Annotated in this window: 89 protein-coding genes, 1 rRNA gene and 3 pseudogenes; 15 read left to right on the top strand and 78 right to left on the bottom strand. The window is 29.9% G+C overall.

The window, feature by feature from the left end; all coding sequences use genetic code 11:
- From BN2087_RS00470 to BN2087_RS00395, 16 genes and pseudogenes are all read right to left on the bottom strand, one after another.
- Positions 1-77 (bottom strand): 16S ribosomal RNA (locus BN2087_RS00470); the annotation flags it as partial.
- 368 nt (positions 78-445) lie between these two features.
- Positions 446-901 carry a redoxin domain-containing protein gene (locus BN2087_RS00465; RefSeq protein ID WP_049689939.1) on the bottom strand — a complete coding sequence of 152 codons (456 nt, stop codon included), beginning with the start codon at positions 899-901 and terminating at the stop codon, positions 446-448.
- A gap of 11 nt (positions 902-912) precedes the next feature.
- Complete coding sequence (locus BN2087_RS00460; protein WP_049689938.1) at positions 913-1287, bottom strand: RidA family protein; 375 nt, start codon at positions 1285-1287, stop codon at positions 913-915.
- Positions 1288-1386: 99 nt separating this feature from the next.
- Complete coding sequence (locus BN2087_RS00455; protein ID WP_049689937.1) at positions 1387-2487, bottom strand: tetratricopeptide repeat protein; 1101 nt, start codon at positions 2485-2487, stop codon at positions 1387-1389.
- A 1-nt stretch (position 2488) separates the two neighbouring features.
- The gene (locus tag BN2087_RS00450) at positions 2489-3190 is read right to left on the bottom strand and encodes a hypothetical protein (RefSeq protein WP_049689936.1); all 702 of its coding nucleotides are present in this window, start codon (positions 3188-3190) and stop codon (positions 2489-2491) included.
- Positions 3190-4890, bottom strand: coding sequence for an arginine--tRNA ligase (gene argS / locus BN2087_RS00445; protein WP_049689935.1), 1701 nt, complete (start codon positions 4888-4890; stop codon positions 3190-3192). Before argS ends, BN2087_RS00450 begins: the two co-directional genes overlap by 1 nt.
- Positions 4891-4903: 13 nt before the next feature.
- Positions 4904-7249: an endonuclease MutS2 gene (locus tag BN2087_RS00440; RefSeq protein ID WP_049689934.1), complete on the bottom strand. Its 2346-nt coding sequence runs from the start codon at positions 7247-7249 to the stop codon at positions 4904-4906.
- Complete coding sequence (locus BN2087_RS00435) at positions 7249-9465, bottom strand: peptidase U32 family protein (RefSeq protein WP_049689933.1); 2217 nt, start codon at positions 9463-9465, stop codon at positions 7249-7251. Before BN2087_RS00435 ends, BN2087_RS00440 begins: the two co-directional genes overlap by 1 nt.
- Positions 9465-9989: a cell division protein ZapA gene (locus BN2087_RS00430; protein WP_049689932.1), complete on the bottom strand. Its 525-nt coding sequence runs from the start codon at positions 9987-9989 to the stop codon at positions 9465-9467. The genes BN2087_RS00435 and BN2087_RS00430 overlap by 1 nt, the downstream gene beginning before the upstream one ends.
- Before the next feature lie 8 nt (positions 9990-9997).
- The gene (gene pheT / locus BN2087_RS00425) at positions 9998-12376 is read right to left on the bottom strand and encodes a phenylalanine--tRNA ligase subunit beta (RefSeq protein WP_049689931.1); all 2379 of its coding nucleotides are present in this window, start codon (positions 12374-12376) and stop codon (positions 9998-10000) included.
- 8 nt (positions 12377-12384) lie between these two features.
- Positions 12385-13407: a phenylalanine--tRNA ligase subunit alpha gene (gene pheS, locus BN2087_RS00420; RefSeq protein ID WP_049689930.1), complete on the bottom strand. Its 1023-nt coding sequence runs from the start codon at positions 13405-13407 to the stop codon at positions 12385-12387.
- Positions 13408-13625: 218 nt separating this feature from the next.
- Complete coding sequence (locus BN2087_RS00415) at positions 13626-14351, bottom strand: TrmH family RNA methyltransferase (RefSeq protein WP_049689929.1); 726 nt, start codon at positions 14349-14351, stop codon at positions 13626-13628.
- Positions 14351-14704 carry a 50S ribosomal protein L20 gene (rplT, locus tag BN2087_RS00410; protein WP_049689928.1) on the bottom strand — a complete coding sequence of 118 codons (354 nt, stop codon included), beginning with the start codon at positions 14702-14704 and terminating at the stop codon, positions 14351-14353. Before rplT ends, BN2087_RS00415 begins: the two co-directional genes overlap by 1 nt.
- A gap of 12 nt (positions 14705-14716) precedes the next feature.
- Complete coding sequence (rpmI, locus tag BN2087_RS00405) at positions 14717-14917, bottom strand: 50S ribosomal protein L35 (protein ID WP_049689927.1); 201 nt, start codon at positions 14915-14917, stop codon at positions 14717-14719.
- A 9-nt stretch (positions 14918-14926) separates the two neighbouring features.
- Positions 14927-15480: pseudogene (infC, locus tag BN2087_RS00400) on the bottom strand (translation initiation factor IF-3).
- A gap of 162 nt (positions 15481-15642) precedes the next feature.
- Positions 15643-17019 (bottom strand): NAD(P)/FAD-dependent oxidoreductase, encoded by a 1377-nt coding sequence (locus BN2087_RS00395; protein ID WP_049689925.1) that lies wholly within the window; start codon positions 17017-17019, stop codon positions 15643-15645.
- Between the two features lie 134 nt (positions 17020-17153).
- On the opposite strand from BN2087_RS00395, the gene BN2087_RS00390 reads away from it, so the two are divergent.
- Together BN2087_RS00390 and BN2087_RS00385 are read left to right on the top strand one after the other, a co-directional pair.
- Positions 17154-17795 (top strand): SdpI family protein, encoded by a 642-nt coding sequence (locus tag BN2087_RS00390; RefSeq protein WP_049689924.1) that lies wholly within the window; start codon positions 17154-17156, stop codon positions 17793-17795.
- Between the two features lie 147 nt (positions 17796-17942).
- Positions 17943-19685 carry a hypothetical protein gene (locus tag BN2087_RS00385; RefSeq protein ID WP_049689923.1) on the top strand — a complete coding sequence of 581 codons (1743 nt, stop codon included), beginning with the start codon at positions 17943-17945 and terminating at the stop codon, positions 19683-19685.
- 311 nt (positions 19686-19996) lie between these two features.
- Here BN2087_RS00385 and BN2087_RS00380 read toward each other — a convergent pair whose 3' ends face one another.
- A complete protein-coding gene (locus BN2087_RS00380) occupies positions 19997-21235 on the bottom strand; it encodes a pyridoxal phosphate-dependent aminotransferase (RefSeq protein ID WP_049689922.1) in 1239 nt (412 codons plus the stop codon).
- 121 nt (positions 21236-21356) lie between these two features.
- Between BN2087_RS00380 and msrB the strand changes: the two genes are divergently transcribed.
- Positions 21357-21794: a peptide-methionine (R)-S-oxide reductase MsrB gene (gene msrB / locus BN2087_RS00375; protein WP_049689921.1), complete on the top strand. Its 438-nt coding sequence runs from the start codon at positions 21357-21359 to the stop codon at positions 21792-21794.
- Between the two features lie 170 nt (positions 21795-21964).
- On the opposite strand, the gene BN2087_RS00370 is transcribed toward msrB, so the two are convergent.
- From BN2087_RS00370 to kdpF, 18 genes are all read right to left on the bottom strand, one after another.
- Positions 21965-23140 carry an NAD(P)-dependent malic enzyme gene (locus BN2087_RS00370; protein ID WP_049689920.1) on the bottom strand — a complete coding sequence of 392 codons (1176 nt, stop codon included), beginning with the start codon at positions 23138-23140 and terminating at the stop codon, positions 21965-21967.
- A gap of 10 nt (positions 23141-23150) precedes the next feature.
- The gene (locus BN2087_RS00365) at positions 23151-24509 is read right to left on the bottom strand and encodes a class II fumarate hydratase (protein ID WP_049689919.1); all 1359 of its coding nucleotides are present in this window, start codon (positions 24507-24509) and stop codon (positions 23151-23153) included.
- Positions 24510-24522: 13 nt separating this feature from the next.
- Positions 24523-25431, bottom strand: coding sequence for a LysR family transcriptional regulator (locus BN2087_RS00360; RefSeq protein WP_049689918.1), 909 nt, complete (start codon positions 25429-25431; stop codon positions 24523-24525).
- Between the two features lie 8 nt (positions 25432-25439).
- Positions 25440-26156: an aspartate/glutamate racemase family protein gene (locus BN2087_RS00355; protein ID WP_049689917.1), complete on the bottom strand. Its 717-nt coding sequence runs from the start codon at positions 26154-26156 to the stop codon at positions 25440-25442.
- Positions 26157-26158: 2 nt separating this feature from the next.
- Positions 26159-27463: a dicarboxylate/amino acid:cation symporter gene (locus BN2087_RS00350; protein WP_049689916.1), complete on the bottom strand. Its 1305-nt coding sequence runs from the start codon at positions 27461-27463 to the stop codon at positions 26159-26161.
- 16 nt (positions 27464-27479) lie between these two features.
- Positions 27480-28898: an aspartate ammonia-lyase gene (locus tag BN2087_RS00345; protein WP_049689915.1), complete on the bottom strand. Its 1419-nt coding sequence runs from the start codon at positions 28896-28898 to the stop codon at positions 27480-27482.
- Between the two features lie 599 nt (positions 28899-29497).
- Positions 29498-30205: a hypothetical protein gene (locus BN2087_RS00340; protein WP_148485511.1), complete on the bottom strand. Its 708-nt coding sequence runs from the start codon at positions 30203-30205 to the stop codon at positions 29498-29500.
- Positions 30189-31328, bottom strand: coding sequence for a cation diffusion facilitator family transporter (locus BN2087_RS00335; RefSeq protein ID WP_049689913.1), 1140 nt, complete (start codon positions 31326-31328; stop codon positions 30189-30191). Before BN2087_RS00335 ends, BN2087_RS00340 begins: the two co-directional genes overlap by 17 nt.
- A gap of 4 nt (positions 31329-31332) precedes the next feature.
- Positions 31333-31524, bottom strand: a complete 192-nt coding sequence (locus BN2087_RS00330; RefSeq protein WP_049689912.1) for a hypothetical protein — start codon at positions 31522-31524, stop codon at positions 31333-31335.
- On the bottom strand, positions 31515-31877 hold the full coding sequence (locus BN2087_RS09225; protein ID WP_049689911.1) for a hypothetical protein: 363 nt from the start codon (positions 31875-31877) through the stop codon (positions 31515-31517). Before BN2087_RS09225 ends, BN2087_RS00330 begins: the two co-directional genes overlap by 10 nt.
- A gap of 38 nt (positions 31878-31915) precedes the next feature.
- A complete protein-coding gene (locus BN2087_RS09050; RefSeq protein WP_280641569.1) occupies positions 31916-32101 on the bottom strand; it encodes a helix-turn-helix domain-containing protein in 186 nt (61 codons plus the stop codon).
- 1071 nt (positions 32102-33172) lie between these two features.
- On the bottom strand, positions 33173-35098 hold the full coding sequence (locus BN2087_RS00320; protein WP_049689910.1) for an ATP-binding protein: 1926 nt from the start codon (positions 35096-35098) through the stop codon (positions 33173-33175).
- A complete protein-coding gene (locus tag BN2087_RS00315; RefSeq protein WP_049689909.1) occupies positions 35085-35819 on the bottom strand; it encodes a response regulator transcription factor in 735 nt (244 codons plus the stop codon). The genes BN2087_RS00320 and BN2087_RS00315 overlap by 14 nt, the downstream gene beginning before the upstream one ends.
- 85 nt (positions 35820-35904) lie before the next feature.
- Positions 35905-36510 (bottom strand): potassium-transporting ATPase subunit KdpC, encoded by a 606-nt coding sequence (kdpC, locus tag BN2087_RS00310; RefSeq protein ID WP_049689908.1) that lies wholly within the window; start codon positions 36508-36510, stop codon positions 35905-35907.
- Positions 36511-36520: 10 nt separating this feature from the next.
- A complete protein-coding gene (gene kdpB / locus BN2087_RS00305) occupies positions 36521-38575 on the bottom strand; it encodes a potassium-transporting ATPase subunit KdpB (RefSeq protein WP_049689907.1) in 2055 nt (684 codons plus the stop codon).
- An 8-nt stretch (positions 38576-38583) separates the two neighbouring features.
- A complete protein-coding gene (locus tag BN2087_RS00300; RefSeq protein WP_049689906.1) occupies positions 38584-40326 on the bottom strand; it encodes a potassium-transporting ATPase subunit KdpA in 1743 nt (580 codons plus the stop codon).
- 25 nt (positions 40327-40351) lie between these two features.
- Positions 40352-40669 carry a hypothetical protein gene (locus BN2087_RS00295; protein ID WP_049689905.1) on the bottom strand — a complete coding sequence of 106 codons (318 nt, stop codon included), beginning with the start codon at positions 40667-40669 and terminating at the stop codon, positions 40352-40354.
- Between the two features lie 21 nt (positions 40670-40690).
- Entirely contained in the window at positions 40691-40768 is a 78-nt protein-coding gene (gene kdpF / locus BN2087_RS09565) for a K(+)-transporting ATPase subunit F (RefSeq protein WP_099321785.1), read from the bottom strand.
- A gap of 286 nt (positions 40769-41054) precedes the next feature.
- On the opposite strand from kdpF, the gene BN2087_RS00290 reads away from it, so the two are divergent.
- The 3 genes from BN2087_RS00290 (at position 41055) to BN2087_RS00280 (ending at position 44310) form a co-directional block, all read left to right on the top strand.
- A complete protein-coding gene (locus BN2087_RS00290) occupies positions 41055-42980 on the top strand; it encodes a sensor histidine kinase (protein WP_049689904.1) in 1926 nt (641 codons plus the stop codon).
- A 180-nt stretch (positions 42981-43160) separates the two neighbouring features.
- Positions 43161-43505: a hypothetical protein gene (locus tag BN2087_RS00285; protein WP_049689903.1), complete on the top strand. Its 345-nt coding sequence runs from the start codon at positions 43161-43163 to the stop codon at positions 43503-43505.
- Positions 43506-43707: 202 nt separating this feature from the next.
- A complete protein-coding gene (locus tag BN2087_RS00280) occupies positions 43708-44310 on the top strand; it encodes a PH domain-containing protein (protein WP_049689902.1) in 603 nt (200 codons plus the stop codon).
- A gap of 713 nt (positions 44311-45023) precedes the next feature.
- Here BN2087_RS00280 and BN2087_RS00275 read toward each other — a convergent pair.
- The 12 genes and pseudogenes from BN2087_RS00275 to BN2087_RS00225 all read right to left on the bottom strand — a co-directional run bounded on the left by BN2087_RS00275 (position 45024) and on the right by BN2087_RS00225 (position 53290).
- Positions 45024-45734 carry a DNA adenine methylase gene (locus BN2087_RS00275; RefSeq protein ID WP_209320234.1) on the bottom strand — a complete coding sequence of 237 codons (711 nt, stop codon included), beginning with the start codon at positions 45732-45734 and terminating at the stop codon, positions 45024-45026.
- A complete protein-coding gene (locus BN2087_RS09290) occupies positions 45712-45897 on the bottom strand; it encodes a DNA adenine methylase (protein ID WP_209320233.1) in 186 nt (61 codons plus the stop codon). The genes BN2087_RS00275 and BN2087_RS09290 overlap by 23 nt, the downstream gene beginning before the upstream one ends.
- A gap of 67 nt (positions 45898-45964) precedes the next feature.
- Positions 45965-47065: pseudogene (locus tag BN2087_RS09040) on the bottom strand (site-specific DNA-methyltransferase).
- 175 nt (positions 47066-47240) lie between these two features.
- Positions 47241-47825, bottom strand: coding sequence for a DUF7010 family protein (locus BN2087_RS00260; protein WP_049689900.1), 585 nt, complete (start codon positions 47823-47825; stop codon positions 47241-47243).
- A gap of 188 nt (positions 47826-48013) precedes the next feature.
- Entirely contained in the window at positions 48014-48181 is a 168-nt protein-coding gene (locus tag BN2087_RS09245; protein WP_167335896.1) for a hypothetical protein, read from the bottom strand.
- A 185-nt stretch (positions 48182-48366) separates the two neighbouring features.
- Positions 48367-49014, bottom strand: coding sequence for a site-specific DNA-methyltransferase (locus BN2087_RS00255; RefSeq protein ID WP_049689899.1), 648 nt, complete (start codon positions 49012-49014; stop codon positions 48367-48369).
- Between the two features lie 2 nt (positions 49015-49016).
- The gene (locus BN2087_RS00250) at positions 49017-49232 is read right to left on the bottom strand and encodes a helix-turn-helix domain-containing protein (protein ID WP_049689898.1); all 216 of its coding nucleotides are present in this window, start codon (positions 49230-49232) and stop codon (positions 49017-49019) included.
- Positions 49233-49336: 104 nt separating this feature from the next.
- A complete protein-coding gene (locus BN2087_RS00245) occupies positions 49337-49678 on the bottom strand; it encodes a plasmid mobilization protein (protein ID WP_049689897.1) in 342 nt (113 codons plus the stop codon).
- A 337-nt stretch (positions 49679-50015) separates the two neighbouring features.
- Positions 50016-51497, bottom strand: coding sequence for a VapE domain-containing protein (locus BN2087_RS00240; protein WP_049689896.1), 1482 nt, complete (start codon positions 51495-51497; stop codon positions 50016-50018).
- Positions 51498-51614: 117 nt separating this feature from the next.
- Positions 51615-51977, bottom strand: coding sequence for a plasmid mobilization protein (locus BN2087_RS00235; protein WP_049689895.1), 363 nt, complete (start codon positions 51975-51977; stop codon positions 51615-51617).
- Positions 51970-53094 carry a site-specific integrase gene (locus BN2087_RS00230; RefSeq protein WP_049689894.1) on the bottom strand — a complete coding sequence of 375 codons (1125 nt, stop codon included), beginning with the start codon at positions 53092-53094 and terminating at the stop codon, positions 51970-51972. Before BN2087_RS00230 ends, BN2087_RS00235 begins: the two co-directional genes overlap by 8 nt.
- 1 nt (position 53095) lies before the next feature.
- On the bottom strand, positions 53096-53290 hold the full coding sequence (locus BN2087_RS00225) for a hypothetical protein (RefSeq protein ID WP_004835545.1): 195 nt from the start codon (positions 53288-53290) through the stop codon (positions 53096-53098).
- 262 nt (positions 53291-53552) lie between these two features.
- Between BN2087_RS00225 and BN2087_RS00220 the strand changes: the two genes are divergently transcribed.
- On the top strand, positions 53553-53987 hold the full coding sequence (locus BN2087_RS00220; RefSeq protein ID WP_049689893.1) for a helix-turn-helix domain-containing protein: 435 nt from the start codon (positions 53553-53555) through the stop codon (positions 53985-53987).
- 37 nt (positions 53988-54024) lie between these two features.
- The gene (locus BN2087_RS00215; RefSeq protein WP_049689892.1) at positions 54025-54705 is read left to right on the top strand and encodes a DUF3800 domain-containing protein; all 681 of its coding nucleotides are present in this window, start codon (positions 54025-54027) and stop codon (positions 54703-54705) included.
- Between the two features lie 273 nt (positions 54706-54978).
- On the opposite strand, the gene BN2087_RS00210 is transcribed toward BN2087_RS00215, so the two are convergent.
- The 16 genes from BN2087_RS00210 to BN2087_RS00135 form a co-directional block, all read right to left on the bottom strand.
- Entirely contained in the window at positions 54979-57252 is a 2274-nt protein-coding gene (locus tag BN2087_RS00210) for a hypothetical protein (RefSeq protein ID WP_049689891.1), read from the bottom strand.
- Between the two features lie 420 nt (positions 57253-57672).
- Positions 57673-59208 carry a glutamine-hydrolyzing GMP synthase gene (gene guaA, locus BN2087_RS00205; RefSeq protein WP_049689890.1) on the bottom strand — a complete coding sequence of 512 codons (1536 nt, stop codon included), beginning with the start codon at positions 59206-59208 and terminating at the stop codon, positions 57673-57675.
- Between the two features lie 9 nt (positions 59209-59217).
- A complete protein-coding gene (locus tag BN2087_RS00200) occupies positions 59218-59733 on the bottom strand; it encodes a GNAT family N-acetyltransferase (RefSeq protein WP_049689889.1) in 516 nt (171 codons plus the stop codon).
- Between the two features lie 317 nt (positions 59734-60050).
- Positions 60051-60863 carry a pyruvate, water dikinase regulatory protein gene (locus BN2087_RS00195; RefSeq protein WP_049689888.1) on the bottom strand — a complete coding sequence of 271 codons (813 nt, stop codon included), beginning with the start codon at positions 60861-60863 and terminating at the stop codon, positions 60051-60053.
- Between the two features lie 8 nt (positions 60864-60871).
- On the bottom strand, positions 60872-62941 hold the full coding sequence (glyS, locus tag BN2087_RS00190; protein WP_049689887.1) for a glycine--tRNA ligase subunit beta: 2070 nt from the start codon (positions 62939-62941) through the stop codon (positions 60872-60874).
- Positions 62941-63816, bottom strand: a complete 876-nt coding sequence (gene glyQ / locus BN2087_RS00185) for a glycine--tRNA ligase subunit alpha (RefSeq protein WP_049689886.1) — start codon at positions 63814-63816, stop codon at positions 62941-62943. Before glyQ ends, glyS begins: the two co-directional genes overlap by 1 nt.
- Before the next feature lie 11 nt (positions 63817-63827).
- Entirely contained in the window at positions 63828-64586 is a 759-nt protein-coding gene (recO, locus tag BN2087_RS00180; protein WP_049689885.1) for a DNA repair protein RecO, read from the bottom strand.
- Positions 64573-65454, bottom strand: coding sequence for a GTPase Era (gene era, locus BN2087_RS00175; RefSeq protein WP_049689884.1), 882 nt, complete (start codon positions 65452-65454; stop codon positions 64573-64575). Before era ends, recO begins: the two co-directional genes overlap by 14 nt.
- Positions 65451-65855, bottom strand: a complete 405-nt coding sequence (gene cdd, locus BN2087_RS00170) for a cytidine deaminase (RefSeq protein ID WP_049689883.1) — start codon at positions 65853-65855, stop codon at positions 65451-65453. The genes era and cdd overlap by 4 nt, the downstream gene beginning before the upstream one ends.
- Positions 65852-66670, bottom strand: coding sequence for a diacylglycerol kinase (locus BN2087_RS00165; protein ID WP_049689882.1), 819 nt, complete (start codon positions 66668-66670; stop codon positions 65852-65854). The genes cdd and BN2087_RS00165 overlap by 4 nt, the downstream gene beginning before the upstream one ends.
- Positions 66667-67131, bottom strand: coding sequence for an rRNA maturation RNase YbeY (gene ybeY / locus BN2087_RS00160; protein ID WP_049689881.1), 465 nt, complete (start codon positions 67129-67131; stop codon positions 66667-66669). Before ybeY ends, BN2087_RS00165 begins: the two co-directional genes overlap by 4 nt.
- A complete protein-coding gene (locus tag BN2087_RS00155; RefSeq protein ID WP_049689940.1) occupies positions 67112-68050 on the bottom strand; it encodes a PhoH family protein in 939 nt (312 codons plus the stop codon). Before BN2087_RS00155 ends, ybeY begins: the two co-directional genes overlap by 20 nt.
- A gap of 308 nt (positions 68051-68358) precedes the next feature.
- Positions 68359-68796 carry a hypothetical protein gene (locus tag BN2087_RS00150; RefSeq protein WP_049689880.1) on the bottom strand — a complete coding sequence of 146 codons (438 nt, stop codon included), beginning with the start codon at positions 68794-68796 and terminating at the stop codon, positions 68359-68361.
- Positions 68796-69737 carry a flotillin-like protein FloA gene (gene floA, locus BN2087_RS00145; RefSeq protein WP_049689879.1) on the bottom strand — a complete coding sequence of 314 codons (942 nt, stop codon included), beginning with the start codon at positions 69735-69737 and terminating at the stop codon, positions 68796-68798. The genes BN2087_RS00150 and floA overlap by 1 nt, the downstream gene beginning before the upstream one ends.
- Positions 69728-70360, bottom strand: coding sequence for an NfeD family protein (locus BN2087_RS00140; protein ID WP_049689878.1), 633 nt, complete (start codon positions 70358-70360; stop codon positions 69728-69730). Before BN2087_RS00140 ends, floA begins: the two co-directional genes overlap by 10 nt.
- Positions 70361-70658: 298 nt before the next feature.
- On the bottom strand, positions 70659-73232 hold the full coding sequence (locus BN2087_RS00135) for a S8 family peptidase (protein ID WP_049689877.1): 2574 nt from the start codon (positions 73230-73232) through the stop codon (positions 70659-70661).
- A 135-nt stretch (positions 73233-73367) separates the two neighbouring features.
- Here BN2087_RS00135 and BN2087_RS00130 point away from each other — a divergent pair, with 135 nt between their 5' ends.
- Positions 73368-73586: a helix-turn-helix domain-containing protein gene (locus BN2087_RS00130; protein WP_049689876.1), complete on the top strand. Its 219-nt coding sequence runs from the start codon at positions 73368-73370 to the stop codon at positions 73584-73586.
- A pseudogene (locus BN2087_RS09035) lies at positions 73544-73735 on the top strand (IS3 family transposase); the annotation flags it as partial. The gene BN2087_RS00130 and the pseudogene BN2087_RS09035, both read left to right, overlap by 43 nt.
- Before the next feature lie 48 nt (positions 73736-73783).
- Here the strand turns inward: BN2087_RS09035 and fni are convergent.
- On the bottom strand, positions 73784-74803 hold the full coding sequence (fni, locus tag BN2087_RS00125) for a type 2 isopentenyl-diphosphate Delta-isomerase (protein ID WP_049689875.1): 1020 nt from the start codon (positions 74801-74803) through the stop codon (positions 73784-73786).
- An 11-nt stretch (positions 74804-74814) separates the two neighbouring features.
- The gene (locus tag BN2087_RS00120; RefSeq protein ID WP_049689874.1) at positions 74815-75942 is read right to left on the bottom strand and encodes an LCP family protein; all 1128 of its coding nucleotides are present in this window, start codon (positions 75940-75942) and stop codon (positions 74815-74817) included.
- Between the two features lie 87 nt (positions 75943-76029).
- Here BN2087_RS00120 and BN2087_RS00115 point away from each other — a divergent pair, with 87 nt between their 5' ends.
- Positions 76030-76854, top strand: a complete 825-nt coding sequence (locus BN2087_RS00115) for a Cof-type HAD-IIB family hydrolase (RefSeq protein WP_049689873.1) — start codon at positions 76030-76032, stop codon at positions 76852-76854.
- Between the two features lie 227 nt (positions 76855-77081).
- Here the strand turns inward: BN2087_RS00115 and BN2087_RS00110 are convergent, their stop codons facing one another.
- The 8 genes from BN2087_RS00110 to pepD form a co-directional block, all read right to left on the bottom strand.
- Entirely contained in the window at positions 77082-77288 is a 207-nt protein-coding gene (locus tag BN2087_RS00110) for a hypothetical protein (protein ID WP_049689872.1), read from the bottom strand.
- A complete protein-coding gene (gene sufU / locus BN2087_RS00105) occupies positions 77278-77712 on the bottom strand; it encodes a Fe-S cluster assembly sulfur transfer protein SufU (RefSeq protein ID WP_049689871.1) in 435 nt (144 codons plus the stop codon). Before sufU ends, BN2087_RS00110 begins: the two co-directional genes overlap by 11 nt.
- Positions 77712-78932, bottom strand: coding sequence for an aminotransferase class V-fold PLP-dependent enzyme (locus tag BN2087_RS00100; RefSeq protein WP_049689870.1), 1221 nt, complete (start codon positions 78930-78932; stop codon positions 77712-77714). The genes sufU and BN2087_RS00100 overlap by 1 nt, the downstream gene beginning before the upstream one ends.
- 1 nt (position 78933) lies before the next feature.
- Entirely contained in the window at positions 78934-79980 is a 1047-nt protein-coding gene (locus tag BN2087_RS00095; RefSeq protein ID WP_049689869.1) for a SufD family Fe-S cluster assembly protein, read from the bottom strand.
- Positions 79980-81395 (bottom strand): Fe-S cluster assembly protein SufB, encoded by a 1416-nt coding sequence (gene sufB / locus BN2087_RS00090; protein WP_049689868.1) that lies wholly within the window; start codon positions 81393-81395, stop codon positions 79980-79982. The genes BN2087_RS00095 and sufB overlap by 1 nt, the downstream gene beginning before the upstream one ends.
- Before the next feature lies 1 nt (position 81396).
- Positions 81397-82128 carry a Fe-S cluster assembly ATPase SufC gene (gene sufC, locus BN2087_RS00085; RefSeq protein WP_049689867.1) on the bottom strand — a complete coding sequence of 244 codons (732 nt, stop codon included), beginning with the start codon at positions 82126-82128 and terminating at the stop codon, positions 81397-81399.
- A gap of 235 nt (positions 82129-82363) precedes the next feature.
- Positions 82364-82630: an HPr family phosphocarrier protein gene (locus BN2087_RS00080; RefSeq protein ID WP_049689866.1), complete on the bottom strand. Its 267-nt coding sequence runs from the start codon at positions 82628-82630 to the stop codon at positions 82364-82366.
- A gap of 446 nt (positions 82631-83076) precedes the next feature.
- Positions 83077-84495, bottom strand: a complete 1419-nt coding sequence (gene pepD, locus BN2087_RS00075) for a beta-Ala-His dipeptidase (protein ID WP_049689865.1) — start codon at positions 84493-84495, stop codon at positions 83077-83079.
- Positions 84496-84666: 171 nt separating this feature from the next.
- On the opposite strand from pepD, the gene BN2087_RS00070 reads away from it, so the two are divergent.
- The 4 genes from BN2087_RS00070 (at position 84667) to BN2087_RS00055 (ending at position 89407) form a co-directional block, all read left to right on the top strand.
- Complete coding sequence (locus BN2087_RS00070) at positions 84667-85713, top strand: D-alanine--D-alanine ligase family protein (protein ID WP_049689864.1); 1047 nt, start codon at positions 84667-84669, stop codon at positions 85711-85713.
- Positions 85710-87089 carry a UDP-N-acetylmuramoyl-tripeptide--D-alanyl-D-alanine ligase gene (locus BN2087_RS00065; protein WP_049689863.1) on the top strand — a complete coding sequence of 460 codons (1380 nt, stop codon included), beginning with the start codon at positions 85710-85712 and terminating at the stop codon, positions 87087-87089. The genes BN2087_RS00070 and BN2087_RS00065 overlap by 4 nt, the downstream gene beginning before the upstream one ends.
- A 65-nt stretch (positions 87090-87154) precedes the next feature.
- Entirely contained in the window at positions 87155-88087 is a 933-nt protein-coding gene (locus BN2087_RS00060) for a 1-phosphofructokinase family hexose kinase (RefSeq protein ID WP_049689862.1), read from the top strand.
- A gap of 84 nt (positions 88088-88171) precedes the next feature.
- A complete protein-coding gene (locus BN2087_RS00055) occupies positions 88172-89407 on the top strand; it encodes a YkvI family membrane protein (RefSeq protein WP_049689861.1) in 1236 nt (411 codons plus the stop codon).
- Between the two features lie 432 nt (positions 89408-89839).
- On the opposite strand, the gene mgtE is transcribed toward BN2087_RS00055, so the two are convergent.
- The 5 genes from mgtE to BN2087_RS00030 all read right to left on the bottom strand — a co-directional run.
- Positions 89840-91198: a magnesium transporter gene (mgtE, locus tag BN2087_RS00050; RefSeq protein ID WP_049689860.1), complete on the bottom strand. Its 1359-nt coding sequence runs from the start codon at positions 91196-91198 to the stop codon at positions 89840-89842.
- Between the two features lie 4 nt (positions 91199-91202).
- Positions 91203-92408: a S41 family peptidase gene (locus BN2087_RS00045; protein ID WP_049689859.1), complete on the bottom strand. Its 1206-nt coding sequence runs from the start codon at positions 92406-92408 to the stop codon at positions 91203-91205.
- 161 nt (positions 92409-92569) lie between these two features.
- Complete coding sequence (locus tag BN2087_RS00040) at positions 92570-93154, bottom strand: DJ-1 family glyoxalase III (protein WP_049689858.1); 585 nt, start codon at positions 93152-93154, stop codon at positions 92570-92572.
- A 961-nt stretch (positions 93155-94115) separates the two neighbouring features.
- Entirely contained in the window at positions 94116-98228 is a 4113-nt protein-coding gene (locus BN2087_RS00035; protein WP_049689857.1) for an Ig-like domain-containing protein, read from the bottom strand.
- A gap of 397 nt (positions 98229-98625) precedes the next feature.
- Positions 98626-99284 (bottom strand): MiiA motif-containing surface protein (locus BN2087_RS00030; protein WP_049689856.1); only part of this gene is annotated, 659 nt, incomplete at its 5' end.

Genomic DNA, 99284 nt, shown 5'->3' with positions numbered 1-99284 from the left:
AAGTTTCATCGTTCGACTTGCATGTGTTATGCACGCCGCCAGCGTTTATCCTGAGCCAGGATCAAACTCTCATTTAAAGTTTGATCTTGACTATTGTCATTTTTCGTTTGGTTTACTCAAAGTAATTAACTTTGTAGTATTATTTATTTGTTTTTAAAGGTTCATGTGTCAGCTGTTGCTGACTATTAAAGTCTACCACCTTTTTTATTGCTTGTCAAGTTTTTTTGTAAATATTTTTCTTTTTATTTACTTTTCTCGACTGCTTTTCTGGTGTCGACTTTTATATTATATCTCGTTCATTTTTATTGTCAAGTTTTTTTTGAAAGTTTTTTGAATCTTTTTTCTCAATCTTCTTTCAACTTTGACTTGAACGAGTTAAAAAAAATATAGCTGTCTTAAACAGCTATATTAGTATATTATTATTTTTTTCTTTTGTCAAATATTTTTATAAATTTTCTATTACTTCTTCTATATATGGTAATTGTGCTTGTGGATATTCTTTTGACCACTTAACAATTCCCTCTTCATCTATAATTATATTTGCTCTTTTGCTTGCTGAATTTTCTTCGTTGAAAATTCCGTAAGCTTTTGCTACTTCTCCTAATGGGAAAAAGTCTGATGCAAATTTTACATTATCGATATTTAACACTGCAGCCCATGCTTTTTTTGATGGTTGTGGATCTATTGATAATCCTATTACTACAGTTTCTCCCTTTTCTTGAATTCTATCGAAATTTCTTTCTAAAGATCTCATTTGATCTGCACATACTGATGTGAATGCTAGTGGATGGGATGAAAGTATAACTTTCTTTCCTCTATAATTTTCTAAATTTACATCTTCTGCATTTTGATCTTTTATATTAAATAATGGTGCTTTTTCACCTTTTTTTATTATTGACATTTATTCTCCAATTATAATTCTGCAATTGCTTCTATTTCTAATAGACCATTTTTTGGAAGTTTTCCTACTTCTACACAGCTTCTTGCTGGTTTATGGTCTCCGAAAAATTCTGCATAAGCTTCATTTACTGCAGCAAAGTCATTTACGTCATCTAAGAAAATATTTACTTTTACGATTTTTTCTAATGAAGATCCGCCTGCTTCTATTATTGCTTTTACATTTTCTAATGATTGTCTTGTTGCTTTTTTAACGTCATCTGAAATTAATTCACCTGTTTCTGGTACTAATGGTAGTTGTCCTGATGAATATACAAATCCGTTTGATACTATTCCTTGTGAATATGCTCCTACTGCACCTGGTGCATTTTTTGTTTCTATTATTTTCATAATTTCCTCCTTAAAGTAAACGTTATTATATTATAAACATACTTTTTTTCTATTTTTATTCAACTGAAATAAAAAAAAATCTCAAAATTTAATTTGAGATTAATTTATGTTAAATTGATTTTTTATTATTTGTAGATTTCTTGTAATTTCATCGCTTAAATCATCATAGCTTTCTAGATTTTCTATATCTTCTTTTGCCTTGTTGATGTTATTTAATGATAAATTTATTTGTAATCTATTGTATATCATTCTTGGATTTTCTGGATATTTTTTTAGGCCTTGATTTATTATTCCTATTGCTTCAGTTGGTTTTTCTGAAGCGTATAGACTTATTGAATAATCATTATAAAGTTCTCTAAATTCGCCGCCTTTTTCTAGAGAATTTTCAAAGGCTAGGTTTGAATTTTCGTATTGTCCTATGTTTTGATAGGCTACTCCCAAGTAATAATAGGCGTCTGCTCTTTTTGTTTTCGATAAAAGTCTTGTTAGAATTTGTATTGCTTTATCGTAGTTTCCTTTTCCAATATAATATAGTCCTTCTTCAATTTCTGCATTATCAAAAATCATTTTGATTTTATCTCTTATTTCATCTTGAGCCTCTATATCTTTTGTTCTTTGAAGGGCGTTTTCATAATATGATCTTGCTTTTATATATTCTCCAAGGTTTGCATATATATTTCCTAATTCATAATATGAAAGTGGAAAATCTTCGTCTTGGCTTATTATATCTTGTAAAATCCTAAGGGCTTCTTTGATAAATTCATCCTTATATTCTGTATCTTCGTAGGCCTTTGGCCACAAAATTCTAGCATAATTATAGGCGTTATATTTATCGAATGGATTTATAATATAGCCTCCTCTTAAAAGAAGAAGGGCTTTGTCATTTTTTTTATCCAAATTTTTTAGGGCTTTTTGGCTTGTATAAGCTCCTATATTTTTTATATAATTTTCTATAATTTTTATATAAGTATCTTTGTATCTGAAGTCCTTGTCAATGGCAAGGTTCATTATTAATCCATCCAAAATTATATCTAGATTTATTTTGTTTTCAAATTCTCCGCTTATTACATTTTCTGATAAGTCTTCTGTGTATAAAGCTAGGGGAGTTTTGTTTAATAAATCGTATGATGATTCCTTTTTTAGGTCTATATATCCAAGTTTGTCTGTAAAATTCAAAAAATATTGGTCTATTTTTGCCATTTTATCCTCTCATGAATTTTCTTTGTCCGTAGGAATGTTTTGATAAAATCTTATATAAGTGTCCTTTAAATAATAGGAATGATGTTTCCCAAACTGCTAATAGCATTACAAATATAAATTCATTTCCAAAAACCAAGGTATTTAAGACAATTTTATTTATTAAAAATGCTTCTACCAAGGTATATATAAGAGCATAAATTCCCCATATAAATAAATTATTTTTTACAAAATTAAATGAATCTATAAGTATGGTAAATCCATAAACACTATCTATATAGACAAGTTCTATCACAGCCGATGTGAAAAATTTAAATAGGATTTTTAATGTATATGCAATTGTTGGATTAAGTCCACCAAGCAAATTGTCAAATATTAGTTCAACTATATAAATTGAAAACATAGCAGACATTATTAGATAGAAAAAATTCGATATGGAATTTTCTATAGATTTTTTTCCCGTATTATTGTAAAGAACAATTGATCTTAAAGCTTGAGCTACAAAACATAAAATCAAAATTTCTATTAGATAATTTATTAATGATGCTAGGTAAGAAGAGTTTAAAATTGATAAACCCTTCATGCCTTCAAATATAGACCTAACTATCAAAGATATGAAAAGAATATAGGATTTTTTTATTTTTTTTACACTTTCTGAAAACGCGTATTTAGAACATTCTAAAAAATCTATAATTCTTTCATTCATTACATTTGTTCCACTGTTTTGATTCCTAGTATTCCTAAACCATTTTTAATTACAATTGAAGTGGCTTTAGTTAGGGCAAGTCTTTCTTCTTTTAATTTTTCATCATCTACTAATATTTGTGTAGAGTTGTAAAATTTATTGAATTTTTGAGCAATTTCCATTACTTTTCTTGCAATTACTGATGGTTCTAGTCTATCTTTAGCAAGGATTACTGCATCTTGGAAACTTTCTAAAGATTTAATCAAGCTATATTCTTCATCTGAATTTAATTTTTCAAATGTCATTTGTCCAATTTCTTCTTTTCCAGCTTTTCTTAAAACTGATTTAGCTCTTGCATATGTGTAGTGTACGTATGGACCTGTTTCACCTTCGAAGTTTAATAATTCATCCCAGTCAAAAACATAGTCTTTGATTCTTGAGTTGTATAATTCTTGGAATTTAACTGCACCAATTCCTACAATTTTTGCAGCTTCGTCTAAGTCTTCAATTTGGTTGTCTCTATCTTTCATAATTGAATATGTTTTTTCAATTGTTTTATTTAAAACATCTTCCAAGAAAACAACGTGTCCTCTTCTTGTTGAAAGAACTTGGTCTTTTAGTGAAACCATACCAAATTGTACGTGTAAAATTTCATCACTTACATCTTCGTGTCCCATTAGATATAAAATCTTCTTTAATTGTTGGAAATGTAATTTTTGTTGACTTCCTACAACGTAGATGTTTTTGTCTAGTCCGTAAGTTCTATGTCTATAAAGTGCTGTAGCAACGTCTCTTGTGATATAAGCTGAAGATCCGTTTGATTTTATTAGCATTGAAGGTGGTAAATTGAATTGACTTAAGTCTACTATATAAGCTCCATCAGATTCTACCAAAAGATTTTTTTCTTTTAATTCTTCAAGAGCAGCTGGCATCCATTTTGAATGGTAGCTTTCTCCGTGGTAGTTATCATATTTAATATCAAGCATTCCATAAACTTTATCAAATTCTCTCAAAGATAAGTCTTTAAACCATTGCCATAGTCTCATAGCTTCTTCTTCGCCATCTTCAAGATTTTTGAATTCTTCTCTTGCTTTTTCTTGGTATTCTTCGTTATCTTCAGCTTCTTTTGTATATCTTACATATAAATTTAAAAGTTCGTTGATAGGGTCTTTGTCGATTGCTTCTTTGTCTCCCCAAAGTTTATAAGCTGCAATCATTACACCAAATTGTGTACCATAATCTCCTATATAGTTTGAAGCTGTAACATTATATCCAAGGTATTCGTAAATGTTTCTGATAACATCACCAATAACAGTTGATCTAATGTGACCAATGTGGAAAGGCTTTGCTATATTTACAGATGAGAACTCAACAAGTTCATTGATTCCCTTACCCATATCACTTTTTCCATAGTCATCTTCTTTTTCTAAAACTTCATTGATAACGTCATTTGTAACTTTTTGTCTATCTAAAAAGAAGTTTACATAGGCATTTTCATTTTCTATTTTTTCTACACCTTCAATTTCTAAACTCTTTGCTATTTCTTCTGCAATAAGTTTAGGATTTTTTCTCATAGTTTTTGCTAGTGTAAAGCATGGAAAAGCAAAATCTCCCATGTTTTCTTGAGGTGGAATTTCAATTAAATCATAAATTTTTTCATAATCCAAGCCTAAGTCTTGTTCTTCTAGCTTTTTAGCTATAACTTCTTTAAAATCTTTCATATTTCCTCCAATATTATTTGAATTTTACAATTGTAACTCCATATCCACCCTCTTTTTCATTTCCAGGTCTATAGGAGTCGATCATCTTATTATTTTTTAAATAATCATTTATACCATTTCTCAAAGCACCAGTTCCCTTGCCGTGGATAATTTTTGCTTGGTCAAGGCCTGAGAGCATAGCATCATCTAGGTATTTATCAAAATTTCTCAAAGCCTCATCATATCTTTGACCTCTCAAATCAAGAGTTGGTGAAATGTGCATGGCTTTTTTTGCCTTATAAATTCTGTTAGTATTTTCTTTAGTCTTATTTTTTGACTTAACTTTTGTAACATTTTTAATATTAGAATCCATTTTCAAAATACCCATTTGTACTTTTATATTACCCTTTTCATCGGGATTTTCAATTACTTGAGCCTTTTCATTTAAGCCCGCAATTATAACTGTATCTCCAACCTTTAAAGTATCTGGTGCATTTTTACTTCTTTTTTCTTTTATTATTTCATCTTCCTTGTCGATTTTTGAAGATTTGTATTTATTTCTAATATCATTTAAGGACCTATCTATATCAGAAATATTGGCATTTTTTGTTTTTTTTGCAATTTTTAGCATTTCTTGACTTGCCGTATTTGCTTCTTCCAAAATTTTATTTGCCTTTTCTTCTGCCTTTTCAATTATTTCTTTTTCTTCTTTTTTAATTTTTTCTGACAAAGCCAAAAGATCATTTCTTGCTCTTTTTATTTTTTTCTTATAATCTTCTATCTCTTGATTTTTCATTTCCATTTCTTTTTTATTTTGGTCAAGCTCTTCAAGGATAGTATTGAAATTTTTATTATCTTCAGAAAGAATAGATTTGGCATTTGCTAATATTTCTTTATTTAAGCCAAGTCTTTTTGAAATTTCAAAAGCATTTGATTTTCCAGGTGTTCCAATAATTAATTTGAAAGTTGGCGATAGAGTTTCAAGGTCAAATTCTACGCTTGCATTCATTACTCCTTCTTTTTCCAAAGCATAATATTTTAGCTCTGAATAATGGGTTGTTGCAAAAGTCATTACATTTTTATTTTTCAAAAATTCCAAAATGGAAATTGCAAGGGCAGCTCCTTCTGTTGGATCTGTACCACTTCCAACCTCATCTAGTAAAACCAAGGAATTTTCGCTGACATTTTCTGTTATTTTTACAATATTTGTAAGAGATGCCGAAAAAGTTGAAAGGCTCATTTCAATTGATTGGGTATCGCCAATATCCAAAAATATATCGTCAAAAACATTTACCAAACTATCTTCATCACATGGAATATAAAATCCTGCTTGGGCCATCATAGAAACAAGACCCACAGTTTTAAGTGATACAGTTTTTCCTCCTGTATTTGGTCCTGTAATTATTAAAGTCTTGTAGCCATCTCCAATTTTTACATCTATCGGAACAACTTTTCCTTTTAAAAGTGGATGGCGGGCTGCCTTTAAATTTATAATTTTTTTATCTGTAAGCTTTGGCATGGTGTATTCGTGAGCCAAAAAATATTTTACTTTTGCTTGTAAAAAATCTATTCTTTGAATTAATTTTTGATTTTCTAAAATTTCTTGGTCAAATCCTTCAACAAATCTTGAAAGCCTATCCAAAATTTTTCTAATCTCATCGCTTTCTTCTATTTGTAAATTTGAAAGGTCATTGTTTAATTCGACAATTGCATTTGGTTCAATAAAAAGTGTATTTCCAGATTGGGACCTGTCATGGATTATTCCATTTAAAACTGCTTTTTTATTTGTTTTTACTGGAAGAACATATCTTCCGTCCCTAATTGAAACAACCTTATCTTGGAGAGATTCGTCAAATTTTGGAGATGAAATATAATAGGACAATTTATTTTTAATTTCAGCCTCTTTTTTGCCCATTTTTTTCCTAATTGACCTTAAATTTGAAGAAGCATTATCTGCTATTTCATCTTCTGAAATAATTGACCTTTCGATTTCATCTTTTATAAAATCATTTACTGAAATCCTATCAAACAAATCTTTTATGTAAGGATTTTCAAGATTTTCCCCATATTCTTTCAAATAATTGCTAACCCTAAGTAGGTCTAAAACTTTTAAAAGCTCAAAGGGTTCTAGTATTCCTTTTTTTCTTACATAGCCAATAATTTCTTTTAAATCATAGAGGCCAAAAATATCTATATTTCCATTTTCTACAATGACCTCTTCCATGGCCTTGGTTTTATCAAGTTCATCTTTTATTTCTTTTATATTATTTTTAGGTTTTATTTTTGAAATTTCTTTTTTAACAAGTTCACTTCTTGCATAAGTTTTAAGTTTTTCCAAAATTTTTCCAAACTCTAAAACTTCTAAGGTTTTTTCCTGCATTAAATAACACCCCTGTCATATCCAAGATTGTTAATCTTATTTTTTCTTATATTTTTTATATCTTCATTATCTCTTACAAGATACAATAAAGACACTGATTTTTCAATTTTTTTAAGGTCAATGTTAGCTATTTCATTTGAATAAATTCGAGAAAGTCCGTCCCTTCTTTTGATGTCAAAAATATTTCCCTCTTCATCTTTTATTTTAGAATCAGAAAATTTACAGGACTCGCATCCCTTAAGTCCACATTTTTTTATGGCAGAAAATGGACAATGGCGCATATTCATAAGTTCAATTGGTCCATAAGCCAAAATTTCTGTGGGATATATTCTTGAATTTTTGTTTATATTTTCAAAAGAATTTTCAACCGAAGATGAAATCATTGAAGAAAAATCACTATAAAAATCAAAAGCATAGGAATTAAAAACATTTAAGTATCTACCAATCCTAATTTCAAATCCATTATTTATAAGTTCATCTTTTAAGACAAAGTCTTTGTAATTATTAAAAACTACTCCCTTAAAATTTTTTTCTTTCACAAAGGAAATAAAATCAAGGCCATATTTTTGATCAGCATCCATAATATAGAAAATATTTAGACCATCAAACTTTTTGTCGTATTTTCTCAAATAAATATTGTCAAAATCTTTTAATAAGGAAATATCAACGTCATTTGACAAAAGTTCAATGTTTTTTTCTCTTTTGAAATTCTTTTTATCTTTTAATTTTCTTTTTTTGATTTTTACTGGTTTATTTTTGTAAAAGGCTAGTCTTTTTTTATTTAAAACTTCAACAGCCCTTCTTCTTATGGAATTTATATCTTTTTTTCTCAAAAATATATTTGAATCTATATCAATTTCAACCTTACCTGCCTCATAAATTGTATTTCCAAGCTTTGTAAGGTTTTCTTTTATATTCTCTTTTTCTAAAGAAATATTTTTTCCTTCTTCTACTAAATTTTCACCCTCACAGGAAATTTTTGTATCTTTATATTTGAGAGTAATTTTTGGCTTTTGTCCAATTTTTGCTTCAAATTTAATATCCAATGGTAAATTTTTGTAAGAATTTAGGCCTTGGTCTAGGTTTTCTTTTAGGATTTTTGAAGAAAGAAGATAAATTTTAGAACCTATTTTTGCATCTTTGAAATCTTTTAATTCCAATTCTTGATTTTTTTTCAAATCTTCTGTCAAAGTCAATGGAAGTTTTCTATTTTTTTCGGTTGTAACTTGAAGGATTGACTCTTTTATCAAATTTGAATTTGATTTGAAAAATCTCTTGCCATTTTTTTCATAAACCTCGCCAATTTCTCTGTGTTTATTTTCATTTTCAAGGGCAAGATATGAAGATTTTTGTCCAAAAATAAAGCCTTTTGTGTAAGACCTATTTGAAATATCTCTCAATTGGTCCTTATCATAAAAGTTTTTCTCTAACTTTTGCCTATAATTTTTGACAGTGTTATAAACGTACTCATCAGTTTTCATACGTCCTTCAATTTTTAAGGAATCGACCCCAGCTTTTATCAAATCATCGGTAAAATCTATGGTTGATAAATCTTTCATTGAAAGATAGTAATCTTCTCCCAAAACTTTCCCATCATTAATAAGCTGATATTTTTTTCTACAAATTCCTGCACACCTGCCCCTGTTTGCAGATCTTTTTCCAAGATATGATGACATCAAACATTCTCCAGAAAAAGATACGCAAAGAGATCCGTGAACAAAAACTTCTGTATCAATATCTAGTTTACAAATTTTTTCGATTTCAGAAATTTCACTTTCTCTTGCAACAACTACCCTGTCAAAGCCAAGCTTTTTTGCTGTAAGGGCCCCCTCATAATCTTTTATTGCCATCTGGGTTGAAGCGTGAAATTCTAATTTGTGCTTTGCATTTTTATTTATATTTTTTACCAATGAATATAGGCCAATATCTTGGATTAAAATTGCATCTGCCCCGTATTCAAAAAGTTTCTCAATATAAAAAATAGCCTTGTCAATTTCTTCATCTTTTATAAGGGTATTTATGGTTATAAAAACTTTCTTATCAAATAAATGCACATAATCAATTACTTCTTCAATGTTTTCCAAAGAAAAATTTTTGGCGTAGGCCCTTGCCCCAAAATCATCAAGTGCCAAATAAAAACTGCAAGCCCCTGCAGAAAGTCCAGCATAAAGCATGGACATTTTCCCAACAGGAGCTAATATTTCAACATCTCTCATTATAAATCTCTTTTCAAATCTTCATTTTCTTTTTGAAGGTCTAAATTTTCTTCTTGCAAAGATAGTAAATTCTCCCTAAGTTTTTGAAGATTTTCATCTTTGGATTTATTTATTTTATTTTTCTTATCAATTTCTGCATTAAGCCTATTTATCGTAGAATTTAGATTGTCAATTTTTTTCATTGATTCCATAAAATCTTTCTTAGATTTTTCAAAATCATCTTTAATATTTTGATTTTCTTCTTCTAAATTTTCATAGGCTTCTTTTATTTTTGGATAATTTTCAATAGGCTCTTCGGCTTTTTTTCTTAAATCTTTATGCTTAATTAAAAGTTTATACATTTCATCAGCAATATTTAAAGATGCCAAAACCAATTGATTTTCACGACTTAGCTTGTCGTTGTCGATTTCTTTTATTTTTTTGTCGACATAAGCTGCTATTTGTTCAATTTGATTTTCGTCTTGGTCACTTATCAAAGTGTAGTCCATGCCAGCAATATTAACAACAATTTTATTATCTGCCACTTTAACTCCTAACTACGCAAGTTTATATTTTCCTTACTTAAATCTTCTAAAAATTCTTTTTCAATTTTTTCTACTTCTTCATCTTTTAATGTAGCATCATTTTTACCGTAGGAAACTTTGTAAGAAATTGATTTTTGTCCCTCATCAATTTGACTTCCAGTATAAATATCAAATATTTCGATATTACGAACAAGTCCTTTTGCCCTATCAATAATTATATCTTCAATCATTTGACTTTCTACATTTCTATCGCAAGTAAATGAATAATCACGAAGGATTGATGGGAATTTTGAAAGAGCCTTGTATTTTACTTGGTCAATTTTTTTATCTTTTATCATAGAAAGATCAATTTCAAGAGCCAAGGCTGGATTTTTGATTTTAAATTCTTCCATAACTTCATAGGAAATTTGTCCCATAATACCAATTTTTTCACCATCAAGATAAATATTTGCACATCTACCTGGGTGGAAAGTTTTGATATTTTCTTCAGTTTCAAATCTAAATCCATAAAAACCAGTTTTCTTCATAGCTTTAATAAAGAAATCTTTCAAATCATAGAAAGAATAATCCCCATAAAGACCCATGGTCAAATATTGTTTTTCTTCTGGAAGGTCAGCCCCATCTTTAATAAAAGCTGTTCCAATTTCGTAAAATCTCAAATCATCTTGTTTTTTGGAAATATTTTTATAAAAAGTATCAAGCATATTTGAAAGAAGAGTCGTTCTCATTACAGAATAATCTTCTCCCAAAGGATTTATAATTTTTATATAATCTCTTAATTTTGAATTTTCGTCAACCAACAATTTGTCATAATCTCTTGGAGAAATAAAAGAATAGGTTGTAATTTCTGAGAATTTTTGTCCAAACAAATTATTTTTCAATTCATCTTTTAAAAGTCTCATTGAAGTTTTTTCTCCCCTTTGTAAAGATGAATAAAGTGGTTTAGACTCAACTTTTCCCATTCCATAAAGCCTTGCAACTTCTTCAATTAAATCAGCTTCAATCGAAATATCCATTCTGAAATTTGGAATATTTGCTTCAATTGTATCTTCATCAATATCTTTAACATCGAATTCCAAAGCTTTTAAATAAGAAATAGCCTCATCTTTTGAAAATTTTCTTCCAATTAAAGAATTTAATCTAGAAATTCTAAGTTTTACCTTATTTTCTGGACTTTCTTTTATTCCTTCATCAAAATGATCTTCTAAAACTTCTCCAATTTTAAGATCTGTTATAAGTTTCATAACTCTTTTTGATGCAAATTCTGCATTTTCTACAGAAATTTCTTTTTCAAATCTTGATGAAGCCTCAGATCTTAAATTTAAAATTTTGGAAGATTTTCTAATATTATCAGAATCAAAATTTGCAGCTTCAAGAAGAATAGTTTTTGTATTTTCTGTAATTTCACTATCCATTGATCCCATAATTCCTGCAAGACCAATTGCCTCTTTTCCATCAGAAATTACCAAAACTTCTTCATTTAATTTTCTTTCTTCTCCATCAAGAGTTTTTATTATCTCTCCATCTTTTGCATCTCTTACAATAATTTTTCTATCATGTAAAGTTTCAAGATCATAGGCGTGAAGAGGTTGTCCTGTTTCAAGCATTACAAAATTTGTAATATCTACAACATTATTTACAGGTCTCATTCCAGCAAGCATCAAACAATTTTTTAGCCATTGAGGAGATTCGCCAATTTTTACATTTTTAACGATTCTTCCTGTAAATCTTTTACAATTTTTAGATTTAATTTCAATTCCATTAAAATAATTATCTTTTTTATCAGAAACTGTTGGATATTCTAATGATGGATAGGTAATTTTTTTATCAAAAGATGCAGCAGATTCTCTGGCCATTCCAATAATTGAAAGACAATCTGGTCTATTTGGAGTAATTTCATATTCAATTACTGGAGTATTTGAAAATAAAACTTCAACTGCTGGTGTTCCTGGTTTAAACTCACCAGATAAAACTATAACTCCATCCTTTGATTTTTTTTCAATAACTGAATCATCATAGCCAATTTCTTTATAAGATGTAAGCATGCCTTGGCTTACAATTCCAAAAAAATCATGGTCATCAATTTTTTGTCCATTAATTTCTGATCCTGATCTAATTACTATAAGATAGTCACCTTCTTTAGTATTTTTTGCAGAAGTTACTATAGTAATTTCTTCTCCAACATCAATTGTAAGGACAAATAATTTGTCTGCATTTGGATGTTTTTCTTGTTTTAAAACTTTTCCTACAACAAGTCCATCAAGTTTATCAGAAACAAAATTTACACTTTCAACGTGGGAGCCTGTTTCTGATAATCTATCAGTAATTGTTTTTAAATCTTCATCTAATTTTATATAATCATTTTGCCAAATTAAAGGTACTAACATAATCCCTCCTAGAATTGCTCAATAAATCTTTTATCATTATCAAATAGTAATCTAATATCATCTAGTCCGTACTTAACCATGGCAATTCTATCAACTCCAAGACCAAAGGCAAAACCAGTATATTTTTCACTATCTATTCCACAATTTTCAAGTACATTTGGATGAACCATTCCTCCACCCAAAAGCTCCATTGACCAACCAGTATTTGAACAAGCAGGACAGCCCTTGCCTCCACAAATTGGACAAGTTACGTCAACTTCAAGAGATGGCTCTGTAAATGGGAAATGGTGAGGACGATAACGCATTTTCATTTGGTCACCAAACATTTCTTTTATAAAAGTTTCAAGAGTTGCTTTTAAATTTGCAAGTGATACATTTTCATCTACAACCAAACATTCCAATTGGTGAAACATTGGTGAGTGAGTTGCATCAACTTCATCATTTCTAAAAACTCTTCCAGCTGAAACCATTTTTATTGGAAGTTTTCCTTCATTCATCACACGAATTTGCATGCTTGATGTGTGTGGACGAAGAAGAGTATTTTCATTTATATAAAAAGTATCAGAAAGAGACCTTGATGGGTGATTTTTTGGCGAATTTAAATCATCAAAAACATTTTTTACTGTATCAATTTCTGGTCCTTCTACAACGTCAAAACCCATATTTTGAAAAATTTCTTCAAGCTCTGCCATGGTTTGATTTATAACTGAAAAATGTCCGCTAGAATAAAGGTCAAAATTTGCCGTTACATCAATTTTTTCTTCTTTTATTTTTTTATCTAGAAGAATTTTTTTGATTTCTTCTTTTCTAACTTCAAGTTTATTTTCAACTTCTTTTGAAGTTTCGTTTATTAATTTTCCTGCCATTGGCTTTTCTTCGTTTGGCAATTTTGAAATATTTTTCTTTAATGAAGTTATTTCACCTTTTTTACCAAGATATTTGACTCTTAAATCGTCAAGAGCTTTTAAGTCTTCACTTTTTTCAATTGCCTCAGTTGCTTCTTTAACTAAGGCCTCTAATTTTTCTTTCATTTTTTCTCCTTTAATTTTTGGTACAAAAAAACTGCCCTATAAAAGGACAGACTTATCTGCGGTACCACCTAATTTGATTTTTTTTAATCCACTCGAAAATTATAACGCATTACCGTATCAACTACTTTATTCGTATCAAAGCTAGGCGGTGAATTACTATACCGTTACAAGATGGCCTCTCATCATCTACCACTTGCTTTACTTGAATAGCATAGCTTTTATCCGCTTTGGCTAAAATTATTCATCAATATTGATGCAGCTATTGCTGCATTTAATGATTCAATTTTTCCATCCATTTTTATGGACACAAAATCATTTGATAGATCTCTTAAAGATTTGCTGATTCCATTAGCCTCGTTTCCTATAGCTAATATTATTTTATCACAAGATTTATAATAATCTACCGATTTTCCATTCATATCAGCCAAAATTAATTTATAATCTTTAAAATTTTTCAAATCATCTATATTTAATTCTAAAAAATTCAACCTAAAAATAGATCCCATGCTGGCTCTTATAGTTTTTTCATTGTATAAATCTACACAATTGTTTACTAAAATTATATCCTTAAAGGAAAAAGCCTCGGCACTTCTTATAATTGTCCCAAGATTTCCTGGATCTTGCATATGATCTAAAAGTAAAATTTTATCAGAAGAAATTTCTTTTTCTTTTTTTATTTTAAGTAAGGCTGAAACGCCTTCAGGATTTTCAAGCAAAGATAGCTTATCAAATAATTTATTTGAAAAAACTATCTTTTTGAAATTAGTTTTATAATCTTTCATATCCTCATTTACAAAAACAAATTCACATTCAAAATCATCTGGGATTTGTTCTACTATTTTTATTGATTCAACTATAAAAGAATTAAACTTTTTCCTGTATTTCTTCTTTTTTAATTTATTTAAATACTTATATTTTTCGTTAGATTCTGAATTTATTATCATTAAGCTGCTTGGTTAGCAATCTCTACTAATTTTGTAAATTCTTCTGGATTTGATACAGCAATTTCAGCAAGCATTTTTCTATTGATATCAATGTTTGCTTTTTTAAGATTTCCCATTAATTTTGAATAGCTTGTTCCATTTGCTCTTGCTGCTGCATTTATTCTTGCAATCCATAATTTTCTGAAATCTCTTTTTCTTCTTTTTCTTCCAATAAATGCATATTGTAAAGATTTCATTACTGCTTGGTTTGCAGTTTTGAAAAGTAATGATTTAGAACCGTAGTAACCTTTAGCTTGTTTAAGAACTTTTTTATGTCTTTTTTTTGCGTTTAACGCTCTTTTAACTCTTGCCATTATTTCCTCCTATTAGATATTTAATAATCTTTTGATGTTTTTAGTATCACCTTTTGAAGCTAAAGTTGATTTTCTTAATCTTCTTTTTCTTGCTGGTGTTTTCTTAGCTGTAAGGTGTCCCTTGTAAGCTTTATGTCTTTTTATTTTTCCACTGCCTGTAACTTTAAATCTTTTTGCAGCTGCTCTTTTTGTTTTAATTTTATTTTTAGCCATATTTTCCTCCTAATTTTCTTCTGTCTTTGGTGAGATGAATAATACAAGTGATCTTCCTTCCATTGCTGGTTTCTTATCAACTTGTGCACAATCTCCTACAAATTCCATAAATTTATCTAATAAATCATAGCCTAAGTTTTTATGACCCAATTCTCTACCCTTAAATCTTACAGAAACTTTAACTTTGTCGCCATTGTTTAAAAATTTCTTTGTTTGATTAGCCTTAGTTGATAGATCATGATCTTCAATATTTAAGCTAAATCTTGTCTCTTTTGTTTGAGTTGTTTTTTGTTTTTTCTTATTTTCTTTAGCTTTTTTTTCTTGTTCGTATTTGAACTTTCCATAATCCATTATTCTTGCAACTGGTGGCTTAGCATTTGGTGACATTAATACAAGATCCAAATGTTTATCGAAAGCTCTATCCAATGCTTCGTCTTTTGATACAAGTCCAATTTGTGATCCGTCTTCGTCTATAAGTCTAAGCTTATTGTCTCTAATTTCGTCATTAATTTTTAAATCTTTTATAACTTACCTCCAAAATATTCGCATAAAAAAATGGGCACTCAAAGTACCCATTAAAATACAAAATATAATTAGAAAATTTTCTAACAAGAGATTGTAACCTGAAAACTTGAGTCGGCAGGTGAGTATTGGGTACTTCTTAACTCTCTTTTGTTATGATACAAGAATTTCTAATTTTTGTCAAATTTTTATTTTAAAATTTATTAATTTCTTTCATTTAATATTCTTGCCATCTCAACTCCAGAAGCAGATGCTTGAGAAAGGGAATGTGTTACTCCTGATCCATCTCCAAGAACAAATAAATTTTCTTTGCTTGTTTCAAATTTATCATCTACTTCTACAACTGAATTGTAAAATTTAACTTCGATTCCATATAAAAGTGTATCGTCGTTTGCCATTCCTGGTGCAATTTTATCAAGAGCATAAATCATTTCGATTATATCGTCTAGTTGTCTTTTTGGCATTACAAGTGATAAGTCTCCTGCTGTTGCATTTAGGGTTGGCCTTAAGAAAGATTTTTTCATTCTTCTTTCTGATGATCTTCTTCCCTTTACAAGATCTCCAAATCTTTGCATCAAAACTCCACCACCAAGCATATTTGAAACTCTTGCTATTGATTCACCGTATTCATTTGAATCCTTGAATGGTTCTGTAAATTTATTTGTAACCAAAAGGGCAAAATTTGTATTTTCTGTTTGTAATTCTGGATTTGCATAAGAGTGTCCGTTTACTGTCATAATTCCATTTGTATTTTCTGTTACAACTTCTCCGTATGGATTCATACAAAATGTTCTTACAAGGTCGTTGTATTGTTTTGTTTGATAAACAATTTTTGCCTCATAAACTTTATCTGTTATGTGTTTGAAAACTTCTGCTGGAACTTCTACACGAACTCCAATATCTACCCTATTTTTTTTCATTTCTACATCAAATTCTTGGCAAGTTTCTGAAATCCATTTTGAACCAGACCTTCCTGCAGCAAGAACAAGATATTTACATTTTATTATTTCATTCTTGTCAGTTTTTACAAAATAATATCCGTCTTCAAATTCTACACTTATAACTTTTGTCATAAATTCAAAATCTATTGTATCTTTTACATAATCGTAGATTTTTTGTAAAATTTCTCTATTTCTTTCTGTACCAAAATGACGAACTTTTGCTGTTAACAAGTGAAGATCATTTCTTAAACATTCTCTTTTTAGGCCAGTATTTTCTGTTGAATAAAGTTTTGCATCTCCCTTGTCAAAACCCATCAAAACAGAATCTACATATTCCATTAATTCTAAAGCTTTTTTCTCTCCAATATAATTATGTAAGTCTCCACCAAAATTTGTGGTAATATTATATTTTCCATCAGATAAGGTTCCTGCTCCACCAAATCCGTACATTATGTTACAAGGTTTACACCCAATACAAGAATCAACTTTTCCTTCTGAAATTGGACATTTTCTAGCCTTAACTTTTCTTCCTTCATCTATTACACAAACTTTTTTATCTGAATTTAATTTAGTAAATTCGTAGGCCATAAAAGATCCGCTAGCACCGCTTCCTACTACTACAACATCATATTCTCTCATAATATTCCTTTCTTCTTTTACATACATAGTTATTATAGCATTTATAATAATAAAAATGAAATAAAACTTATTTTGATATACTTTTAGCCCAAAATTTAATATAATAAAGCTATAAAATTAAAAAGGAGGTCCAAATGAGAGAAAATAAAAAAAATCTTATTGTTTCTGGAATTATTTTTGCCATATCAATTATAATTTCCATAATTTTTTATGACAGATTACCAGAAAGAATTCCAATTTCTTATGATTTAGATTCAAACGCTAATTTTTATGCCAATAAAACCAAGGCGCTTTTATTTGTTATTATTTTTATGATTTTAATTTATATAGCACTTTTTTTAATAATTAGCCTTGATCCAAAATCTGACAAGCACGATCAATCTTACAAGCACATTTTTTTATTTTTTATTCCTGTTTTAAATTTTTTGATTGTAAGTTTAACAGTTTGGAAAACTTTCAATGATAATATTGATGTAGGGAGAATTTTGTTGGTATTATTTTCAATTTTAGTTACTGTTAGTGGAATATTTATGCCAAAGATAAAAAGAAACTACACTATGGGTTTTAGAACTTCTTGGGCTATGGAAGATGATTTTGTTTGGAAAAAAACTCAAAAATTTGCAGGCGTTTTGTTTTTTCTTAGTGGGATTTTATCATTAGTATTTTTAACAATTTCGCTAGATTTTGGTTTTTATTCTTTTCTTGCATCCTTGGTCATATCTTCTTTATTGACTTTTATTTATTCATATCTTATATATAGAAAAAATTCTAGATGAATTTATTGCTTCTTTGTAAGAATTTCATAAGTATATTTTTATAAAATTTCTTACAAAGAATTTTTTTTCTTGTTTTTTACTTTAATCTGATATATAATTAGTAAAATTATAAACAAAAATGGAAAAGAATAAAGAAAGTGAGATAAAATGAGTAAAGAATTTTCAATAACTGGCAACAAGGCTATCCTTAATTTGTCAGAACAATTTTTTAATGATGTAAATGAGCTTTTAAATAGTGAGTCTTTTCTTGATTTGACAAAATCATTTATAAATTATCACAAAAAAGATTCAACGAGGGTTTATGCCTACATAGAACAATTTTTTATAAATTCTTCAGTAGATTCTCTTGCAAGAGAGCTTACCGATATTTTAAAACTTCTTACAGTTATGAATATTGATGAGGTTTCTTCTAAGATTAATAAATATCATAATTTGAATAAGGAAAAAGAGGGTTTATTAAAAATCGTTGAGGAATTTTATGATTATTGGAGAAATCTTGAAAGATATTCAATAATTGAACAAAAAGAAGATTCTAGAGGAGTTGGAGTTGTAAATTTTGTTGAAATAAATGAAAAATTAAAAAATATGATTCTTCAAGCTTACAGAAGAATTGAAATGAGCGTTTTGGGAGAATGGCCAAAAGTTTATAGGCAAGTCCCAGCAGCTGCCGATGCCTCAATTATGATTAGGCATTTTAATAAAAAATATCCAGAAATTTACCAAAGTTTAATTGATATACCTTTTATCACCCAAGTTATGATTGAAACTCCATACATAACCTACACAAAATCAAACAAAAGAGATGGAATTTTTGAGGAAGTTTATGAAAATCCAATTTTAGATTCTAATATAAATTCCCCTCACTTTTTTTGCTATCCAGCAAAAGTTGGAGATAATTTAATTTATATTTATTTTCACAGGGATTTACTGACCCACGGAGTTTCTGCATCAAACCTTTTTGAACTTGCTGATGTAAAAGAAATCGAAGAGAAAAAACCAGACGCTATTTATATTTACGGACCAAAAGATAATGGTGAAAGAAAGAATTCTTTTTATTATGATAAGGAAAATAAATTGTATGTAGGATATGTTGCCTACTCTGATATGGTTGATTATTTTGGATATTTAAAGAAGATGGTCCTTACTTTAAATAATGTTATAAATATTAGAAAAGGATATTTGCCAATCCACGGCGCGGGACTTTCTGTAGTTTTACAAAATAATAAAACTGTAAATATTGTAATTCTTGGCGACAGCGGAGCTGGAAAAAGTGAATCGATAGAAGCTTTCAGAACTCTTGCCAAAGATTATATAAAAGAGATGACCATAGTCTTTGATGATATGGGTTCGTTTAGAATTGAAAACGGAAAAGTTTACGCTTATGGAACAGAAATTGGTGCTTTTGTAAGGCTTGACGACCTTGATGCAGGCTATGCCTTTAAACAAATTGACAGGTCAATTTTTATGAATCCAGATAAAATAAATTCAAGATTAATAATGCCAGTTGCAACTTTTGCTGAAATAAATTTGGGATACCCGGTAGACTTTTTCCTATATGCTGACAATTATTCAGCAGTGCTTGACGGTTGTAATTCGATTGAAATTTTTGATAAAAAAGAAGAAGCTTTAAGAGTTTTCAAAAGAGGGGCAAGACTTGCCAAAGGAACAACAACAGAAACAGGACTAGTTCAAACATACTTTGCGAATCCATTTGGCCCAGTTCAAAAGAAAGAAGAATGCGATAAGCTTTTGGATAAATATTTTGACAACTTATTTGAAAATAATATAAAAGTCGGAACAATCAAAACCCAATTAGGCCTAAGCCACATGGAATTTGAAGGACCAAGATCAGCAGCAATCGAGCTTTTTGAATTGATTAAAAATATGTAAAAAAAATAGACCCAAGGGTCTATTTTTTTACTCAGATTGTTGTGACAAACTAAAGACACTTCTATTTCGACCAAACGAAGTGAGTGGACAAATCTCAAGAGATTTCTCCGCCCGTTCGTTTTACCTATACTAAAACACGTTTGCATTGCAACCTCTTCGTGCTTTCGCATTTAGTTTTAGGTATGATTCTGCCAAATCAGGCACAAGCACCTAGTCGCGATGGGTTTTAATATAATTTTATTTTTAAATGACTTTGTCTACACTATGAGACTAATGAACCTAACGAGCCTAATCATTATAAAGGCCATCTTTTATTTTATTTCATCCATTGCATCTTTAATAAGCTTTGGTGAAATTTTGCATTTTTCTTCGCTTACTGCACATACTGCAAATCTTAATCCTTCTTTATTTGCAACTATATACATATTTGTTTCTTTTAATTTTTCAGAAACTTCTTTTGAATTTTTGCAAGGAATTGATATGAAAAATCCACCAAAATATGGAAGTGTTACAAGTCCTACTTTTTTCGCATTTTCTGTGAAGGCTTTGGCTCTTTTTTCAAGCATTATTCTATAAAATTCTAATTCTTTTTCGTAGGATTTTTTCTTTTTTTCATCCCTTTCTAAATCTACCAAAATATTCATCCCTGCATGGGTTATATTTGACCAAATCGCCCTATTTGAGTGTTTCATTGAATCGAAAGCCTCGTTTGCAATTTTTTCATTTGATGAAATTATAATACAAGCTCCTGACCTTAGTCCGTAAGCTGTGTAAGATTTACTCATAGAATAAGCTACTGTTGTTATAATATTTTCTGGTAAATCTCCAAATTTTTGAAAAAATTTCTTTTGCCTGCCATCTCCTGCAAATTCTATATAGGCCACATCAAGTAAAATCGTAATAAATTTTCCCTCAACCGCCCTTTCTTTTATAATTTTTAAAATTTTATCCCACATAGAATCTTCAATAGTAAATCCTGTTGGATTATTTGCAGGCGAATTAAATACACAAAGGGCCCTATCTTTTTTTTCTAAAGAAAAATCCAAGGCTTTAGTAAATTCTTCTAAATTAAATTCAAAATTTTCATCCAAAAATTCATAAGTCAAAAATTCCCTATTATATTCCTCACACATTGTAGCGTAAGCTGGCCAATACCAATTTGGACAAATTACATAATCACAAGCTTCTGAAAAGCTCCAAAAAGTATGCCTAACTGCTCCACTTCCTCCGACTGTTGCAACAGATTTTATAAATCCATTAGGCTTATAAGCCCCAAAACATTTTTCAATTACCAAATCTAAATAATCTTTGTCGCCCTCAATTGCCCCATAGCTTGCTATATCTTTTTTGTCCATATTTTTTAAAGTATCATAAACACTGTCAAAGGCAATAATATTTCCATCATCGTCAATCAAAGTTCCAAGAGTTGAATTTATAACTTTTTCTTTTCCAAATTTTTCAATTGCTTTTTTACATTCTCCATTAACTTTAAAAATGGCATCTTCAAGCCTTGGCCATTTTGCATGATCTGCTATAATATTTTTTCCCATAATTTTCCCCTTTTTTTCATTATTATTTAAAATATTGTATCACTAATCATATTTTTTTAAAAGCAAGAAAACTATTGCCTAAATTATTATAAATTAGTAAAATATTTGTAAGGAGGATATTATGGATGAAAAATTGAAAAAAGATAGACTTGAAAACCTATCTAGATTGTCTTTCGAGGTTACTCAAAATGCTTGTACAGAAAAACCCTTCTCTAGTATCTACAATGATTTTTATAAGGATGGAATTTATGTAGACATAATAAGCGGAGAAGTTTTATTTTCATCATTAGATAAATTCGATTCTGGTTGTGGCTGGCCTTCTTTTTCAAAGCCACTAGAAGATAATATAAAAGAAAACGAGGATCTTTCTCACGGCATGGTTAGAACAGAAGTTAAATCTAAAAAGGCAGATTCTCACCTAGGCCATGTTTTCAATGACGGTCCAAAAGAATTGGGAGGTTTAAGATATTGTATAAACGGGGCAAGCCTTAAATTTATTCCAAAAAAGAAATTAAAAGAAGAAGGATATGAAGAGTATCTGATTTTGTTTGAAAATTAAAAATAAATTTTAATAATATAGATTTTGATTTATTCAAATAAAAAGAAAAAAATGAGCCAGAATTTTCATAAATTTCTAGCTCATTTTTTATATTGATTTTAAATTAAAATTTAAAAAAATAAATATTCGCAAAAAAATTCTCCCAAAATTTTGGGAGAATTTAAAGTTTTTTATTTTTGAGAAATTCCTTCTTCTCTTGCACATTTTGCTACAGCTTCTGCAACAACATCAGCAACTCCTAAGTCAAAGGCTGATGGAATTACATAATCTTCTGAAATTTTATCATCTGGGATTAAACTTGCTATAGCTTCAGCAGCTGCAACTTTCATTTTTTCTGTAATTTTTGTTGCATGAACTGACAATGCTCCTTTGAAAAGTCCTGGGAAAGCTAGAACGTTATTTACTTGGTTTGGATAATCACTTCTACCTGTTCCAACAACTCTTGCTCCTGCATCTTTTGCATCTTCGTAGGTAATTTCTGGATCTGGATTTGCCATAGCCAAAACTATTGGGTCACGTCTCATAGATTTTACCATTTCTTTGCTTACTTTATTTGGTACAGAAACTCCTACGAAAATATCTGCATCTGCCATTGCTTCTTCTAATGTAAGATTCTTATTTTCTTTATTTGTTTCTTTGGCAAGTTTGTTGTACAAGTCTTTAGAATATTCTTCGCCTTCTCTTAAAATTCCTCTAGAATTAAAAGCATATATATCATTAATTCCAAAATCATTTAACATTCTTACAATTGATGATCCAGCAGCTCCAACTCCTGAAATTACTACATTACAATCTTCCGGTTTTTTATTTACTAATTTTAAAGAATTTATTAAAGCTGCAATTGTTACTATTGCTGTTCCATGTTGGTCGTCGTGGAAAACTGGAATATCTAATTCTTCTTTTAATCTTGTTTCAATTTCTATACATCTTGGTGATGAAATATCTTCAAGATTTACTCCACCAAATGTTGGTGCAACTTGTTTTACAAATTTAATTATTTCTTCAGTATCTTTTGTATCAATTACAAGTGGAACTGCATTTAGTCCACCAAATTTTTTAAATAAACAAGCTTTTCCTTCCATAACAGGAAGTGCAGCCTTTGGTCCAATATCTCCAAGTCCCAAAACAGCTGTTCCATCAGAAATAACTGCAATTGTATTTGCTTTTCCAGTATAAATGTAAGCATCGTCTTCATTTTCATGGATTTTTCTACAAGGCTCAGCTACACCTGGTGAATAAACCAAAGATAAGTCATCTTTGTTTTCTAATTTTGTTTTTAATTCTGTTGATATTTTTCCTTGAATTTCTTTGTGTAATTCAAGTGCTTTTTCTTTTAGATTTTCCATTATTTTCTCCTTAAACCATTTTTTCAGGTTTTACTATTTCATCAAATTCCCTATCATCTAAATAGCCAAGTTCATGGCTAGCTTGTTTTAAAGTTAAATTCTTATTAAAAGCATATTTTGCAATTTTACTTGCCTTATCATATCCAATATGTGGTGATAGGCTTGTTACAAGCATTAGTGAGTTTTCAAGATTTTTTTCAATATTTTCTTTGTTGGCTACAAGGCCTTCCAATAATTTTTCTCTAAAACACTTTAATGATTTAGATAAAAGTGTAATTGAATTATCCATTGAATGGATTATTAAAGGCATGTAGGTATTTAATTGCAATTGTCCTTGGGTATTTGCCATTGAAATTGCAAAATCATTTGCCATAACTTTTATACAAATCATAGTTATTGATTCAACTTGGGTTGGATTTACTTTTCCTGGCATGATTGAAGAGCCTGGTTCGTTTGCAGGAATTGTAAGCTCACTAATTCCACATCTTGGTCCGCATGATAAAAATCTAATATCATTTGCAATTTTATAAAGATCAGTCGCAAGAGCCTTTATTGTTCCATGAACATTTACAAGGGCTGATTTTGATGATAATTGGTAAAATTTATTTTCATCAGATCTAAATTCATAACCATAAAAATCTGAAAGTTCTTTTGCCATTTCATCTCCAAATTCTTTTTTGGCATTAATTCCAGTTCCAACAGCAGTACCACCTATAGCAAGGTAGGTCAATTCTTCCTTTACTTCTTTTAAAACTTTCAAATCTCTTTCAAGACATACTCTCCAAGCAGAAATTTCTTGAGAAAGTTTTACAGGAGTTGCATCTTGGAGGTGGGTTCTTCCAGTTTTAATTATTTCTTTATTTTCTTCTTCCAACTTTTTAATTGCATCAATTGTTTTTGGCAATTCTTTTAATAATTTTTCTGATAAATTTTTATAAGTTGAAAGATGCATTGCTGTTGGGAAAACATCGTTTGAAGATTGGCTCATATTTACATGATCGTTTGGATGGATAATTTTCTCATTTTCATTTGCAATATGGCTTACTACTTCATTGACATTCATATTTGTTTGTGTACCAGAACCAGTTTGCCAAACTGTTAGTGGAAATTCGTTGTCAAATTGTCCCTTTAAAATTCTATCGCAAGCATCTACAATCAAATCTTTTTTCTTATCATCTAATTTTCCCTCCTTATTATTTACAATAGCAGCACTTCTTTTTATGCTCGCTATTGCCATGATTTGGGAATGTGGCATTTTTTCAACTTCTTGAGGAAAATTTTCTAAAGATCTTTCAGTTTGTGCTCCCCAAAAATGATCTGCTGGAACATTTACAATTCCTAGAGAATCTTCTTCTTGTCTAAATTTCATTTTTTACCTCGATTTAAAATTCTTCATTTGCGTATTCTTTTAATCTATCTATAAAAATATTTGCTATTCTTTTTAACTTGTGTTTTTTTGAATAATTTATCATAGTCGTCCTTGATGATAAAGCTTCTTTTAATTTAAAATATATAAGATCATCCTTTTCTTCTTTAAGCATGGATTCGGGAAGGATAGCAAGTCCCATATTTTCTCTTACACACTTTTCGGCAATAAATATTGATTCAGTCTCAAGGACAGTTTTTAATGAATTATCAGTAAATTTATCAAGTTCTTGATATTGCAAAATTAGATTTTGTCCTTGTTTCATTCTTACAATATTCTGTCCCATCAATTTTTTTGCCTCAATGGATTTTATATATCCTTTTCCTGATAGGTGTTTTTTTAAAGGATTATCTTTTGACATAGCCAAAAAAACATCCTCTCTATATAAATTTATACTTTCCAAATCATCAAACCTATCAGTTTCATAGGTTATAGAAAAATCACAAATTCCATTTAAAGCAAAAATATTAAGTTGATTGGTCTTATCTTCGACCAAGTTAATTTTTATACCTGGATAATCATTATGAAAATCTTTTAAAATTTTTGAGAGGAAAAAATAAGTTTGGTAGTCAGTTGCACCAACAGTAATCTCTCCACTTTTTAACTTATTTATTTCCTCAATTTTTAAAAGGGTGTCTTCTTTTAATTTTTCCATGTCTTCAAGGGACTTTTTATAAATTTCTCCTGCCTCTGTAAGTTTTATGGGCTTAAAATCCCTATTAAATATTTCAACTCCTAATTTTTTCTCAATCCTAATTATGTGTTGGCTTAGGGCTGATTGAGAAATATAAATTTTTTTTGAGGCGGCTGTCATAGACCCATATTTTAGTATGGCTCTAATATATTCCAAGTCCATCTCTGACATATTTTCTCCTAAATTTCTATATTTTTTTGAAGTTTAAGTCCTAATTTCAAAGTCGCATCTACCAATTCCTTTTCACTATCAATTAATGGATAAGAAGAACTCTCCTTATCTTTAGAATTTATAAAAGAAGCTTCTGTGCAGCCTATAATTATATACTCTGCTCCCTCATCCATCATAGCTTTTAAAGTTTTATGGTATCTGTCAAAATTTATTTCTCCTTTTTCCTTTACATCTCCATAAAGACAAGCATTAATATTTTCTTGTGTATTTTTTGATGAAAGTAAGGCCTTGTGACCACATTTTTCTATAATATTGTTGAATAATTTACTTTTTATTGTTCCTTCAGTTGCAAATATTCCTATTGTTGAAGGTTTTTTTAATTTATTTAACTTGTTTTCTACAAGCTCAATCATGTTTATAATCGGTTTTTTTGTGAGTTTTTGTAAATCGTCATAGAAAAAATGTGCGGTATTACAAGTCATTACATAAAAATCCGGATTAAGTTTATCAACACTTTCTATATCCTCTTTTAAATAGTCAAAAGGATTTTCTTCTGATTTTTTTAATATAAAGGAGGTTCTGTCGGGGATTGTAGCATGGTTTAAAACCATATAATTTAAATTTTCTTGATCCGAATTTGGCTTATAGGCCTCGTTTAGATCGTTTAGAAAATTTGTTGTTGCCAAAGTCCCCATTCCTCCCAAAATTACAAAGAAATTTTTCATAATTAAAAATTAACTTCTTCCATTTCTGGTTTTTCATCTGACAAGTATCTTTCTTGATCTAATAATTTTTCTGCTGTTGCAGAAACAAATGTAGATACAACGTCACCTGTTACGTTTAGAGCTGTTCTAAACATATCTACTATTCTTTCAACACTCATAATTAAACTTACGCCTTCTACTGGAAGTCCAACTGATGAAAGAACCATTGATAGCATTATCATTCCACTTCCTGGAACTCCTGCTGTACCAATTGATGATAAAACTGCTGTCAAAATAACTGTTACCAAGTTACCAAATGTTAAATCTATTCCATAAGCATTTGCTATAAATATTACTGCACAACCTTGATAGATTGCTGTACCATTCATGTTGATTGTTGCACCTAGTGGAATTGTAAAAGATGAAATTTCTCTTGGAATTCCTAGTGTATCACATGATGATAGGGTTAATGGAATTGTAGCGTTTGATGATGCTGATGAAAAAGCAAAGGTGTAAACCGGAAATACTTTTTTCAAGAAATGGCTTGGACTTTTCTTTGAAGTTAAAGAAATTAATGGGATGTAGGCAAGTAGTATTAAAATTAGCATTGAGCTTAATACTGCTCCCAAAAATGATAGTAGTGGTCCTACTATTCCAAGTCCTATATCTGTAAATGTTCTAGCAATTAATGCAAATACACCAATTGGTGCAGCCTTCATTACTAAAGCAGTAACTTTCATCATAAAATCATTTCCAACATTCATAAAGTCTTCTAATAATTTTAATTCTTGGCCAAATTTCCCAATAACTATTCCTGATAAAAATGCCCAGAATATTACTTGAAGCATATCTCCATTTGCCAATGATTCTATAGGATTTTTTGGAATTATATTTACCAAAGTTTCTATTAATGTTGGAGCTTCTTCTGCATTTGCTGCAGGTGCTGCTGATTTTGTAGCTTCAGCAAGGTTCATTCCAACTCCTGGTTTAAATATTTTTGCAATAAATAAAGCAATAGCAATTGCAAGAGCTGTTGTAATTAGATACAAAACCAAAGTTCTTATAGCAACTCTACCAAATTGAGAAACATCTCTCATTTGCATTACTCCAGTACCAATTGAGAAAAATACAAGTGGTACTACAAGCATTTGTAATAATCTAACAAAACCTTGTCCGAATAGGAAAAATACACCATCAATCAAAATAGATTTTTTAAAAAATCCATCCGGAACTATATAGTGAAGTCCTATACCTACTACAAGACCAATGAGCATTGATAATAATATTTTTTTAGTTGCGCTCATTTTCTTTTTTTCATTTGCAGTCATAAAATCCTCCTAAAATTTATTTTTCATCCAATTTATCCTCTTCTAAGATTCCAGGTGTAATCATTTTTTTGAAGTCTAATATTTTATCAAGTTCAGCCTCGCCCAATAATTTTTCTTCAAGAACAATCTCTCTTACTGTTTTACCTGTATTTTGAGCCTTGTGAGCAATCTCACTTGATTTTTCATATCCAATATGTGGAGCAAGGGCTGTAACAAGTCCTACGCATTTTTCAACTTCTTCTAATAATAATTCTTTATTAGCTGTAATTCCGTCAATACAATTAACTCTCAATGTATAAATTGCACCCTTTAGAGCTCTTAGAGATTCAAAAAGTTTATAAAATATTACTGGTTCAAAAGCATTAAGTTCTAATTGTCCAGCTTCAACTGCCATTGTTACAGTAGTATCATTTCCACAAACAGCAAAGGCAACTTGGCTTACAACTTCTGGTATAACTGGGTTTACTTTTCCAGGCATTATTGATGAACCAGCTTGTCTAACTGGTAAATTAATATCACCAATTCCTGTTTGAGGACCTGAAGACATAAGCCTTAAATCATTAGAGATTTTTGAAAGAGATACAGCAAAAGTTTTTAAAATTGATGATGCATATAAAAATCCGTCCAAATTTTGTGTTCCATCAACCAAATCTTCTGCTTGTTTTAAATCAAGACCTGTAACTTCTTTTAATACATCTACTATTTCATTTACATATGTAGCATCAGCATTAAGTCCGGTTCCTATAGCAGTACCACCCAAGTTCACACTTGATAAGGTTTCAATTGCTTCTTCCATTCTTTTGTAATCTCTTTTAATTACAGAATGATAAGCATTAAATTCTTGTCCTAAACTAATTGGAACAGCATCTTGAAGTTGAGTACGACCCATTTTGTAAACATCTTTGAATTCTTTTGCTTTTTTATCAAAAGATTCTAAAAGTTTTCCACATTCTTCTTTAAGTTCAATAAAATATCTAACAAGAGCGATCTTTCCACTTGTAGGAATAACATCATTTGTGGATTGACCCTTATTTACATCATCATTTGGATGAACCTTATCATAAATACCAAGGCCTCCACCAAGTTTTTCATTTGCAATATTTGCAATAATTTCGTTTGTATTCATGTTGTAGCTTGTACCAGCTCCACCTTGAATAGGATCAACAATAAAATTCTCTCTATATTCTCCACTAAGAATTTTATCGCAAGCATAAATAATCGCATCTTTTTGTTCCTTTGAAATTAAAGCTAATTTTTCATTTTCTAATGCTGCAGCTTTTTTAACCTCAACCATAGCATCCAAAAATTTATCATCAGCTTTAAGACCTGTTATTGGGAAATTTTCCTCTGCTCTTTTGGCATTTGCACCATAATAAGCATTTTCTAATATATCCATTTCACCAACAGAATCATGTTCTCTACGAAACTTAGTCATAATTTCCTCCATAAATTCACTTAATATTTTGAATCCTCTACAATTATAATAAATATTAGTAGCTATTTTCAAATATAATTATATAGAAAACGTTTTTAATAGTAAAATTATTTATTTATAATCGATATCATAAGCACAAACTTATAGTGTTAACAATTAGAGTGTTAGCCTTTGTAAAAAATCAAAAAATATAAAAAATTTCCTAAAATCACTCAATAAAATAGATTGGTAAAAGCTTTTCCTATTAGATAAATTTATAACTAATTATTTTTTCCCAACCACTTATTAATTTTTATTTTAATTTAAAATTTAATTTTAAAAATTAAAAACGACCCGTTTTATTGGATCGTTTTTCTTTTAAGCAAAGAACGTATACCTAGTTGTAAACGCTCTCGATATCTCTTTCAACATCTTGGTTAATGAGTTAATTTATTTTATTCCCATTCTTCTTTTCCAAACGTACGATATATCTCAAATCATTCAAAATACTAGGTTCTATTTTTTAGAGTATCACTAAATCCACCTAATTATAGGACATTTTCAAAATTTTAGTCCCGTCCCAGTCCCAGTACCGAAAAAAATAATTATTTATAGCTATTCTACATATATTCACAAATACATCTAGCCAATAATAAAAATAAAACTATGCCAAATATTCCCATTTGAATTTTTCCAACTTCAGGTTTTTTTATAATTAGTTCAAATTTACTCTCAATATCTGCCCCTGATTCAAATAGAATTTTATCTTTATATATGTGCTTTAATACATTATATTCTTTCTGTAAAGATTTGATCTCAGAAACATAAGCTATGAATATGAAAATCAATGCTATGATAAATATTCCTACTACAATACCTTTTTTCGAACCTTTAGAGAATAAAAGATAATGCAATAAATTATTTCCATTATATCCAATAATTATATTAAGTAACTGTACTCCAAGTGAACCTAACCATGCAAAAAAAGTAAGATTCAATGTTCTTAAAGTATTATTTTTATTTTTTGAAAGATTAAGAAAGTCATCTTTTAATTCATTAATTTGTTCAAAATAATCATCTGTCTTTCTAAATATTATTCTCCTGTAAGCTAATTTGCTATCTTCTAATATCTCATTAGTATTTTCTAAAGTTCTTTTATTTACTATTACTTGCCTAACTATTTGCAGTTTTACTATATATGAATCTTTATATTCATTATTATTTATAATCCAATCATAAATAGGGAATAAATAGAAAAGCTCACAATCAATGTTAAAATTTGTTATATATCTTTTGTCCCCAATTATAAATTCAGACTCTTGAATCAATATCTGGAACAATTTGAATTTTGTAATCAGGATAAAGTTTAGAAATTTCTTCTTCAATAACTTTTAATGCTTCATCTCTCTCTACATCAAAACTAAAGATAACATCAAATCTAATACTTTTATTATTTTTGTCTATATAAAATCCATGAACTTGGAGGGCCCAATCGTGATTCATAATCTTTCTTTCAATTGTTCTTCTAATTTCCCCAGCTTCCTTGTCCCTTGTGTTGTAGGAATAAACACCTAGAGCAATCAAGATAATACCAGTTTTTTTATAGATTTTGTATTGTATTTTTCTTGTAAGTTTATCTACTTCATCAACATCCATATGGTCTGGAAGCTCAACATGAAGAGAGCAGTAATATCTGTTAGGACCATAATTAAAAAGTGCAAGGTCATATACCCCAATTACAGGGTCTTCTTCTTTTACTAAGTCTTCAATCTTTTTCACCATTTCTGGATCGGATCTATGACCAATTAAATCATCAACAGTAGAAAGAATCATTTCTATTCCAGCTTTAATCATAAATACAGAAATGACAAGACCTACATAAGATTCGAGAGAAAGTCCAAAAACCATAAAAACAATGGCAGAAAGAAAAACAGAAAGTGAAAGAATTGAATCAAATAGTGAATCTGACCCAGATGCAATCAAAGCTCCTGAGTTTACTTTTTTTCCCTGTCTTTTGACATAGTTTCCTAAGAAAAACTTCACTACAACAGCAAGACCAATTACAAAAATAGAAAGCTTGGTGTAGGAAGCAGGGCTTGGGTTAATAATTTTTTTAACACACTCTACTAGAGAAGTTATTCCAGCATATAGGACAAGGGCAGCTATGACCATAGAAGAAATATATTCAATCCTTCCATAACCCATAGGATGCTTCTTATCTGGTGCTTTGCTTGCGAGTTTTTCTCCTATAATAGTTACAAGAGAAGAAAGAGCATCAGACAAATTATTAACAGCGTCAAGGGTTAAGGCAATGGAATTGACCAAAACCCCAAGTATTGCCTTGAAGACCGCTAATAAAACATTGGTTATTATCCCAATAATACTCGTCCTTACAATAATTTTTCCACGGATTTCTGATTCATTTAATACTTCAAAATTGTTATTTGACATTTTTTCACTCCTTATTATTAGCAGTAACTTTTTTACTAGCGGATATCTTTTGATCTGTATATAAAACAAGATCTTTAATTAAAAGTTTTTTAATAGCCTGTGTGAGAGTCTCCATATAGGTCCAATCTATTTTATCATTATTAAAGGAAGTTTCATTAAAAATTTTTACTGCGTGAACTACGTAATTTATGACCATAAGAAAATTTGCCTAACAGTGATTTTCCTACTAAACACTAATGAATAGTAAATCATTTTCTGATAATTTTTTTCATCATTGCAATAAACTCCAGTATCATATCCTGCACTAAAATCATAGTTCCTAAAAAAAGTATTACCAAAAATATCTACGGTAATTGAATTTTTATGGAACATAACTATAGGATTTGAAATATAGTTTCTTACCCCTGTATTTGTAACTCCTGACATTACAAAAGTAATACTGCCATCTAATTGATCAGCTTTTTGGTAATCTTTTATATTTTTCCCAACAGTTTTAAGTGCTAGAACATAACTAAACTCTCCTGATTCAGTGTTACCAATCTGATGCATGTTACCTATTTTTTATTATTTCGTATCTATTCATTTAATTACATGACATAATCCATAATATCTTCAACCTTACAATCAAGAACATAACAAATCTTTGCTATAGTTTCTAAATCAATTCTTTTAACTTTATTATTACAATAAGAATTAAGTTGCGCCCTTTGAAGATTTGCTTCTTTTTCTAATTTATTTTTGCTTATATTTTTTTCTTCTAAAACCTGGTCTATTTTAAAAATAATTTTACTAAAATTTTCATCGTTTTCTCACTTGAATAAAAAGTATGAAATTTAATTCAATTATATTCTATCATAATTACGAATCTTCTTATAGCTCTAAGATTATATGATAAATTAATTTTACAGCAAAATCACTTATAAAATTAAATGCACAATTATAATTTATTTTATCTTCTTTAATTTTAATAATTGTTAGAAAAATAAATTTTTCAAACAAAAAAATGCAAGATGAATTATCAATCTTGCATTTAATATCCAAAATCCTGGAAGTATTTTGGAAGGGAACTAGGTTTATTTTAATGATTTTTAATCATTTCATACCACGATAAACGTGTATTTTTAGGCATCTCCCTTTCAAGTTATCTTGTATCTTTATTCCCATTAGTAATAAAAAAAGCAAAATGCTCCTTTTCGTCGAATTTTACTTTTTTAATTACAGAAGGGCCAGACCTAAAATTTTTGAAATTTCATTTCAAAAATTTGGTCATGACATAAAAATAACTCTTCTAGCTATTTTTATTCCCATTCTTCTTTTTCAAACGTCCGATATATCCCAAATCATTCAAAATACTAGGTTCTATTTTTTAGAGTATCACTAAATCCACCTAATTATAGGACATTTTCAAATTTTTAGTCCCGTCCCAATCCCAGTACTGGACAAAAACTAATAATATTTATAAAGATTCTATATAAACGCCAAAATACATCTAGCTAATAATAAAAACCACCGGCGCAGTGAAATGACCCCCAAAAGCTTGACTTAAAAACCAACTTAAAGAGGTCAGTTTTTTTGCTCTTTGTCAAATCGTGTTGGTAATTAAAAATCAACTATAGGGTAAATGATTAAATATGTCTTCTTTTTTTACAAAAAAACCGTGCTGACAGAAGTTTCATCTACTTCTACCAACACGATTTATTATAGAACCTTTTTATCAGGATTAAGGTTGATACACAAATTTGTTTACAGACCCGGGTCACCTTATTTAATTTGGTAGCTCTTTTTAATTGTATCATATTATAATTCTTTTATATTTGTACAAAGTATAAAACATAGTTTATCGTTTATTGGCTAGCTTTCAAAACCATAGTAAATACAGATCCACTTGGTATATTATCCGTTACACTTATTTCGCCACCATGGGCCTTAACTATAATCCTACAAAGATATAAGCCTAGACCTATACTCCTCTTGCTATCGATGATTTTGTTATTAGCCGAATAGAATTTTTGGAATATTTTTTTCTTATCGGTATCCTCAATTCCTTTTCCATTATCTGCCACTTGGATTATGACTTTGTTTGCATCTTGGTAGGCTCTTATATTGATACTTGACCCTTCAAAAGTATATTTTATAGCATTATCTACAAGGTTTATGATGACTTGTATTATTAACCTCACATCCATATCAGCCATTAGGTAGTCATCATCTATATCAACAGTTATATTGTGATTTTTTTTATCTCTGCTTACATGCTTTAGGGCCTCTTCTATGACTTCTTCAACCATTTGTGGCTCTATTTTTAGTTTGCTTTTACCTTCTTCAACTCTAGTTACTGAAAGTAAATTTTCTATAAGATTCAGTAGCCACTGTGAATCATCATAAATATCTCTATATAGTCCTAATTTCATTGTTTCTGTTAAGTTTTCCGAATTATTAAGTAGTATATCAGAATTTCCATAAATAGTTGTTAGGGGCGTTCTTAAGTCATGGGAGATTGATCTTAAAAGATTTGTTTTCAATTGCTCATCTTTTATTCTCAAATTAGCTTCGTTTTTATCCTTTAAAATTTTTTCTTTCTCTAAAGCCAAAGACATATCTCCAAGGATTGCTAGTAAAATTTTATTTTCTACGGAATCTAGCCTATCTTTACCCAAATGTATACCTATAACCCCATACACACTTGTATTAAATCTGATTGCATAATATAAGTACTTGGCATCTGGCAAATATTCTGTGCCAGCACCTGCACTTTTGTTTTTGGCAAATACCCACTTTACTATTTCTAATTCTTTGAGAAATTCTTTATCAGCATCCCTAAAATCATCCTTGAAAATTAGTGGATCCTGAATTTCCCCATCTACTATATCGTAATAAACTATATTTCTATTTAGTAGGTTTGATAATTGATTACAGCCTGTTTCTATGATTTCGTGTTTGGATATTTTAGTCTGTAAAAGTTGATTTGTTTCTAACAAAAGCTTTGTTATATATGTCATATTTGATGAGTTCTTTGCATTTTTTCTTATCTGGCTTGCTAGCTTACTTGTCAAAAATGATACTATTAATAATACTAAAAAAGTAATAATATATTCAGGATTAGATACTGATAAACTTAAAGTTGGCTTAGTAAAACAATAATTAAAGGCTAATACGCATATTACAGATGAAATAAAACTCACTAATTCATCATAAGTTACAAGGGCAATAAAAAATACACCTAGTATATAGATCATTATTATATTTGCATCACTGTAGCCAAAAGCATAAAATATATAACCTATTAGAGTGCTGATTGCTAGTATTATAAAAGCAATTAACAAATCTTTTGATATATTTTTGTTTTCTTTAAATCCATAAGTTTTGACCTTATCATTTATTGGAACAGCGTAAATATCTATTCTGTCAGATTTTTTTACCACTTGATCATATATGCTGGTATTTAAAGATAATAGCTTAAAATCATTTCGTTTTTTTCCTATTACAATTTTTTTTACTTTATATAGTTTTGCAAAGTTTACTATTTGGCTTGCTATATCGTCATCATATATAATCTCAACCATGGCCCCTATGTTTTCCGCTAGACTTAAATTGTCTTGTAGGTAGTCATTGTCCTTTTTTTCCTGAAACTTATCTCTATCAGATACATATAGAGCAATTAGTTTAGCTTTTTCATTTTGAGCTATCTCATTGGCTTCTTTTATTACCTGACTATTAGATTGGGATTCAGATATACATACTAATATCAAATCTCTATCAATTAAATCCATTTATTTCATCTTCCCCTGATTTATTGATTCTAATCATCTTGTAGCCAACTCCAACATGAGTTTGGATATACTTATCGTCAGTTAATTTTTCTATCTTTTTTCTAAGAGAGGTCATATACACTCTCAAAGAAGAGAGATCAGATGCTAGGTAATTGACCCAAATGTTTTTTAGGATGTACTGATGTGTGAGAACCTTGCCAACATTTTCTGCTAATAAACATAATAAACTATATTCTATTGGCATTAAATGTATTTCTTCACCTTTAATAAATACGCTTCTCGAAGGATAATCTATTCTTATATCTCCATTTTCAAATGAAATTTTGTCTTCAACACTATTATTTTCAGCATAGTTTATTCTTCTTAAGGTTGACCTAACTCTTGCAAGAAGTTCATCAACATTAAATGGCTTGGTCAAAAAATCATCTGCCCCTGCGTCCAAGGCTTCTATTTTATCTTCATCATTGGTCCTAGCGCTAATTACTATAATTGGAGTAGTCGAAAAATCTCTGAATTTTTTTATTATTTCTATTCCATCAATGTCAGGCAATCCCAAGTCAATAAAAACTATGTCATATTTATTTGAAGTCATTAGCTGTAGAGCATTTTTACCATCAATCGCTAGGTCATATTCATAATCATTTATCTGCAATGTTGTTGATATCAAGTTTCTCACAGCTCTGTCATCTTCTACAATTAATATTTTTATATTTTCATTCATATATACTTACCTTCTTTATAGCAAAATATTGGTCAAATCATTGTAAGCCTCAAGTTATGATTACCTGAGGCCTTATATTACAATATTATTTTTTCATTTCACTTACTAAGTCTATGTTTAGTTTCAATACATTTACAGTTTGTTCGCCAAAGATTCCCAAAGCTTTTTCACTAGTATTTTGTTTTATCAGTTGTTCTAAGTTTTCTTTGGAGAGATTTGTATTTTTTGCTACTCTATCAACTTGTAATTGAGCTGCTTTGACAGAAATGTGTGGATCGAGACCTGAGCCTGATTGGCTTATGATGTCTTCAGGGATATCTTCTTTTGATACCGTAGGATTTTCTTTAATAAACTTATCTATATCTTCGTTAATTCTTTTCTTTAGGTTAGGGTTGCTTACTGCTAAGTTTTTACTACCAGAAGCTAATCCATCATACTTGTCTCCATCTTCATAGACATTGTAGTTAACAGCTGATGGTCTCGAATGAAATAATTTTGGATCAGTAAAATCTTGACCTATTAATTCAGATCCAACTACTTCATTATCTACTTTTATTAAACTACCATTTGCTTGTTTTGGGAAGATTAATTGAGCTATTCCCGTCATAAAAAGTGGATAAATTATACCACATACTATAAATGCAAATATTGTTAAATAAAATGCACTTTTATATTTTTTTATAAATTTCATTTAGTCTCCTTCATATTCCTAATACACCAAGTAAAGGAAATACTAATATATCTATTAGTTTTATACCAATAAAAGGACAAATTACACCACCAAGTCCGTAAATCAACATATTCTTTCCTAACATTTTTGAAGCTGACATCGGTTCATATTTAACACCCTTCATTGCCAAAGGAATTAGACAAGGAATAATAATTGCATTAAATATTAGTGCTGAAATAATAGCACTTGATGGACTATTCAATCCCATAATGTTCAATACTTTCATTTGAGGTATAGCAAGAGTAAATATAGCTGGAATTATAGCAAAATATTTGGCAATATCATTAGCAATAGAAAATGTTGTCAAAGAACCTCTTGTTATAAGTAGCTGTTTACCAATCTCTATAACTTCCAATATTTTGGTTGGATCTGAATCCAAATCAACCATGTTTGCTGCTTCTTTTGCTGAACTTGTACCAGAATTCATTGCAATACCAACATCAGCTTGAGCCAAGGCTGGAGCATCGTTGGTTCCATCTCCTGTCATGGCTACAATTTTACCCAGGGCTTGTTCTTTCTTTATGGCTTCTATCTTATCCTCAGGTTTACATTCTGCTATATAGCCATCAACACCAGCTTCTGCTGCAATTGTAGCTGCAGTAAGAGGGTTATCTCCAGTACACATTATGGTCTTTATCCCTATTTTTCTAAGTCTTTCAAACCTTTGTCTAAGTCCTGGCTTAACCGTATCTTTCAAATAGATAATTCCATAAATTACATTATCTACACATACGACTAGTGGAGTACCCCCTAATTTTGAAATACTTTCTACTTTTGCTTGTAGGTCGCTTGGTACATCTCCACCTCTTTCAGTAATAAACTTTATTATAGCTTCCCCAGATCCCTTGCGTATCATGACACCGTTTTTTAAATCAATCCCACTCATCTTGTTTGCTGCAGTAAATTCTACAAAATACGCATCTTCGTAATCTGCTGGATTAACTTTAGAACCCAATTTTTTTGCAAGTTCGACTGTAGATTTACCTTCAGGGGTGTCATCTTTTAGTGATGATATCATGGCATATTCTATTAAATCTGATTTGTCGATTCCATCGACATTTATAAAATCACTAGCTAACCTATTTCCAAAGGTTATTGTTCCTGTTTTGTCTAGAATCATTGTATCAACATCACCACAAGCTTCTACAGCCTTACCTGACATTGCTATGACATTGAATCTAGTAACCCTATCCATACCAGCTATACCGATTGCGCTAAGTAATGCACCAATTGTAGTAGGGATTAGGCACACCATTAAAGCTATCAATGTAGAAACTGAAATTTTTACATTAGAATAGTTAGCTATTGGATGTAGGGTTATGATAACTATCAAAAATATAATAGTTAAGGAAACCAACAAGGTATTTAGAGCAATCTCATTTGGTGTTTTTTGTCTAGAGGCTCCTTCTACAAGAGATATCATCTTATCCAAAAATGATTCACCAGGATCTGAGCTTATACGAACTTTAATCCAGTCTGATACAACAAGTGTACCTCCCGTCACTGAAGAAAAATCTCCTCCACTTTCTTTAGTTACTGGTGCGGATTCACCAGTGATTGCAGATTCATCAATACTTGCTATACCTTCAATTATTTCACCGTCATTAGGGATTATTTCGCCTACTTTTACTAAAACTACGTCTCCTTTTTTTAGGTCATTACTAGAGATTTCAATTTCTTTTCCATCATCTAAAATTTTTCTAGCCTTAGTATCCTTTTTTGTTTTTTTCAATGTCTCTGCTTGTGCCTTTCCCCTACCTTCAGCTACGGATTCGGCGAAATTTGCAAATAGTAAAGTTATAAACAAAATAATGGAAACAAGCATATTGTATTTACTTGCATTGTCGCTTCCATCATTTATCAAATTTGGGAAAAAAGCAAGTAATAGACAAATTATAAATCCAATTTCTACTACAAACATTACAGGGTTTTTTATCATATACTTAGGATTTAATTTTAAGAATGCCCCTTTAATAGAAGCCTTCATTATATCTTTACTTACAAATTTTGTTTTCTTATTAACCATATTTCCTCCTATAGTACCAACCATTCTGCTATTGGTCCTAAAGCTAGTACTGGCAAAAATGTTAGTGCTGCAAATATATAAACAATTATTACTAAAATAATTGAAAAAGTTAAGTTATTAGTTTTTAATGTTCCAGCAGTTTCATTGATATCTATTTTTTTAGAAAGATTTCCTGCTATTGCTAGCTGGATAATAATAGCTAAATATCTTCCAAAAAACATTACTAATCCACAAGTTATATTCCAAAAGATTGTATTGTCAGCCAAACCTTCAAAACCAGAGCCATTATTCGCTGCTGATGAAGAATATTCGTATAGTATTTGACTTAGTCCGTGGAATCCTGGATTAGTAATACCCTCAAGTCCAGGATTTATACTAACTGCTAGTGCAGAAAAACCTAGAATCAAAAGTGGGTGAATGATAATTGATAAAGCTGCAAGTTTCATCTCATTACCTTCAATTTTTTTACCTAGATATTCCGGTGTCTTACCAATCATAAGACCGCATATAAATACTGCTAAGATAGCATAGATTAACATATTCATAAGTCCTACACCTGCTCCACCAAATACAACATTTAACATCATGTGAAGCAAAGGAACTAGGCCACCCAAAGGTGTAAGTGTATCATGCATATTGTTAATAGTTCCAGTAGTAAATGACGTTGTAACTGTTGTAAATAATGAAGATTGGGCAATGCCAAAACGCATCTCTTTTCCTTCCATATTTCCCATATTGTGAGATATTCCAGAAAGACTTGCCCCGTTTACACCATTAAGCTCATTATGATAGCAAATACCCAAGCCTATTACAAATAATATGGACATGGCAATAAATATTGACTGGCCTTCTTTGCCCAGCCAAACTTTCTTAGCCATAGCTTTATCTGTGTGCTCTGGTATTTGTTTATTTTCACTTGCTGATTTTTTAATAAACTTATCATGTGCCATCTTTCCAAAAATGAAAACACATGATCCTGGCAATAACATCATAGAAATTAATTCTATAATATTTGAAATAATATTAGGGTTTTCAAAAGGAGTTGATGAGTTGGCTCCGAAAAATCCTCCACCATTAGTACCCAAATGTTTAATTGCTTCCAAAGCAGCTACAGGACCAGCACCAAGTTCTTGGTTTTTGCCCTCAATAGTTTTAATTAAAATATTAGAATTAAAGTTTTGGATAACTCCTTGAGACACCAATAATAATCCAACAATAATAGATGCTGGTAATAAAAATCTTGTTATGATTTTTATAAAATCTACAAAGAAGTTTCCCATCTTCTCTCCAAGTATTCCTCTTATCATTGCTACGCAAGCTGCATATCCACTAGCTGCTGAAGTGAACATCATCATAATAATCACAAACATTTGAGAAAAATATGACAAGCCTGATTCACCAGCATAGTGTTGCAAGTTAGTATTAGTCATAAAAGAAATAATTGTATTAAAAGCTAAAGTTTCCTCCATAGAGCCTATTTTATTTGGATTAAATATCCCTATAGATTGAATTCTAAGAACTAGATATGAAAGTAGAACCAAACACGCATTTAAAAGAATCAATGACAATGCATATTCTTTCCAGTCCATATCACTTTTTTCAATCTTTAAAATTTTAAAAATTCCTGAATCCACTTTATCAAATAAAGGATCAGCGAATGTTTTTTTATTGTTAGTCATTTTATATAAGTAATTTCCACATGGAAATATAATGACTAAGAATATTAGTAATGTTAATAATATTTGTAACATAATCTCTCCTACTTACACAATTTTCTTACGAAAATATATATTTTTTATTTGTGCCATATATTGCTAAATTTTCCAAATTTTTACTAGCAGGTTCATAGCAAGGGTCTAATTCCCAAGCAGCCCTGAAGTGTTTCATAGCCAATTCATGGTTTCCTCTTATTTCCATCAAAATACCTAACAAATTGTGAGGAACTGGACTATGTGGATATTCTTTCATTTTATCTTTTACCAATTCTAAACATTCGTCAAGGTTTCCCAAATCAATTTTTGATTTTATTAAGGAACAAAAATCATTCAAACAATTATTAGAATCACATTTAGTTAAATTCATAATTTCCTTCATACTTATCTCCCAAAACTATATTTAAAATTTCTCAGGGTTAATCAGTGCATAAAACAAATAGCATAAAACCCCTAAAATAACAATTAATAATAGTAACATATAAACCTCCAAAATAATTAATTACTTGTAATTTTTTTATCTATCCAATTGACAAATAATTTTAATATTAAAAATGAAATGATAATTATAGCTATCATAATAAGGTCTAACATTAATCACTCCTCCTATTCTCTAACTATATGTGTAATATACCAACTTTTACCTTAAAATAGTTTTAAAATATACACCATAGACATTAAAATTGTATTAAAATTCACTGATTTTGCCTTTTTTTTTAATATATATAGTAAAATAAAATCAGAAATAAATAAAGAAGGATAATTTTATGGAAAAAAAAGGTGAATTGACAATCTTCTTCGGATACTGTGCAGGTGTCGGCAAGACATACAATATGCTAGAAGTTGCCCACGAAAAGTACCTAGAAGGCATAGATGTGGTTGTTGGTTATGTAGAACTTCATGATAGAAAAGATACTCTAGCATTAATGAATGGTCTAGATATAATAGACAATAAAAAAATAAACTATAAAGATCATATTTTTAATGAACTGGATATAGATAAGGCCCTAGATAGAAAGCCTGACATCATATTAGTAGATGAGCTTGCCCATACCAATGCACCAGGCAGTAGACATAAAAAAAGATACCAAGATGTAGAGGAATTACTTAGAGCAGGCATTGATGTATACACAACATTAAATGTCCAACACCTAGAGAGCCTTCATGATATAGTAGAATCAATTACTAATATAAAAGTCAATGAACGTATACCTGATTATGTTTTTGATAATGCTGACCATATAAAAATAATAGATATTGAAGTAGAACAATTAATTGAAAGATTAAAGGAAGGAAAAATATATAATTATTCCCAGTCTAAAAAAGCCCTAGATAATTTTTTTACTATAGATAATCTTATCTCGCTTAGGGAAATAGCTTTAAGAAGATATGCTGATAAAATAAATTTATATACTGACGAAAAAAATAAACCATTTTTAAAAGAACATATACTAGTGTGTCTTGGCCCATCACCTACTAACCAAAAAGTAATCAGAACTGCTTATAGGATGGCTAACTCTTTCCATGCAGAGTTTAGTGCCCTATATGTAGAAACATCTGAAAGCAAAAATTTTTCTAATACAGAAAAAAATAACTTACAAAAAAATATAGACTTGGCTAAACATCTAAAAGCTAATATCGTTTCTTCTTATGGTGATGATATATCATTTCAAATTAGCCAATATGCAAAACTTAGTGGAGTATCAAAGCTTGTCTTGGGAAGATCCTCACAGAAAATATCATTTTTGAATAAAACAACTATAATTGATGAGATTACTAAGGATGCTCCAAATCTTGATATATTCATAATCCCTGATGCTAACAGTGAGTATAAGAAAAAAAATAAAAGGCTAGATGAATTTGTGCATTTTGATAGAGAAGATCTGATAGTAACTTTGCTCATACTGTTAGCTACAACTGTACTATCTTATGCCTTATTTATTTTTGATTTTAATACAACTAACATAGTTTTGCTTTATACTCTATCATCCTGCATAGTTGGATACACAACGAAACACCCTATATACAATATGCTTGCTCTCTTGCTAAATATATTTATTATAGATTTTATATTTATACCACCCTATTATTCTTTGAGGATTTACTCAAAAGAGTATCTGATGATATTTATAATAATGATCATAGTTTCTTTTTTCATTAGCCTAATGCAAAATAGACTAAAAAAGGAAAATATACTAACAACTCAGCAGTCACACAGCTTAGAGGTTCTGCTTAAAACAAGCCAGAGATTGCAGCTAAGCAAAAACTATGATGAAGTAATGTATGAAACCTGCTATCAACTACATAAGCTCCTAAACAAGGTAATAATATTTTATCCTGTTTTCAAAAGCTCGCTTTTGTCGCCAATAATTTATAACCCAAAAAACGTCGCAAATATGAAAGAAATATATTTGCAAGACTCCGAGAAAACTGTAGCAAAATGGGTATTTTTAAATAATGATAGTGCTGGTGCAGGCACAAATACTCTAACTAATGCTAATGGCTTATATTTTGCCATTAGAAAAAATAGTGCAGTCTATGGCGTTGTCGGCATAGATATGTCAGATAAAAGTATCGGTAGTCAATTGTCAGTAAATGATAAATCTCTGCTTATAGCCATGCTAAACGAGATCGCTCTGGCACTTGATTCATTGGAAAATAAGTCTTGCTATATAAACCTTAATAAAAATTAATATTATAACTTCATAATTTTTCTATTGAATACTTTGCTATATTATTGGTGTATTTTTATGTCCGAACTAATGAACAAATAATAAAGTATTAAGATCATTTCATAATCAATATATAAATGGGCAAATCAAAACTACCGGCTCAGCTGGTAGTTTTGATTATAATATAAAAAGGAGTATGCAATGGTTATTTTAAAGAAGATTTCATTTTCAAATGAGGAAGTTGTTTATGAGTATTACCTGGAAGGGAAAACTGAATTTCTGGGTGTAATCGTCGCAGATTTAAAAGAAAGAAAAGTTTTCCTTAAAGAAAGCTCGGAAAAGGATTTCTATAGAGAAATAATTGGATCAGAATTTAATGATACGAGGTATAGTATTAATAAGATGCGAGTTGAAAATGGCGAAGAGCCATATACTGAAGAATTGTACATTTGTAATCCTGATAAAGATTATGGTGGTTATGTATATGCAGAAAAAGCTCTATCTAAACTTGAAGAATTTCTTGAAACTAATAATTACAAAGATTAATGTATAGTTGCTTGGTATTAGCAAAAATTATGTTAATAAATTTTTATAGATTTTTAAAATTTTAATTCAAAAGTATGTAAAGAAAAATCTATAGATATGAGTGGAGATTCAGCCATTCAAATATTTTATCACAAGTATATTTGTGATAAAATACTAGACAAGAATACTTTATCTTAATAAAGAGAAAGCAATGGAGGAAATTATGATTGAAAAAATTATTGACGACAATGAAAATATATTGTGGCAAGGAAAGCCCAATGCTTTTCTTTATATTGTAGGCAAGCCAAGCATTTATTTAATTGCATTAATTTGGGGGATTTTTGACTTCTTTTTTATTTCTATTTTTTTTAGAGAATTTAGCTTGATGCATGGATTTTTTATAATTTTCTTTATAATTCATCTTTTTCCTGTTTGGTTTGCAATTTTAATGCCCATTTACAGGATTTTAAATTATGGAACAATAGAATATGCAATTACAGATAAGAGAGTTTACATCAGCCAGGGAATTTTTGGAAGAGATGTAAATAATTATGAGCACAGAGAGCTTACAAATTTGAAAGTAGATGTAAATTTTATGGAAAATCTCAAGGGACTTGGCACAATTATCCTAATGTATAATGGCGAAGGTGGTAATTCATCTTACAGCTTTAAGACTGACGCAGATAAATTTATTTCCATAAAAGATCCCTACGATGTCTACAAACTTCTTAAAAAAGTATCTCTCGATGTTGCAACAGATCAAGCCTATCCTAACGCCTATAGACCAAAAGAGAATGAAGGCTACAACACAAAACATAAAAGATAAATAAAAGGCAACAAAAATGTCACTGAGAAAATTTTCATGTCAGAATTTTTACCGGTTACTTTTGATTAATGAGGGAAATTTCTGCAATATTTTATTTTAATAGAGCCTTCTTTGCCTTATTTTTTAATAAATAAGAATAAATAATAAGTTATAAGAAAGAGTTGACAGGTGATGCATATCCTATGTTACCTTCTAAATATTCTTTTACTATTTTTAGTTTGAATTCTAAATTGTATTTTGACATTAAAAGACCGCAGCTTTTAACTACGGTCTAATTTTTTGTCCTCATGTAAACCACTTGGAACTATTATTCAATTTATTCTTTTTTACTTCCAGTACCATTTGAGTACCAGTAGCCATTTTTTATTCTCTTCGTTTGATAAAGTCTGTATCATACTTGAAAATTACTACGTAATTTTCAATCCCATTAGCGAATCAGAAAAGCCAACGCTCCTTTTCGTCGCGTCGGCTTTTCTTCCCTGCAGAAGGGCAGCCATCCATCTATCTTCGCACTTCGTGCTCGATATATGGGGCTGACGTAAAAACATCGCTTGCGATGTTTTTACTCCCATTCTTCTTTTCCAAACGTCCGATATATCTCAAATCATTCGAAATACTAGATTTTATTTTTTCTAGTATCACTAAATCCACCTAATTATAGGACGTTTTCAAATTTTTAGTCCAGTCCCAGTACCGGAGAAAAATTATATATTCTAAATAGTTTCAATGTTAATGCTATCAATACTATCAAGTTTTACTTTGATGCTAGGAATTAAAATTTCTTTTGCTTTTCTTACATTAGATGCGGAATAATTTATACTATATAGATATTTTGAATAATCCTCATATATAGATAAAATTTCGTCTTTATTATCATAAGTTAATATCCAATAATAATCAGATAGATTATTAATTTTTTCTTGTAAATTTAAATGATCTTCATGCTTAAAAAAGTTAGTATATAAATTTTTACCTTGTTCATAATATGGTGGATCAAAAAATGTAAAAATTTCATTTGGATTATGCCTTAATATAATTTTATCAATAAAATCATTTGCTTCCATATTGTATAGCTGGATTTTATTTTTATAGTCACTTATTCTTACAATTTTTCTTATCAAGTCACTTTTATTAGATCGACAATCCAACTTATACTTACCATTTTGATTTTTGCCACCTATTGGACCACCAGTAATTATTCCTGATCTATTAGTTCGATTTAAAAAATATGTTGCAAATGCTAAATCATAAGAGTAAATTTTCTCTTCAAGTGATTTATTATATATATTTTTTTGAATTTCCCATTCTTGAATATTTATTTTAGCATTAATGATATCGTTTATAAATCTTTCAGTATCATTTAATATTGCATACCATATTGAATAAATGGCTATATCATAATCATTTATTATTACAGACTTCACTTTCTTTTTTAAATAATAATTCTAATCCAGCACCAAATCCTCCTGCAAATGGTTCAACGTAAACAATATCATCAAGCTTATTAAATTCTAATAATTGCATTACAAATCTTGATAATTGAGTTTTACCTCCAGGATATCGTAACGGCGAATATGTTCTTGGCATAATTTCACCTCCTTAATAAATAATGTTGTTTTGCTAAAGCTGATTAAATAATCTGTTGAAAGCAGTGTTAAATTTTTTGTAAAAAGCTTCTAGTAAATTCCTTGTCTGCCTCACTTACTCTATAATCTTCATCATCTATATCTGATAAATTTACATAAAGTTGGTTTTTATTTAAAAGCTCCATCACAAGATTCTTTTGCTCATCAAGACTAATCTTGTCAAAATCTTCTTCATTTTCTTTTAAATCACTTGGTAGGACAGAAGGAATTAATTTTCCATTGTCAATGGCCTTATTCAAAACAATTTTAACTTGCTCAGCATTTTCCGCTTTCTCTAGTTCATTGACTAGACTTTCATTATCTTCTAAAAGTTCACAATAAACAAAAGATCCACCACCTTGCCAGTTGACTGATTTAGATATACATACCAACTCACCATCAATTGCTCTTTTTAGCCTCTCAACAGCTATCTCATCAATATAGTCCATCTGCTCTATCCCAATGAATTTCCTATTCATTTTAATAGCTGATGATGCTGCAGTACCGCTACCTAAATGGTAATCTAATACATAATCACCTTCATTTGTAGAAGCTTCTATAATCCTTTTTATTAAAGCTTCTGATTTTTGTCCATCAAATCCTAATGTTTCACCACCCCTATTTGATGTTTGAAAGCCAATAATATCAGTCCATACATCAGACATAGGTTTTCCTTTTGATGATTTCAAATAAACTCTACGTTCTTTCCCATTATCAAAATATTGCTTAAACCTTTCACCTTTCTCGTCAACTTTATCATATCTTTTAATAGTCTTTTCATCTAATGGATGATACAATTTGTTGAATAGAAATTTTTCATTTTTTGAATAGAACAATATGTTATCATGGCCTCTTATCCAATTATTTGCTTGGGCTTTAAATCCAGACGAAGTTCATTTGACCATATAATCTCTCTGAAAATTGTTTGGGCCAAAAATCTCATCCATTAAAACTTTTGCGTAATGAACTTGATTGTGATCTAATTGTACATATATTGTCCCAGTTTCAGTTAATAAATTCTTAGCAATAGTTAATCTATTTTTCATGAAAGTTAGCCATGAAGATTGATTAAAACTATCATTGTATTTAAAGCCATCATTACCAGTGTTATAAGGAGGGTCTAGTTTCATTACGTGTTGGATACAATGAAACTTTGCCTTTATAACTCTGAAACTATTGCTTTGAACTCTGAAACTATTTATAGGAATCCTGAAACCTTAGCTTGGAACTCTGAAACCTTTTTAGACATCAAAAAAGACGGTATTACTACCGCCTTAATTATTTACACATAACGTATTTAGATTTCTATTTCATAGAAACTTGATCATTGCTAAGCTCTACAAACTGGGATTTGTTGTAATTATCTACCATTTTCTTTAATTCCATATGTAATACACAAGCAAATACTATCTCAATAATACATGCCGCAACAGCAACCGTTGTGCCGTTTAATGCGCATCCTAAAATCAAGGAAATCATCGGAATGGAAATTGCAGCAACTGTATATCCCTTTGATTGATACAACCATGAATAGGGAAATAAATGTGCTCCAAACACCATAGCGTATACCATAATCATCTTTTCCGGAACCGCACTAAACACCCACATAACGATTAATAAATAAATCATTTGATTTAGGGTGAAAATGAAGCCTAATTGTCCAAGTGGATTTTGTTTTGAAAAGATATCCACCTTTATAAGTTTACCAATGAGCCAAGCCAGCGGTAATAATGGGCATGAACAGCAAAATACCAATAAATTTTTCATATTCATATTGATATCTAAAATTGACACAAGTACTATCAGAAGCCATATAATCACCGATGCCATGATAAATGGTAATCCTTTTTTCTGCTGAATTGCAATTTCTTTTCTTAATTTATCCACCATTTTCTCCTCCAGAAATTCGAATTTGTCTACAGGGGGTGCGGACATTTTTTAGACAGCCACACACCCTTCTCTCCATAGATACTCAACTAATACTATTATACTCAACATGTAACTCTTTTAACAGCAAAAAAGCACGTCAGCGACTGGCTGATATGCTTTTATTTTACCTTATCACATTTCCTGTAAGCTTAACACTTTAGTTCTGTTTTGTTCCCATCAAGGAAGGTAAGATCAACCTTTCCATCGTTATGCACGGTTAGATAGTCAACCATGCCTTTGAAATGCAAATAGTCTAAAAGCAATTTACAAAGACTATAATCCATCTCGTCTTGCAATATTTTCTTTACTTCTAGCATTGACTCATCCTCCTTGTAGTCTATACATCACTCATCCTCCGGAATAAGTCAAGCACTTATAGAACCCTCTAAAAGCAAAAAGGCACCTCTAAAAAAGAAAAAATCCAGCGTCAATTCACGCCGGACTTTCATTCACGTTCTTCTGATTCACAAGCCTACAATAAGCCCTTATTTAAAGTGTTATTCTAAGCAGCAGCAACCAAACTTTGTATCATTTCCTGTAAAGTTATTTCAATGTAAATAAGCTGCACTTGACTTTCATATCTTTCTAACAAAGACGATAAGGCAAGCAAATTATTTCCTTTTATAATTAAGTTATCATCTTCTTTAAATTCTATATTTTCTTCTATTCCTTCATTGGTGTATCTCTTAGCATTACCTAAAACTTTTGGAGCTAGAAGTTTATTTACCTGGTCTGGAGCTAAGGTTTCATTATAAAAAATTTCATCTCTTTTTTGGTCTTCTTTGGTTTGTCCTCCTTCAAGGACACAGTCTTTGTAAGGCCATACCAAGGAAACATCTTGTTTTTGACTAATTAAATTATTGTTAGCATCAACAAGTCCTATCTTATTTTTATACATAGTAAAAGAATCTGGAAGAAATTCTTTTGATTCTAGGACCCAAACAAATTTATTTTTATCAAAAACATATATGTCATCAACTTTAGTAAAAAAAGCTTTTTTTAATAAATCATTATTTAGCAAGGACTTTAATAATTTCTCATCATTAGCTCTTGCTGCATCTGATACTTTTGTCTTGATAATTTGATCAGCTTCTCCAACAAAGCGTTCATCAGAAATCAACACTTTTTTTAACTCATCTAAAAATTTCATAACTACCTCACATAATCCATAATATCTTCAACTTTACACTCAAGAACACAACAAATCTTTGCTATAGTTTCCAAATCAATTCTTTTAACCTTGTTATTACAATAAGAATTAAGTTGCGTTCTTTGAAGATTTGCTTCCTTTTCTAATTTGTTTTTGCTTATATTTTTTTCTTCTAAAACTTGGTCTATTTTAAAAATAATTTTCCCAAAGTTTTGCATAAATTTCTCTCCCTTGTAATTATAAAAATCGGCATTTCAATTAATTATATTATATCATATTTTTAAAACTTCTTACAGGTCTAAGATATTTTAGGCGAATAATTCTATTTAGTTCTGTTTAATAATAGGGAATGTATATCCCATATTTCTTTTGCCAATTTTTCTATTTTTTCTCTCATATAATCTATATCTTTCTTGTATATAACACCAGTTGTATTAGTTGCTTTTGCAATCTGATTTATATTGTTTGTTATATTTGAAAGTAGCCATTGGAGATCTCTAAATGGTTCTAGGTCTACAATATAAATTTCTTTTTCTAATACACATTTTCTTAAAAAATGGGACATTGTTTTACAATATGCAAGTTTCATTTTCTTTTCAAAGATTTCTTTTTCTTCATCTGTTAAATATATTTTTAGTTTATTATTTCTTGTTCTATTATCCATATATTTCTCCTTTGCTTTTATTTTTTTGGGGTCTTAGGGTTCTCCCTAACAAGGTAAAAATCATAAAATTAGATAGCCTTAAAAGCTATTGATTTTTTGATTTTTTCGTAAATGGGTACTCACTTACTGTGCTTGCTATTATTAACAATTCTAAAATTTATTTTCTAAGAATTTTTCAAATGAATTATATTAAGTGTAACTGTAACTTACAAAATAAAAACTTCCAAAATTAGGCGAGCTTGTTTTAAGAGTCTGTGACAACCCCTTATTATCAAGCCATTAATTTATGTAATCCTAATTTAAGAAGATTTATAACGATGGGTTACAGGTTACAAAGTTACATTTGTATCTTTACTTGATTTGCTGTATCTATTTCTAATTGATTTTCTTTTTGCCATTCATCTGGCAAAAACTTCTTATCAACTTCTATAAAGTCAGTTTCATTTTCTTCTTTCTTTTCATAATATAGTTTTACTGGAATTGAGACTCCACTTGGTGATATTCTCTTAGTCTTTGATGACCTAACTGGGATCCATTCTTGAAAATAATTATCCATAATCTCTGAAAAAGATTTTGATTTTATTTGGTAGCCTTGCATGTTTAATTCTTTGAAACAAGTTATATTAGAATCTGCACTTTTCGGCTTATATTCTTCTAAGAAATATCTAATGTCTTCCACATCTGGGTTTAGATATTTGAATTTTTCTTGTTCCTTATATAAGTCTTTTAAAAAATTTTTTGGTATAGTCCATGCGTGAGTCTTGTTTTTAAATATTTCATATCCCAAGGCTAAAGCCTGATTAAAATCTTCTCTTATGCATGACATATATTCTTTATCCGAAAATTTTTCCTTGTTATTTTTATCTGGATATATAGTCCTTACTCTTTGATTCGGGTTACATTCAACAGGTAAATATCTTCTTTCTCCAGTATGATCATTAAGAAAAGTTCTTTCATTTAATGTCCCTATGAAGATACAAGTTCTAGGCACGTCTGTTGCATATTTTTCGTAGGGTATTCTTATTCTATCGCTTAGTTTTGATAAAAAAGATTTAGCTTCATTAGCCGATTTTGCATTTCTTAAAGCAACGAATTCTTCGATTTCAACGACAGTTTTACCCATAAGGTTCATGACAGCATCCTTACCTTGAATGTTTTCTATAGTACAAAACCAATCATCTATTATGGACAAGTATCTTGCAAAAGTTGATTTGCCTATACCTTGCCCACCAACTAAAACAATCATTTCATCAAACTTAGATCCTGGATTAAAAATTCTTTTTATCATGCCCAATATCATATGTTCCATTATCCAATTGTTAAGCTCTGTATCATCTGCTCCCAAATACTTTGGTAAAAGTTTTCTAATGGCATTTTTATCTCCATTCCATTTTAAATTTTGAAGATATTGCTTTGGCGGACTCACTTCATATTGATGAGCTACAAAACGAATTGCTTCCCACATTTTGTTTGCGTTATAATTAATTCCAAAATGTTTTTCTATCTCTAAGCCTAGTCTATTATTTAAAGAATCATCCCAAAGTCGTATTTGATTTTCCTTTATATTTCTTTCTCCAATAATTTTCCCCTGGAATTTTATTTCATTGGTAAATTTATCAAAGAATATTTGTCCATCAATGATTTTTTGATTTTGACAATATTTTGGATTTAAAATAGCTGTTACAATATTACCAGTAATTTGTCTAACCGTCCCCTTATCTGTAGTTTGTAAGTCTAAAAAGGCGTAAGTCTGATCTATTTCTGGGAATTTTAATTTAATATCTGTCATAAGGCTCACTCCTCTTCTTTTTACAATCATCTAACCTCTTTATTGTTTTATATTTGTTTTTCATTTTATCCTCCTGTCTTGTATAAATAAGACTCCTGTGGTAAAATGAACTTGTCTAGAGAACACTTCTCACAGGAGTGTATGCCTTTACTCTTTGTAGTAGGGGCTTTTTTCTTTTTTGATTTCATCATATATTTCTAAAATATAGATTAAAATATCAGCTTCATTGTCATTGAGATTGCCGAACTTCTTAATAACTTTTGCTAGTTGAAATATTTCCTTGGCTATATTATCAGAAAGTCTATAATCACTTAATAACTTAACTTCGTGATTTAACAGCATTTGTAGAAAATAATCTTGCTTTTTAAGTCCACTGATTTCTATCTTTTTGTTTATTAGATCATATTCTTCTTCAGATACTCTAAAGTTTAAAATGCGATTTCTTTTTCTGTTTTTCTCCTTATTTCTCGTTTTTTTAGAAATTTCATCTAATGAATGTCTTCTAAACATCTTTATCATCCTCTTCTAATAAATCTTTCCAGTCATTTGCCCTATTATTTCTTACTTGTGTTAAATACAGAGCCATTTCTTTTTGCTTACTAGGGAAGAGATGAGCATATCTATAGGTAATATCAATCGATTCATGTCCAACCCTATCAGCTATTGCAGTTGCAGAAAATCCAAGTTCAATCAAGAGTGAAACGTGAGAGTGCCTTAAATCATGAATTCTAATTCTTTTTACTTGAGATTTCTTAGATCCCCTATCCATTTCATGGTGGAGGTAGCTCTTAGAGAAATCAAATATTAAGTCTTTTGGTTTTAACTTATAAAAACTTTCAATATACTCTTTAATCTCATCCGTTAAAAATTCAGGCATAACTATTGTCCTGATACTTTTTTTAGTCTTAGGAGCAGTTATTACATTTTTCCCATCAATCCTCTGTAAAGATTCATCAATTTTTAATGTATGCCTTTCAAAATCAAATTTCTCTTGTGTTAAAGCTAATAATTCTCCCATTCTAAGACCACACCAATACAAAAGTTCAAAAGCATAGAATGATTCAGGTTTATCTTTAATAGCTTCTATAAATCTTTCATATTCATCTCGAGTCCAAAATAGCATTTCATCAGCTTCTTTTTCTCCCATAGATCCAACATCACGAGCAACATTAGTTTTTAAATTGTAGTACCTACAGGCATGATTTAAGATACTAGATAACTGGGCATGAATAGTTCTCAAATAAGTAGGAGAGTAGTTTTTCCCATTCTTATCCTTAATCTTCATAAGCTCATTTTGCCATTGAATGATGGTTACGTTATTAATCTCATTAAGCATTAGATCACCTATATAGGGAAGTATTTTTTGATTTACAATTGCTTCTTTTGTCCTCCAAGTATTTTCTCTTATTCTTGGTTTTCTATCCCTCTTGTAAAGTTCAAAAAACTCCCTAAAGCTCATCTCAATTGATTCAGAATGTTGATTTAAAAAATCTTGTTCCCATTTTAATGCTTCTTTTTTTGTTGAAAATCCACGTTTTTTCTTAGTTAATTTTTCTCCTTTCCAGTTGGTATAATAAAACCTGCAATACCAAGTTTTATTTCCACTTTCATCTCTGTATGCTGGCACTCTAAACCTCCTTTGTATTTGTTGGTTTATAGCAATACTTTTCCATAAAGTATTCTCTATTTACCTTTCCTCTTTGTACACGATAGCCTAATTTAAGTAGGTCTTGATTCATATCGTTTATTATCTGATATGCTGTTGTCCTACTTACATCAAGAAATTCTTGTACATCTTTTGCATTCATAAAAATACCTTTCATAATGTCCTCCTTTTATAGTTTGTAAGGTTCTACATCCTCAAAAAAGGTGAGCATTAATTTATATGTCTTACAATTTCCGTTCAATATCGAACGGTATGTATATATAATAACAGTTCATATTTGTTCCGTCAAGTTTTTTCTATTTATTTTTTTCTAAAATATTCAGATACTTGCAAATATTTGTAACAGAACAGTTTTGTTGAGCTTTTGTTCGTTTTGTGATAAAATATTTATAGTTATTGTGAAATAAGGAGGAGTTAGTTTGATTTCTGGAGAAAAATTAAAAAAGTTAAGACTTATACGAAACTTAACTCAAAAAGAACTTGCCATTAAGTCTGGTTTGACAGATGCTGCTATAAGAAATTACGAGCTTGGTAATAGATCCCCAAGTAAAGAACAATTACAAAAAATATCTGAAGCACTTGATTGTGATATATCAGCATTAATTAATCATGAGCCTAATTCTATTTTTGAAATAATGCATATAATTTTTGATTATGAAAAAGACATGAAGTTTAGACCGTTCGCAGATGATGGAGAAATTACTGGACTTTTATCAAATGATGTAGACTTCAATAATTTTCTTATAGAATGGAATGAGATGAGAAAAAAGCATTACAATGATGAGATAACAGACGAAGAATTTGAAGATTGGAAGTTATCTTACCCTAAGAAATCAAGATTTTTAAAACTTTAGATTATTATTATTGTTAAAATATATTGAGGTATGAATTTTGAATATATACATTGACGAATCCGGTTCAATAAATAATACATTTACGGAAAACCGAGATTTTATAATAACACTAGTAGTCCCTACTGACAAAAAACAATTAGAGCGCACTTATAAACGTTTCGTTTCTAGTAACCATGACGATTTAAAAAAATTAGATAAAAATAATAAAATGTTTTTAAATGATAAATTTAACGAATTAAAAGGATCACAGTTTAATAAACCAATGAAACAAAAATTTGTGCAATTTTTTGCTAAGAAAAAACATTTTGAAATTTATTACATTCGAATTATAAACTGTAAATTATCAGACGATTTTTGCAAAAATACCGCAAGAGTATTTAACTATGTTACGCGTTTGGCACTCCAATATTTCATAAAGAATGATTTTCTTAAGCAAGATGATTTTTATCTCCAACTTGATGAAAGAAATGAGAAAACTGAAACCAAACACTTTTTAGAAAATTATCTCAACACAGAATTAGCTTTAGGTGGTACCACAAGAGGTAAATTTACTGTTAATTATTTCGACTCCTCTAACAATAAATTCATACAAGTGGCTGATGTTTTTTCTAACCTATTCTATTCACACTTACTTACAGGTACTTATAATGATGAAATTCAATTATTAAAAGATAACGATATATTAAAATTTATTTTTGTATTTCCTCCTGAGTATTGACAATAGATAGAATTAGTGATATCATAATAGTACCAACAGTAAGTCTTATATATGTGCCGTTATCTAGGTAAGCGTCATGTGTTGGCGTCACTAATAAGCAATTGGTAAATAAGCATTTAAAAACCAGCCGATAAGGCTGGTTTTTCTTTATTTATTATTATTGTAATTCTAAAAAATTAGACCGTAGCTTGAAACTACGGTCTAATTTTTTATCCAAATTTATACCACTTGAAACTATTATTTACATACCATAGGTTGTTAGTTTTCTGCACCTTATACTTCATTGTAGCTATTACTATTAGCTAATATTGAATTAGTTCTATATCTAATCATATATAATGCTAACATGGTGACTTTAAAAGCAAATTTGAGCCTGTAACCTTCAAAATAATCTCTTCCATGAATACATTCATTTCTGATGTTTAGAGAATTGCTATTGTACATAAAGTGATATACGAATAATAAATCTGGAGCACTCTCGAAACCGTCCAACTCCTCATATATATTTTCTATTAATTCTCTTAAGATAGAACTTGGATCTTTAAATTTCATAAATTCATTTGCATTCTCTTTAAATGGAACAATTCCAAATAACTTTCCAAATTGTCTAATCTCAATTTCTAATAAAGGAAATAGTTGAGTTAAGTGACCTAGAGAAATTTGTTCATTAAATGGAATTAATCTGACTCCAATAATTTTTTCTAACAATTCATATAACTCTTTTTCTTTATTAAATAAATTAATTACGAAATATACGTTATTTATATATGTATTATGCACAGCAGAAACATAAATATCTGCATCTAAAACATTCATAAATTTATATCCATATTTTTCTATAATTTTCTCAACCTGTTTTCTTAAGATATTGTCTGTTTCATGTCTATCAAAATTTATACCAGTGTCTTTAATTGGAAATATATTATTTATTTCAATTCTACTAACCATATACATTAATGAATTATTAGAAGTTCTTTCAAGAGCTGATATTAAATCATCAACTTTAGCTAGAACAGTACTATTAGCTACTATAATGGGATTCTCCAAAATACTTTTATTGTATTTTTCAACTTTTTCTGTAGAAATTTGAATACTATTTGTAAATTCATGAAGATTCTTTGTTTGTTCTTGGTATCTATTTTTTTGCCAATCCTCTTGAAGATTAATCATATCTTGTTTTACAATTCTTTTGTCAACAATTTGATTAGTTTGGTTAACATATATAAGAAATAACATAGCTTGGTAGAATAAATTCGCAACCAAAATATCATTTACATTTTTAGTTAGATCCAAGAACTTATCCTTAGTTTCATTATAATAAGATTGATTAATATGTCTTGCTATATCGGTGTTTTCTAAGTATTGTGTTAGATTCGGAATGTCGTTGATATCTGAAATAGTCCTATATTGATTTTCTATATAATCTTTTTTACTTTGAATTTGGTCTCTATTTAGAGGAAAAGAAGAATGAAGTCTCATTAATAGATTTATGGAAGTTATGGAGTGTAGTTTTTTATAAAATCCTTTTATAACTTCTGTTTTTTCTGTCCTATCCATGACTCCTTCATCAAATAACATTGTCAAAATTTCATAGGTTGATGAAGTTAATATTTCATAGTCCTCGCCTTTACTAATCAGCTCTAAAAACAAGTTACAATGAGACTCTATAATCTCTATATTTGGATCTTTTCGATTTAATAAAAAATCAACAGATTCTATTACAAAATCTGAAATATTGTTATTAAAATAGCTTTTTAATTGCTTTAATAAATCTGGAGTCCATTCTTTATAGTTTGGAGCTATACTATCTCCATTTGAATACATAGGAATTATTTCTCCATTTCTTATCGAAACCTGAAGCATATCTAATAAAGTATCTTCCTGCCAAGTTAAGCCTGTTTTTCTATCAAATGATTGAAAATCAAAACAGTTTGCTGAGAGTAATCTATCACCATATTTCTCAAAAAAATTTTCTGAAATTCCATAAACTACTCTATTTAAGTTATCCTCTATGTTACGTTTTATTATTTCAAAGTCTCTTAATTTTATTTTTTCCAAATATAAAATTATTTCTTCTTTATCATAATCAAATACTTGCATATTAAGTGTTTGATGAAAGTTTCTCTGATTCATAAATCTGTTATCAACAATATACTTTGAATCATTTCCTAAATTTTGTAATTTAGTTAACCAAACTGATAAAAATAGGATTTTAGAAAACTCGCTACTTATCTTTTTCTCACAGCTTTCTCTTTCTATTGCTCCTAAATAATATTTTGATATTTCATAAATCTCTTGTAACAATATGGTTTTAAATCGAAAGTTAGAATCACATATCTCTAAAATGTTAGCAAATTTGCTTAAGATACTAACTAGAGAATTACTTCTGTTTTTATATTCTATGTACGAACTTATGTCTGACAAGTCATAATTATTTTCAATATATTCAATAAACCATTGCCAGCTCTGACTTTGTTCCAATATCCCCTCAACAAATTTAACATGAATTTCATGATCTAAATAGTTTTTGTATTTTACTTCTGACAATTCTCTACCCCCCCTTACTATTAAGTAATCCTTATATCTATTATTTTAATATAGATCATTATCATTACTTTTAGATAATTAATATTTGAATATAGAAATAGCCCCAGTACAAAGACCAGGGCTATCGCTTTTTTCTAAACCACTTGGAACTATTATTCAATTTATTCTTTTTTACAAATGTTCCCATTTTAATCCCGGTTACAGTTTTTTATATTCTGTAACCATTGAATTTACAAGGTTTTTGATCACTCTTGAAAATCAATCCGTGATTTTCAACCCCATTTGCGAATCAGAAAAGCCAACGCTCCTTTTCGTCGCGTTGGCTTTTCTTCCCTGCAGAAGGGTTTCCATCCATTTATACTGCGATGCTTCGCACCTTGATAAATGGTGGAAAACGTAAAAACATCGCTTGCGATGTTTTTACTCCCATTCAATAGTTCCTGGTGGTTTTGAGGTTATGTCGTAGACTATTCTTCCTACGCCTTTTACTTCGTTTATCATCCTGTTTGATAGGGTTTGTTGGAGTTCGTATGGCATATCGAAGGCTTCTACTGTCATTGCGTCTTTGCTTGATACTGCTCTTACTACTACTACATAGTCGTAGGATCTTTCGTCGCCTTTTACTCCTACTGTCCTTAGTGGGGTAAATACTGTGAAATATTGCCAGATATCTCTGTTTAATCCTGCATTTTTCACTTCTTCTCTTAGGATTGCGTCGGTCTCTCTTACAATTTCTAATTTTTCTTCTGTTATATCTCCTATAACTCTTATTGCAAGTCCTGGTCCTGGGAATGGTTGTCTCCATACCATTTCTTCTGGAACGCCAATACTTTCTCCAAGTGCTCTAACCTCGTCTTTGAAAAGTTCTCTTAGTGGTTCTACGACTCCTTCAAAAAGCATATCTTCTGGAAGGCCGCCTACATTGTGGTGGGATTTTATTACTGAACCTTTTCCTTTTCCACTTTCTATTACGTCTGGGTAAATTGTTCCTTGTACTAAATATTTTGCATCGCCAAATTTTTTGGCTTCTCTTTCGAATACTTCTATGAAGTGGTTTCCTATTATTTTTCTTTTTTCTTCTGGTTCTTCTACGCCTTTTAAAAGTTCAAGAAAATCTTTTGAAGCATCTACCATTTTTACGTTTAGACCAATTTGTTTGTATTGTTCCATTACTGATTTTGCTTCGTCTTTTCTTAAAAGACCGTGGTCTACAAATATACATTGAAGATTATCTCCAATTGCTTTGTGAACGAGGGTTGCTGCTATTGTTGAATCTACTCCTCCTGATAGGCCACAAATCATTTTTTCTCCAGCGTATTTTTCTTTTATATTTTCTATTGTTTCTTGGGCCAAATCTTTCATTATCCAGGTTTTTTTTGCCTTACAAATATTTAAAACGAAATTTTCTAATATTTGAAATCCATATTCGGAATGGGCAACTTCTGGGTGAAATTGTACGGCGTAAATATTTTTTTCTTCGTTTTCAAATCCTGCTATTGGACAATTTAATGACCAGGCAGTTTTTTTGAAACCTTCGCCAATTTTTGTAACTTGGTCTCTGTGGTTCATCCAAATTATTGATTCTTGGGCTACATTTTTATATAATTTTGATCTTTGGTCAACAAATAAAGGAGTTTTTCCGTATTCTCCTTTTTCTGCCTCGCTTATTTCTCCATCAAAATGATAAGCTAGAGCTTGCATTCCATAGCAAATTCCAAGAACTGGCACGTTTAAATCTAAAATTTCAGGATTCAATTTTAGGCTGTCGTCACTGTGAATTGATTGTGGACCACCTGTCAAAATTATTCCGTCTAAATTTTCAAGATCTAGAGTTTTTAAATCAACATCACAATCGTGAAGTGTTGCATAAACTCCCATCTCCCTTATCCTTCTTACAATAAGCTGGTTATATTGGCCACCAAAGTCCAATACCATAATTTCGGATTTTTTTTCCATCTATCCCTCCTATATTTCTCCAAATATTGCAAAATATTTCATATAATCAAGATTATCCATCTTGTAGTAGCTATACTTCATATCTTCATCATACTTTTTAAAGTGTAAATTTTCTATAAGAGATTTAAAAGCTCCATTATTTTTTTCTGCTTTTAAATATATTTCTTTTTTCTCACCAAAAGTAAAGAAATAATCTATAACTGCTTCAAGAGCTTCTCTTCCATATCCCCTGTTTCTTAGTGATTTATTTATAATTATAAAAAGACCGACTCCGTCGATTTTATCAAATGCTTTAACAACTCCTATTGAATCGTTCATTCCTTTTTTTACAATATGCCAAAAATTATAATCTACTTTTTCTTTATAATTTTTCGCAGTTTTTTCAATTAATTCTTCTTTTGTTTCTGCATTTGTAAAATAGAAAAATTTTGGATCTTTTATAAATTCTAAATTTTTTTCTAAATCTTCATTTTCAAATTTTCTAATAATAAGTCGTCTTGAAATTATAAGTTTGGTATTTTCCATAAGCCTACCTCACATAAAAAATAAGCTGCAAAGGCAGCACAGACTGTTGACAAACTAAAAATTTGCCCATTTCGACCGAGTACAACGAGCGGAGAAATCTCATGAGATCTCTCCATGCGTTCGTTTCACTCACACAAAAACACGATTGCTTTGCAAACTTATTCGTGATCTCTCACTTAGTTTTAGGGATTATTGTGCCAAATCAAGGCACAATAATCTAGTCAATATGGGTTATAGCGTAATTTTATTTTTGAATTATTAATGAATTTTTAAACTGACTTTGTCTACACTCTGAGCTGCAAAGGCAGCATATTTTTTTAAGAAAAATTCTTTTTGTAATATTCTAGAACATCGGTTGCTGTTTGTTCTATTGTATTTAATGATACATCAAAAACTTTACAATCTAAATCTTCAAATACGCCTTTTGCATATTCTAATTCTCTGTTGATTCTTTCTTTATCAAAATATTCGCTTTTTGATTTTAAACCAAGACCTTTTGACCTATCTTCTCTGATTTTTGATAATTTATCAGGATCTATGGTAAGGCCTATGATTCTTTTTGGATCAATTTCAAAAACTTCTTCTGGTAATCTAATTTCTGGAACTAAAGGAAGGTTAAAGACCTTGTAGTCTTTTGTTGCAAGAAGCATGGTTACTGGTGTTTTTGATGTTCTTGATACTCCAAGCAACAATATATCTGCCTCTTTTATTCCTCTTGGATCTTTTCCATCGTCATATTTTACAGCAAATTCAATGGATTCTATCATTGAAAAATAATCTTTTGATAATTTTCTTGTGAGTTTTTTCTCTCTTAAGGCCTTTTGTCCTGTTACTTGTTCAAAAATTGAAAGAGCAGGTCCCAATATATCTATAACCTTTATATTTTCTTCTTTAGCTTTTTGTATCAAATATTCTTCAAGTTTTTTTTCGGCTATAGTTTGGATTATTATTGAATCATTTGGCATTTTCTCAACAATTTTGTTGATTTTTTCTTCACTATCTATATTAAATTTTCTTTTTACGTTAAATTCTACATTTGGAAAGTGAGTAACAACTGATTTTGCGAATGTTTCAGCTGTTTCTCCAGTAGAATCACTGATTATATAAACATTCAAAACATCACAAGCCATATTATCTCCTATTTAACTAAATCTTTTATATTAAATATTCTAGAAATATTTTTAGCTAGTTTATTTAATAAGGCCAACCTATTATTTTTAATTTCTTCATCTTCAACCATTATCATTGTGTTATCTAAATATTCGTTACCAATTTGTCTTGTTGATGCAATTTCTTCAATGGCTTCACCATACAATTTTTGACTTAAATATTTTTCACATTCTAGTCCTTCTATTGCATCATAAAATTCTTTTTCTAGACCTTGATCTAATTTATCAACATTAACATCTACACTTTCAAAATCTTTGGTGAAATTGTTAATTCTTGTAAAATAATTTAAAATTTCTTCACTATTTTCTTTTTCAACAAATTCTCCCAAAGTTTTTACTTTTTCTATGACTGATAAGATATTTGTTTCTCCAGTTGAAAGAACTGCATTTACAAAATCATATCTGTATCCCTTATCAATTAACATATTTTTAAGTCTATCTATGAAAAATTCTGTGATTTTTTCTAATGTTTTATCATAATCAAAGGAGATTTCATTTTTTTCTGTATAAACAAATAGTGAATCTTTTATTAAATCTTCTAAATCAACATTAATTTTATTATCTGCAAGAATATTTATAACACCAATTGCTGATCTTCTAAGTCCAAATGGGTCTTGGCTTCCTGTTACATAATTTTCAATTATATATAAACCTGTGATTGTATCAATTTTATCTGCTATCGAAAGAACAATTCCTGCTACTGATTTTGGTAAAGAATCTTCTGAGCTTCTTGGCTTATAAGCTTCTTCGATTGCATTTGCTACTTGACTGTTTTCTCCAGAATTTTTGGCATAAATTCTTCCCATAGTTCCTTGAAGTTCTGTAAATTCTATAACCATTTTTGTTACAAGGTCAGCTTTTGAAAGATATGCTGCTCTTAATAAATTATCTGAAACGTCTTCTCCAAGTTTGAATTCATCAAGATAATTTTTGGAAAGAGATATAAGCCTTTCAGTTTTTTGATAAACTGAACCAAGTCCTTCAAAAAATGTAAGTCTTTTTAGCTCTTCTACATATTCTTCTAATTTTTTATTATTATCTATATCATAAAAGAATTTTGCATCTTCAAGTCTTGCTGTTAAAACTTTTTTGTTTCCATTTATTACATTTTCTTTAGCATAATCGTCACCATTTCTTACCAACAAGAAATATGGCATGAGATTTTCATGATCATCTACAATTGGAAAATATCTTTGGTGATCTTTCATTGGAGTTATGATTACTTCTTTTGGTAATTTTAAATATTCATGATCAAGCTCACCCAACAAAACTGTAGGATATTCTACTATATTTATAACTTCTTCAAGTAAGTCTTCATCTTTTAAGAATTGTCCGCCAATTTCTTTGGCATAGCGATTTAAACCTCTTAAAATTATTTCTCTTCTTTCTTTATAAGATAAAATTACATAATTTTCTCTCAAAAGATCAATGTAGGAATCAATTTTATCTACAACAATTTCACTTTTTCCTAAAACTCTGTGACCCTTTGTTGTGTTTGAAACTTTTATTCCTTCAGCGTCAAATTCTAAAATTTCATCATCTAGTAGGGATAGGAAATATCTGATTGGTCTTGCAAATCTTATTGATTTTCCTCCCCACCTCATAGATCTTGGGAAATTTAATGATTTTACAAGTTCATAAACATTTTTTTGTAAAACTTCTTTTATTGATGGGCTTTCTTCTTTTTTTTCTACATAAATATATTCTTCGCCCTTAAAATCTTTGATTATTACATCAGATACTTCAGCTTTTTGTCCTCTCAAAAATCCTAGAAGCGCCTTTGATGGATTTCCTTCTTGGTCGTAGGCAATTTTTTTGGAAGGTCCTTTTACACTTATAAGTTCATCTGATATGTTTTCACTTAGTCCATCAAGTAAAATTGCAAATCTTCTTGGAGTTGATTCTACTTTTATTTCTTCTAAGCTTAATTTGTTTTCTTCAATTAACTTTTTAAATTTTTCTTCAAGTTGGTTTTTTGTTGAATTTATATAAGCTGAAGGAAATTCTTCAACTCCTATTTCTAATAAATATTTGCTCATTACTTATCCTTTCTTAAAAGTGGATATCCTAGTTCTTCTCTTTTTTCTATATATGCTTTTGCAACCTTACTAGAAATATCTCTTACTCTTTTAATATAGTGACTTCTTTCTGATGCTGAAATTGCTCCCATGGCATCTAAGGTGTTGAATGTGTGGGATGATTTTAAAACATTATCGTAAGCGGGATAAACAAGTCCCTTATCAATTAATCTATTTGCTTCTTTCTCGTAAATTTCAAATAAATTTTCCAAAACTTCGCTATCAGCATCTTCAAATGAATATTTTGAATTTTCATATTCTGGTAATTGGAAAACATCTGAATATTTCAAATCTTTTGACCACTGAATGTCAAAAACATTATCTACATTTTGTAAATACATGCAGACTCTTTCAAGACCCATGGTTATTTCTCCACTTTCAAGCTCGCAGTTTATTCCGCCAACTTGTTGGAAATAAGTAAATTGGGTTATTTCCATTCCATCAAGCCAAACTTCCCAGCCAAGTCCCCAAGCTCCAAGAGTTGGTGATTGCCAATTGTCTTCTACAAATCTTATGTCGTGTTCTTTTGGATTAATTCCAATTACCTCAAGACTTTTTAAATATAAATCTTGAATATTTTCTGGTGTTGGTTTTAGTAAAACTTGTAGTTGGTGGTGTTGGTATAATCTGTTAGGATTTTCACCATACCTACCATCAGCAGGTCTTCTTGATGGTTCTACATAAACAACTTTCCAAGGTTCTTTTCCCAAAGATCTCAAAAAAGTGTGAGGATTCATCGTACCTGCTCCTTTTTCTGAGTCGTAAGGAAGCATTATTGATGCACCTTGTTCTTCCCAATATTTTATTAATTTTAGCATTAAATCTTCAAAATACATTTTCTCTCCTATTATTTGACTAATTTTATAACCCAATCAAGTGAGCTAAATTTTTTAATTTCTAAACATTCCAATACGTAGCTTGTCACCAAATTTATAATTTTTTTCTTTTCAATTTTTAAATCAATCTTTGAAACCTGGTCAGTTGGAGTATAGATTAATTTTAAAATATAAAGATATTCTTCTCTTGTTAGATATACTATATCCTTTTTTATTTTCTTGCAAGATGAATCAACCATTCCTCCATCTTTTTCAGAAAAATAAGCATCATTAGGATTAATTTTTGATCCACACATTGAACATTCTTTTAAATTTGGTTTAAAACCCGAAAAAGATATGTACTTTAATAAAAAGCAAAGGAAAATATTAAAATAATTTCCACTTGCTTTTTCAAAGCTATCAAAAGTCTTGTCCATCAAATTATAGACAAGATCTTTTTGGTCAAAATCAATTGTTCTTAATAACAAATCACAAATTGCCGATTTGTATACTATTATATCAAAATTTTTATTGGATTTCGAATAAGATTTTAATAATGTTGCATCTCTTATTCCAAAAAATTTTTCTCCAGACTTATAAAGATTGTATGAGGCTTTGACAAATCTTTGAGTTGAAGAAAGATTTGGGTTTTTTTTATTTAAAACTCCCTTGGCAATTATAGAAATTTTTCCCATATCTTTTGTGAAAACTTCTATTATTTTGCTTGATTCTCTGTAGGAAAATTCCCTTAAAACAAAACCTTCTACATTTGAATTATCATTTGTAGCCAAATCTGTTCACCAATTTTTGTTTTTTACGCCAGTCTTTTTCGACCTTAACCCACAATTTCAAATTAATTTTGCTATCCATAAAAACTTCGATTTCTTTTCTTGCTTCCATGCCGATTTTTTTGATTTTACTACCATTTTTTCCTATTACAATTTCCTTGTGACTTGGTCTTTCCAAAATAAGACTTGCATAGATATCATAGAGATTTTTATCTTCTCTTTTTTTGAATTGGTCCATTCTCACAAAAATTCCGTGAGGAATTTCATTTGATAAATTTTTCAAGGCTTTTTCCCTGATAATTTCTGATACAATAAATCTTTCGTTTTTGTCAGTTATCATATCTGAAGGATAGTAAAGTGGCCCTTCTGGCAAAATTTCTTTTACAGTTTCAATATATTTTCCAATATTTTCATCGTTTAAAGCTGAAATTGGAATTATATAATCGAAAGTATTTAAACCTATGTAGGTTTTTTTTATTTGATCAATTTCGCCTTCTTCTAAAAGGTCGCATTTATTTATAAGAAGAATTTTTGGAACCTTTACTTTTTCTAAAATTTCCAAAATCATCTTATCAAGTCTTCCGATTGTAAGAGAATTATCGACAATAAATGTCACTAAATCTGAATCTTTGAGGCTATCTTCTGAAACTTCCAAAAGATGTTCTTGAAGTTTATTTCTTGGTGTTTGGATACCTGGTGTGTCTAGAAAGATTATTTGTGAATTTTCGTCGTTATATATTATTTTTATTTCATCTCTTGTAGTTTGGGGCTTGTTTGAAATTATTGAAATTTTTTCTCCCAAAATTTTTTCCATCAATGTAGATTTTCCTACATTTGCCCTTCCAACTACTGATACAAATCCTGATTTCATTTCTCCTCCAAATCTTTTTTTGAAAAGTTATATGGAAGAATATCATCAAGTCCATATATCTTGTAATTATTTATTGAATTTGCTATTACAATTTTTGAATCTGAATCCAAAAATTCTGCCATAAATTGCCTGCAAACTCCGCAAGGATAGGTCATTGTGCTATCTCCAGTAATTACTATTGTGTCAATTTCTCTATCTCCTGCACTTATTGCTGATGATAGGGCAGATCTTTCTGCACAAAGTGTTACAGAATAAGCTGCATTTTCTATATTTACTCCCTTGTAAATATTTCCTTTTTTTGTCAAAACTACGCTTGATACCCTAAAATTTGAATAAGGTGAATAGGAGTTTTTTTTATTTTCTATGGCAATATTTATTAAATCTTCTAAACTTTTTTTCATGAAAAAACTCCAAATATTAAAAATGCTACAGCCGTTCCCAAAATTGCTCCCCTGATAATTTCTGGAAGGGAGTGAATGTTTGCTTCGAAACGACTTTCTGCAACTATTGCTGCGAGTCCATAAAATACAAAAATCAAAAACCCTTCATCTATTCTCATAGATCCAATTGTAGCAAGGCAAAAGGCCATTGATGTGTGACCTGAAACAAATCCTCCGTGAAAAGCTGTTCCGTGTCCCTTATAAAAAATTCCCTTTAAAAATATGGTTAAAATAATTACTATTGAAACTGTAATAAGGGCAAGGTGGGACGGTTTTCTGGAAATTCTTAGAACAACTGATGAGGAAAAATTTGCTACCTTATCAAAAAATACCAAATAAGCAATAAAAATTGTATTTAAGGCTGAAACAAAAGTTGCAGCTGCAGACAAGTCTTTACTCGCTTTGGCTTCTTTTGATTTTTTGCCTCCTCCACCAAGATTTACCGCTTGTTCCAAAGAAGTATTTAAAAGCTCACAAGAAATTACAAAGGCAATTGAGAAAACCAAAAACATCATCTCAACTCTTGAAACATTTAAAAACAAAGAAACCAAAAGGACAAGAACAGATGTTAGGATATGAAATTTCATATTTTTTTCATTGTTTATTGCAAATACCAAGCCCTCAAAAGCATAGTCAAAGCCTTTTACAAATTTTTCTCCAGGAGTTTTTGCACTAGGAACATATTTTTGGGCTTCATCTTCCCTTTTCTTTTCTTCTTTTAATTCTTTTTTCACTTGGTCTTTTATTTGATCAATTAATTGTTTTTCATCTTTCATTTGAATACCCTAAGATTTTTCATAACTTCTTTTTCCTTAGCTCTCATGATTTTTTTGTCAGTATCTTCTATATGATCATAACCCAAAAGATGAAGGATAGAATGGCAAGTCAAATACATTATTTCTCTTTCAAAAGAATGTCCCAATTCTTCTGCTTGCCTTCTTGCAACATCAAGACAAATTACAACATCTCCCAGCATAAGATATGGTTTTTTAAGTAAAGTTCTCCTATCTTCATTAAAAAAATCTTCGATTGGAAAAGATAAAACATCAGTCACCCTATCAATTGACCTGAAATCTCTATTTAATTGTCTTATTTTTTCCTCATCAACAAAAGAAAGAGAAATCTCACATTTTTCCTCGTCAACATTTTCAAGCTTTAAAACTTCTTTAATAACTTTTTCAAGATCTTTTTCAAGATTTAAATCTTTCTTTGTTGTATTATTTATTATTAAATTCATTTTTTTCTTTTTCCTTGTCGGCCTTTTCGTAGGCTTCAATTATTCTTTGAACTAAAGGATGTCTTACTACATCAATTGCAGTAAATTCCATAAATTCTATTCCCTTTACATTTCTAAGAATTCTTGATGCAGATTTTAATCCTGAATTTTTTCCACGAGGAAGGTCAATTTGAGTTATATCTCCGGTTATAATTGCCTTTGAACCATAGCCAAGTCTTGTCAAAAACATCTTCATTTGCTCAAAAGTTGTATTTTGTGCCTCATCCAAAATTACAAAAGAATTATCCAAGGTTCTTCCTCTCATGTAAGCAAGAGGTGCAACTTCAATTACTCCTTTTTCAACCAAATTTTGATAAGTTTCAAAGCCAAAAATTTCAAAAAGCGCATCGTAGAGAGGTCTTAAATATGGATCAACCTTATCTTGCAAATCTCCAGGCAAAAATCCTAAACTTTCTCCAGCTTCAACTGCAGGTCTTGTAAGAATAATCCTATTTACCTCATTATTTTTGAAAGCTCTTATCGCCATAGCAACTGCCAAATATGTTTTTCCAGTTCCTGCAGGTCCAATCCCAAAAACTACATCATTATTTTCAATCATGCTCACATAAGATTTTTGGCCCAAGGTTTTGGGCTTGATTGGTTTTCCATTTGCAGTTGTAACTATGACTTGATCAAGTGTGGATTTTACTATTTCCTTATTTTCACGAACAAGCAAGTCAGAGAAATATTTTAATTTTTGAAAATCAATGCTTCCTTCTTTATTTATAACTTCAATAATTTCATCTATAAGTTTTTTTGTAAGAATTATGTTGACTTCATCTCCCAGTAAACTTATATTTCCATTTTCAGTTTTTATTTTTACATCAAATCTATTTTCTATATATTTTCTATTTTTATCAAAATTACCGAATAAACCCATAATTAATTCGGTATTATTTATTTCTAAAATTTCCTTAATTTTAATCACTCCTTTGAGATTATTATACCATCTTAATAGCAAAAGAAAAAAGATGAGAAACTCATCTTTGACTGTTGACATAATAATTTTTCCCATTTCGAGCAGATAAACAACCGTTGATTTCGGTTGCTTATCCCGATTTATCGTACGTAGTGAGTCGAGAAATCTCATGAGATTTCTCCATGCGTTCGTTTCACTCACTTAGTCGAAATGGCACTTAGCATGATTTTTATTTTAATTCAAACTTTGTCTACATCTTAAGATAAAACTCATCTTTTCGCTTTTGGCTTTCCTATTATTTCTGAATAAATTATAGCCTTTTTTAATTCGTTTTTATTTAATTTTAATTTCCCATCATCTGTCCAATGATCTTCGACTTTATTGGAAATTTTTTCTGAATTTTTCCTTAATTTTTCTTTATTTAGCTTATCATAGTAGGCAATATTTTTGTCTTCTCTTTCAATACCCTTATAAGTTTTTTGGTAAGATTTTTTATGACTTTTTTTTGGGTCATCTGCAAGAGATGACATAGCCTTTCCAAAAGCCATCTTGTTTTTTGGTTTTTTTAGATTATTATTTTCTTTTTTTTCTATATTTTTTAACCAAGTATCAAAATCTGGAGTGTATTTTCCTTCCTCTTTATTCATTTCTTTATCAAGATTGTAAATAAATTTATAAAACTTGGTTTTGAAATTATCTTTTGCCATTAAAATTCATCTCTACTATCAGCTTCTGATATTTTATTTCTCATTTGAGTATCGGCGTTGATATTTTTCATATTATAATAATCTAAAACTCCAAGATTTCCACTTTCAAGTGCCTTGGCAATAGCAAGTGGTACTTTTGATTGGGCCTCTACAACTTTCGCCCTGTTTTCTTGTTCAAAGGCAATAGCTTGGGCACGTCTTTCTTCGGCCTTTGCTTGGGCAATATTTTTATCAGCTTCCGCTTGATCTCTTTGTAATTCTGCCCCAACATTTCGTCCTACATCAACATCTGCAATATCAATTGATAAAATTTCAAAGGCTGTTCCTGAATCAAGTCCTTTTTCCAAAACTGTTTGGGAAATGTTATCTGGATTTTCTAAAACTTCTGCATGAGTATGAGATGAACCAACTGTTGTTACAATTCCTTCTCCAACTCTTGCTATAATTGTTTCTTCTCCCGCTCCTCCTACAAGTCTTTCTATATTTGCTCTTACAGTAACTTTTGCAATAACTTTAACTTCAATTCCGTTTTTTGCTACGGCTGCAATAGTTGGTGTATTTATTACTTTTGGATTTACAGAAACTTGAACAGCTTCAAAAACATTTCTTCCTGCAAGATTCATAGCAGCTGCTTGTTGGAAAGTTAAATCTATATTTGCCCTTTCAGCAGCTATCAAAGCATCTACAACTTGGTTTACATCTCCTCCTGAAAGATAATGACTTTCCAAATCTGAACTTGTAATTTGAATTCCTGCTTGGTGAGATTTTATTAAAGCGTAAATAATATATCTAGGATTTACCCTCCTAAATCTCATTGCAACAAGAGATCCCATTGAAACCGGAACTCCTGATGATCTTGCTGTAATCCAAAGTCCTATTGGGACAAGAGATAAAAATACTATTACAAAAATTATTATTAAAGCTGGAATTATTATTGGCATTTTGTATCCTCCTTAACATAAATGTTTCCATCTTTTATTTCAACTACTTCTACTTCTACATCTTTTTTGATGAAATCTCCATAAGTTTTACCATCATAGATCTTTCCATCAATTATTATTCTTCCTGTCGGCCTTAAAATACTGAGAGTTTTTCCCTTTTTACCGTAAAGATAAGTGTAATCTTTTTTCGAATTAAATCCCCTTTCTTTTGTCTGAGTATTTGTTAAAATTGATTTATTAAATAAATCTGCAGAAAATCCTAATTTTATAAAAACTGTAACACTTATAAAAACTGAAGCTGCAGTAACTAATAAAACTATTATTCCAAACAAAGAATTATTTAAAGAATCCATCAAAGAATAAATGGTTAAAATCACTCCCAAGCTTCCCAAAATACCAAAACTAGGTGTAAATAGCTCTATAACAAGTAATAAAATACCAGAAATAAAAGCTATTATGGTTATGAGATCAGCCTCGCCCCTATCAAGGCCCGTTTTATAAAAATAAATAAAAAGACCAAGCGCTATAAGGCCAAATAATATTTTTTTATCTGTAAAAAATATAGCCACAATACAAATAAATGCAAGGCTAAAAGATAGGGCTAATAAAATATCACTTAGCATAAAACTCCTTTCTTGATTAAATTATATATTTACATTAATTTTATACCCAAAATAAATAAAAAAAGAGAGAAAAATTTCTCTCTCAGACTGTTGACAAACTAAATCTTTTCCCATTTCGCGCGAACGTAGTGAGTCGAGAAATCTCGTGAGATCTCTCCATGCGTTCGTTTCACTCACTTAGTCGAGATGGTACGTAGCTTAATTTTTATTTTAAAATAAAATATTATCTACATTCATACTTTGCCTACGCTCTGAGAGAGAAAAAATTTCTCTCTAAAATTTTACTTTATTTTTAAAATCAATTTATTTTTTCAAAATTATCTTCCAACAACTCTTCAAGCGAATTATAATTTTGTGTTGAAATTTTAATATAATCAACTCCCTCTTGACCAATATCATGACCTTCTGTATTATATTTTATTACTTTATTTTTAGAATCAATTGAATAATCCAACTCAAAATCAAACCACCAAGCTAGCCAATCTGCTTCAACATATAATTTATCATCAGAGATTATTCCTGCAAATTTGTTATTTAGAAAATAAACACTTTCTTCTTTCATATAATCTTTTCTTGCAAAGGTGAAGACCCCGTATTCTGGAAAATATTGATAAGAATAATTTGGCATATTTTCGGGAACATCAATATTTCCAGGGAAAAAGCCAAAATAATATGACCCATCAGAATTTTCTTTTATATATTTTCCATTATTTTCTTCCAATAATTTTTCGAATTTATTTTTAATATCAGAATATTGGGGATCTGTAAAATAAGTAGAATCTTTTAAATAAATTTCATTTAATTTTCCGACGTCAATAAAATGAACATCTCCCATATCAAAAATAGAAATTTCTCCTTCGTCTTTTCCATCTTGAATTATTTTACATGAATTTTTTGAAGCTGTGTTTTTATCATCATTTTCAACAGGAGGCTTTTTTTGATTTTCATTCGAAGAAACTGTTGATTTTTGATTTTCAATTTTCTTTAAATTTCCATCTTTGATTTTTTTATCATCCTTTTTATTTTCTTTTATAATTTTTTCATTATTATCTTTTTTCGTGTCTTTTTTTGTAGTTTCTTTTTTATCTTCAAATTTTTTCTTTGCAAGTTCAGTCAATTTTTTCGCATCAACAAGTTTTGAATTTTCTCCATTAAATTCATCTATTACATCAATATTTCCAGACTTAACTATTAATTCTTTTGCCAATTCACCATTCATTTTATCAGGATAGGCACTATAAAGATTTGCTGCTAATCCTGATACAAAAGGAGCTGAGGCTGATGTACCATCCCACAACATCACTTCGGCTCTTCTATTATAACCCGGAACATTTACACCTGGAGCTGCTATATCGACATTTTCAGTATTTGAAAAATTAGCAAAATCCAATTTTTTATTATGTTTTAAATATGGTGCAGCTGCACCTACAATAATCACATTATTTTTTAAATCATCATCTATCCCATTGAAGGCACTTTTATTTTTAATTCTAACATTAGAATATTTTTCTATCTTTCTAATCTCTTCTCCTTCATTACCAGCAGATTTTACAATTAGAAAATCTTTACCATGATTTTTCAATCCTTTAAGACCCAAGTCTAGTCTAGCGCTTGAATTTTCAAAATCTTTTTTTATTTTATCAGCATATTCTTCTACATTTTTTGAATTTACGTCTTCATTGTATTTTAAAATCTCACTTAGTTTTTCATTTTTAAAATCTTTTTTTATGTCTTTATTACTAGCATTAACATAATATAGGGACTCTGGTATTAAGCCCCAGCTGATATTGAAAATTTTTATTTTATTGTTTGTTTGGTCAATCCTGTAAGATATAAGATAAGGAAGTACAGAAGAATCAAATACGGTAGGATAAATTTTTACATCTTTTCCAACCCCAGAAAATCCAATATCATTGTGTTTTGCTGCAAGAGTTGAGGAAACTAAATAAGTATGAAGTTTTTTCTTATCCTCTGCTTCCTTATATAATTTTTTAACACTTTCTTTACTTGCATCATCCTTTAAATTATTAGGATTTAAATTTTCATAGTTTAAATCCTCTCTTATGGTTTTATTTAGATTTAGAAAATTTAATATCTTACCGTTTTCAAATACTCCAACTTGGGTTTGATCTTTATAATCAAGATTTTTCCACATATAAGCTAGGTTGGTAATTTTATAAGACCAATAGGGATCTTCATATAATATTTCAGCTTTAGCATTTTTATCTATTTTAAGACCCTTTTCAATATCATAATTTTCCCACAAATTATTTTTATCATATTCTCTTGTTTTTTTATTTACTCTAAGTTCAAACTTATCATCTGGATAAGAATAATCATTATTTTTAACAGGCATTAGCCTATGAACTTCAGAAATTAAAACTCCATCTTCTTTTTTTATTTTCTCGGCTATCTTTTCAAGTTCTTTGACTGATTTATTTGCAATATTAATTTGGTAACCACCCCAAGTGTCACATTTTCCTACGATTTTTGCACCATATTTTTCAAATGTTTTTTCATCAAATTTATCCAAATCTACATCTACTAAAATTTCCCCATCTACATATTCTCCAAAATCATCTTGTTTTATATTTTCTTGTCCTGGAATTGTAAAGAAATTTTTCTTATCAGAAAATTCTAGCTTTTGACTTTTTTGAGGATAATTCTCTTTCATAGATCTACTTTTATTAACATACTCAACTTTATTTTTACTGTTTGAATTATCATTTGATGACACTTCAATATTATTTGAATTTTTATCAGTATTTGTAATCATTTTATTAGAATTGTACAAACCTTTTCCAAAATAAATTAAAATAAATCCTAATACAACTATAATACTTCCAATTATAAACTTTTTGTACGATTTCATTTTTTCCTCCATTCATATTGTTTATATTATTATAACAATAAATATATATTTTTCCTATATTAAAAATACAAATAAAAAAAGGAGAATCTCTGACCTGAACCCCAAAATCCGGAATACGGATGGAGGGGTTTTTGTATGCCAAAATACACAAAAGAATTCAAGATAAAATTAGTAAAAGAATATTTATCAGGTAAATCAGGTGGACAACCTGCATTAGCACATAGATACAATATACCTGAAAGCACTCTAGAAAATTGGATACGCAAATATCAGTCAGGTGGCTTTGAGAACTTATCTAAAAAGTTAAAAAACGAAAAATNAATTCTCCTATGGAAAACTTCTTTGGAATCTTGAAACAAGAAATGTATTATGGGGCGGAATTTAAAAACTATAATGAATTAGTTATTGAGATAGAAAAATATATTAAATGGTACAATGAGGATAGAATTAAAACAAAATTAAACGGAATGTCCCCTGTCATGTACAGATTACATTCCGCTTAAAATATTATTAAATTATTCCGCGTTTACGGGTTCAGGTCATCTCTTCTCCTAATCTTCTACTAATTCTTTTAACCTTCCAGTAAGTTTATATGGTACATTTTTTAATTCTTTTATATTTTTAACTCCAACAAGAGCCATAAATATTTTTATTTTTGTTTGAAGTTCTTTCAAATATTTTAAGGCATAATCGTAATCGCCTCTTAAAAGAAAGGACAAAACTTCTCCAGAAATCGCGCACATATCTGCTCCAATTATTATGGATTTGCAGACATCACTTGCATTTCTTATTCCACCACTTGAAATCAAAAAGAAATCATCTGATAAGCTTCTTACATCAAGAATTGATTTTGCTGTAGGTATTCCCCATGAATAAAATTCTGAATAATCCTTATCAAATATTCTCATATCTTCAATTTCTATAAAATTTGTTCCGCCTTTTCCAGAAACATCTATATATTTTACCCCTATATCCAAAAGTTTTTGGCCAACTTCCTTGCTCATGCCAAAACCAACTTCTTTTACAATAAGTGGAACCGAAAGATTCTTGCTGATATTTTCTAAATTTTTATAATTTTTAGAAAAATCTCTTTCTCCTTCATCCATAACAAGTTCTTGGGCGACATTAAGATGAGCTTGCATAGCTTTTGCTCCAATCAAGTCTTTGGCAAATTCAAAATTTTCTAAATTATTTTCTAAACCTAGGTTTCCAATTTTTAATATATCTTCCTTATCTTTTAAAAATGAAAAAGATCCTCTTGCTTCCAAATCTTTTATTGCAATAGATTCGCTCCCAACAGCCATTGGAATTTTTAATTCCCTGCAAATATTTGATAAGTCTTCATTTATATCTTCGCTAATTTCTGTTCCGCCAGTCATTGCATTTACCATAACCGGCATAGAAATTTTCTCACCCAAAAATTCTATAGAAGTATCAATCTCATCAAAATTTACTTCACTCAAAGCGTTATGTTCGATATAAACATTATTTAGTAAGGTTTTTGACCTAAATTCACTTCTAAGATAATTTTCAATATGTTCGTCTTTTCTTTCTCTTCTTTTTTCATCCATTATTTCACCTACTAATTATCATTCGTAAAATCATTCAAATCATCGTCAAAATAATTTCTATCATCAACCATATCAGAATCATTCTCAATCAAATCTTCTTGTTGATATTCATCTTCTTCGGGATCATTTTGATTTTGTTGATGATTTTCATTCAAATTTTGATAGTCTTCATTTGATATATCTTCTTGATCAGAATATCTGGTATTTTCATACTCTCTGTAACAACTATCATCTTTACTCCAATTTTTTAATTTATATTTTGAAAACACTTTATCAACTATCTCCCAAGTTTTTTCAAAATCCGGCATATAATAACTTACACCATCAATCATCTTTGGTGTTCCAGGAACTGTGTAAGTTGAAAATTTATCTGAAGAAAAATTAGAAATTTTACTGGTCATATCAAGTATTGTAGCCATTGGTAGATTTGTTTTTACATCTTTAAAATAAGCTTCAACCAAAGAAGTCATACTGATTGATTCTGATTTTTTTACCATTTCATTAACCATAGCTTTTAAAAATTGTTGTTGAGCGTTTACTCTTCCTAAATCAGCATTTTCATATATTTTTCTAGTTCTCAAATACCACAATACATCTTCACCATTCATTTTATTCATGCCTGGTTTTATATGAGTGTTTTCTTCATCGATTTTCACGCCTTGCGGAACCTTGTAATTAACTCCACCCATACCATCAACTATATTTTTAACTGCATCAAAATTTACTTCCGCATAATAATCTATATCAAGACCCAAAAAATCCCTCAAAGTTTTTAAAGTAAGCTCAATTCCACCATAAGCGTGAGCGTGGTTAACTTTTGTAAATTCATCCCTAACTTTTATCCTAGAATCTCTTGGAATTGATAAAAGATCAACTTTTCCTGTTTTAGAATTAATTTTACAAAGCATTATTGTATCAGTTCTAGTTGGCTCAGGATTTTCTTTATTTTGGCTTGCATCAACTCCGACCAAAAGAACAAGTATTTCATTATCAACTTTTTTTCCCTTATTAGTTACTGCAGCTTCAGTTCCATAATCTTCTATATTTTTTTTATCTTGTAATCTATTTAAGTAAGCATTAGAAGTAAAATAAACAAAAAATGCTAAAAAAACTGTAATCAAAAATCTTTTAAACTTCATAATATCTCCTTCTCATCTTGTAATTATAGCATAAAAGAAGTCTTAATAAAAATAAGAAAATGTTAAAATATATGATATAATCAAATTATGATTAAACTAATAACAATTGATATAGACGGAACCTTGCTTACAAATACAAGGAGTCTTCCTAAAAAAAATAAAGAAATGATATTAAAGGCAAAAAAAATGGGCGCCCACATAGCCCTTGTCAGTGGAAGACCATTTTCTGGAATTCTTCCTTATGTCAAAGAACTTGACCTAGAACACCAAGGTCATTTTTCAATTTCCCAAAACGGATCATATATTTTTGACAACTACACTAAGGAAGTTATTACAGGAGTTTTCCAAAAACCAAAAGATTTAATAGAACTTGATAAGTCTTTAAAAAAATTTAAAGTTCAAGTTTCAGCCATGGATGATGATAGTTTTTATACAAGACATAAAAATCCGAATATTTTGACAAGACTTGATTCTTTTATTACAAAATTAAAACTTCAAAAAATTTCATATGAAGATTTTGATGAAGATAAAAATTTTGGTAGGTTTTTAATTATGGGTTGGCCTTGGAATATTGAAAAAGTCATGGACAATATGCCAAAATTTGTAAACGAAAATTATTACTATGCAAAAACTGCCCCAGTTTTAATTGAAGTTATGAACAAAAATGCGAACAAGGGAAATGCCATAAAATTAATGAGTGAAAAACTTGGTTTTGAAATTGATGAAATAATGGCAATTGGAAATGAAATGAACGATATTCCTATGCTAGATATGGCAGGATTTTCTGTAGCAATGGAAAACGCCAACGATTATCTAAAACCCCACGCAGATTATATAACTTTATCTAACAACAAGGCAGGAGTTGGAGAAGTTATAGAAAAATTAATAGAAAATAATTTTGAAAAATTTTAAATTAAAAAGCATTCCTAGATTTTTTTCTAAGAATGCTTTAGAACATATGTAAAATTAATATTGTAACTTTTTACATAATTAAATTAAAATTATTCTAATACCCATCTCGACTAAGTGAGTGAAGCGAACGCACGGAGAGATCTCATTAGATTTCTCCACTCACTACGTTCGGTCGAAATGAACAATTTTTTTTATTTCCACACTTTCTAAGTATTCCTAGATTTTTTCTAAGAATGCTTTTTGTTTTCTTTAAATTTTTTGTATTTTACATAGGCATTTGCGCCCATTAATACTGATACTAATAAAATTATCCACCAATATTTCTTTTCACCAATATATTGAATTATAGTTAAAATTATTAAAAGCACAAAAGTTATTGCACTTGTTATAAATTCTAATAGCCTATAATCTTTGAAAATATTATTATTTGACATCTTTATCTATCACTTCATCCAAAGTTTTCCAAGATAAAAGTGCGCATTTTACTCTTTGTGGCATATTTGAAATATTTTGGAAAGCTGCAGCATCTCCAATTTTTTCCAAATCTTCATCGCTAATATCTTCTCTTTTTATCATTCCGATATAAATTTTTGCCATCTCTTTTGCTTCTTCAATTGTTTTTCCTACAATTTCATCGCACATTACAGAAGTTGCAGCTTGGCTAATTGCACATCCGTGTCCCGTAAAAGCTGCCTCTGTTATTATATTTCCGTCATGTTTTAATTCCAAAACAATTTCATCTCCACATGAAGGATTGTGACCTGGCTCTTTTATATCTGGATTTTCTAAATTTCTTTTATTTTTTTGATTTCTAGAATTTTCTAGTATTACTTGAGTATAAACATCATTTAAGTCCATTAAAGTCCCATCACCTTTCTTACATTTTTAAGCTCTTTTGCAAAATATTCTACTTCTTCTTTAGTATTATATATGGCAAATGACGCTCTGCAAGTTGAAGATACATCAAGGTAGGTGTGAAGAGGCATAGCACAATGATGGCCACTTCTTACAGCAATTCCTTTCATATCCAAAATTGTTGCAACATCGTGTGGATGAATATCATCAAAAGTAAAAGAAACAACTGAACCTGTATTTCTTTTTTCTGGGAAAAATACTTTTATATGATCAATGTCTTTTATCAAATCATATGCATATCTTGATAATTTATTTTCATGGTCATAAATATTTTCCACACCAATTTCATTCATAAAATCAATGGCAGCAGAAAGACCTACAACTCCACCTACATCTTGAGTTCCTGCTTCAAATTTTTGGGCAGGTTTTGCAAAAGTAGATTCTTGCTCATAAACATATTCAATCATATCGCCACCGAGATTGTATGGTTTTAATTTTTCAAGCAAATCATATTTTCCATACAAAATTCCAATACCCATTGGTCCATACATTTTGTGGGCAGAAAAAGCAAGAAAATCACAATCCAAATCTTTTACATCAATTTTTTTGTGAGGAGCAAGTTGACAAGCATCTACAATTGAAATTGCTCCAACTTGGTGGGCAAGTTTTGTAATTAATTTTTGATCAGTCATCTCTCCTGTCACATTTGATGAGGCTGTGATTGAAACAATTTTTGTTTTTTCTGTGATTTTTTCTTTTAATTCGTCATAATTTAGGGAATAATCATCATTTAAATAAACGTATTTTAAAGTTGCCCCAGTTTCTTTGCAAATTCTTTGCCAAGGAACCAAATTTGCGTGGTGTTCTAAAATTGAAATTACAATTTCATCACCTTTTTTTAAATTTTCACTTGCATAAGAATAGGCTACAAGATTTAAAGATTCAGTTGCATTTCTTGTATAAATTATTTCTTCGCTTTTTTCTGCATTTATAAAATCTTTAACTTTTTCTCTCGTACTTTCAAAAGCTTCTGTTGCCTTCCATGATAAAAAGTGAGCTCCCCTGTGGGGATTTGCATTTGAATATTTGTAATAATCAGCTTGGGCATTTATAACTGAAATCGGATTTTGGCTAGTTGCTGCTGAATCTAGATAAATAACTTTTTTTCCAGTATTTTTTTCGTCCAAAAATGGAAATTCTTTTCTTATTTTTTCTATATCCATCTTAACCCCTTGTATTCATTGTGTGAACTTTGTATCTTACTTTTTCTCTCAATTCTTCATGGTCAATTTTATCAATTGTTGGTGCAAAATTTGCTTCAAGCATCAAACTTTCTGCCTTTCTTTTAGAAAATCCTCTGCTCATTATATAAAATAACATGGCCTTATCAAATCTTCCAACACTTGCAGCGTGTTCTCCTGAAACATCTTTTTCTTCATTTAATAAAACTGGAGCAGACCTATTTATGGCATCTGGACTTAGCATTACTGCATAATCTCCAATTTTTCCATCAGCGTGTTCGCAACCTCTTTTAAGATCAACAACGCCCTTCCATCTTTTTTCGGCTTTTCCTTTAAGAGCACCGTTAAACATACAATTTGATTTTGTAACTTTTGCCTTGTGGTCGTTGAAAGCACCAATATCTAGAAAATCTTCATTTTGTTTGAAATAAATTCCATTTTCTTCAAGATTTGACTCTTCTCCATCAAGGAAATTTCTTATATTTACATAAGACTTGTCAGCGCCAAGTTCAATATAAGAAATATCAAAATTTGCCCTATCGCCAATAATTGATGAAATTTGTTGTAAATTAAGAGAATTTTCTAATAAATCAACAACTACAACCAATTTCACAAAAGAATCTTCTTCAAGATTTACCCTTATTAAAGAATTTAGATAAGAAGATTCTCCTTTTGTTTGGGAAAAATTAATTAAAAATGAAGAATTTGATCCTTTTTTTGCATTTATATCAATTTTATTTACCAATTGATTTGAATTTTCATCGAGATTTAAATTAATAAATTCTAAATCTTTTTCTCCATCAATGTCCCTATAAATATCTAAATTATTAAAATTTTTATTTTCTATTAAAAAATCTTTTGAAAGTCCGTAATTTTTTTCCCTAAAAATTTCATCTAAAGATTTATTTTCTTTATTTGAGCTTTCAAAATTTTTATAATCTTTTTTCTCGTTTAAACTTGGAGCTTTTTCGCTATAATTTAACTTGGTGTATGACCAAGTAGGCTCTCTCATTACATTTACTTTTTCCATCAGCCATTTGCTCCTTCCAATTCCATATCAATCAAATTATTCATCTCAACTGCATATTCCAAAGGTAATTCTTTTGCAACTGGCTCTGCAAATCCTCTTACTATCATAGATTTTGCTTCGTTTTCTGGAATTCCCCTGCTCATCAAATAAAATATTTGTTTTTGGTCAAGAGAACCAATTTTTGCTTCGTGTCCGCAATCAACTTCATCATTTCTAATATCAAGGGTTGGAATTGTATCTGATTTTGATTCACGTGATAACATCAAGTTTTCACAATCAACAGTTGACTTGGATCCTTTGGCATTTTTACCAATTTTTACATAAGATCTTGTCATAGATTTTCCGTTTCCTTGAGTTATAGATTTTGTAAGAGCGGTTGAGTAAGTGTTTGGTGCGTTGTGAATCATTGAACAACCATTGTCAATATATTGGCCGTTTGATGCGTAGGTTATTCCTGTATATTCAGCTCTTGCGCCTTCGCCATTTAAAATTGTGGTTGGATATAGCATTGAAACTTTTGAACCAAAAGATCCAGAAATCCATTCAACTTGACCGTTTTCTTCAACAATTGCTCTTTTTGTATTAAGGTTGTACATATTTCTTGACCAGTTTTCTATTGTAGAAAATCTAACTTCAGCGTTTTTGTGAACAAAAATTTCTACACTTCCTGCGTGAAGATTTACAACATTATATTTTGGAGCAGAACATCCTTCTATAAAATGAACTTTGGCTCCTTCTTCTGCAATAATCATTGTGTGTTCAAATTGTCCAGCTCCTGGAGCATTCAACCTGTAATAAGATTGGAGAGGAATATCTACGTTTACTCCCTTTGGCACATAAATTAAAGAACCACCAGACCAAACTGCTCCATGAAGAGCTGCATATTTGTGTAGGGTTGGTGGAATTGCTCTTTGAAAATATTTATGAACAATTTCTTCATGCTCTTTTAAAGCTGTATCAAAATCCGTAAAAATTACACCTTGATCTGACAAATGTTTTTGAATTGAATGGTAAACTTCCTCGCTGTCGTATTGAGCTCCAACTCCTGCAAGAGATTCTTGCTCAGCTTGAGGAATTCCAAGCCTATCAAAAGTATCTTTTATCTCTTCAGGAAGAGCATCCCAATTACTTTTTTTATCAGTTTTTGGCTTAACATAAGTTGTTATATCTGCCATATTTAATTCTGAAAGATCTGGTCCCCATGATGGATTTTCTGTTTTTTCAAAAATTAAAAGAGATTGAAGTCTTCTTTTTAGCATCCATTCTGGTTCATTTTTCTTTTTTGATAATTCTTCAACTATTTTTTTATTCAAACCCTTGTCGGAAATATCTGAGTATTCAAATGTATCAATGACATCATAAATACCCCTATCTATATCCTTAAAAGTTGATTCATCAAATTTCTTTTCTGTCATTTTAAACCCACTCGTATCCTTCTTTTTCGATTTTTTCCATTAGACTTGAATCGGATGTTTCTTTGATTACTCCATCTTTTAAAACATGAACATAATCTACATCAATATTTTCCAATAATTCATTGTGGTGAGTTACAACTATAACTGCATTATCTTCATTTAAATAATTTTTTATTCCTTCACTTACAATTCTTACCGCATCAACGTCAAGACCTGAATCAGTTTCATCAAGCATAGCAAGTTTTGGATTTAAGATTTTTAATTGTAAAATTTCAGATTTTTTTCTTTCTCCACCAGAAAATCCAACATTAACATATCTGTTTGCATATTCTTCAGATAATTTTAAATCATCCATTTCTTTTGTAAGTTCTTTATTAAAACCTAAAATTGATGGTTTTTTTCCTGTAACTTCTTCTTTTGCTTGTTTTAGAAAATCTCTAAGTTTTACACCATTAATTGCATCAGGTGATTGGAAGGACATAAAAATTCCTGCCTTTGCTCTTTTTTCAGTTGTAAGATCTGTTATATCTTCACCTTCAAAAAATATTTTTCCTTCTGTCACATCATAAACTGGATTTGCCATTACAGCATTCATGAATGTAGATTTTCCTGAACCATTTGATCCCATTATTACATGAACTTCTCCAGCGTTAACTTTTAAATTTATACCTTTTAATATTTCAGTATCTCCAACTGAAACATGTAAATTTTCAACTTTTAATAATTCTTTCATCGCTTACCTCTTTTTTTATTTTTGAGAAAATAAATTTATATACATTTAAAGTATACTGCTTTAGTACGGATTGTCAAAACTTGAAATTTTAACATTTAAATATGAAAAATTTCAAAATATTTTTTATTTAAAAACCATTATTATTTTAAATTTTTAAAATTTTCCAAAGAAAAAACACTTTAAAAAAAGTGCTCTCCCATAAATATTTTATTTTTTCTAAAACCATATGTAATTATTAATAATTACTTAGCTTATTTTCAACCAAATCAACAAGGCTTTTCACAGCTTCTTCCTCGCCATCTCCTTGGGCTTTAATTGTTATTTCTTCGCCTTTGCCAGCGCTCATAGATAAAACTGACATTATTGATTTTGCATTATAAACTCTGCCTTCTTTTTCTACATTTATATCGCACGCATGCTTTACAGCTTCTCTTATAAATATGGAAGCAGGTCTTGCATGTAAACCGATTTCATTCACAAGTGTGACTTTTTCCTCGTACATATCTCCTCCATTAAATATTGATAAATAAAAATTTATTGATGTTATTTTTTTAACTATTTTTCTTATATCTTAATTTGATTATACACGTTTTCCTATTAAAATACAATACTTGAATTTTTTGAAAAAAAGTTTAAAAAATATTAATTTTATAGAAAATGATTTCCTTTTCTTTAAATATTATAGCATTTAACGAAATTTATACAAGGATATTTTATATTTCTTATAAGCAAAAATATAAAGAGGCCGAAGCCTCTCAGTCTGTTGACAAACTAAATTTTTTTTTCATTTCGAGCGAACGTAGTGAGTCGAGAAATCTCGTGAAATCTCTCCATGCGTTCGTTTCACTCACTTAGTCGAGATGGGTTATAGCGTAATTTTGTTTTTGATTTATTAATGAATTATTAAACTGACTTTGTCTACTCTCTAAGAGGCCGAAGCCTCTTTTTTTATTTTAATTCTTTTAAAATTTCTACCAAGAATTTATAATTATTTTCTGTTGATTTAATATTTACTCTTTCTTCTGGTGAATGAGCTCCTTGGATTTCAGGACCAAATGAAACCATTTGAGTTTCTTTCATATCTTGTTTTAAAAGTCCACATTCAAGTCCACCGTGAGTTGTTAAAACTTGTGGTTTTTCTCCATTTAATTTTTCCCAAACATTTTTCATTATCTCCAAAAGTTCGCTATCTTCTCTTTCCCAACCTGGATATTCGTTTAGAGTTTCTACTTTTGCTCCAAAAAGTTCTACTTGGTTTTTAATTACATCGCGTCTAAATCTTTTTGCTGATGTAACTTCGCTTCTTGCAAGAATTGTAAAGGTAATTTTTTCTTCATCTTCTTCAATTAATCCAAGATTTGAACTTGTTACAAGATTTCCATCATATTTTTTAACGGGACCATCTGCCACAATTAAGTTTGCTTTTACAATTTTTTCTGACAAGTCTTTTGTTAAAACTTCTCCATCAAACTGACATTCTTTTATTATAATCTCGCCTTTTGGGTCAGAGTTTTTGTATTCGTGGATTATTTCATCTTTTACTTTTGAAAGATTTTTTATAGCATCTTTTGCATTTTTTACTTCTATTATTGCAAATGCCTCTGATGGAATTGCATTTCTTTTTACTCCACCTGAAATTTTTCCTATTTTATATGAATCTAATTCATTTATTATTCTTACAAGTCCCTTGATTGCATTTAATCTGTACTTATCAATTTCCATTCCAGAATGGCCGCCTTGGAAATTTTTAAGTTCTATTGAAATAAATTCTCCATCTTTTTTTTCGTATTCTTTTTCAAATGAATATTTAATATCCATTCCACCAGCACAGCCAATAGTTAAAATTCCTTCTTCTTCGCTGTCAATATTTAATAAATATTTTGGATTTCCCAATTTTTTTGTATCTAAATTATTTACTCCAACCATGGAAGTTTCTTCTCCTGTTGTAATTAAAACAGAAATTGGTCTGTGTGAAATTTTTTCATCATCCAAAATTGCAAGAGCATAGGCAACTGCTATTCCATCATCTGCCCCAAGAGTTGTCTTATTTGCTGTAAGCCAATCCCCATCAATGACAAGTTCAATTGGATCTTTTGAAAAATCGTGGTCTGATCCGTTTTCTTTTACACAAACCATATCCATATGTCCTTGGAGTAAAACTTCTGGATAATTTTCAAAATCCTTGCTTGCTTTTTTCTTTATATATACATTTAAAGCATCATCTTGCCAATATTCTAAATTTCTTTCTTTTGCAAAATTTACCAAAAAATCTGAAATTTCTTTTTCGTTTCCGCTTTCTCTTGGTATATTTGATATTTCTTTAAACCAATGAAAAACTTCTTTTGGTTGTAAATCTTTATATTCCATAAATCCTCCTAATATTTTCTTTATCCATTATACTTTCAATTACAAAAATAAAAATGAAAAATTTTAAAATAAAATAATAAATATTGATTTTAAATCAATTAATCGTCCTTTTATTTGCCCTAATTTCCAATATGTAGTAAAATTTTTATATAAAATTAGATGGAGAAAGAAATGATTAATACTTATTTATTATGCGGTGGTCCTTCAAGTGAGCATGATATTGCCCTAAGAAGTGCCCTTAATATTTCAAAAAATTTAGACAAAGAAAAATATAATTTAAAAATTGTATATATTGACAAAAAAGGAAGATTTTCAAAAGCTTTTGATTTTATAGATACAAAAGACGAATTTAACCTTGTAAAAACTTGCAAGGAAAATATTTTAGAATCAATTTCTGATTTTCTTTTAGAATTAAAAGATAAGGACAAGGACAAAACAATAATTATTCCATGCGTTCACGGAACCTACGGAGAAGATGGAACAATCCAAGGATTTTTGGATGCAATTGATGTGGCATATATTGGAAATGGGCTTTTGTCCTCTTCTGTTTGTATGGATAAGGTTACTGCAAATGATATTTTTGAAAAAAATAAATTAAAACAAGCAAGATATCTTTACGCAAAGGAAGAATCTTTTGATGAAAATTTCGCAAAAAAATGTGAAGAATATATAAAATTTCCAATGATAGTAAAACCTTCAGCAAATGGATCATCAGTTGGAGTAAATAAGGCAGAAAATATTGAGGATATTTTAAAATTTGGAAAAGAAGCTTTAAAATATGATGAAAAAATCCTAATTGAAGAGGCAATTATCGGTCAAGAAGTAGAAATTGCCATAATTGGTGACAACGACCTTAAAGCTTCAAAGCCAGGAGCTTATGTCACAGATCATACTTTCCTTGACTATGATGCAAAATATTTTGATAAGGGCACAAAAGAAATGCTTCCTTATCCAATGGATGAAAAACTTGAAAAAGATTTGAAAGAATTTGCAAAAAAATGCTACAAAGCTTGTGGATGCCAAGGTTTTGCAAGAGTTGATGTATTTTTAAAAGATGATGAATTTTATATAAATGAAATAAATACCTTCCCAGGTTTTACACCTACTTCATTTTTTGCAAGACTTTGTAAGATTAGTTTTGGTCTAGATTTTCAAAATATCCTAGATATGCTAATCGATGAAGGGTTCAAAACTTTTCAAAAAAGGAGATTTAAATGATTGAAAAAAGATTAGAAGAAATTGCAAAAATGCTAGGTGGAGAAATTTCTGATGATAAATTTAATGACACAAAAATCAAGGGAGTTTCTATAGATTCTCGTACAATTCAAAAAGATAATCTCTACATCCCAATAGTTGGAGAAAAATTTGATGGAAGAATATTTATTGAAGAATGCCAAAATTCTGGAGCCCCTGCATTTTTGATTGATAAAAATTATAAGATTCCAAAATCAGTTTCAATTCCCTATGTAAAAGCTTCTGATACAAAAAAAGCCCTACAAGATTTGGCAAAAGCCTACAGGGATGAACTTGATATAAAAATTATTGCAATCACCGGTTCAAATGGAAAAACAACTTCTAAAAACTTAATTCATTCGGTTTTATCAGAAAAATTCAAGGTTCAAAAAACTCAAGGAAATCACAATAACAATATAGGCCTTCCCCTAACACTTTTGGAATTTTCAAAAGATACACAAATCGGTGTAGTCGAAATGGGAACTGAAGATTTTGGGGAAATTTCAGAATTAACTCATATAGCAAAACCTGATATGGCAATGATTACAAATATCGGCGATGCCCATCTTTTAAAATTAAAATCAAGAGAAGGAATTGCAAAAGCAAAACTTGAAATTCTTGAAGGCCTAAAAGATGATGGAATTTTTATTTATAACGGTGATGATGAAATATTAAAAAAAGTTCTCCCATCTTATGAAATAAAACAAAAAACTATTAGTTTTGGAACAGGCGATGAAGTTGACTTTAAAGTTATTCCAAAAGAATTTTCAAGCACCTATACAAAATTTACTTACGATAATGAAGATTATACAGTTCCACTTTTGGGATCCCATCAAGTTTTAAACGGTGCCTTGGCAGTTTTAATTGGAAAATTATTTGACCTTTCCTACAAAGAAATTAACGACGGACTTTCCATAGCAACAAACAATTCAAACCGAAACGAATTAATTGAAAGAAATGGTTTTGATATTCTCGATGATGCCTACAAATCAAATCCTCAATCTTTAAAACAAGGTCTTGAGCTTGCTGGATATTTGGATGGATATGCAAATAAAATTGTCGTTTTAGGAGATATGTTAGAGCTTGGTGATGGAGAAAAAAATCTCCATTATCAGTCAGGACTTGATATAGATCCAAAAAAAATAAATTATTGCTTATTTTATGGCCCACTTTGTAAAGAAATGTACAAAGCAAGCCTAGAAAATTTCCCAGAAGATAGGAGTTTTTATTTTGAAAATAAAAATGACCTAATCGATAAATTAAAACTTCTCATAACCAAATCAAGCCTTGTTTTTGTAAAGGGCTCAAGAGGAGTTCACATGGAAGAAATTATAGAAGCAATTTATGATATAAGAGTGTAAAGTAATATAAGAAAAGATAGAAAAGATAGAAAAGATAGAAAGATTAGAAAAAATTTGGAGGAATTATGATTTACACAGTTACCTTAAATCCATCTGTGGATGTAATTTTAGAAGTGAAAAACCTAAATATTGGAGAAAAAAACCATGTTACTAATGAATTCACCCTTCCGGGTGGAAAGGCTCTAAACGTTTCAAGAGTTTTATCCCAATTAAAAATCCCAACAGTTGCAACTGGATTTATAGGCGGCCACCAAGGAAAATTTATCGAAGAATGGCTTGATAAAGAAAATATCATGACAGATTTTGTAAATATTGAAGAAGAAAGCAGAACAAATATAAAATTATTATTGGATAATGAAGAAACAACAATAAATTCCAAAGGACCAAATGTAAGCCACTACGAAGTTGATGAGCTTTTATATTATTTATCAAGAGTTGGCGAAGGTGATACCATAGTTATGGGAGGATCGGTCCCACAAATGGAAGAAAAAGTTGACGAAGATATTTATTCAAGAATGGTTTCAATAGCTAAAGCAAATGGGTCACATTTTATAGCAGATATTCCAGCAAAGTATTTACCAACAGTAATTAAAGAAGGTCCAATTCTTGTAAAACCAAATGTAGAAGATTTAATGGAAATTTTTGGAACAAAAATTGAAACAATAGAAGATATGGATAAGTACGGCAAAAAAATTATAGAAATGGGAGCACAAAATGCCATAGTTTCCTATGGAAAAAAAGGATCTATGTTTTTTAATAAAGACGGCCACTCATATATTTCTGAAGAAATTCACATAAATGAAGTAGTAAATTCTGTAGCCTGTCGTGATGCAATGATTGGTGGGTTTATAGGAACTTTGGTAAGATCAAGTGATACAATCGAAGCCTACAAAGTTGCCGTAGCAGCTGCAACAGCCACAGCAGAAGTTCTAGACCTTCCAACAAGAGAAGAAATAGAAAAAATAATACCAAAAGTTGTAATTAATCAATTTTCTTAAATAAAAAGGGACTGTTGTAAGACAATGAAAATTCATTTGCCAACAGCCCCTATTTAATTTTAAAATTTTATGAAAGGAGAAATAATGAACAAAAAAACTATAAGCATAATGCTTGCCTATGTTGGCGTTTTAACAGGAGCCGGACTTGCAAGCGGTCAAGAGCTTATGCAATATTTTATTTCCTTTGGAAAAGCAGGACTTTTTGGCCTGGCTGCCATTGGAATCTTACACATTTTGGTTGGAGGAATAATCCTTCAACTAGGATCACATTATTTAGCAGAAAGCCACATCGACGTACTTGAAGAAGTTTCAAATAAATATTTGACAAAATTTATGGACTACGCCCTAATAATAAATTGTTTTTTGATGGGCTTTGTAATGATAGCCGGAGCAGGTTCAAACTTAAACCAACAATTTGGCTTTAAACCATGGGTTGGATCATTAATTTGTACAATCCTTATAATTGTAATTGGAATGTTGGACTTTGATAAAGTTACAAAAGTAATTGGAGCCTTTACACCTTTAATAATAATTTTTGCAATTATAGGAGGAATTTTTACCTTTGTAACAATAAAACCAGATTGGCAAAGTCTTGATCAAATTGGAAAAACTGTAGCATCTCCATTGCCAAACATAGCCCTTTCTACCCTAAATTATTTTGGTTTGTGCATGATTAGTGGAATTTCTATGGCCTTTGTGCTTGGAGGAAGTAAAACAGATTCAGCAGAAGCAGGACTTGGAGGAATGCTCGGAGGACTTATGGTCGCAATTCTTACAGGACTTGTTGGCTTTACCCTATTTTTTAATTTGCCACAAATAAAAGATGCCGACATACCAATGCAAGTTGTTTTGCAAAATGTAAGACCAGCATTAGGGCTTATAATGTCCTTAATAATATTTGGAATGATTTTTAACTCATCCATTTCCCTATTTTATTCAGCAGCAAGAAGATTTTCCGACACAGAAAATAAATTTCGAAGAAACCTAATAATATTTACTCTAATGGGCTTTGGACTTTCATTTTTAGGCTTTAAAAAATTAATGTCAATTTTATACCCAATCCTTGGATATTTGGGATTAGTCCTTACAATAATTCTAGTAATAGCTTGGTTTAGAGAAAGAGAAGAAATAAAAAGAGAAATCAGAAGAAGATTTGCAATTTCAGTTCTTACAAGAAGAAAACTCGACGATGATTTAGAATTTGGAAAAATGGAGAAAGATAAACTAAACAGACTAGCAGAAAAATCAATAATAGACAACAAAGAAATAAAAGATGCTGTCCATGAAGAAGTAAAAGAAGAATTAGAAGGCGAAGAATAATAATAAAAATACCAGATAATAAGTATGAAAGCTTATCATCTGGTATTTTTTTGACCTTAAAATTATTTTTGTGATTTTTCAAAGTAATAAAAAAATTATTTAAAATTGAATTAAAAAATTTTTTATTCGATGGGATGTATAAGAAAGTAAAAATTTTTTAAAAAACTTAAATTTAAATCAAAAATAAATCAAATAATTACCCATCTCGAGCCGATAATTATGCCGTGATTTGGCATAATTATCCCTAAAAATTAGTGCGAGAGCACGGAAAAGTTTTCGAAGAAAACTGGTTTTAGTAGTCGAGAGATCTCTTTAATTAGCTTTATCCGTAAATTTACCAAATCCATGAAATCTCATTGATTTTGTTTTTCTTATTTTTATTTCCAAAAATTCCCCAAATAAAAAAGCCTACTAATTAAAGTAAGCTTTCTTTTATATTCCCATTATTATTTTTGCAACTTCAAAATAACAAATTAGTCCTATTGAATCTACTATGGTTGTAATTAGTGGGCTTGCCATTATTGCTGGGTCAAATCCTAATTTTTTTGCTCCCATTGGAAGTAGGGCTCCTACAACTTTTGCTATAATTATTATTACAAAAATTGTTATTGCTACAATGCCTGCAACTTCCAAGGCTACCTTGTCAAATAATAAACATTTAAAAAATGCTAATAGGGACATGACAATTCCAACTATTACTCCAACTTCAAATTCTTTTAATACTACCTTGTACCAATCTTCAAGTTCAACATCTCCTGTCGCCATTCCACGGATTACAAGGGTTGATGACTGGCTTCCTGCGTTTCCGCCTGAGTCGGTTAGCATTGGTATGAACATATTTAGGGCAATTATTGATTCTATCACTCTTTGACTTGATTTTAAAATTGTTGATGTAAATGAAGCTGATATCATCAAAAACATTAGCCATGGCAACCTATTTTTTGCAAGTTTTAGGGCTGATGTGTTTGAATATTCTTCTTCATCTGGTGTTGTACCTGCCATTCTTTGGAAGTCTTCTGTTGTTTCTTGTTCCATTACTTCCATGATATCGTCAACTGTTATTATCCCAATTAATCTTCTTTCGCTATCAACAACTGGAAGAGCTGTAAAACCGTATCTTCTAAATGTTCTTGCTACTTCTTCTTGGTCTTCATATGCTTCAACACTAATTACATCTTCGTACATTAAATTTTTTACTTTTGTTTCAGATGAACTTGTCACAATTATTCTTAGTGAAACATATCCCAATAATGATTTTTTTACATCTGTAACATAGCAAGTGTAAATTGTTTCTTTTGTTGAACCAACTTTTTTTATCCTATCTAAAACTTCTTGGCAGGTCATTTCTGGATTTACTTCTACAAATTCTGTTGTCATCAAACTTCCAGCTGAATCTTCTGGAAATTGCAAAAATTGATTTACTCTTTTTCTCATTTCTGCATCAGAATTTCTCAAAATTCTTTTTACAACAGTTGCAGGCATCTCTTCAAGTGTATCAATTACATCGTCAAAACTTAGGGCTGTAACTATAGCATCAAGTTCAGGATCTGTGATTGATGTCAGAAGTCTGTGCTTTCCATCACGTTTTAATTCCGCAAAAACTTCTGCGGCATCGTCTTTTCTAAGTAGTCTATAGACAATCAAACTTTGCTCGCTGTCAAGCTCAGACATAAATTCTTCTATATCTACCGGATTTGTTCTTCTCAAAGAATCCTTTAGAGCTGGAATATCTTTTTTTGCCAAAAGTTCATTTAGCTCTTCAATCCTAAGCTCGCTGTTGTAGCTATTCATAATATCACCCCTTAATTTCTTCTAATAATGTTTCTAACGCCTTGTTGAATTGATCATCTTCATCAAGTTTTTCAATATCCAAAGCCTTGTCTTCATTTTTATTTTCAACTTCTATATCAGGTTTTACACCAATTTTGTGAATTTTTGTTTTATTTGGTGTAAAATATTCGCTAATAGTAATTTTTACCCCAGAGCCATCATCAAGTGGAAAAAGTTTTTGAACAATACCCTTACCAAAAGAAGTTGTTCCTACAATTTTCGCCCTCTTTCTATCCTTAAAAGCTCCAGCTAAAATTTCAGATGCTGAGGCAGAATTTTCATTAATAAGAACAGTCATAGGAGTCTTGTCCATTTCCTTATCACTTTTTTCAACTATTTTTTTACCTTTCTTATCAACAGTTGAAACAATCACACCTTCATCCAAAAATGTATCAGCAATTGCAAGACAAACATCAAGATTTCCACCAGGATTATTTCTAAGATCCATAACAATACCTTCAGCGCCTGCATCTTTAACAGCCTTTAATTCCTTGGCAAATTCTTCCTTAGTAACATCCTCAAATTGTTTCACCTTGATATAAGCAATTTTTTTGCCATCTTTTTCAACAATTTTGCTCTCAACAGTATCAACCTTGACATCAGCTCTTTCAACTGTAATATCTTTTTCCTCAGCCTTGCCTTCATCATTTTTTCTAAGAACAGTAATTTTGACCTTCTCGCCAACATTACCCCTGATTTTTGACACAGCCTCCTCCAATTGCTCAGCAGAATAAGACACATCGTCAACCTTGGTTATAAAATCTCCAACCTTAATACCAGCTTTTTTTGCAGGAGATTCATCAAAAACAGAAATCGCCTTGATATAGCCTTCTTTGCTAGCTTGAACAGCCACACCAATACCAGCATATTTTCCATTAACATCTTCCATGAGTTTATCAAATTCATCTTTAGTATAATAAGCAGTATAAGGATCACCCAAATTTTCAAACATTCCCTTCAAAGATCCATCATACAACTGTTTTTCATCATAATCAAAAAGAAAATTTTCATCAATCAATTCCTTCATAGCTTCCATTTGAGCCATGTGTTTTTGATTTTCTTTAGAAATTAAAGGAGTGTCCTTAGACGAATTTTTACCAAGAGTAAAACCCGTAAAGCCAATACCAATAACTAACAAAAAGGCCAATAAAACCTTACCAATTTTTTTCATAATACCTCCAATTAAAATTTAAAAGCTAAAAAAGCTTTTATCAAAATAAAATACTATCAGTATTCTTATATTTTAACATAGATATACCATTTTTTAAACAAAAAGAAATCAACAAAAAAAGAATAAATCATTAATAAAACCTAATGATTTATTCCCAAAAATTAAAAATTAAAATCGAAATATTTCTCAACAAAATCTTGTTGAATTCCAGGTTTCAATTTCTCTTTAAAATCAGCACCATTAATTTTCTCAATCAATTTTAAAGCCAAATAAATACTAGCACCAGCTCCCCTTGAAGTCAAAATATTACCATCACAAACAACAAGGTCATTTTCTTTATATTCGCCAATATTAAAAAGCTCATCTTTAACACTAGGATGAGATACACAAGACTTATCACAAAGAATACCAGCCCTATCAAGAACAATAGGTCCTGCACAAATTGCAGCAATTGTTTTCTTATCCTCATCAAAATTTTTCAAAATTTCAATAACCCTATCATCATCCCTAAGATTTTCTGCCCCCATAGTTCCACCAGGAATATAAAGAGCACAATAATCATCCAAACTAATTTGATCAATAAGCTTATCAGCCTTAACAATAATTTGATGAGAACCATTTACAAAATAATCTGTCTTTATAGAAACAGTATCAACAGGAATATTTACACGTCTAAGATAATCAACAATAGTAAGGGCCTCAATCTCCTCAAAACCATCTGCCAAAAAAACTAAAACTTTATCCATAAATTCCTCCTAATAAAAATATACCCAATATTATTTGTGAATTAAAATTTAAAAATCAAAAAATATAATCCATGAGATCTCTCCACTCCTTCCAGTCGGTCAAGATGGGAAATTCTTTGTTTGAGTCTATATATAATAATAGTTTTTAAAATTTCTCAAATTATAATTTAAACTTTAGCCTAAAAATGAATACAATATTTACCCATCTCGAGCTTAGCCGAGAGATCTCTTGATTAACTTCATCCATAAATAAAATAAATCAATGAGATCCCTCCACTTCGGTCGGGATGGGAAATTCTTTGTTTGAGTTTATATATAATAATAGTTTTTAAAATTTCTCAAATAATTATAACAATTTAAACTTTAGCTCAAAACAAATGCAGTACTCACCCATCTCGAGCTCAGTCGAGAGATCTCTTGATTAACTTTATCCATAAATAAGCCAAAATCCATGAGATCTCTCCACTCCTTGCAGTCGGTCGAGATGGGGTTGAACTTTCTATTTGACTGAATATTAAAATTTTATTCAATCAACTAAACTATTTTTTAATAAAAATTTAACTTTAGCTCAAATATAAATCCAACACTCACCCATCTCGAGCCTAGTCGAGAGATCTCTTGATTAACTTCATCCATAAATAAAATAAATCAATGAGATCCCTCCACTTCGGTCGGGATGGTGATTCCTTCGATTAAGTTTATTTATAATAATAGTTTTTAAAATTTCTAAAATTATAATTTAAACTTCAGATTAAAAATAAATACAATAATCACCCATCTCGAGCATAGTCGAGAGATCTCCTTGTCTTCTCAGCTGACTATCTTCTATAAATTCCTTAAAAATAAATCATTTCCAATTACTAAACACACTAAAACAAGCCCTCGAGAGGGCTTGTCTATTGTCCTATGAAATTTTTATTAACTTATATAAATATGAAAGCTATTTAATAGATGTTAATAATTATTTATTTTTTCTTTTTTTGCTTACAAACAATCCACCAAGTGAAGCAGACAAAGTAGCAACTATTCCAGATACTGAACCTACTCCTGTTTCTACATTTCCAGATTCTGGTTTTACATATTTTACTTGATAAATATCTTCTTTTTTACCAGTTTCAGTTTTTGTTTTTTCAGTTTTTCCGGATTCTTCAGTTTTATCTGAATTTTCTGGTTTTTCTTGTTTTCTTGGTTTTTCTAACTCTGTCCATGGAGTTACTGTTTTTTCATAAACATAAGTTATTTCTTGTTTTACACCTGGTTTATAATTTCCTTTAGTTTCATTTCCATCTTTATCATAAGTTGGATCTTCAACAAGATTTTCAACGCTAACAAATTTGAACTTATCTTTTTCAACTTTTCCAGTTGTATAAGTCATATCTTTTGTTCCACCAGTTACATCACCGTCTACTACTTCACGTTTGATTTCTTTTCCGTCTTTATCTTTTGTGATATAGATGTGGTGTTCTTGGAATGAGCCTTTTTCTTCAACTGGTTTAGATGGTTCCAATGGTGTCCATGGTGTCTCTGTTTTTTCGTAAACGTATGTGATTTCTTGTTTTACACCTGGTTTATAATTTCCAGTAGTTTCATTTCCATCTTTATCATAAGTTGGATTTTCAACAAGTTTTTCAATTCTAACAAGTTTAAACTTATCTTTCTCAACTTTTCCAGTTGTATAAGTCATATCCTTATTTCCACCAGTAACTTTTCCGTCTACTACTTCACGTTTTATTTCTTTTCCATCTTTATCTTTTGTGATGTAGATGTGGTGTTCTTGGAATTTTCCTGTTTCTTCTACTGGTGTCCAAGGTTTTGCTTCTTCTTTTTGATAGATATATGTTACTTCTTGTTTTGTATCAGCAATGTAAGCTGCTTCTTTTTCGCTTCCGTCTTTGTTGAATTGACCACCGTTTACTGATTTTACTTCAATTAGTTTGTAACCGTCTCTATCTTCTTTTGATGTTTTGTAGTTTTCTTTTTCTGTTCCTTCTGTTACATCTTTATTTACTTCATCGTCTTTTACGATTGTTCCGTCTAGTTTCTTTGTTTGGTAAATGTGATGTTCTTGGAAGGAGCCTTTCTTTTCTACTGGTTTTTGTTCTTCTTTTTGATAAATATAAGTTACTTCTTGTTTTGTATCAGCAATGTAAGCTGCTTCTTTTTCACTTCCGTCTTCATTGAATTGTCCACCATTTTCTGATGTAACTTTAATCAACTTGTAACCTTCTTTATCAATTTTAGAAGTTTTATAATTTTCTTTTTCAGTTCCTTCTTTTACTTCTTTATCATCTCTTGAATCTTCTACAATTGATCCATCAAGCTTCTTTGTTTGATAAATATGGTGTTCTTGGAAGGAGCCTTTCTTTTCTACTGGTTTTTGTTCTTCTTTTTGATAAATATAAGTTACTTCTTGTTTTGTATCAGCAATGTAAGGAGCTTCTTTTTCACTTCCGTCTTCATTGAATTGTCCACCATTTTCTGATGTAACTTTAATCAACTTGTAACCTTCTTTATCAATTTTAGAAGTTTTATAATTTTCTTTTTCAGTTCCTTCTTTTACTTCTTTATCATCTCTTGAATCTTCTACAATTGATCCATCAAGCTTCTTTGTTTGATAAATATGGTGTTCTTGGAAGGAGCCTTTCTTTTCTACTGGTTTTTGTTCTTCTTTTTGATAAATATAAGTTACTTCTTGTTTTGTATCAGCAATGTAAGGAGCTTCTTTTTCACTTCCGTCTTCATTGAATTGTCCACCATTTTCTGATGTAACTTTAATCAACTTGTAACCTTCTTTATCAATTTTAGAAGTTTTATAATTTTCTTTTTCAGTTCCTTCTTTTACTTCTTTATCATCTCTTGAATCTTCTACAATTGATCCATCAAGCTTCTTTGTTTGATAAATATGGTGTTCTTGGAAGGAGCCTTTCTTTTCTACTGGTTTTTGTTCTTCTTTTTGATAAATATAAGTTACTTCTTGTTTTGTATCAGCAATGTAAGGAGCTTCTTTTTCACTTCCGTCTTCATTGAATTGTCCACCATTTTCTGATGTAACTTTAATCAACTTGTAACCTTCTTTATCAATTTTAGAAGTTTTATAATTTTCTTTTTCAGTTCCTTCTTTTACTTCTTTATCATCTCTTGAATCTTCTACAATTGATCCATCAAGCTTCTTTGTTTGATAAATATGGTGTTCTTGGAAGGAGCCTTTCTTTTCTACTGGTCTTTTTTCGTAAACATATTTAACGTGTAGAGTTTTTCCTGCTACAAAGTTTGCAGATGTTTCTTCTCCTTCTTTACTAAAGCTTGCGCCATCTGGAGAGGTAACTTTTACAAGTTCATATCCCTCTCTTGGTATTTGTTTGGTTGTATAATATTTAGAAGGAACATCTTGTTGCTTGCTTCCGTATACATAATCATCTGTTGTTATAGTTCCATCAGAATTTATAGTTTGATAAATATGGATATCTTCGAAACGTCCAAACTCTTTATTACCTTCACCATATGCTTTTGAACTTGTTGTATAGATTATATTATCCCAGAAGAAATAATCTTCTTTTGATGTAACTCTTTTGCCAGCTCCATCATATGGAGTGTTATCAAAGATTACACGAGTCGCTGCATCTTTAGTAGCATCACTCTTAAACTTACCTTTATATTTAATAACAATTGTTGCATTTTTATCAACTGGTCCTCTTTTGGCCTTACTTAGCATAACATCTTGGTTGTTGTTAATATCTACAATAATTGTGCCATCAACAATTTGTTTAGTATAAACCGTTTTGTTTGTGTCAGGTTCAATCTCTGGTAGTTTGATAAGATTTTCTTTTGTTTCTTCGTTCCATGCAAAACTCATTGGTAGCTTAGATAAGTCTTTTACTACGTATACTTCAACACTATCCAAAACATCTTGGTCAAAAACAACTCCGTCATTTACAACCCCATTTTCACCAGGAAGGTTTTTTATTTGGACAAGTGTGCCCTTTTGTTCTTTACTAAATGGGTTCACGTAAATAATATGGTCATATGTTTCATCTACTAGACTGACATGAGTTATATCAGAGTAACCATTAGATACAAATTTATCCTTTTGTCCAACATCTGACATATTATAATCTACAGTATAGATTTTTTCTTGTGTTTTACTGCCTACAGATACGGAAACTTTTTGATCGCTTACTGGATCTGTTACCTTCTCTTTGTCTATGAATAATGGAAATTCTGATACTATTTTAACATTACCATAGTTTTTAACAAGGTCTGTTAGGGTATATCTCATCAAGCTGTTTTCTTTATCGTAGCTTGCCTTTCCAACGACTTCTGAACCAATCTTGGCATCTAATGCTTCAGGATTAAAATCAGATACGATACCATTTGGATTTACATTTGGTGATAATTTAATTTCAATTGTGTCGCCAGCAACTGCAGTATCAGGCACACGGAAATCTACATGAGCTACTGCTTGTGTGTCATATAGTTGACCTTCAAAGGTCTTTCCATGAATGTCTGGGTCTTCAGCTATTGGTTTGATCATAGTTGCATCTTTATTGTCCAAACCTTTAATAGAAATATTGACATCTGTTACTTCGTTACTGATGTCTTTAGGAGCTCTAGCTTCAGTATCATTTGGTGCTCCTAATCTTCCTCGTTCTACTTCATCACTAATTTCAAGATTATTTGCATCTTTTTCTAGTTCTTTATCTGAAGTTTCAGCTTCAACTGTTTGGTCAGCTTGCGCTTCTTCAGCTGGTGCTGCTACTTCTTTGTTTTCATCTGCAGTGTTTTCTGTACTCTCATTTGCAGTATCAGATACTGTTGGAGCTTCTGATGCTTGTTCATCTGATGATTGATTATCATTAGATGGTTCAACAGATGGTTCAATCTTGTCTTCTGCTACTATTTCTTCACCTGTTTCTCCTGCAGCTTGAGCTGATGAAGGTGAGAAAAGTAGAGCATAACCAAGCATGCAAGAAACTAATCCTACTGATAGTTTTCTTGTTGCATATTTTGGTTTCTTTTTAGAACCATTTAACTTTTTTTCTTCAATGATTCTTTTTAAAATATCATTTTTTTTCATATGTTTTTTCCTCCTGGATTTTAATTCGCATATAAAATAACTTATAGAACATATGCTTATACAATCTTGTAAAGATTGATATATTTAAATCAAATAATATCAATTCTTAATTTTATTTTATTTGATTTTGATTATAAATCAATAGCAACTTGAGAAATATTTATCGCTTTTTTATATTTATATTTTTTTATCCTAAAAAATGAATAATTCTAAATTATTATTAATTCTATTTCAAATTTAAAATAAATCTTATTTACAAATATAAAAAACTCCATATTATATCAAAAAAAACTGACCCTCGTTTGAGAACCTGTTTAAATTTAAGAAAAATCAAATAAACCTTTAAGACTATAGACCAACCAAGGGCAAAGCCCTCAGTCAATCAATTTTTCAAAAATTATTTTCTTTTCTTTTTCTTAGAAGCGAACAATCCGCCAATAGCTGTTGTTAATGTTGCTAATGTTCCTGCTAGTGATCCTACTCCTGTTTGAACATTATTAGAGTTTCCATTAGCTTTCTTGTTTACATAAACTTTTCCAGCTTTTCTTTCACCTTCACCAGATTTTTTATCAACAAGTTTTGAACCTTCAATTGTATTTGTTGATCCATCTGGATAAGTTAAAGTTGCTGTTCCATTATCAGCTACTGCTACTTTAATAGCTTTTGGATTTGCTTTTTTAACTTTTTCAATAACTTCTGCTTTTTCCTTGTCAGTCAATTTATTTTTATCACCAACAATTGTCTTTGAAGGAATTACAGCTGGGTTCTTTTGAGCATCTGTTTCTTCTTCACTTGCTTTGCCGTTTAATGCTTTTTCTGCATCTTCTAGAGCTTTCTTTGCCTTGTCAACTTCTTCTTGGCTTGCATTTGGATCTTTTAGTACTTTTTCTGCATCTGCTAGTGCTTTATCATATGCATCCTTTTTATCTTTGTCTGCATTCTTGTACTTGTCTGATGCTTTTGTAGCGTCTTTCTTAGCTGCTTCGGCTTCTAGTGGTTTCTTATCTACTGCTTGAGATGATTCACCATTTAGTGCTTTTTCTGCATCTGCTAGTG

Origin of the sequence: Anaerococcus jeddahensis, assembly GCF_001182725.1 — a bacterium.
In the GTDB taxonomy this organism is placed as follows: Bacteria; Bacillota; Clostridia; order Tissierellales; family Peptoniphilaceae; genus Anaerococcus; species Anaerococcus jeddahensis.
The sequence above is the reverse complement of the archived record's forward strand: the minus strand, read 5'-3'. Positions and strand labels throughout refer to the sequence as shown.

Bases quoted from the DNA above. Each gene is read 5' to 3' on its own strand.
- BN2087_RS00350 (WP_049689916.1), bottom strand. From the start codon at position 27,463: ATGACTGCAAATGAAAAAAAGAAAATGAGCGCAACTAAAAAAATATTA.
- BN2087_RS00225 (WP_004835545.1), bottom strand. From the start codon at position 53,290: ATGAAAGGTATTTTTATGAATGCAAAAGATGTACAAGAATTTCTTGAT.
- BN2087_RS00120 (WP_049689874.1), bottom strand. From the start codon at position 75,942: ATGAAGTTTAAAAGATTTTTGATTACAGTTTTTTTAGCATTTTTTGTT.
- BN2087_RS00055 (WP_049689861.1), top strand. From the start codon at position 88,172: ATGAACAAAAAAACTATAAGCATAATGCTTGCCTATGTTGGCGTTTTA.
- glyQ (WP_049689886.1), bottom strand. From the start codon at position 63,816: ATGTATTTTGAAGATTTAATGCTAAAATTAATAAAATATTGGGAAGAA.
- BN2087_RS00285 (WP_049689903.1), top strand. From the start codon at position 43,161: ATGGTTATTTTAAAGAAGATTTCATTTTCAAATGAGGAAGTTGTTTAT.
- rpmI (WP_049689927.1), bottom strand. From the start codon at position 14,917: ATGGCTAAAAATAAAATTAAAACAAAAAGAGCAGCTGCAAAAAGATTT.
- era (WP_049689884.1), bottom strand. From the start codon at position 65,454: ATGAAATCAGGATTTGTATCAGTAGTTGGAAGGGCAAATGTAGGAAAA.
- BN2087_RS00315 (WP_049689909.1), bottom strand. From the start codon at position 35,819: ATGAATGAAAATATAAAAATATTAATTGTAGAAGATGACAGAGCTGTG.
- BN2087_RS00440 (WP_049689934.1), bottom strand. From the start codon at position 7,249: ATGCAGGAAAAAACCTTAGAAGTTTTAGAGTTTGGAAAAATTTTGGAA.
- argS (WP_049689935.1), bottom strand. From the start codon at position 4,890: ATGAAAGATTTTAAAGAAGTTATAGCTAAAAAGCTAGAAGAACAAGAC.
- pheS (WP_049689930.1), bottom strand. From the start codon at position 13,407: ATGAAAGAAAAATTAGAGGCCTTAGTTAAAGAAGCAACTGAGGCAATT.
- BN2087_RS00195 (WP_049689888.1), bottom strand. From the start codon at position 60,863: ATGGCTTGTGATGTTTTGAATGTTTATATAATCAGTGATTCTACTGGA.
- floA (WP_049689879.1), bottom strand. From the start codon at position 69,737: ATGCCAATAATAATTCCAGCTTTAATAATAATTTTTGTAATAGTATTT.
- BN2087_RS00365 (WP_049689919.1), bottom strand. From the start codon at position 24,509: ATGAAATTTAGACAAGAAGAAGATTCTCTAGGAATTGTAAATGTTCCA.
- ybeY (WP_049689881.1), bottom strand. From the start codon at position 67,131: ATGAATTTAATAATAAATAATACAACAAAGAAAGATTTAAATCTTGAA.
- BN2087_RS00165 (WP_049689882.1), bottom strand. From the start codon at position 66,670: ATGAAAGATGAAAAACAATTAATTGATCAAATAAAAGACCAAGTGAAA.
- BN2087_RS00100 (WP_049689870.1), bottom strand. From the start codon at position 78,932: ATGGATATAGAAAAAATAAGAAAAGAATTTCCATTTTTGGACGAAAAA.
- sufB (WP_049689868.1), bottom strand. From the start codon at position 81,395: ATGACAGAAAAGAAATTTGATGAATCAACTTTTAAGGATATAGATAGG.
- BN2087_RS00115 (WP_049689873.1), top strand. From the start codon at position 76,030: ATGATTAAACTAATAACAATTGATATAGACGGAACCTTGCTTACAAAT.
- BN2087_RS00415 (WP_049689929.1), bottom strand. From the start codon at position 14,351: ATGATAATAAATTCAGAATCTAACGAAAAATATAAGTATTTAAATAAA.
- BN2087_RS00385 (WP_049689923.1), top strand. From the start codon at position 17,943: ATGAGTAAAGAATTTTCAATAACTGGCAACAAGGCTATCCTTAATTTG.
- cdd (WP_049689883.1), bottom strand. From the start codon at position 65,855: ATGAAAAAAAGTTTAGAAGATTTAATAAATATTGCCATAGAAAATAAA.
- BN2087_RS00435 (WP_049689933.1), bottom strand. From the start codon at position 9,465: ATGAGAGATGTTGAAATATTAGCTCCTGTTGGGAAAATGTCCATGCTT.
- BN2087_RS00280 (WP_049689902.1), top strand. From the start codon at position 43,708: ATGATTGAAAAAATTATTGACGACAATGAAAATATATTGTGGCAAGGA.
- glyS (WP_049689887.1), bottom strand. From the start codon at position 62,941: ATGAGCAAATATTTATTAGAAATAGGAGTTGAAGAATTTCCTTCAGCT.
- BN2087_RS00045 (WP_049689859.1), bottom strand. From the start codon at position 92,408: ATGAAAAAAATTGGTAAGGTTTTATTGGCCTTTTTGTTAGTTATTGGT.
- BN2087_RS00260 (WP_049689900.1), bottom strand. From the start codon at position 47,825: ATGGTGGATAAATTAAGAAAAGAAATTGCAATTCAGCAGAAAAAAGGA.
- BN2087_RS00395 (WP_049689925.1), bottom strand. From the start codon at position 17,019: ATGAGAGAATATGATGTTGTAGTAGTAGGAAGCGGTGCTAGCGGATCT.
- kdpF (WP_099321785.1), bottom strand. From the start codon at position 40,768: ATGTTACTATTATTAATTGTTATTTTAGGGGTTTTATGCTATTTGTTT.
- BN2087_RS09225 (WP_049689911.1), bottom strand. From the start codon at position 31,877: ATGCATCAGATTGGTAACACTGAATCAGGAGAGTTTAGTTATGTTCTA.
- pepD (WP_049689865.1), bottom strand. From the start codon at position 84,495: ATGGAATATAAAGATTTACAACCAAAAGAAGTTTTTCATTGGTTTAAA.
- BN2087_RS00320 (WP_049689910.1), bottom strand. From the start codon at position 35,098: ATGGATTTAATTGATAGAGATTTGATATTAGTATGTATATCTGAATCC.
- BN2087_RS00295 (WP_049689905.1), bottom strand. From the start codon at position 40,669: ATGAAGGAAATTATGAATTTAACTAAATGTGATTCTAATAATTGTTTG.
- kdpC (WP_049689908.1), bottom strand. From the start codon at position 36,510: ATGAAATTTATAAAAAAATATAAAAGTGCATTTTATTTAACAATATTT.
- BN2087_RS00455 (WP_049689937.1), bottom strand. From the start codon at position 2,487: ATGGCAAAAATAGACCAATATTTTTTGAATTTTACAGACAAACTTGGA.
- BN2087_RS00200 (WP_049689889.1), bottom strand. From the start codon at position 59,733: ATGGAAAATACCAAACTTATAATTTCAAGACGACTTATTATTAGAAAA.
- BN2087_RS00390 (WP_049689924.1), top strand. From the start codon at position 17,154: ATGAGAGAAAATAAAAAAAATCTTATTGTTTCTGGAATTATTTTTGCC.
- BN2087_RS00040 (WP_049689858.1), bottom strand. From the start codon at position 93,154: ATGGATAAAGTTTTAGTTTTTTTGGCAGATGGTTTTGAGGAGATTGAG.
- BN2087_RS00155 (WP_049689940.1), bottom strand. From the start codon at position 68,050: ATGGGTTTATTCGGTAATTTTGATAAAAATAGAAAATATATAGAAAAT.
- BN2087_RS00355 (WP_049689917.1), bottom strand. From the start codon at position 26,156: ATGAAAAATTTCTTTGTAATTTTGGGAGGAATGGGGACTTTGGCAACA.
- BN2087_RS00450 (WP_049689936.1), bottom strand. From the start codon at position 3,190: ATGAATGAAAGAATTATAGATTTTTTAGAATGTTCTAAATACGCGTTT.
- BN2087_RS00240 (WP_049689896.1), bottom strand. From the start codon at position 51,497: ATGATTGTAAAAAGAAGAGGAGTGAGCCTTATGACAGATATTAAATTA.
- BN2087_RS00065 (WP_049689863.1), top strand. From the start codon at position 85,710: ATGATTGAAAAAAGATTAGAAGAAATTGCAAAAATGCTAGGTGGAGAA.
- BN2087_RS00060 (WP_049689862.1), top strand. From the start codon at position 87,155: ATGATTTACACAGTTACCTTAAATCCATCTGTGGATGTAATTTTAGAA.
- BN2087_RS00345 (WP_049689915.1), bottom strand. From the start codon at position 28,898: ATGACTAAGTTTCGTAGAGAACATGATTCTGTTGGTGAAATGGATATA.
- BN2087_RS00110 (WP_049689872.1), bottom strand. From the start codon at position 77,288: ATGTCAAATAATAATATTTTCAAAGATTATAGGCTATTAGAATTTATA.
- BN2087_RS00360 (WP_049689918.1), bottom strand. From the start codon at position 25,431: ATGTCAGAGATGGACTTGGAATATATTAGAGCCATACTAAAATATGGG.
- pheT (WP_049689931.1), bottom strand. From the start codon at position 12,376: ATGTTAGTACCTTTAATTTGGCAAAATGATTATATAAAATTAGATGAA.
- BN2087_RS00300 (WP_049689906.1), bottom strand. From the start codon at position 40,326: ATGTTACAAATATTATTAACATTACTAATATTCTTAGTCATTATATTT.
- kdpB (WP_049689907.1), bottom strand. From the start codon at position 38,575: ATGGTTAATAAGAAAACAAAATTTGTAAGTAAAGATATAATGAAGGCT.
- sufU (WP_049689871.1), bottom strand. From the start codon at position 77,712: ATGGACTTAAATGATGTTTATACTCAAGTAATACTAGAAAATTCTAGA.
- BN2087_RS00255 (WP_049689899.1), bottom strand. From the start codon at position 49,014: ATGAAATTTTTAGATGAGTTAAAAAAAGTGTTGATTTCTGATGAACGC.
- BN2087_RS00250 (WP_049689898.1), bottom strand. From the start codon at position 49,232: ATGCAAAACTTTGGGAAAATTATTTTTAAAATAGACCAAGTTTTAGAA.
- sufC (WP_049689867.1), bottom strand. From the start codon at position 82,128: ATGAAAGAATTATTAAAAGTTGAAAATTTACATGTTTCAGTTGGAGAT.
- BN2087_RS00070 (WP_049689864.1), top strand. From the start codon at position 84,667: ATGATTAATACTTATTTATTATGCGGTGGTCCTTCAAGTGAGCATGAT.
- BN2087_RS00290 (WP_049689904.1), top strand. From the start codon at position 41,055: ATGGAAAAAAAAGGTGAATTGACAATCTTCTTCGGATACTGTGCAGGT.
- BN2087_RS00460 (WP_049689938.1), bottom strand. From the start codon at position 1,287: ATGAAAATAATAGAAACAAAAAATGCACCAGGTGCAGTAGGAGCATAT.
- BN2087_RS00335 (WP_049689913.1), bottom strand. From the start codon at position 31,328: ATGTCAAATAACAATTTTGAAGTATTAAATGAATCAGAAATCCGTGGA.
- BN2087_RS00080 (WP_049689866.1), bottom strand. From the start codon at position 82,630: ATGTACGAGGAAAAAGTCACACTTGTGAATGAAATCGGTTTACATGCA.
- BN2087_RS00135 (WP_049689877.1), bottom strand. From the start codon at position 73,232: ATGAAATCGTACAAAAAGTTTATAATTGGAAGTATTATAGTTGTATTA.
- BN2087_RS00380 (WP_049689922.1), bottom strand. From the start codon at position 21,235: ATGGGAAAAAATATTATAGCAGATCATGCAAAATGGCCAAGGCTTGAA.
- rplT (WP_049689928.1), bottom strand. From the start codon at position 14,704: ATGGCAAGAGTTAAAAGAGCGTTAAACGCAAAAAAAAGACATAAAAAA.
- msrB (WP_049689921.1), top strand. From the start codon at position 21,357: ATGGATGAAAAATTGAAAAAAGATAGACTTGAAAACCTATCTAGATTG.
- mgtE (WP_049689860.1), bottom strand. From the start codon at position 91,198: ATGAATAGCTACAACAGCGAGCTTAGGATTGAAGAGCTAAATGAACTT.
- BN2087_RS00245 (WP_049689897.1), bottom strand. From the start codon at position 49,678: ATGGATAATAGAACAAGAAATAATAAACTAAAAATATATTTAACAGAT.
- BN2087_RS00035 (WP_049689857.1), bottom strand. From the start codon at position 98,228: ATGAAAAAAAATGATATTTTAAAAAGAATCATTGAAGAAAAAAAGTTA.
- BN2087_RS09245 (WP_167335896.1), bottom strand. From the start codon at position 48,181: ATGCTAGAAGTAAAGAAAATATTGCAAGACGAGATGGATTATAGTCTT.
- guaA (WP_049689890.1), bottom strand. From the start codon at position 59,208: ATGGAAAAAAAATCCGAAATTATGGTATTGGACTTTGGTGGCCAATAT.
- BN2087_RS00140 (WP_049689878.1), bottom strand. From the start codon at position 70,360: ATGCTAAGTGATATTTTATTAGCCCTATCTTTTAGCCTTGCATTTATT.
- BN2087_RS00095 (WP_049689869.1), bottom strand. From the start codon at position 79,980: ATGGAAAAAGTAAATGTAATGAGAGAGCCTACTTGGTCATACACCAAG.
- BN2087_RS00235 (WP_049689895.1), bottom strand. From the start codon at position 51,977: ATGTTTAGAAGACATTCATTAGATGAAATTTCTAAAAAAACGAGAAAT.
- BN2087_RS00465 (WP_049689939.1), bottom strand. From the start codon at position 901: ATGTCAATAATAAAAAAAGGTGAAAAAGCACCATTATTTAATATAAAA.
- fni (WP_049689875.1), bottom strand. From the start codon at position 74,803: ATGGATGAAAAAAGAAGAGAAAGAAAAGACGAACATATTGAAAATTAT.
- BN2087_RS00150 (WP_049689880.1), bottom strand. From the start codon at position 68,796: ATGGCAAAAGATAATTTCAAAACCAAGTTTTATAAATTTATTTACAAT.
- BN2087_RS00370 (WP_049689920.1), bottom strand. From the start codon at position 23,140: ATGGAAAATCTAAAAGAAAAAGCACTTGAATTACACAAAGAAATTCAA.
- BN2087_RS09290 (WP_209320233.1), bottom strand. From the start codon at position 45,897: ATGCCAAGAACATATTCGCCGTTACGATATCCTGGAGGTAAAACTCAA.
- BN2087_RS00330 (WP_049689912.1), bottom strand. From the start codon at position 31,524: ATGGTCATAAATTACGTAGTTCACGCAGTAAAAATTTTTAATGAAACT.